The organism is Sphingobium sp. GW821-FHT02B05 (assembly GCF_059421905.1).
Map to the genome: position 1 here is coordinate 1 of NZ_JBWKVW010000002.1, position 115343 is coordinate 115343.

A 115343-nucleotide genomic window follows, 5' to 3' on the forward strand; every position below is an offset into this window, starting at 1 on the left:
CCAACCGCATCACGCTTGAACTCATCGCTGAAATTAGGCTTCCCCATCGTCGTCTCCTGTCCTCAAAATTAGGATAGAAGGCGTCCAGAAATCTAGGGGCTACTCAGACTGGGTTGATGATCGGTCCAGTCCCAACGGTCGCCGGTGCATTGCCCTTGGTCGAAACTCGAGAGATAATTGCTGCCATATTGGATGCCAACTTGCTGGACCGCGACGTGATGCCGCTTGCTCTGGCGTTGATCGAAAGGCTCATACCCTTCGTCATTCATACCGGAACCGGATTGTCGGAGAGTTGCCCCGGCAATATCCCAATCTGCCCGTCATCATCAGGCCTGCGCTATCAACAATGTCGTCACACGAGTCCGTTGGCGATCGCGAAAGCGACCATATGGGACCGATTCCGGGTGCGTGTCTTTAAACGAATATGATCGATATGACGCTCTACCGTGCGAGGCGCGATGTTGAGCAGTTTGGCAACTTCCTTAGCAGACAGGCCAAGTGCAATGGCACGCAAAGTTTCGAGTTCCCTGGGGGTTAGTCGATCAATCGGACCATGCGACGCGTCATCCATATGAATTTCCATTGATCGAGATCAATTAACACAGGTTTTCTGTTGTCCTGCGTGAAAACGAAATATCATTGTTATTGATACGAAATCATCGGCTGCACAACGGCAATGGCTGTACGTAAAAATCCCCTGCCGTAAGAATCGTGCTGGATATTTTCAATCTATGTTATGAATAATTGTTATGAAAAGAATCTGGTAAACGCGCCAGCAGATTTCGGCATTTAAATTCGTTGCATCATCGTGGCGGCAATCATCATGCCGCATGCTTTTGTGCAGATAGGGGAAATATGCTCGATATATCATGCAATTTGCAGCTGACAGTGCGAGAGACAGAGGTTGTTTGTCTGGTCGCACGTGGCATGTCTGCAAAAGAGGTGGCGTTGATGCTGGCAATCGCGCCCTGTACCGTAGAGCGCCATGTTGAAAATGTGCGTCTGAAGACGCGGACCCGAAACCGGGTACACATGATTGCCTACGTAATCCGTAACGGGATGCTGACGGACAAAACGGGATATGTGGTGAACGCTGCCTAATTTCAGGAGCGCATTATGCCGGTTCATCTTTCTAATCCGCATCTTAAAGGTGCGGGACCTATTCTGGTACCGCAAGGCGGCTACGGTTTTGGACGACGGCGCTCGATACCTGTCCAGTGCGTACACTGCGTAGTTCTGGCCGCAGACATCGGCGCAATTTTTGGTGTCAGCCTGATCTTAGAGAATGCTCCGTTTCTCTCTGAAGGCAACGACATGATACGCTTCGATCGGATCGGCATAATGGCAGCCGGGCTGTTTGCAATCATAGCCCATCTGGTCGGTGCTTATGAACTGCCGGTTCATTTTTCGGTGCGTCGGTCACTGCTGCGCGCTGCCAATGCGTGGGTAGGCGTATTATTGTTCGTTTTCGGCCTGACGACAGCCTTGCTTGGCTTTTTCGGACGGGCATCGCCGACGATCCTTATATGGGCTGCCGCTTGCGTACTAGCGCTCCTTTCAGTCCGTGCATTCATGGTCGGCGTGACACGTTTCTTGCGCCGACGCGGGGTTTTCGATGAGCGCAGCGCCATGATCGGCACTGGACGATCTGCTGCCCAACTGGTTCGCTATGTCGCGCAACACGAGATCTTGACCCTCTCCTTGATCGGTATTTTCGGGGAGACGGCGGATATCCCGGATCAGGAAGAAGCAGGCGTCCCCTATCTTGGTGACCTGACGGCGTTACTTTCGGCGATACGGGAAGGGATGGTCAACAGGGTGATCATTGCCCTGCCATCCGATCAGGAAAGCCGAGTAAAAGCTATCGTTGCCCGCTTGTCGGAAACCCCTGTAGAAATTCGGCTGCTACCCGCCAACGACAGTTTCTCATGGATGGAGAATCCTGTCGTGATGCTGGGGGAGCTGCCGGTCTTCACGCTGCTGGATTGGCCCTTGTCGCGTCGCCAGCGCTTGCTCAAAGCATTGGAAGATCGGTTGGTGGCCTTTGTCGCGCTTTTGATCCTGATGCCTGTGATGGGGATGATCGCATTGGCGATAAGGCTGGAATCCCCCGGCCCTGCTTTGTTTCGCCAGCAGCGGCAGGGGTATAATTGCCGGAATTTCGCTATTTTCAAATTCCGCACCATGTACCAGGCCGAGCATGCGACGGAGGCTGTGCGTCAGGCACAACGGGGTGATCCGCGCGTGACCCGCTTCGGCGCCATGCTGCGCCGCACCAGCCTCGATGAACTTCCGCAGTTGCTCAATGTCCTGGTCGGGCAGATGTCGCTCGTCGGTCCACGGCCCCATGCGCCGTCGACGCGGGCGGCAGGTCGATTGTTCAGCGAGATCGCGCAAGCCTATCCGTCCCGCCACAATGTAAAGCCGGGTATGACCGGATGGGCGCAAGTTTGTGGCTGGCGTGGGGAAACGCAGAGCGAGGCGCAACTACTCGGCCGGCTTGAGCATGATCTTTACTACGCCCGGAATTGGTCGCTGTGGTTCGACCTGCGCATCATGTTTCGAACGATCGCGACGGTGCTGGGGCAGAAAAATGCCTATTGAAACATGGGGACGGAGTTGTACGGCAGCGTGGAGACGCGCGCCCATGCGGCGGTGAAACCGACGGCCGGAGTGAAGGAATCGACCATGATTTCGACTTGTCCTCCGATGTGCACGTGTGCCTGTCCACTGATACCTGAATGGATATCCGTCGTAGGCATGGACAATCCGCATCCCAAAGCCTTCAGACATGCTTCCTTGCGGGTCCAGCCGTTAAGAAAGGCAACGCCTTGCCGCAAAGTAGTCGCCAGAGGGGCCAATGCTTCCCTTTCCTGAGGGTGGAAATGCAAAGCGCTGAGCTCGTCGGCATCGGCCAGATTACGGTTGGCTTCGATGTCGACACCGACCCGATTGTTGAATTCTATGCCCACAAGGGCGAGATCGTCGGCGTAGCTCAGGCTGAACTGCCAGTTTGGGAAATTTGCAAATTGCGGTTTTCCGTCGGATTCTAGGGCGAAGCGCTGACGATGCGCCGCGACGCCACAATGTTCCTCCAAAAGAACACGCACTGCGATGTGCGCGTTGAGATAGCGATTCCTATGGCGCGGGGAGGAAAAACGGGCGGCGCGTTCGCGCTCCAGGTCGGACAAACAGGCGACGGCTTGGGCATCAGGTTGGGCGGAAAGGTCGACCAGCCAAAGAGACAGTGGCGCATCTATGGCAAGCGGACGAGTCAGGCGCGCGATATCCAGCGTGTGAGGCATCGTTCCTGCTCCTGTTCTTGGCGCCTTATCTGGCATGCGGTCCACGCAAGAAGGCGGACCCTTTGACGAAATCTCGAAAGAGGAAGGGGACAACCCTGTCCTTGCGCGATCGAAAGCGTCTGAGTAAGCGCCACAACAGATGGCCGGCCATCCAGCATATGTCGGCCAACAGAGCATAGCTTCGGCCATGGTTCATGATGAAATAGCGGCGCCGGGCGTCGAACCAGTAAGCGGGAATACGATTGAAGGCCGCTTCGGTCAGGCCCGTGCTTTGGCCGGCGATATGCAGCACGACGGCAGATGGCAGATACCAGCATGTCCATCCATGATGCCGCGCCTTCAGGCATAGATCGGTCTCCTCATAATAGAGGAAATAGCCTTCATCCATGAGGCCGGTGGCCTCCAGCGTTTCGCGACGTACGACCAGGCTGGCACCCGACACCCAGTCCACCTGTTCGGGAATATTCCCCATGGATCGGGGTACGCGATGATCGCGCAGCAACCGGCTGATGATGCCGATGCTGGCGCCGCGTTCCAGTTCGCTGAGAATGGATGGAAAGCGGAAGGCAAAGGGCCAGGGACGCTCATTGCCATCGAACAGCATGCTGCCGACGATACCCACATCTGGGCGGGCATGGAAAAAGTCCAGAAGTGCTCCCAACGTGCCAGGAAAGACTCGTGTGTCAGGATTGAGCATCCAGAACAGATCAGGCGGTGTTGCGTCCGCCATCGCTGCGCGGAAGGCGACATTGTTTCCGTAGGCAAAGCCTCCGTTGAAGCCGGATGGGATCAACTGTACCCAATCGGACCAATGGCGCTTCGCGATGGCAGCGGCGATGACATGTGCGGAATTGTCGGCAGAGGCGTTGTCGATCACGAGGACTTTGGTCGCAGGGAAAGCGGCGATTTCATCTACAAGGCTGGCAAGGCAGTCGACCACGAGCGCGGCGGTGCAATAGTTGACGATGACGATCGTCAATTTGGGCGCGCCTTGCTCGTTAACGCACGGTGCGCGCCCGATCAACGGGATGACATTTCGACGATGTCATCCACTGCCTGCCTGACGTCTGGTCCTGCGGCATTAGGGGGAGGCCGGGTGTCGATGGATGGCGCAACCTCTCCAGCACAGGCGCGATGGATCGCAGCACGCATGGCCTCGGCCAATATGTCGACATTGGGTTCCTGCAATATGCTGCTATGGCCGCCGGGAACGTTGACAAGGGATACGTCCCCGGCGACCCGCTTGCCCCAGCCGAATATATAGTCGGTATATAATTCGACATAGGGGACGTCGTCGTCGGCACCGGTGCCGCGCGTGGCCTTGAAGAGGACGACCTGGCCACCGTCGAAAAGCCCATGCGGGCGATGGGCGCGGTGGGCGACTTCGTACAAGTGCAGGAAGGACAAGTCGGGCGGGGTATCCCGGGCGTTATCGGCGTTCGCCATTCTGGCGACGGTGCGCGTGCGCCGCATCCATTCCAGACGGGTTCTCACATCGTAAGTCACCGCATTGGCGGCGCGGCGTGCCAGCAAGACAAAGGGAGCACCTTCTCCCGACGTGCGATTACGCAGAAGCGCGCGCATGCGTTGGATGCGCGTGCGTGTGATATAAAAAGAACGTCTGTTCGCTTCGACGTCGGCCGCATCGATGATACCAACGAAGGCCGTTCTTTGTCCCAGGTCCTGCAACTGCCGCGCCATCTCGAAAGCGATTACCCCGCCAGCGCACAATCCGGCCAACAGATAAGGGCCTTTGGGTTGCACGGTTCGCATGCGTGCGACGTAGGACGCAGCCATCTCCGCGATACCGGTGTGGACATGGGTGCCGCCCACATGACGCTCCGGTTCTATCCCCAATATCGGGCGACCCGGCTCCATTCGCATCGCCAGCGCGCGATAGAGCAATGTTTCGCCCAGTCCGTCGTGGATCATGAAAAGCGGGGTCTGGTCGGCCATGCCCGGCCGAATGATGATGACGGACCGGCTCGCCTCCGGCACGCCGGCTTCACTGCGTAACGTCGGTGCAACCGCACTGTCCGGATCGATCAGGGCGCCCAGCCTCTCTACGGTTGATGTTTCCAGCAATGTGGCGAGGGGCAATTGCCTGCCGGTTCTTTTGCGCAGTCGATTCATGAATTGCACGCCCAGCAGGGAATGGCCGCCAAGGTCGAAAAAATCATCGTTGCGTTGAATGTCTCCGACGCCCAGCATGTCGCTCCATATCTCTGCGATGATCCGTTCTGCGGCGGTGGCGGGCGGATTGGCGCTGGTCTGCCGATCATCCCTGACTATGCCGCGTTCGGGCTGATAGGGTGGACGCAGGCGAGCGACAGCCTGATGCAGATCGAATGGCGAGATGATGAGGTGGGCTGAGCGTCCACCTGAGAGAAGCGAGTCGATGATGCGCAGCCCTTCGGCGGGGCGTATGTCCTGACTCATCGCCTCCAATGGGGCCGGTCCGGCCTTTGTCGATAACGGCGTGGCGTCGGAAATCGACAATGCCGATCCGGCGGCCATTTTGAGCATCGTGAATTCGGAAATTTCTACGACCACCTTGCCTTCCACATCCGCCAGAAGGATGTCGAACTGGGCGATGGAGTCGCTTGTGGCGGAGCGATGGGTGACATGGCTGAACAGTCGGGCAGGCAGCGCGCCGTACAGTTTGACAGACCCGTAGGACGCCGGCGCAAAGAAGTCATGCCCGGGGCGCCGTGCGGGGATCAGGCATTGCGCACCGGCGGTTGCAAAATCGAGCAGAGCGGGATGTAGCGCGATCCGGTCCATATCCGGCTCGAACTGCGGGGCGATCGCCAGTTCCAGCAAGGCCTCGTCCGCCCCGACGCGCAAATGTCGGGCGTTTTGCCAACGCGGTCCGAACCGCATCATGGACGACGCATCGGTGAGCGCGGCGATATCGCCGGTGCCGGCGCACCCCATGATGAGCGCATCGATATCGATAGACGGCGGAGAAGGCTGGGGCAGGGGCTGGATCATGCCCCGGACATGTTCGGTCCACCCCTGTTCGGGCAGCGCATCGGTCGGGCGACCCAATATGGCGCAGTGCCAATGGCCTTCGCCGCGCTGATGCAGGTGGACGCGCAGATCCCTTCTATGTCCGTCCGCGACCATGAAGGGGGTCAGGAACAGGATGTCGCGCAGTTCGGCGGGCCCGGGTTCGACGTGCCCGAAGGCTGCCCTGATCAGTTCCAGAAAGCCGGTGCCGGGGATGAGGGCGCTGCCGTCGGCCATCCTATGTTCGTCCAGCAACCAATGCGCGTCGGGTGACAACGTGCCTTCTACCACCAGTTCGCAAGGCGAGAGACGATGCACACGCTGGAGGAAGGGATGGTCGAAGGCTTCTCCCATGCCCAGTGGTGCGATGGCCCGGTCACGCGCCGCCTGTTCGGACAGGAGGGATGCCATGCCGACATCCTGCCATCGGCTCCATGCGACGGACATCACGCGGGTGACGTGCTGTCTGCGGCTCTGTGCATAGGCGTCGAGAAATGCGTTGCCGGCGGCATAGTCCGCCTGCCCCGCCAAACCTGCAAAGGCGCTGATGGAGGAAAAGAGCATCATGAAGTCGGGCTGTTGGTCGGACAGGGCGTCATGGAGCGCCAAAGTGCCGTGCAGCTTGGCGGCCAACACGCGATCCATCGACGCGCGGGTCTTGAGCTGAAGCAGTTGGTCGTCAAGGATTCCCGCGGCGTGAAAGACGCCGTCTATCTTGCCCCATTGTTTGCGAACCTGCCGTACGGCGTGTCGCATCCCGCTTACGTCGCACACATCCGCCGCGATCGGCATGACGTCGCCACCGGCCGCTTCGATCGCACGGATTTGCCGGATGATCTGCCCGTGCGGGTCCGCGCCGGTCCGCGCCATGACATCCTGCCATTGCGCGCGTGGCGGCAAGGCTCTTCGCGTCAGCAGCACCAGCCGTGCCTTGCAGGTCTGCGCCAGATGGTCTGCGAGCAACAGACCAAGGCCGCCCAGTCCGCCGGTGATGAGATAGACGCCACCTTGCTTCAGACCGTTGCCGGATGATGGCAGCGGCGCCGGCATGTGCATGTTCGCAAAATCGCCAACCCAGCGCTCCGATGCGCGATAGGCGACGACTTCGGCATCGTCCGGCTCGGCCATCTCCGCAATCAGCATATCGACCAGCGATGCCCAGCCTGGATCATGGCGCGGCGGCAGGCGGAGGTCGATATTGCGCAGATTGATATTGGGATATTCGCGCGGGATGACACGGATCGGTCCCAATATCGTCGCCTTGGCAGGAGCCAACCCGTCCTCGTCGGACACGCGCTGTATCCCGTCGGAAAGAATAGCGATGGCAATGGGGTCATTGCCCCTTTCGCCCAGCGCCTGCGCCAGAAAAATCAGGCTGAACATGCCCCGATCCTGCAAGCCTGTCACATCATGACGTTGGCCGCCGGTTACCAGCCAATCATGGTAGATAAGGCTCGGCATTCTGCCGCGATCCGCCAACAGGCCGATCAGGCGACCATAATCTTCCGCCGCGCGGAGATCGACTTCGAAATTGTCGTCGTCCAGTTGCTTGAAGCGGCGCCCCGGTCGCACGGTCACGACATGGCGACCCTGCGCGCGCAGAGTTGCGGCCAGCATTGCACCTATGCCTGCATGATCCGTGAACAGCAGGACATCGCCATCGACCGGCACGTTCGATTTTTGTGCGGTGCGCCGCCATATCGGCTCATATAGCCAGTCGGCCATATCGTCCCGCCGTGGCAATGGCTCGTCGGCGGGTGTGATATCCTGCGCCATGGTTTTGCCGGACGGCGCCGCCAGGCCCGGCGCGAACCAATGTCTGGTGCGATCGAATTGATAGGTCGGCAACGGTATGCGGCAGCGCCGCTCCTGCGTCCAGAACCCGTCCCAGTCCGGCGCCACGCCCGACGTCCATAGTCGGCCCAGCGTGTCGAGCAGATGAGCGAGGTCCGACGTCTTATGGTCGTCCCTGTGCCGCATGCAATGGAATATGGGCTGGTCGGGCGAACGATCGGGATGTTGGCGCGCCAGGCTGGACAGGACCCGGCCCGGCCCGACTTCCAGCAGCACGCGACCGGGATCGGCCATCAATCGGGAAAGCCCATCTGTAAATCGTACGGTCTGGCGCAGATGCCGGACCCAATATTCGGGGTCCGTGGCTTCATCCGGGGTGATCCAGTCCCCGGTCAGGTTGGACACGAATGGTAGCGTCGGCGGATTGAGCGTGACCGACCCAAGCACGCGCCGGAAATCGTCCAATATGGGGTCGAGCATTTTGGAATGCGCGGCGACGGATATGCCCACGCGCTGGGTTTCCACCTCCAATGCCTTCAGCATTGCATCGAAAGCCAGGATTTGCGGCGTGGGTCCGGATATGACGACCAACCGGGGGCCATTGACCGCTGCGATCGAAAGATCGGGCGACAGCAAAGGCATCACATCCGCTTCGGACATAGGGACGCTCAGCATGCTGCCGCCCGAAACCGTTTCGAACAACCGTCCGCGCGCGCGCACGATCGTCAGCGCATCGGCCAGGCTGAATACGCCCGCTAGATGCGCGGCAGCATATTCGCCTGAGCTATGGCCGATCATGGCGCCCGGCGCGACGCCCCATGACATCCACAGCCGCGCCAACGCCACCTGAACGGCAAAGAGGAGCGGCAGGGCGATCGACGGGCGCTGCATTGCTTGATCCGCCAGCTCGGCGTCTTGCGCGTCGGGGTGTAGCCAGCGCCTCAGCGCGTCGCCGTCATCCAGACCCAGATGGGCAAGGCATTCGTCGATCACGGCGCGAAAGAGCGGTTGGGTGGCATAGAGGTCAGCGCCCATCCCGGCATATTGCGCCCCTGCGCCGCAGAAGAGGAAGGCGACCGGGCGACCGGTTCTGGCTGCGATCGCGCCGTGGACGCGGCCCTCCCCCGGCGACGTCAGGGCCGCAGCGGCGTCGGTGCCGTCACGCGCGACCAGAATGCGGCGGTGTGACAGGTGCCGACGACCGGTGCCGAGCGTGTAGGCGACGTCCGCCAGATCTATATCGCGATGGCGCGAAAGATGATCGGCCAGCGCGGCGCAATTGGCATCGAGCGCCGTCTCGCTTTGTGCCGACAGCATCACCAACTGCCATGGCCGGCTGGCGCCGCCCGATGGCCGGTCGGGCGCTTCTTCCAGGATCAGGTGGGCGTTGGTGCCGCCTACGCCGAGCGAACTGACACCGGCGCGCCGTGGCTTTCCAGCCTTGCCGGGCCAAGGCTGCAAGGCCGATACGACCTTGAAGGGGCTGGCTTCGAACGCGCAACCGGGATTGGGACTGCGGTAATGGAGCGTCGGCGGGATTGCGCCATGATGTAGGGACAGGGCAACCTTGATGACGCCGGCCACCCCTGCGGCCGTATCGGTGTGGCCGATATTGCTTTTCACCGACCCGATGCCGCAAAAGCCGATATCGCGCGTACCCCGCCGATAGGCCTGCGTCAGTGCCGCAATTTCGATCGGATCACCGACGCGCGTGCCAGTGCCATGCGCTTCGACATAGTCGATGCTGCGGGGGTCGATCTGCGCTACGTCCAGTGCCTCGCTGACGACGCTGGCATGGCCATCGACGCTGGGGCTGAGATAGCTAACCTTGCCCGACCCGTCATTGTTGACCGCCGACCCGCGAATGACTGCGTAGATATGGTCGTTGTCGGCAACCGCATCTTCCAGCCGCCGCAGAAGAACGACGCCGACCCCGCTGGCGAACACCGTGCCAGTGGAATCCGCATCGAACGGACGGCAATGGCCATCGACGCTGGCTATGCCGCCATCTTCGTACAGATAGCCATGGCCATGGGGCAGTTCGATCGAGGCCGCGCCTGCCAGAGCCATGTCGCATTCGCCATTGAGCAGGCTTTGTACCGCGCTGTGGATCGCCACCAGCGATGTCGAGCAGGCGGTCTGAACGTTCACGCTTGGCCCTTTGAGGTTGAGCAGATAGGACAAGCGGGTGGTCAGGAAATCCTTGTCATTGCCGGTATGGCGCAGCAGGAACAGGCCGACATCGCGGACCAGTTTGGAATTGGTCAGCAGGTTCGCCGCCAGATAGGCATTATGCCCGGTTCCGCCAAACACGCCGATCGCGCCTGTAACACGATCGGCGACATGGCCCCCATTTTCCATGGCTTCCCACGCACATTCCAGAAACTGGCGATGCTGGGGATCCATGATTGCAGCGTCGCGTGGGCTGAGGCCGAACAAGCCCGCATCGAAACAGTCCATGTCGGCCAAGGGTGCGCCTGAACGCACATAGGCTGGAAGGGCAAGCGTGCGGGCCTCTACCCCGGCGGCGAGCAGTGCGTCCTTCGTATAATGTTCGATGCTCTCCTTCCCATCGCGCAGCGTCTCCCAATAGGCGTCTGTTCCCCGCGCGCCGGCAAAACGGCACGACATGCCGATGATCGCCACCGCATTGTCGATGCCGGCCCCCTCGCCGGTCGCACGGCTTTCCCCAAAATCTTCGGCGCGGTACATGGAGGCTTTCCCCTATTCCTGTGCAATGACGGGCGTTCGTGCAGGTCTGCGCCGACCGAGTGCGGCGCGCCGTTCGGCTGCGCGGTCTCGCGCTTGCGATACGGCCGCCGCATCGCCCTCATCTTCATCGGAAAGATGGGCGCTGAGCATATGGATTGTCGGAAAGCGAAAGATGTCGGTCAGCGCCAGCGGACGATCAAATGCTGCGCGCAAATGACGATGGACCTGAACCGCCAGTAGCGAATGCCCGCCGATGTCGAAGAAATTGTCGTGCGTTCCCACGATGTCGAGCTTGAGCACCTCGCGCCAGATCGCCGCGACCTTCTTCTCCAGCGCGTCGCTCGGGGCGATGTGAACAGCCGTGGAAAATGCGACGCCGTCACCTTTCGGCGCGGGCAGAGCCTTGCGGTCCACCTTGCCATTGGGTGTTCGCGGCAGAGCGCGCATCTCCATCAGGGTCGATGGCACCATAAACTCCGGGAGATGTGCGCGCATGAGATCACGCAGTACGTCTCGCGGGGGGCAAGAAACGCCTGCTGGCACATAATAGCCGACCAGGCGGACATCTCCCGGAGTGTCCTCCCGGGCAGAGACAATCGCTTGCTCCACGCCGGGGTGACTACTGAGGACCGCTTCGATTTCGCCCAATTCGATGCGGTAGCCCCGTATCTTGACCTGATCGTCCAGCCGCCCGAGAAATTCGAGCGTGCCGTCCGGGCGCTGGCGCGCCAGGTCGCCCGTGCGATAGGCGCGGGCATCATTGCTAAATGGGAGCGGAATGAACCGTTCCGCTGTCAGTTCGGGCCGGTGCAGATAACCCCGGACCACGCCTTCGCCCCCGACGACCAGTTCGCCCGGAATACCCGGCGGCAACAATTGCTGGCGGCTGTCGAGGATGAAGATTTGCTGGTTTGCAAGCGGCCTGCCCAATGGGATGGCCCCCGGCGCATCATCCAACCGGTGCACGGCGGACCAGATGGTGGTTTCCGTCGGGCCATACATGTTCATCACCGTGCCGCCGACAAGGCCTTGGAGGTCCTGCGCCAATGCCGGCGGAAAGGCTTCCCCGCCGATCATCAGGCGGGTCAGCTTCGCCAGTTGCGGTCGGGCGTTGTCGTCGGCTGCCAGCATCTGGGCCATGGACGGCGTGCATTGGAGATGGGTGACATGATGCCGCGCCATCAGCGCAGGCAAGGCTTTGGCCTGTGAGCGTTGCGCCGGATTAGCCAGTCGCCGCAATCGGTCGAGCGCGGGCAGATGGTCGATCACTTGCTGTACCGGCAGACCGAAATCGATCAGACAGCCAATTTCATCGACCCCGGCATCCCGCACGCGGTCCACCATCGCCAGGCAATCGTCGGGCGTGCCGAACAGGCCACTGGTCGCATAATAGCGGTCGAATGCATGCTCCAGCAGCGCGTCCATTTCCGCGTCCGTGATGCTGCTCAGGTCTGCCTGCGCGCTCGATTGCTCCATGCCGGCGCGACGCTTGAACGCGGGGAAAGACCAGGCGAATGTCTTTACCAGATCGGTGGAGCTGCGCAGATAGGCGATCATCGGTCCGCGCACGGCGTCGCGTACCGCTATCGCGTCTTCGCCCACGAAACTGTGCAGCATCAAGGTGACATGGCCTTCGCCCGCATGGCCCGCCGCCTTCCATGCCGCACGATAGCGCGCGATCTTGACCGCCAGTTCATCGACCGTCTGTCCCAGCAGATGGGTGAGCATGAACGTGCCTGCCGTGCCGGCCTCAGTGAAGGTATCGGCATTGCCCGCCGATGTGATCCATACTGGCAGTTCGGGCTGAACCGGGCGTGGATAGATGGCGGTATCGACAGATGTGCCGAGCGGGCCGGGGAAGGCGCGTGTTTCGCCACGCCACAGCGCGCGAACCGTGTCTATGCCCGCCATCATGACGGCGTTGCGGTTGGCAAAGGCATCGGGCCGCAGCACGAAATCATTAGGCTGCCAGCCCGACGCGAAGGATATGCCGACCCGGCCATGCGATAGATTATCGACCAGTGACCATTCTTCGGCCACGCGGATCGGGTGATGCAGCGGCAGCACGACGCTGCCACCCCGGATCTGAACCCGATGGGTGATGGTGGCGATCGCTGCGCTGGCCACCGATGGATTGGGATAGAGGCCGCCAAAGGCGTGGAAATGGCGTTCCGGTGTCCAGATCGCAGTGAAATCATGGGTGTCTGCGAATTGCGCGCCTTCGATCAGCAGGCGATATTGATCGGCTGCGCTACCGCTATCGGCACTTGGAAAATAGAAGAGGCTGAATTCTACCGGCGCGGACGGCTTTGCCACTGCGGGGCCGCCCTTCATCGCGTCGTTGGTCGCCAGCACGACATGAAAGCCCCGCGTGAGCGTCCAGTAAAGTTCCAGCACCGAAATATCGAAGCTCAGGCTCGTTACCGCCAACCATGTGCCCGGTGCCTCGATCTCACGGTCCATGCCGGCAAAGAAATTCACGGCATTGCGATGCTCGACCATCACCCCCTTGGGTTTGCCGGTGGAACCGGAAGTGTAGATGACATAGGCGAGATTTTCGGGCCGTACCGTGGACGGGACATGGCCTGTGGACAGGGGCGCTATAGTCGGCCAGTCGCTGTCCAGACAGAGGATCGTCGCGTCGGTCGGCGGTAACGATTCAACAAGATCGCTGTCGGTGATGATGATGGCGGTCCGCGAATCCCTGATCATGTAGGCGATGCGATCGGGCGGGTAGGTCGGGTCGATCGGGACATAGGCGCCGCCTGCCTTGTGAATGGCGACCATCGCGACCAGCAGGTCGACCGATCGCCCGGCATTCAGGCCGACCAGACTGTCCGGCCCGACGCCCAACATACGCAGGTGGCAGGCCAATTGGTTGGAGCGGGCATCCAGTTGTCCGTAGCTCAGCACCTTTCCGCGACAGGTTACCGCTATGCTGGCCGGTGTCCGTTGCGCCTGCTCCGCAAAAAGCTGATGCATGCACATATCCCGCCGGACAGGGGCGTTCGTGGCGTTCCATTCCTCCACGATCCGGCGTTGCTCATCGGGGGTTACCAGCGGCAGCGTGCCTATGGCCTGTGTCGGATCGGCTTGGGCAGCGGTCAACAATGCCAGGAATCCGACCTGCATCGCCAGGATCGCCTGCGCGCTCAACCGGCTGGGGTCATGGAACCATCGGCATGCGCGGCCGTCGGAGCGTACGGCGATCGTCAGATGCGCGTCCGAGCGTGGACTGGCCTGTTCCAGGCTATCCACCACCAATAGGGCGATCGGAAAAATGCTCGGATCGCGGGCATCCCTGCATCGCAATTCGGGACTGCGGGCAAACAGGTCTGCACTATGGCCGACCTTGCGCCGGATCTGCCGGATGTCGGCGCTCAGGCACTCGCGCAGATGGGCCAGACTGCGTGTGAAATCGACGGCGACGCCCAAGGGAAGCTGGTCTGCGAACCAAGTTTCCATTCCGTCATACGGGCTTCGCGAAATAGGGTCGGCATAGCCTATGTCGAAGCGCGCTCTGTCTGCAATGCGTGCCAGATAGGCGACCAAGGCCGACAATATGGTGCGATCCTGGCCGGCGGGCGCGTCTTGCGGTTGCAGCCCGTACTGGTCGATATGGCTCAATCCGGGTGCGACAGAGCGGGCGCCGCAATCTATCTGGGGTAAAAGCAGCGGTTGCCGTTGCGCCAGTCTTTTGCGCCACCAAGGTTCGAAACGCCCGCTCGCATTGGCAAGGATCGAAAGGTCGTCACGCTGTTGCGCGGTAAGAATATCGACCTGCGCACCGGCGATGAATCCACGGTCGCAAAGTTCGGCGGTCGTCTGGACCGGCATGCCGCCATTTGTCGTAAGGCTCAAAAGCAGGATATCTTCGGTTACGGTAGCCATCAGCAGGCCGTCCATATCCGCGGCAAGGATGCTGCCGGCAGGCAGCCCGGACCGGCCGGGCTGCGCTACAGCCTTGCCGATCAGCAATGTCTGGCCGTTCACGCTGATCTTGGGCGATCCCAGGCTGTTGGCGTAGCCTCCATGATCGAGCATCCGCACCTGATCGGCGATGCCCTGGGCCGGGCAATTCCAGTCGATCACGCCAGCGGCAGGAAGGCGATGGCTCAGGCCGTAAAATTTGCCAGGGGCGCCATCCTGTGGCCGCGGAACGATATCGCCTGTCGCCAATCCACTTATCAGGGTATCGAAACTCTCAAGCGCCGCAGCGAAACATTTCGTGTTCGCTGAAAAGGCGGTTTCGTCGGTTGCCAGATCGAACGATCGGGTCAGCAATATGTCGCCCGCATCGACATGCGCGGTCATCAGGTGCCAGCTGATGCCGTGCTCCGCTTCCCCATTGAGCATTGCCCATAATGGCGTGTTCAGACCGGCATAGGCCGGCAGCAGTCCGTCATGGAAATTGATCGCCGCACGCCGGGGCAAAATCAGGATGTCAGGCGGCAGCATCTGCAAATTGGTGATGCTGAACAGATAGTCGAACGCAGGCAGCTGCGCGTCGATCAAGGATGCGACATGTTCCAATGCAAAGATGCGTTCCTTGCTTGCCCATTCCAGGATGACCGGCTGATCGCTGACGATGGCGATGATGTCATGACCGTGATGCTGCAACCGGGTTGCGCATTCGATCAACAGACGTTCCGATCCGATGAGTACGCACCGCCACCGGCCGGCCTGTACGGGCTTGCTGCCTGCAAATGTCATGAGAATACGACCCGTGCCTGCCGCCGGCGGATTGCGGGTATGCCGATGATGAGCATGCCGAGCAGGAACAGCCCGTATATCTGGAGGTCTGCCTGGGCCGGACCGTCCCCCATGTCGCATGCGATCCGTTTTTGCGCGTCAGCTGCCGTCGCGGACTGCGCTGAGCCGGTGCCGGATTGTGCATGTTCGCTCTTGGCGGTGGGGGCGCACCCTGTATCGGCGTCAGGCTGCCGAACGGCTCCTGCCGGACTGGCCGTGTGCAATCCCATTAACGCAATCAAGGCGATGGCTGGAAAGCGCATATCTGTCTCCATTATCTACATGGGCGCCAATGGCGACACAGGTAAAATTCATGAAGAAATTCATATTCTATTTATTGGATATAAATAATTTCATCTATTACGTTGTGATTAATCACCATGTTAAAATGAATATCATTTATATTCTATCAGTTTATATCTGTTGTTCATGCTATTTATCAAATACTCAACCTGCCCTTGAAAATGCGGCAGCTTTGCCAACACGATCAAATTGGCCACCTGTGCATCATGACGCCGGGATACCCGCCACCAGAGCAGCGGCCATAGCGGCCAGGCCATGGGCAGCGCCCACAAGATATTGCTGAAGAAGGTTCGTTTCAGCCCCGGATCGTCTCGGCCCGTGTCGGCGAAGGCTTCGGCGATCGCGTGGCCATTGCGGCGGTTGCGTTGCCACCATTGGCCAAAGCGTGTGATGGCCGCGTCATGCAGCGTCATTTCCGCAGCTATGCGATGAACCGTCCAGCCCGCCCGGCGCAGGCGATAGCAGAGTTCCGGCTCTTCACCCGCGATCAGCGAGGGTTTGAACCCACCCACAGCAGCAAAGGCATCGGCGCGCATCAGCACATCTCCGCCGCAGCTGTGCGTTTCGCCAACGGGCGTATTCCATTCGATGTCGCACAGCCGATTGTAGCGGCTGGCATGGGGATAACGTTCGCGCCGTCGCCCGCAGACCGCGCCAAGGCCGGGCGCTCTTATCATAGTTGCGGCGGCAACGTTCAGCCATCCATCGGCCAGTTCGCAGTCGCCATCGATGAACTGGATCAGTCGGGTGGTCGGTTGGATTTCCATCAACTTGGCGAACCCGACATTGCGGGCCCGCGCGGCGGTAAAGCCACCGGCGTGATCCAGTTCGACGATGATACATCCCATGTCGCGGGCCAGGGTGACGCTTCCGTCCGTCGATCCGGAATCGACATATATGGTCATATCGACCTTATCCTGGATGCTGGCGATGCACACCGGCAGCCGTTTTGCTTCATTGCGTCCGATGATCACGGCGCCCATTAGGGGGGGGGTACATGACATTGTGCGCACCTTTTCAGTCAGGTTCACGGCTGGTTCGGACCCAGGATTTCTGTCTGTCGCCCATGAGGCGGCGGTAGATAGGCAGTTTCCACAGCAGATAACGCGGCAACTGGACGATCATTGCGCCAGGCAGGATCTTGCGGCCCCGAAGCAGCCATATGAACAGGAGCGCAAAGGCAGCTGCGACTCCAGCGCTCAGCAGTGCCACCAAAGGTGCGACCGGCCCTCCCAGCGTCGCAATGCCAGCCAGCAGGGCAAGGATCGCCATCGCGCCAAGCGCCAGCAGCGCTAAGGGCGCAATGGTCAGGTCCATCGCGATGGGCAGCAACGCGGGCCGCCCGGTCAGGGCGGCCGAAAGCAGGCGCGGTATATAATGCAGCGCCGTGACGATAGACCCATGTTCCCATCGGGTGCGCTGCCCTTGGGTGGCGGCCTGCGCGCTGGCGTGGCTGGTGAAAAGGGCATGAGAGGCGAACCGCACCGGCGAGCCGGCCAGTGTCAGGTCCAGGCCGAGCTTCATATCTTCGACAAGAGAGCTGGTTTCCAGGGGCGCGGTGTCGAAGATCCGCCAGGGAAATGCCATGCCCGTCCCTTGCAAAAGGGCGCGGCCGCCGCTCAAACGCGCAAGCCCGCGTTGCCGCACCAAGTTCTTCACCATGAAGGCCAGACAGGATACTCGCACCAGAGGCGTGGCATGGGGTGGTATGGTCAGCAGATAGCATCCTTGCACCACGCTTGCGTATCGGGCGGCATGAGCGGCCAGACGCGGCAAGGCGCCCGGCCCCGGCAGGCAGTCGGCGTCCACGATGATGACGATGGATGGCGCAGCGTACTGGCGTAGCACGGCCCTGCCATAAGCGAGCGCATAGGCTTTTCCGCGGCGATCTGGATCGTCGCGCTCCACCACGTCCGCGCCGGCCGCCCGCGCAATTGCGGCGCTGCTGTCCGTGCAGTTATCAGCAACGACCAATATCCTGTCGCATCTGCGTAGCTGGCTGCGTACCGCGCGGATGACCGCATCGATGCCATGGGCTTCATCATGGGCCGGGATCAGCACGACGAAGGGTGGCGCGGGAACATGGCTTTGCCTGGCTTCAGGAAAAGCGCCGACAAAGCATTCGGCCGCCAGCATCAGCAGAGGGATCCCGGCGCATGCGGCGATCGCCCAACAGAGGATGAGCAGCATCGGTCAGGCCAACGGACGCAGAAGGTCGGCCAGATCGGCGACATTGTCGTCGATGTCATGGCCCGCCCTGACACGTTCACGGCCAGCATCACCCATGGCCCGCAACTGTTCAGCCGGCGTTTCAAGCGCCGCGACCATCGCATCGGCAAGGGCGGTCACCGATCCGGCAGGAATGATCCACCCCGTTGCCCGATCGACCAGTTCCGATATGCCGCTAATCGATGTTGCGATAACCGGCCGGCCGAGCGCCAGCGCCTCCATGATGACGACGGGCAAGCCCTCTGCGAAACTGGGTAGCACGAGCGCGCGTGCGCCGAGCATTTCTCGCCAGACGCTCTGGGGGTCGCGCCATCCGCATAATGTGACGACATCCTCCAGATCCGATGCTGCGATCTGGGCTTCCAGCTCCTCGCGCATCGGGCCGTCGCCGACGATGTTGAGATGAAAGTCATGGGTCTGCGCAACGATCGCGGCGGCGGCTATCAAAAGTGCAATGCCTTTCTGGGGGCTAAGCCGTGCCACGCAAATCAGGGTGTTGCCGTGCAGGCCATTGTCGGTGATCGGGGTGACGTGATGCATGAACAGCGGATCGCTGCCGCACCGCACGATGGCGACCTTGCGCCAGTCCTGGGGTGCGGACCAGCGCATGATCTGGCTTCGGCCAAACGCACTGATCGCGATCACGAAGCGGGCGTCCGCCACCTTCTCGCAAATCTGGAGCTGTTCGGGCGCATCGAATTCGTCGGGGCCGTGCATGGTCAGGCTATAGCTGAGCGGCCCCAAGCGGCTGGCTATACGGGCAACCGTCGCCGGGTTGGTGCCGAAATGCACATGGACGTGTCGGATACCCGCCCGCTCCATCCGGTCGGCGAGGCGGCATGCTTCCAGAAAATAGGCGGTGCAACGCACCAGTCCCTTGGCGCCATGCAGAAAGGTCGAACGGGTAACACCCAACGCTCTTGCAAAAGCGCGTGGGCGACGAACCAGCCGGCTGAGGGCAGACCACAGCATGGTGACGATATGGCCATCAAGCAAAGGGATGGTGTTTTCCTGTTCCTCCTGGTCCGTTGCGTCGGAAAAAACGTCCGGCGATTGACGGATCGTCAGCCGGGTCACCGAAAAGTCGAGCCGTTCCAGGGCCAATATCTCGTTGCGGATGAAGCTGTGGCTGATCTTGGGATAGACGTTCGTCAGATAGGCGACCCGGACCAGCCCTCGCTCGGGCATCGTCTGGGTAAAGTGGCGATGCGCCTGGCCCGCAGCACGGGTCATTTCGGATACGCTTCCTGCGATGCGCGACATGCGACAGGGCGGAGATGAATAGGCATGGCAATGCTCATCCTCGGTCTGTGGAGCGGCGCTGGCTTGCCGTAGCACGCACCATGGGCTTGTGTCGGTGCCATGCCCATCCGCGCTTACCGCCCCTCGAAACACCGTGGTGGCCGACGCCTTCCGATATTGTCCAACGTAGATCGCAGGCTGTGGCGATGCCCAACGGGCAGGTAGCATTCCGTGGCGTCCACGATGACGCCGATAACGTATGGGGGACACGGGCATGCGGATCTTGCTGGTGGCTGAAAATATTTCGCTGCGCATGAGCGGCGAGACATTACTGCCCTGCTGCTATTTCGAGCAGTTCGTCGCCAATGGCGAAGATGTCTATATGCTGTGCCATGAACGGGTGCGGGCGGATTTGCGCGCCGACCTGTCGCCGGACGAATTTGATCGTGTCCGTTTCGTGTCGGATTCCGCGCTACAGCGCCTGCTTTTCGGGATCGGTCGGCATTTCCCCTATCGGGTCGAGGATCTGATCTTCAACCAGCTGATCCAGCTTGTCACGCAATGGCGCATGCGCGGCATTGCGCGCGCTATGGTGAAAGCACTTAATATCGATGTCGTGTTCCAGCCCACGCCGATCGCGGCGAAGGCGCTGAGTTTCATGCTGGGGCTGGGCGCTCCGGTCGTCATTGGCCCGATGAGCGGCGGCATGAACCTGCCACCGGCCTTTCGCCGAATGGACAGCGCGATCGTCCGTGCAGCCATTGCTGCATCCAGATGGGGTTCGGCGTTGCTGCACCGATTATTTCCGGGAAAATTGCGGGCGACCGCGCTGGTCGTTGCCAATGACCAGACCCGCGAGGCCTTGCCGCCCGGCGTGCGTGGCAAGCTGTTCCAGCTTATGGAAAGCGCGGTCGATCTGGAACGGTGGCAGGTGCGTCCGCCGCTAGTGCGCTCTGCCGACGCGCCGGTGACCTTCATTTTTTGCGCGCGGTTCGTCGATTGGAAGGGGATAGGACTTCTGGTGCAGGCTTTCGCGCCATTGGCCCGATCGGGTGGCACCATGCTGCATCTGGTCGGCGACGGCGAATTGCTGGAGGAGATCAAGGCGCAGGTAAGGCGGGAGGAATTGACCCAGCATATCACGCTGCACGGTCGTCTGGGACGGGATCATTATCAGGCTTTGCTGCGGGAAACGGATGTCTATGTGACACCATCGCTGCGCGAATGTGGCGGGATGGCTATGATGGAGGCGATGGCCGTAGGCCTGCCGGTGATCGGCATCAATTGGGGCGGCGTGGCACAATATGCTTCGACCGATTGCGCGCTGCTGGTCGATCCAGATTCTGAAGAGGCTGTCGTGGCCGGGTTGACCAGCGCCATGCGCCGCATGGTTCAATTTCCATTGTTGCGCCAGGCGATGGGAACGGCCGCGCGGCACCATCTTGAACAGGCGCGCCATGGCTGGGCCGACAAGGCTGACGACATGCTCGACATTCTGGCGGAGGTCGCGAAGAAGAAGAGAAGCCCAGCGCCTGTGGCGCCCCCCGTGGAGCCGTCGCCGGCAATCCTGCCCATCCCGTCCATATTCCTGCGCGCGGCGAACTGAGATGGAATTAAATGCGTCCGGCAGTCGGGTCGACATCATTTTCTACACGCGCCAATTGCACAATGGCGGTGTCGATCGGGTGGTATTCAACCTGGCCGAGGAATTTCTGCGCCGCGGCATCCGCTGTTCGATTCTGGTCGATATCGACAATCCTCATTCTCCGTTCCGCGCACTCATTCCCCCCGGCGTCGGATATGATGTGCTCGATGCAAGGGGGCCGCTCGCACGGCTGTTCAAGTTGCGGCGTTACGTGCGGGACAATCGCCCGGCAGCGCTAATGTGTACGAGCTTCGGGTTTCCCAACCTTTACGCCGTGGTCATGCGGTGGATAGCGGGCATGCCGTTTCGATTGATGCTGACCGAACATTGTTTCCCGTCCGTCGACCGGGCTGGCCCCAAGCCATGGCAGTCACGCTACTGGTTTTTCCCGCTGGCGCATTATCTCTACCCCTTTGCCGATCGGATCGTTGCCGTGTCGCAGGGCACGGCGCTTGATCTGGCAAAGGTGATCCGCATCGACCCGAAAAGCATCGCCTGCATCTATAATCCGATCGTCAACGACGCGATGATCGCCCAATCGCAGGAAACCGTGGATCATCCCTGGTTTGCCGGTGGCGGATGTCCCGTCATCATCGCCGTGGGACGGATGGAACCGCAGAAGAATTTTTCCCTTTTGATCCGCGCCTTTGCCCGCGTGCGGGCGCAGATGCCGGCCCGACTGGTCATTCTGGGGGATGGCGGGGAGCGTGATATGCTCACTACGCTGGTGGCGCAAATGGGGTTGCAAGACGATGTCGCCCTGCTGGGCTTCGTCCCTAATCCCCACGCTTATGTCGCCAAGGCGACTCTGATGGTCCTGTCGTCCGATTTCGAAAGCCTGGCCAATGTCGTGATAGAGGCGATGGCGGTAGGTACGCCGGTGGTCGCGACCGACTGTCCGTCCGGACCGGCGGAGGCGCTCAACCGGGGGCAGTGCGGGACGCTGGTACGGGTGGGCGACCTGGAGGGGATGAGCGCGGCGATGTTGGATGTGCTGCGGGAAAAGCCTGCGCCCGTCGCGCGAAGCTGGCTCGACCAGTTCAGCACGCGACATGTGGCGGACCGATATCTCGCTTTGCTCGCGCCGGATGCAGGGTGATGCGTGGCTGCGGCAGACGGGTCTTCATCCCTCTCCCAACTGACGGCCTTGCGCTTCGTGGCGGCCTTTGCCGTGCTGCTGTCCCATCTCGATTTCCTGGGCGATGGTTCAGGCAGGGTAAGTGGCTGGCTGTACGAAACACTGCTGCGGCAGGGCTATTGCGGCGTGTCCTTCTTCTACATCCTGTCGGGCTTCATCCTGTCCCACGCCTATGGCGACCGGCTGAAGCGAGGTTCGGTCACCCTGCGATCCTACATGAAGACGCGCATATTTCGCATCGCGCCATTGCACTGGCTGATGGCGCTGCTTTTCATCGGCTGGCTAGCGTTCGCAGGGGAAATGCCCGGTCCCGGTACGATCCTTCTCAACCTGGGCCTGATGCACGCCTGGGTACCCGACCCGTCCATTCACTACGCGCTCAATGGCCCGTCCTGGAGCCTGTCCGACGAACTCGCCTTTTATGCGGCCTTTCCGTGGCTATGCCGGATGCAGACCCGATCGCTTGGTCTGTGCCTGTCGGGCGGACTGCTCCTGATAACGGTCTTGGCGATAATCATGGCCCGGCAAGGCGGCTATTCGGCCACCGCAGAATGGGTCTTCTATGTCTTCCCGCCGGTGCGGCTGATCGACTTCATCGTCGGCATGCTGCTGTATCGCGCCTGGCGGTCGGGGTATGGGAACGCGCTGGCAGGCACGGGCACGGAGGTCGCAGTCGTCATTGCGGTGCCGACGGCGATGATCGGCTTTTCGCTCATGGCCTTGCCGATGCCGCTGCGCTGGCAACTGGCCTATCTGCCGATCATGGCAGCTGCCGTGCTGATCTTCGCTCATGGGCAAGGTGCCGTATCGCGTGCCTTGCGCCATCCATGGATGATCCTGCTGGGGCAATCGTCTTTCGCACTATATCTGACCCATCGGCCGATCATCACGCTGACCCACCGGCTGTGGGGTGGCGATCCGGCACATTACCTGTCCATGTCCTTGTCTCTCCCGCCATTTTGCGTGGGCGTGTCACTCATGATCTTCCTCTTCCTCGAGCGGCCAATGATGGTTCGCCTTCGCCATGGGGCATGGGCGCATGACCGCAACAGGGGCGGAATAAAGGCATGGCGACCGTCATAGAACGACCAAAATGGCACCGTACGATGTCCAGCGGGGTCAGCCTGGTCGCAATCACGATCATCGCATCGAACCTGCTGCGTATCGTCAGCACCATCATATTGACCAGAGTGTTGTCGCCTGCCGATTTCGGCGTCGCCGGACTGACCGGGGCGATCCTCAACATTCTCCTGATGATCTCCGACGTCGGCTTCGGCGTCTATATCATCCGCCATGCCCGCGGCGACGATCCGCATCTGCTCGACATCATCTGGACGGTCCGGTTGGCGCGGGGGCTGGCCCTGACCCTGCTGCTTGCCACCTGCGCCGGTCCGCTTGCCCAGATGCTGGACAAGCCTATGTTGCAGGTCGCCATTGCCGTTACTGCCTTGCACTTCCTGATCGACGGTTGTTCCTCGCTCGCGCCCTTCACAACGATCCGGCAGGAAAGATTGCTGATGCTCAGTCTGCTCGACATCACCAGCGCCGTGAGCCAGACGGTGGCGGGCATCGTGCTGGCGCTGCTCCTGCACAGCTATTGGGCGATCATCCTGGCTGGACTGGTCGGGACCGCGCTTAAATCACTGCTCAGCTATACGCTATTCCCCGGCGCTGGACGGCGCCTCGCCTATGAGCGGAGGGAAGTGCGCGATCTCTGGCGTTTTGGTCGCACGATCGCGAGCGCCCACACGATCCAGGTTCTGCTGTCCAACGTCGACAAGATCGCTCTCTCGCGCATTTTCCCGCTGTCCCTGTTCGGCCTCTATTCGCTGGCATCCAACCTTTCGGGCGCCGCTTCCGGCTTCACGACCCTCTACCCCAATCGCATCCTTCTGCCTGCTTTCGCGCGGGCGTTACGGGACGAACCTGCCAATCTGGCGCACATCTATTACGTCAGTCGCCGCAAACTGACCTTGTTATACATGGTCGCGATGGGCGGTTTCATCAGCATGGGACCGGCCGTCGTCGATCTGCTCTATGATCCCCGATATCAGGCGGCCGCTCCCTATTTACAGCTTCTCGCGCTCGCTCCGGCCATCGCCATGAACAACTATGCCGCGCGCGAGATATTGATCGTGGTCGGCCGTGTTCAGGCGCTGCTCTATGCGAATCTGGTGCGGCTTGGATGGTTGTTGAGCGCAGGAAGTGTGGGGTTTCTGTTGTTCGGCCCCATAGGATTGATCGCTGCGGTGGGCGGTATCGAACTGCCCGTGCAATGCTATTGCTGGTATGAACTGCGGCGCGCTGGACTGCTGAAAATAAGGGAGGAGGCACTCATCATCGCCGCCTTGCTGTTTGGCATCTTGCTCGGGTTGATGGGCAACACGCTCTATTTCACGCTGAAGGCTTCATAAGAGCGATAAATGGGACGTTGCTGACGACAGCGCCGACGCTTGCCCTTCGCCGCGCGAGTAATCCCGCGCCCGCCGCCAGCAACATCACATAGGTTGTTTCGTTGCGCCCGTAGCTGGTCGTGGTCAGACTGGCCATCAGTCCCACCAGCCCGGCGAAGCATGCCGTTGCCGACATGGCCGACTCCCGCCCCAAGGCAGGGCCGCGCGCGAACAACCGGCCCAGGACGCCAACCAATATGGCATAATAGACCGCCGCTCCGATCACGCCGCCGCGCATCAATATGGTGAGCGGCTGATCGACCAGATCTATGATGCCTTCACCCTGACGCAGATGCTCAAGCCGCTCCAGCAAGTCCGGCATGCTAAGTCCCGCGGCCCAGTTTTCACGTACCAGCGCCATCCCGGACGACAGAAGTTCGGATCTGTAATCGACCGATCCGGCCGCGTCTTCCCCCGTGCCGATCGACGCGGCAAGCGTGGGGATGACGCGCGATAACAACAACAATAGGCCCGCGCATAGGGGCATCGCCAGCAGCATCTTGAATAACCCTACCCATCGGCGCTCCTGCGCCATGCAGGCGATCAGGCCGGCGACGATAACGATATAGCCGATGCGCGCGAGGGTGAAGAATACGCCGGACGCCAGCAGCGCCAACGTCACAAAGAAGGTGAGCCGCGACCCCATATGGCGCCGCAACGCGACGAGTATCACCACGTCCAAACCCAGCAGCAGCGACAGGCCCGTGGATTCGGGGAAGCTCGCTCGGCCGCGCAACAACCCACCCCGTTGCTTGGCATAGCCCGAACTCAATTCGGGATCGGCCCCGATACCCTGCGGCATGGTGTCGTACAGCAGCCAGTGACGCGGTGCCTCGAACGTCACGATCAGGGCCAATATGCAGCCCCCAAGGACGACCGACAGCATCAGGTCATTGGGCGATCTGGATCGGATGAACGCGCGACTGATGGCAAGATAGGGCAAGCCGAGGTTCAAGATCACCTGGTCGCAGGCGCGGACCGAATAGGTCAGGTCGTTCCCGCGGCAGTCCATGAACGCCTGCACGATCAGCATCAATATCAGCAGAATATCCCATTGCAGCAGCCTTGGGTGGTAGATGCGTTCGCCCGCCAGCAGCATCGCCAGCAACAGGCCCATGCTGAGCAGATGGACATAGGTGAACTGGGCAAAGGTCAGGCCGCCGATGGCAATGGTGAAGACCATCATCGGCATCAGCGGCAGGCACAGCAGGAACAGCCGGCAGCGTAGGCCCAGGGCGCCTGGACCTGGCAAGACCAGCCCCGAGCGGCCAAATCCTGGAGCCAGCAGCAACAGGCCGATGACACCGGCTGAAAATATCGCATAATGTAGGCCGAACGTGCCGATCAGCGGCAAGGCAAGCGCAATGGTCATCTGATGCGGACCAGCCAGCGCACTCAGTCTGCCGGGCAAATGTCGGGCGCCTGTCAGCACCATCGCGGTCAGCATCAGGATGACGACGAACGCCACGAGTCAACGGGGTCCGGGCATCAATGAAGGGCGTGATCCGCCGTCGCGTACCCAGTCGTAGAGCTGCATGATCTGTTCGGCCTTTCGATCCCAGGTAAACAGCGTTTGGACGCGCTCGACGGCTGCATCGCCCAACAGGTCGAGGCGCGCGGGATCCTCCAGCAAAGCCGATATGGTGGTGCGAAAGCCCTGCTCCAGCGTTTGCGCACTTGAAAAAGGGACGCGAATGCCGGTCCGATCGTCCATCAATTCTATGGGCCCGCCATAATCGGCGACGATCGGGGCGACACCCAATGCCATCGCCTCCAGCACCACGCCTCCGCCAAATTCCCTTATGCTGGGGCAGGCCAGAAAATCGCAGTCGACCAGCAATGTCTGCACCTGCCGATGCTCTACTGCGCCATGAAGCGTGACCGCTTTATCGACATGCAATTCCCTGACCAGCGCGGCGATAGTATCGCGTTCCGGCCCGTCGCCGATGATGTCGAGATGCAGGGCATCCGCCCGCAACATGTCCTGTACCGCGCGGATCAGCACATCGGCGCATTTATATGGCACCAGTCGCCCGACAAAGGCGCCTCGCAACGGTGCCTGCGCACGTCTCGTGCGGCGCAAGGCGAAGCGAGCAGGGTCGATGCCATTTTCCGGAAGGTGAAAGCCGCGCGGCCGCGCCTGTTCCGGTAGTTCCGAAAGACTATGGAGCGATCCCGCCAATATCGCTGCGGCGTCGCGGCGGGTCGCCCTATAGCCAGGCAGCCATTTATAGGCGCCGCGCAGTTGCGACAGCCATTCCCGTTCGCGCGTTCGTCGATCCGCAAAGCCGTTTGGCCATGGCAGCCCGCCATTGAGCGGCCCGACCACCAGCGGCACGCCCAGCCGCTTGAGCCGGGCGGCAAGATAGGAGGGGGTCGTCGGGCTCATCGGTGTCAGGCGATGCACGATGTCATAGGCGCCGGCCTTCAAAGCCGGCTGGAACTTATCCCAGACCGCTTTTTCGAACGCATAGCATCCGATCGGCGCCAACGCCTGATAGATCGTCCAGCCACGATCGTCGCTCGCGCCCAGAAATCGCGCGACTCGAAATATCGTGCGCACTACGGCTTCGGTATCGATGGTCGAAAAATCGCGGCCTTCCTGCCAGTCCATGGCCATTATGGCCGGCCTATTTCGGATATGGGTCACCAGATGCACGTCCGCCTGCCGGGCCAGCGCCTCTGCAATGCACCACCCGATCAACGGCACGCTCACCATGTCGGGATTGGCGATTTCCGCCAGCAGCAGCACGTTGTGACGCCTTAGCACCGTCGATGCGGATTTCTTCCCGGTACATTCAACCACCATAATATCGCTACCTGTCGCATCGGGGTCGTGGGGCTAGGATGGGAGGCAGGAGCATGCCTCCTCGAACCCATGTGTCCGGTCAGTATATGGACACGGCCCGCAACATCCGATCATGCCCATTGGGAGGGGATAAGTGCGTGGGGAAATCTCCGGCAATTTCAGGCGTCACGTGCATGGACGTTCTGTGTCGGAAACCCGCCGCTTTGTTCGTGATGTTGTGTCTGGTGGGGTGCGGGGAAGGTGGCGTCGCCGCCGCGACGGATAAAGACCGCGCGGCGGCGACGCCGGTTTCGCGCTCCGTCTCTGGACCGGCGCCGGGCGGTATGGCGATGGGCACCAATCTGGACGGCCTTGCCTATTGGAGCAGCGCCATGCCGGTGCTGGACCTGATGAAATCCGCGAGCGTCTGGTTGCCCCAGGCGGAAGGCGTCTATGATACAAGGGAAGCCATAGCGCAGGACCGCGACGGTTGGCCTCTGCTACCCGTGGGCGCTGGCATGCGCCGTTACCGCACGTTGCTCGTCAACATCCTGCATGACAATCCCGCTGCGCTGCCTGCCGAACGCTATGTCGTCCTCTATGAAGGCCATGGCGCGATCACGGCCGTCGATGTGGACGGAGCGCGGGTCTTATCCCGGATCGATGGGGAGTTGCATGTAAGCGCCGGCCGGGGCGGAAGCCTTTACTTGCGCATCGACGCCGATGGAGGGGGGCGTGATCCGATACGCGATATACGCATCGTCCGGGAAGATTATCTGCCGCTTTACCGGGCCGGGCTGACATTCGACCCGGAGTTTCTAGAACGGATCAAATCCTTCCATGCGTTGCGTTTCATGGACTGGATGAACAGCAATGCGTTGTTCGCGCCCATAGGTGGTCCGCTGACGGACGAGGTGGCCATCGAGGGCGCGCTGCAACTGGACTGGGCGGATCGGCCCAGGCTCACATCCATGCGCTGGGGAGAAGGCAGCCGCGGGGTGCCGGTCGAAGCCATGGTCGAACTGGCCAATCGTGCGGGCGCCGAACCGTGGTTCACCATGCCCGTCAACGCGAGCGACGATTATGTCCGGGGCTTTGCCTCCTATGTCCACGCGCATCTGCGTCCCGACCTCAAGGTCCATGTCGAACTTTCCAATGAGGTCTGGAACTGGATATTCCCGCAGGCACGCTATGCTCGCGCCCGCGCCCGCGCGATTTTCGGCCCCGATGGCGACGGGCTGGAATGGTATGGCATGCGCGCGGCGCAGGTCGGCATGATCTGGAAGCGCGCCTTCGGCGAAGCGGAGAAACGCGGGTTGGGATCGGGTAGGGTGGCGATGGTGTTCGGCACCCAGTTCGGCTGGCGCGGGCTGGAAGCGACCGGTCTTGAAACCCAGCATTGGCGCGACGGTAATGGACGGCGGCTGCATGCCGCCGACTATTTCGACGAATATGCCGTCACCGGCTATTATGACGGCACGATGAACGTCGATGACGCCGTGCCCATCGTCCAAAGCTGGTGGAAGGATGCCGATGGTGGCTATGGTCGCGCGATCGCGGTCCTCAACAAGCGGATTTCGGATTTCAATGCGCCGCTCTATCAATATCATGCCGAACGTGCGCGGGCTCATGGCTTGCGCCTCGTCAGCTATGAAAGCGGCTTTGGCGAATATACGCCCATATCCCAGCATGCTAATCAGCCTTACACGGATTTTCTGGCCAAATTGCAGCGCAGGCCGGAATTCAAGGCGCTGGAAACCGCCAACTACAGCGCCTTTGCGCAAGCGGGCGGCAGCCTCTTCATGAACTTCGGCATCATCGGCACGCCGTCCAAATGGGGGAACTGGTCGGCGCTCGAAACGATCCGGCAGACTGGTTCGCCACGATATGATGCGTTGATGACATGGCTGCGCACGCATCCGCCCTCTTCGGCACGCGGACCGGCCATTGCCTATGCCGACGCACGGATCGCGCTAGGTGGGACGCAGGGAGAAACCTTTACCGGCACCGCACATGGCTATGATGTGCTGGTCGGGGGCAGCGGCAATGATCGCTTCGTTGCCGGGCGGGGATCGGGCAGCCGCATCGACGGGGGCGGGGGGCATGATATGCTTGTCCTGCCGGAGCGTCGGACATCCTATAGGTTCAAGGCTCAACCGTTGCAGGCCATGGTGCAGGTGATCGGTCCTACCGGCGTGCAAAGCCTGACCCGGATTTCCAGCGTGCGCTTTTCGGACGGGGCGCTGATCGACCTTGCAAAGCTCGTATCAGAGGATCGGAACGATCGGCTCGTCGATGTGAAACGGATTGCTGGCGTCCCTGCGCCTGAACAGGCCGGGCCATGAGAGGCGCAGCTTGATCCATCGCAGCCAGATTTTGGCGCCAGGTTTGCGGCGCCATTGCAGATCGCGCTGATAGGCCAGGTAGGCAGGCGCAAAATCGTCGCTGAGATAGGCCAGGCAGGCATCGCTCGACATCGGTCTATAGGGTTCACCAAGGTCAGTCGTGAAATTCCATGCAATCTGTTGCAGCCTCTGCGCCGTGTCCTCTCGCATGCCAAAAGGACGCTCGGGCGTATCAACGGCCTGCCCATATATTATCGCGGATGTGAGCAGCGCGACGAAATATGTGCCGGTCTCGGTAAGGTGGACGTCGTCCCGGAAGAGCGTGGCCATTGTCGCTCGCGCATTATGTCCTTTCAAGCCGGGAACGGACATGGGTGATAGTGCCTGTTCGACCAGTGCGGCCAGCGCCGACCCGGCCGGGATCGTCATCAGGCGATCGGCGCGGCCGGATGCCGCAAGATCATGGTTTACTCGATCCGCGACGCATCGCCATATGGGAGCAGCCGATCGTTCATAGGCGATCCATGATGAAGGCCTATCCATGTCGGCAACGGTCATCCACGCTTCGAAAACATAGGTTCGTGCCTGAGAATTCTGTTCGACCATGCGGTCATGAAAATCGCGCAAATATCGTATCATGTCGTGCCGCAAGATAGCGTCCAGCAAGCTGTGCTGTTCCGTGATGATCAACGTGTCATAGGGCTGGTTTCCATAGGAACCCGCCCTATGAAGTTCCGACAGCACATCTATCGGCTGGTCATTCCGGTTTGTTCCCGTGGCATAGCCGGTCCAGCGGCCTGGACCATGCCCCATGGTGCGATTCTTTATGGGCGAGCCGGCCAGCTGCTGCATGTCCCACAGCAGAGGTCGGTCGATGCTTGCGGCAAGGCGTTCGAGATATTCAGGGAAAGGATGGTCCATCAGGCTATGGCCTGACAGGAACAGCCGCCGTGGGCCGTGCGGAAGCTGGCGAGATGCTGCCATCGGGACCGCGATATCGCTCATTTGCGTCACGACCGGCGTTGCCGGACCGATTTGCGACAGGGCCACAGCCGCGATCCATAAACTTTTGCGTCCATGCCGATGCCTCATGTCGTTCGACGGCGGATCACTCCGCCCGTCGGCGTTGCCACTGGCGAAAGATCTGGAAGATGAGAGGACCATCCACCAGATAGCGGCGCCACAATCGCCCGGGATCATGCGTCAGTCGGAAAAGCCATTCCAAGCAAAGACGTTGCAGGATTTTGGGCGCCCGAGCCTGTTCCTCGGTCAGGAATTGCAAGCTGGCCCCTATGCAAAGCCCGATCCCTACTGCCTGGCCGGTCCGACTGATGCGATAGGCGAGCATTTCCTGCTGTGGGGATCCCACGGCAATGAAGACATAGCGGGCCTGCGCCGTGACTGCGAAGCGTACGGCATCGTGCGTCGCATCGGCATCGTGGATGAAACCCATTGGCGGATCATGATGGATCAGTCGGGACAGGCCGAAGCGCTGTCGCAATATATCGACCATGGCAGGGGTTCCGCCAATTATCGCAATGCGATCGTCAGCCTGAACGATGTCTTGCAGCAGCGCGACGGTCAGGTCGCTGCCCGGCACGACCGGCAACGGTACACCGGCCCGTCGCGCCAGCTTCCCCAATATGCGGCTGTCGCACAGCGTAATCCAGGCATTGCGATAGATGGGCCACAGATCGGATCGCTTGCACTGGATGCGGACGACATGATCGACATTGGGCGTGACGATATAGGCAAAAGCCGCATCTGTCGGTCTTCGCTCGATATCGGCCAGCAAGTGGGCCTGTTCGCGCTGGCTGAACGCAAAGTCCAAAAATCCAAATGTCTGCGCCGTTGAACGATACTGCGAATATTGTAGATCAACGCATTCTTCATCAATGTTCGCAGGGGCTGCGTGCGCGGGAACAGACAATGTCAGGGACATGAAATCTTCCTCGGCAGAATTGGGGTAGGATTGGATCCGCACTGGGCAGATTTGAAATTTCTATACATCCGCGACGCAACATCATAGCGGATTTAATATACGGGGCATTATATCCCCGTATATTCTATCTACGGGTAAGAACGAAGGTCCCTATTCCGCATTTCAAGTGGTCAGAAATAGGACCATCCTCGAACGACTGACAGGCATCGGTCGATCACACTAGACTCGGCGCTCAACTGCTGGGGGCTGTCACGATGCTTGGCGCGCGATCGGATATTTATTTGCGCAAGCTATTGCTTGTCGTCTTGTCACTACTTCTGTTTGCTGGCCCCGTTGCTGCAGTCGCACAGCCCATAGCGTCTCTGGCCCCACAAAGCGGTTCCGACCCTGAATACCGTATCAATCCAGGCGACGAACTCGACATATTGATCTGGGGGGAAGAGCGGTTGCAGCGCGTCGTGCGCGTCCTGCCCGATGGCACTTTCACCTTCCCGTTGGCGGGACGGATCGCGGCGGCCGACCGGACGGTCACGGAAATCGCCAACCAGATCCGCACCAACATCGCACCCAATTACCGGGACGGTGCGCCGGACATCACCGTTGCGGTGCGGGAGGCCACAGGCATGCGCTTCTATGTGATGGGCAAGGTCCGCACGCCGGGCGGATTTTCGTCCGGCAAGGCGGTCAACGTGATCCAGGCCTTGAGCATGGCCGGCGGGCTGGCGGAGTTTGCGGACGTAAAGAATGCCATCATCCTCAGGCATACGGCGCAAGGGCAGACGGTAGAGCGGGTGCGCCTTTCTGCCTTGCTGAAGGGCGCGCGCGGCATTGATCCGGGGCGGCTCGCTACGCCTCTTCCTCTGCTGGAGGCGGGCGATGTCCTTCTCATTCCCTGATCGTCAGGCATGGGCCGCTGCCATGGGCATCCCGGCAATGATCGTTGTGCCGGCCAATGGCCGCACCGAACCGCGGCTGGACGTCGATATGTCGGTTCTGGCATCTCCCAATCCCCTTTTGCTGCAAGGCGAACGCAGAGGCGCGACCTCGCTCGAAGTGGCGGCATCTCCCGGCATCACCATCACCTCGCCAGGTGGATCGACCCTGGATGCTGGCGGCACGATCAGATATCGCAACTATACACGGCGATATGGCCACTATCTGCTGGGCGATTTCCGTGCCGAGGGGCGCTATCGCGATAGCGAATATCTCACCGTTGGTGGATGGGCGGGATATAGTCGGGCGCTGGCGATCGACCTGCTTGCGTCCAGCGATGATGCGGCCGGCGATCCGCGCGGCATTCGCAACAGCTGGTATGGCGGCGTCGATGCAACGTGGCGCCCTGACATCTATACGCTCATCACGCCGGACATAAGATTTGAACGAGCCGTCTATGCAGACAGCGATCTGCTGCGCAACGCAAACGCCTTGACCTTCAGCTTGGCTTACACTCGCCGTGTCGGCCCTCGCACAAGCATCGGACTGCGGGCGCGCGATACCATGAATTCCGTGAGTGGCATGGCCGGCATGAACAGTATGGCACTTTACGCCACGCTCAATCGCCAGCTGGGGCCACGCGCACGCCTGCTGGCGGAACTCGGCGTGGAACGGGCAGGGCGTCAGATCGAATGGATGGAAGACGTCAAGATGCGTCGTCCAGGCCGCACCTTGCTGGCAGGCCGGATCGACCTGTGCCGGGAGGCGGAGGAAGGCGGCCATGCGTTGACCGGTTGCCTTTCCGCCACGCTGAATTCGGAAATCAGCGGCTTTGGCGGCCTGCGTCGTGACGCAACGGTGTCGATATCGCTCAGCAAGGCTTTGGGCGAGCATTTCAAGCTGCGCGGTGTCAGCGAATATCGCCATTCCTCGCTGATCGGCGGATCGCTCGTAACCGCACCTGCCCAAGGCATGCGCACCAGTACGACCGATGCGGTGCGCAACATCGTGATGCTGGACTGGAAGTTGCGGCCGAATGTCACTTTGACCGGCAGTGCCCAATATCTTCGCCGTCAACTCGTTACGGGGAAGCGGATCGGATCGGCCTTTATCGGCCTTCAGCTGCGCTACCATTTCGGACAACGCAAATGAACGACGATCTCGGCCAGAATGACAGCGTGATCAGCTTGCCGGAACTCCTGGCCATTATATACAGGCGGCGTTGGTGGATCATGGTACCGACGCTGATCGGTATATTGGCGGCGCTGGCGATCGCGCTGGTGATGACGCCAGCCTATCGTTCACAAGCAACGCTGCTGATAGATTCGCCGCAGATCCCGACCAGCTTCGCCCCGGTGCGTACCGCCAATTACGCCAACGAACGTGTGGCAAAGATCCGGCAGCAGATCATGAGCCGTTCCAACCTGACCAGATTGATCCGGGAAGGGGGGCTTTATGAAAGGGAGCAGCGTTCGATGTCGTTCGACGACCTGCTCGGGCTCATGCGCAGTGCCATCGCCGTCGACCTAGTAAGCGCCAGCGGGAACCAGCGTCCGGGCGCTGCGACCGACACGATCGCATTCGACCTGTCCTTCACCTATTTCGATCCTGCCGCCACCCATGCCGTCGCCGAGAAACTTGTCGCGATGTTCATGACTGAAGACAAGAGACTGCGGACCGAGCAGGCCGTGGGCACCGCCGCATTCTTGGGGCGGCGCGTCGATGATTTACGTAATCAGATGGTCGCGCTGGAAGGCAAACGCAGGGAGATCGAAAGCCGCTATGCCGGCGCTCTTCCAGATCAGGTGGCGTTGAGCGCACAATCGGGATCATCGCTCCGTTCCGAAGTGTCCCGGCTGGATGCGGAAACACAGGGCCTTGCGCAACAGAACAGCCTGCTTGCGACGCGGAGCGAGGAAATCGCGGCTGCGCCTCGGCCAGAATTGGATGCGTTGCGCAGGGCCGAAGAACGTGTCGCGCAGTTGGGCGCCATCTATTCGGACACGCATCCCGATGTGATCGCCGCACAAATAGCCGTCGAGCGGCAGCGGCGGGTCGCTCAGCGGTCGGCCGGGCCGATGCCGGGCAGCGGCGCAGTAGCGTCTGAAATGGGGGCTACGCGCGCGCGCATCGCTATGTTGGCCGCCCGCCGGAACGAACTGGTTGGAACTATCGCGCAGATGGAGCGCGTGACGGCGCTTGCGCCGCAAGCAACTTATGAGCTGAACAATCTGGAGCGCGATTACGACAATCTGAAACGCCAATATCAGGATGTGCGCGACACGCAGATGGAGGCGCAGGTCGCAGCCAGCCTTCAGGCAGAAGACAAGGGCGAGCGGTTCTCGGTCGTGAACGCGGCGAGTGCGCCGCTAGACCCTATTCGCCCCAAGAGAATGCAACTGCTGATCAGCGGTCTTCTGTGCGGGTTCGTCGTCGGATTGATGTTGGTCATCATTTGGGAATTCATTGCAGGTCCGATCCATGGCGAGGGCGCGTTGGCGCGGCTGATGGACTGTCCGCCTCTTGCCATCGTCCCGATATTGGCGCCCGGCATGGCGGTGCCGATATTGGAGCGCGCACGCCGCTTCTTACGGTTGCCGTCTAAACGGTCCGGCATCATTCGATCGGGAGTGGAATGATGGCGACTATAGCCAAGGGTACCGCGATCATGGTCGCGCAGGCAGCCGAAAGACGGGATGTCATTCTCGACCGGTCGCTGCTGCTCGACAATGGCATATTCGGGCTGGAGCATATGGATCAGCGCGCGCGCAGCTTCATCCTGCTGCGGTCCCAGATCATGAACGGCTTTCACGCCGATGGCGGCAGGATATTGGCGATTACATCGACCCAGGCGGGCAACGGAAAGACGTTCGTCACCACAAATCTTGCGACGGCGCTCTGCCTGATCCAGCCGACGATATTGATAGATTTCGACTTGCGCCGGCCGACGATGGCGGATCGCTTCGGGCTGACGGTGAAGGCCGGCGTGGACGATTATCTGCTGGGTGACTGCGAATGGGAGGATGTCGGGCAAAAGGCGAGAGGACTGGATTTGACGTTATTTCCGGTCCGGCTGCCCCGGCAGGATTCCTCGACCCTTCTTGCGTCGGGGCGAATGTCCGGCGCGATACGGGCCATTCAGTCCGCATCCCATCAACCCATCTGCGTTATCGACACGCCACCGGCCCTTGTTCTGGACGACATCATGCTGATCGGGCGCAATGCCGACGGTATCGTGATCGTGATAGAGGAAGGGCGCACCACGGCGAGGGATGTGAAGCAGGTCTTGCGGCTGCTCAGTCCGACCCGGATTGTCGGATCGGTGCTGAACAAGTCCATAACCGCCAGGCGGGATCGTTATGGATATGATTATTATGACGCACCCTGATCGTCGCCATGGCCTGCGGGATGCGGGTCTGGATTTCCCCCACGCATTCCGCTGTCTCCGCGGGCGCATGACGATCCTTTATAGAAGATGGCAGGTCCGGCATGCGCCTTTGCAATGTCGTATGACCCTTGCCTGACAAGGTGGAGATGGACGCATGACTCCTCGTGAACTTCTTGCTGCGATCCCCCCCGTGTCTCCCCCACTGGCCTTGGTGCAGGAACAATGGCCGACACCCGTTACCCAGCCTTTCATGCCGCCATTGGCTGAATATATGCCTTATCTTCAGACCATATGGGCCAATCGTTGGCTGACCAATTCCGGGCCGTTCCACCAAGAACTGGAACGGGCTTTGGAGCAGCATCTGGGCGTGCCGCATCTTTCCCTGATATCCAACGGAACCACGGCTTTATGGATAGCCTTGCAGGCGCTCCGGATCGGTGGTGAAGTCATAACGACGCCATTTTCCTTCGTAGCGACCGCGCACGCGCTGCGCCTTGTCGGCGCGACGCCGGTCTTCGTCGATATTGACGAGGCCGACTGCAACCTAGCACCGCAAGGCATTGAAGCGGCCGTCACTGAGAAGACCACCGCCATCTTGCCGGTGCATTGTTTTGGCCATCCGTGCGACGTAAGGGCGATCGGGGAAGTGGCCGACATTCATGACCTTAAGGTGATTTATGACGCGGCCCATGCCTTTGGCGTGCAGGCTGATGGATCAAGCATTCTGTGCCATGGCGACCTGTCGACTGTCAGTTTTCATGCGACCAAGGTTTTCAGTACGATAGAAGGAGGCGCGATCATATCGCCTGACGCGCGGATCAAAGCGAAGATCGACCGGCTGCGCAACTTCGGTTTCGTCGGCGACACGACGCTGGCGGGCGCCTCCATCAATGGCAAGCTGAATGAACTCCAGGCGGCATTTGGCCTTTTGCAGCTGCGCTATATCGACGACATCATCGCGCGGCGGGCCGCGATCAGCGCGCGGTACCATAGTGTTTTGGCAGGCATGGCGGGTATCATGCCGTTCCACGCCATTGGTTCGCCTACGCTCAATCACGCCTATTTTCCCGTGCGCGTGACGGAGGAATATGCGGTCAGCAGCGATACCTTATGCCGCGAACTGCAATCTGTCGGTATCATGGCGCGGCGCTATTTCCATCCCCTGATCTGCGACATGCCCGGTTATCGGGATCTGCCGTCGGCACGCCAGCCCCTGCCGGTCGCCCGCCGCATCGCGCGCCAGATATTGTGCCTGCCGATCCACGCCAATCTGAGCGATGAGCAGGTCGATCGGGCCCTTGGAATATTGGCTCGTGGCTAAGGTGAATATACGCGGGATGATGGGGTGGATGCGCGATCTCCCTGCCCGCATGGCGCTACGTTGCGCCAATATGCGGATAATCAATCGGCGCCTGGAAATTGGTCATGCCAGGTCTCTCGCCCGGCATGAGGGGAAAGCGCCCAAGCTGTCGGGGATCGATCTGGAAATTGTGGAAGGCCTCCGGCGGGACGGTATTTTCGTGACAAATCTGACCGCGCTGGGATTGCCCGGTTCGGACACGATGCTGGCCGCAGGGCGGATGCTCGGCGATGCCTTCTCGGTGGAAGCGCGGCGGCAGTCCGCCGATGGGGCCACGTTGACGATCGCTCCGCCCGCTTCGGTCGCGTCACGGCCAGAGATATTCGCATGGGGACTGCATGAGCGCTTGCTGGATATCGTTGAGGCCTATCTCGGAGTCCCAGTCGGCTATGACGGCGTCAATCTGATCTACACGGTATCGGGCAGCCAGGAAACGGGGCCACGTTGCTGGCATCGGGACTGGGAAGACCGTCTCACCGTTAAGATCGGCATCTATTGCAACGATGTCGTGGCGGGTGGCGGTCCGTTTCAGCTCATACGCCGCCGCGACCACACACAAGGCGGGCCTCATGGCTATCGTTACAGCTTGGCTGACAACAATGCGCTGACGGAAAAACTCGGCGCCGACTATGAACAGGATATCGTCAGTTGCGAAGGCCCGGCAGGAACCGTCTTCTTCTGCGAGACGGCGCTGTATTTCCATCGAGGCGAGCCGGCTGTCCACGCAGATCGCCAAGCATTGTTTCACAGCTATTTTGCGCGAATACCGCGTCACCCCTTTCTTTGCGAACGGTCGGGACTGAGCCGAAAGCAGATTTCTAACCTCGCTGAAACACTCAATCTTCGTCAGCGCGAAACCGCACGGTGGCGGAGAAATTTGCCTTGGCTCGTACGGCTTATCCCGCCGGCGAAGATTTAATGTCTTAAAATACGATAAGTTATTATCAATCATGAATGCAGTATTTTGTATTACCATTTTAGGATCAGGATCTATTAAATCTCTTGCCGAGCAGGTGACTGGTTGATTCAATGGCGGCGTCAGGAGGAGTCGCCATGAGTGATCTGATGTGGTTGTCGGAGGCGCAGATGCGCCGGATCGAGCCATATTTCCCGCTGTCACACGGGGTCCCACGGGTCGATTAAGGGCAGGCCACTGGTCATGCTGCTGAGCGAGCGCCAGATGAGCGACTACAAGGGAGGCATCCTGATGCTCGACGCTTTGCCTCACGCCAAAGCCCTGCTCGGCGATCGTGGCTATGACGCCGACTGGTTTCGCAAGGCGCTTGCCGAACGCAACATCGCGGCCTGCATCCCCTAAAAGAGGAACCGGAAGATCCCCACCGCACACGACGCTGTGCTATATCGCCAACGCCACAGGATCGAGAATATGTTCGGCAGGCTCAAGGACTGGCGGCGCATCCATACCCGCTACTGATCGATGCGCCCACACATTCATGTCCGCCATCTGCATCGCTGCAACCGTCATCTTCTGGATCAGTAAATCAGTCCTGATCTTAGATCCTCACGACATCATCCAGGCCTTCCGCATTGTCTGCGATACCTGGTTTCTTCAAGCTGAAACAAGGCACGGCAATCGCCGCGATCAGGCGTGCCGCATTGTAGGACGCTATGCCGCTCGGTCATTTCTTTTGCCCTCGCGGTCGCCGCAACACTCAACGGTTGTGGAAAGAGATGCGGATTTTCATAAAGCAAATGCGAATCGCCTTTCATTTCCCATGATCATCATGGCTTTTAGGACGTTCGCGGCACTGAACATATCCAATTCCGCCAACGTTGGCAGGAGGTGAAAGGCCAGTGTTGCTGCGGTGAGAACAACAAGGCGAATAGGTAATGTTCGCGTCATAAAAAGGAGGGGATTAAATGAAGATTCGTGCGGTACTTACAAGCAGCGTCGCCCTGGCAGCATTCCACGCCGCCCAGGCCAGCGCGCAGGTAACCACGGGCGGGCTTGCGGGTACGACCGTTGCGCAGGCTGACGACCGATCGGCATCGCAGGACATCATCGTTACCGGATCGCGCACGATCCGAAATGGTTCGGCCGCACCGACACCTGTGACGGCTGTCACGACAGAAGCGCTCACAACGACAGCGCCGAGCAACATCCCCGACGCCCTTAATCGGCTGCCTCAGTTTCTGGGCTCGTCAAGCCAGTATCGTAGCACCACGTTCAACGCGACTGCCGGACTTCAGGGCAATTATCTGAACCTGCGCGGTCTGGGATCGCAAAGAGTCCTCGTCCTTCTGGACGGGACGCGCGTTCCGCCGACCTCATCTTCCAATGCTGTCGATTCCAACATCATGCCGCAGATGCTCGTGGAGCGGGTCGATGTAGTGACAGGCGGTGCATCGGCAGCCTATGGTTCCGATGCCGTAAGTGGCGTTGTGAATTACATTCTCAACAAACGTTTCACGGGCGTCAAAGTACAGGCTCAGAGCGGCATTTCAGATTATGGCGATGCAGGCTCCTATCGTCTGGGGTTGGCGGCCGGCACACCGTTTGCCAACGGTGCAGGCCATGCAGAATTCAGCGTTGAACGATATGTTAACAAGGGGATCAGGTCGCAGGACCAACGTCCTTATTATGACGATCTCGCGCTCATGGTGGGCACAGGGGGAGCAAACGCTCCGCTGACGCAGATTACCAATGCGCATTTCAACGACGTCAGCTTTGGCGGCCTGATCCGATCGGGACCGCTTGCCGGCCAAACGTTCAATCCTGACGGCTCGCTCTCGGCGTTTCAGGCCGGCACATCGACCGGCACGTCCAATGTTACGGCGGGGGGGCAAGGGGCCTATCAACCCCCTACGGTCTTGGTGCCGGAACTGGCCACAACTCAGGCCTTCGGACGGCTGTCCTACGATTTCAACGATTCGATTTCGGGCTTCGTTCAGGGAAGTTATGCGCGCAGCAAGACCGGCTATCTTTCCGCCTTTGCGACCCGTCGGGGCGGTACCAGCAACGGAATCACCATTTTCGCAGACAATCCCTATCTGACGCCTAATGTACGCAATGGCTTGGGGGCGTCGCCCAGCTTCACCCTCTCCAAGCTGTTCCGGGATGGTCTGGGCAACCAGCAGACGTCGGTGACGGAGAGCTACAATATCCAGACCGGTCTTTCGGGCGATCTTGGTGCGTTCAAATGGGATGTAACCTATGTTCACGGCCGCGCTCAGCTTGATCTTTCGCAGGTCGAACAGAATAATAGAAATTTCTACGCGGCCGTCGATGCTGTACGCGGACCCAATGGCAATATCGTTTGCGGAGTGACGCTCCGTAATCCGGCCCTTCTCCCTGGTTGCGTACCCATCAACGTGCTTGGCGAAGGTAATCTGGATCCTGCTGCGCTTGCATTCATTCGCCAGCGGTCTGAATCGCGGATCGTTAACACACTCGACATTGTCGCGGCGAACTTCCGGGGCGACCTGTTGGAATTGCCTGCAGGGCCGGTTGCCTTTGCAGTTGGCGGCGAGATGCGCTGGCAAAAGCTGGATCAAACAAGCAACGCCGACCCGGCGGTGGCCATCGACTATACCGGCATTCGTGGCGTCCCGACCGGCGTGCTGCCCTTTGCCACGACAAATGTCGGGGTGGCGAACGGCAAGCAGACTGTGAAAGAAGGCTATATCGAGATCAACGTGCCCGTTTTGCGGGATTCACCGCTGGGCCGTAGCCTCGAGGTCAATGGCGCCTTTCGTTATACAGACTATAAGACCAGCGGGTCGGTCAAGACTTGGAAGGCCGGTGCGGTCTATGAGCCGGTCGCTGGCGTGCGCGTGCGTGCAACCGCATCGCGCGACATAGCGGCACCCAGTCTGTTCGACCTGTTTGCTGGAGACCAGGCGCAGGTGGGGGTCAATACCGATCGCCTCACCGGCGTCACCTCTGCATCGGCGATCATCAATCGCGGCAATCCCAATCTCCAGCCTGAAAAGGCCAATACTCTGGTGGCGGGGCTAGTTCTCAATCCGAGCTTTGTGCCGCGGCTGACAATTTCGATCGATGCCTATCGAATTAAGATCAAGGATGCGATTGGCAGCCAGACATCGCAGACTCAGTTGAACGACTGTTTCGTGAGCAACGGCACGGCGCCAGTGTGCGACCTTATTCTTCGGCCCTTCCCGTACAGCAATACGACAGCCGCGAACTTCCCCACGGAAATCCGTGTTGCGCCTCAGAATCTGGCGCAGATCAAGGTCCAGGGGATCGATACGGAAGTTAACTACAGCCTGCCGCTCGGCGGTCTGTTCGGACAAAGCAGCATGCTAGACCTGCGTGCTTTTGTGTCTTATCTCGACAGCTACAAGACGCAGGCAGGGCCCAATGCGCCGGTCGTGGAGCGGGCGGGTATGGTTGTGAGCACCGCAACAACGGCAGGCTTGCCAAAGTGGCGGGGTATGCTGCAACAAGCGTATCGCAACAACGGTCTGACGATACAGTTTACCGAGCGGTTTACAGGCAGCTACCGGCGTACGACCACGCAAGAGTTCTTTGACCCCGCATTCCTCAAGGCGCCTAACAAAGTTTATACCGACCTATATGCTTCGAAGGCGATTGGCGAAAAGGATGCCTTCACGCTGTTCTTTCAGGTCGAAAATCTCTTTAACGTAAAGCCAGCCTATCTACCTGCAACCGTCAACCCGGGCTTTACCTATCCGACGGACAAGACGCTCTACGATGTTTTGGGCCGCTATTTTACGGCTGGCGTCAAGCTGCGCTTCTAGAGCGTTTCTCAGGAGGGCGGATGATCTCCGCTCACGTGGGTAATGTTGGTGATCAAAGAGAAGGGGAGCGTAATGCGATCGCGTCTGATCGCATTACGCTATTGCGGGACGAAACCCGGTCGCTGCAGGAATGCCTGTTGCCGAAGGGCGTTGCGTCGCTTCGTGAGCCGGTGGCGTGCAGATGAACTGTCGTCGGCGAAGATGAAGACCGGCAAGCTATGAAAGTGGGATAGGATATGATGTTTGTTCCAGCCGTTCGGTCCGCTCTGGCGCTGCTGTTGCTCTGGGCCGTGCCCGCGAACGCGCAGGATCTGACGCACTGGATTACGGCCGCAACAACGGCTGTCGCCGACAGGGAAAATAATCCGATTGCACTGCAATTTCGACATGAACTGTCCCTGTTGCGCAAGCCTGCGCGCATGCCGGTCAGGATCAGCGCCGACCACCGCTTCATCCTGTTCGTCAACGGCAAGCGGGTTGCGCAGGGTCCCGCGCGTGGCGACCGCCAGCATTGGCGATATGAAATCGTCGACCTGGCGCCCTTTCTGAAAACCGGGTCTAATGTCGTTGCTGTTTCGGTGTGGAGCGACGGGAAATATGCCCCGCTGGCGCAGCTGTCGGGCGGCCGGACGGCCCTTTACATTCGGGCGGTCGATCCCGCCCAGCAAAGACTGATCGATGGGCCAGCGGGATGGCAGGTCCGGGTGGACCGATCGCGCAGCGTTGCTGCGGGCATGGCACAACTGATCGGTGAGATCGGCCAGACCTTCTATGCCGCAGGCGGGCCGGAAACCATCACTGCGGCATTGCAGGCGACCGACTGGTCCACCATTCGCTCGACGCTCGCGGACTGGCAGCCCGCCATCGCTCTGGATGCTCGTCCTGCCACTCTCTCGCTGGTGCCTGACACGCTGCCCCAAATGACCTATCGGTCAGTCCCGAGCGGTAAGGTGGTACGCGCGACAGGGGTACGCGCATCGCTCTTCCCATCTAAGCCTGTCATAGTGCCCGCCAATAGCGAGGCGGCGATACTGGTTGACGCCGGTCGCGTCTTGGCCGCCTATCCCGCGCTATTTGTATCAGGCGGCGCTGGCGCGCGCGTGACGTTGAGCTATGCCGAGGCGCTTTACGATCCAGCACGAACGATCCAGGATAACCGTGGCCGGCCAAAGCCCGTGCGCTTTGCGGATCGCGCGCGCGTAGCCGATGGAAAACTGCTTGGCTTGACGGATATGTTGGTTCCCGACGGTGGGGCCAACCGGCGGCTTGCACCTTTCTGGTGGCGCACATGGCGCTTTGTCGAACTGCGGATCAAAACAGCGGCGCAGCCGCTCACGCTTGAGCGCCTGGAGACCTATGAAACCGGCTATCCCTTCGAACGCAGGGGCCGGTTTGTCAGCAATGACCCGCAGTTAAATGCGATCTGGGATATCGGTTGGAAGACGGCCCTCATTGACGCGCATGAAACCTATATGGACACCGCCTATTGGGAACAGTTGCAATATATTGGCGATAGTCGGATTCAGATGCTGCTGTCCTATGACGTTGCGGGCGATAACCGCTTGGCCGTGCAGGCGCTCGAGGCCTTCGATCACAGCCGCGTTGTTGAGGGACTGCCGCAATCGGCTTGGCCTGAAACCAACAAGAATGTGATACCGCCCTTCGCACTGTTGTGGATCAATTCGCTGCATGATTTCTGGATGCGGCAACCCGATAAAGAGGTGCTGCGGCGAACATTGCCGGGAACGCGCTCGGTCATAGACTGGTACAAGGACAATCTCGACGTAAACGGCATCGTCCAGGAAAAGTCGGGTTGGCCATTCATCGACTGGATCGGCCATCTGGATGGATGGGATGTACGCGGTGGCAAAGGGCCTCCCAATTGCGTCATCACGATGCTTTATTATGGTGCGTTGCGGGATGGTGCAGACCTGGAGCGGGCCATAGGCGATCGCGCGCGTGCGATCGCCTATGGCGATCAGTCGACTGTCGTTAGGCGCAGCCTTGATGCGCAATGCTGGGACGCAGGCAGGGGGCTTTATGCTGACACGCCGGCTCGGACACAATTTAGCCAGCATGCAGCGATCCTGGCTGTGCTTTACGATCTGGTTCCGGCTGACCGGCAGAAAGCGATGCTCGACAAAGTGACCGTGCCCGAGGGCGGACTGGCAGCGCCGGAGGGCATTTTGGCGAGCACCTATTATTTCTCCTTCTATCTGGCGCGCGCACTGGACCATGCCGGCCTTGCCGATCGCTATCTCGCAATGCTCAAGCCTTGGCGGGCGATGCTTGCACAGAATTTCACGGCTTTCCCCGAAATGCCCGATCCGAGCCGGTCGGACACCCATGCGTGGAGTTCGCATCCGACCAGCGGCCTGCTGACCTATGTCGCTGGCATCCAGAGCGATGCCCCCGGTTTTGGCAAGGTGGCGATCCGTCCCCATTTAGGGGATCTAACCAATCTCGACGCTGCCATGGCGCATCCTTTGGGGTTGATCGAGACGCATTATGCGCAAGCGCACGGGCAATTGACCGCGACTGTCACTTTACCCGGCACGCTGTCGGGATTTCTCGAATGGAACGGGGTCCGCCAGGACCTGCGTCCGGGCATCAATCATATCGCAATGAATAGACCGGAACGCTGATCATGGGATCGGACGCTGGAACTTAAGGAGGAGGAGAGGATGTTCGACCGCAGGCATTTCATGGGCGGTGGCGTGCTCGCACTGGGCGCAAGCTGCGTTCCGGCGCTGGCGAAGTCGGGATCGGCAAGACCGATCGCAATCATCGGGCAGGGGCGCATCCAAGGTATCATGGAGCGGGGCGTATGTGCCTTTCGCGGCCTTCCCTATGGCGGTTCCGTTTCATCGCCTGTCGCGCGTTTCCGCGCACCCCCGTCGCCCCCGTCCTGGACCGGGGTACGGGATGCCGGATTATATGGCGCGCCTTCCGTACAACCCGGCGCCAAACCTGGCATCAATGAGCCGGCTCCTGCGGAAGACTGCTTGTTTCTTAATGTCTGGACGCCTGCGCCGGACGCTGCGAAGCGTCCGGTAATGGTTTATTTCCATGGCGGCGGATTTACCATCGGCTCAGGCGCGCGCATTGGCCAGAACGGCGCCAACCTCGCCCGCAACCATGATGTGGTAGTGGTCGAGAGCAATCATCGGCTCGGTATTTTCGGCTATCTCTATCTGGGCGATCTGTTGGGCCCCGACTATGAAGGCAATCAGGGGTTGCTCGATCTGGTTGCCGTATTGCGGTGGGTCCATGACAATATCGAGGCGCTGGGAGGCGATCCGGACAACGTCATGATTTTTGGGGAGAGCGGCGGCGGCGGCAAGGTGACTGCGCTTTATGGCATGCCAAGCGCTGCCCCCTATTTCCACAAGGCGTCGATTGAAAGCGCGATCGGCCCCAATGAATGGTCGACAGACGAAGCGACGGAAACCGCGCGAGCCATGATGAGGGCCTTCGGGTTGAGCGACCCGCAAAAGCTGCTCACGTTGCCGACCGCCCAATTTCTGGCCTATCAGACTGGCGGGCAGGATCAGTCCATACCCGGCGCACGCATGCCGGGTCAGCGTCCGAATCGCCGCGACCAAGCCTTCTGGCCCATGATTGACAAGCGGACATTACCCGAACTGCCCTTCAAGGTCCGCGCACCGGCGATCTCTGCCCAAAAGCCATTGATCGTTGGCGGTTGCAAGGATGAGGCCGTATTTTTCCATTTGGCAGACACGCCCGCCTTCTCGCTGGACGAAGCGGGCCTGATGGTCCGGCTCAAAACCGCACTGGGCGATCAAACAGATGCGTGGTTGCAGACCTTCCGACGCACGCGACCAGATGCGTCACCTTCTCAACTATTGATGGCGATCGAGACGGCGGCGCCTTGGCGCGCCCATGCTGTGCATCTGGCTGAGCAAAAAGCAGCCGAGGCGGCTGCTCCAGTCTATGCTTATCTGCTCGATTATCAGTCGCCTGCGCCTGTGCCTGGCACAACCTATCCTATGGGATCACCCCACGCCGCAGATATTCGCATGAAATTCAACAATGTTCGCGCAGAAAGTGAGGCGCCTGCAGATCGTTTCAATGCGGACCAGTCTCCTGGCCGCATCCAGACAAGCGCGAACATGAGCGCGTTGTGGGCCAGTTTCGCTCGCACGGGAAAGCCATCCCTGCGCGGAGCAGATGCATGGAAACCCTATAGTTTGGAGCGGCGCGAAACCATGCTGATCGACGCGCAGTGTCGCCTAGTGTCTGACCCCGAGGGCGAAGAGCGGATATTCTGGCAGACGCAGGCTGGGAGCAATCGATTGAAGGCGTGATCCTGCGCGCCGCCTCGGACACGCTTCATGTGCGAGGCGGGGCAGTGGTCGACGCACGGACGACAAGGTTGAAGTCGAAGGAAATGAGCCGCTTCTTGCGTTCAGGCGTGAGCAGCTGGCCTACGGCCGCGCGCGTCATTTCTGCCAAAGGCTGGTGGATCGTGGTGAGGGACGGCCAGATATGTCGCGACAATGGGCTGTCATCGAACCCGCAGACCGAGAGATCCTGGGGTGCGCGCAAACCGCGCATGCCCGCTGCTGCGATAACGCCGGCTGCCATGGTGTCATTGGACGCGAAAATGGCGGTCGGCGGTTCCGCCTCGCTGAGCAAGTCGTGGCCTGCTGCAAGGCCTGAATCGAAATTATAGTCACCTTGCCGGATCAACGCATCGGTCCTTGGCAGTCCAAGACGATCGAGCGCTGTCCAGAAGGCCTGAAGTCGGCGGTGAGCCGAGGCATGGCCGATATTGCCGACCAGGAACCCGATGCGGCGATGGCCCAGTTCGGCAAGATGACTGACCATCGCATGGGTGGCGCTCTCGTCATCCATGGTCACTGCGGCCGACCGATCGAGTGCAACGGCAGGCGATAGCCTGGTGTAGCCGATCCGCACGGCGTCGAGAGCGTCGAGAAGGATGCTGTTGTCACATGCGGGAGGGAGGAGAATGGCAGCATCGACGCGCAGATTGGCTACCGCGGTGCGCGCAGCAGCGACCGACGCCAGCATTTCGGGCGTGAATTCCTCTATTACGAGGCGGTAGCCGCTTTTATGGCATTCCTCGATCGCTGCGAGTTGAATGTCCATCATATAGTTGGAGCTGAGTTTTTCGAAAATAAGTCCCAAAGTATAGGAACGGCTGCTCGGAAGCGAGCGGGCGCTGGCACTCGGTACGAAAGCCAGGCGGTCTATGACTTCCTGAACCCGTATTCGTTTCTTTAGGCTGACATGCTTCTCGCCGTTCAGGACGCGCGATACCGTCCTGATCGAGACGCCGGCTTCGCGCGCGACATCTACGATCGTGATTGCAAGCTTGCCGGTGGCCTGACCGTCGGTATCCTGCTCGTCCCGCGCCGGTTCCACCATTGCGTTTATCCTTTTGCTTTTTGGTCGCGCCGCAATGGTACGCGAGGATGCTATGCGTCTGTGGATTGATGACGGCTGTCAATATCGTCTCTGCACAAATTAGAAATATCTCATTATATGGTATTGATTATCAAAGATTGACATTTGACGACGTCGGTATCAAAAAATCAGTTAGCAACCGGAAAATCGGACTCGGCATCGCCGGTGATAGAGGAGAGTGATCTTGAAAATATTTTTATTACTCAATTCTGCCAACGTTGGCAGTTTCGATAATTGTCGTGACTTTGCGCTTGCCGATGGAGCGCACTGTGACACGCGGGCCTGTATGCAATGAGCCGCTTGCCCTATCGATCGGACTGGACCGCACCATATGTCGATGCTGCTGTTCACCGAGCCATGTCCCACGCCTCGCTGCTTTGTGTACTGCATGGCCCTGACGCTCGACCGGATGCTGGCTGGTATGTTTTTCTCTTCGATGAAGGTGTGCAGAGCGCGGTTCGTCAGGGCGAACACCTCATAGTCGCTTATCTGGAGCCTGATGAGGCCGACCCTGGCTTCAGCGGCCGGATTGTGGGCATGGTGCATGAAGATCTGATGGCGAGCTGGTGGGGCGGCGACCGATCCGTGCCATCGATAGCGCCCGGCAGCTATTTTCCGACAGCTGCGATGGAAGCACTGATCGCCGCCACTGCTCGAATGGAAACGACCAGCCCCGCTGCCCGACTTCGCGCCGAGGCGCAAACACAGGAGCTGCTCTGTGAGACGATGGACGCGTGGCGCTCTAATGCGTTGGTTCCGACCGGTGGCGAGATGGTGCTGCACCGCGAAGAGCGGGAGCGCCTGACCCGCGCGCGTAAAATGATCGAAACGCAGTTCGCCGATAAGATTACGATCGAAGGCCTCGCGCGTGCCTGTGGGCTGGGACGAGCTCGCCTGATCCGGGGTTTCAAGCTACTGTTCGGAGAGACCGTCGCTGAATGTCTGGCAGAAAGACGGTTGCAGGCAGCGGCCAGCGCTCTCAGGCGCACCAGGCAACCTGTTTCACAAATCGCTTTCCAGTCCGGCTATCTCAGCAACGCAGCATTTACGCGCGCGTTTGCCCGGCGCTTCGGCGCTGTACCCAGCGCCTTCCGGGTAGCGCCGCTTGCGGCTTGAACGTCGCGGTGCGCGGGGCATCACAAGGCGGCCATTGGATCAGGGGCGTGCGATAACGCCATCCTCGCGCACGGCTTGCCCTTCTGCCGCCGCCAACTCCGATACAATCCGCTCATGAACCCCCAGGCGCAGGGGTGACAGCAATGTGGCAAGCCCGCTTCCTATAAGCCCGGCGGCCGACAATCCTGCCATGACGAAACCGATGCCGGAAATTGTCATTGGGCTCATTGGCGCATTGGCATCATAGCCGATCCACGACAGCAACAGTCCATAAAGTGCGGCGGCCAATCCGAACCCTGCCTTTTGGAAAAACATGAACAGGCCAAACAGAAAGGACTCTTGTCTCGACCCCCCACGCCACTGCCCATATTCGACGGTATCGGGCAGAGTGCCCCAATAGCCGACTTGTACCCCCACCGTGACCACCTGCATCCACATGAAGAACAGGGACGCGCCGACTGAAGACGTCGGGCGGATCAAAAGAAATGCGCAAAGACCGCCCAGCCCCATTACAATCGCGGTCAGCCACATGGCTCGCTTGCCGATCCGCCGGCCCAATATCGCCCAGACCGGCGCCAGAATCAGGGCGATCACGGCGCTCGACGACAATGCGTAGCGAGCGCTGGCTTCATCCTCCACCACATATTTGAAATAATAAAGCAGAGATTTATTGAGAGCCGTCGTCGAGATCGTGGCACACAAAAGCCCAGCGGCAAGCGTCAGGAAGGCACGGTTGCGCAGGACGCTGCCGACATAGCCAGTGTTTGCGTTACTTCGCAGGACGTCATGGTCGACTGGCGGCTCGCGCGTCGATGCAAAGGATACCAGAAACGCGATGCTTGCCAGCAATCCGATCAATATGGCGACGAGAAACAAGCCAGTTGCCTGATTGCCCTCACCGAGCGCAGCCGCCAGCGGCTGGGTGGCAAAGCCGATGGTCGCGGTTGCACTGGCGCCGAACAGCATGCGCAGCGATGCGAGCGTGGTCCGCTCGTCCGATCGCGATGTCAACCGCGCGCTGAGCGACGCCAGCGGCACGGCGACAAGGGTATAGCAGACGCGAAATAGCAGGTGCACTGCAAGCAGCATGGCCACCAGCGCTGAGCCCTCCAGCGGCGGACGCCAGTAGAGCAGGGCGAAGGACGCTGCGAGAGGGAGCGCACCGACGACCAGCCAAGGACGATAGCGGCCCCAGCGGGTATTCACCCGGTCCATTGCGGCTCCGGCCAGCGGATCGATGACGCCATCGAAGATCGACGCTACCATGTAAATCAGGCCCGCAGTAACCACAGGAAGGCCGATGATATCGGTGTAGAAGAACAGGAGGAAGAAGGAGATGCTCTGCCAGTACAGGTTGCAGCCATAGTCCCCAAAAGCATAGCCGATTTTTCGGTGGAGAGGCATTTGCTGCGACACGGTATGATAACTCCCTGACTTTTGTGGATCTGTGCCACCTCCCTGCATGGAAGGCACGGCCCTTATCGTCCCCTTCTATGCTGAATGGTCGTTTGGCTTGCTCCATCGGTACCTTGGGCCGGCGATGGCTTGCCGGGGCACGGGGGCATGGCAATAGAGCGCCATGACCATGCAAGCCATTATGCCGACCTGTGATCCTCTCCTTGTTGAGGGCGCTCATTTTGTGGACACAGCGGGGCGATCGGTGATCCTGCGGGGCGTCAATTTGGGCGGGGATTGTAAGGTACCATTTCCTTACGGCGGGACGAATTATCCAAGTGACTTTTCCGATCATCGGACGGTGTCATTCATCGGACGCCCGTTCCCCCTGGACGAGGCGGACGCTCATCTGGAACGTCTGCGTCACTGGGGCTTCAACGTCGTGCGGCTGCTCACGACCTGGGAAGCGGTCGAACATGCAGGGCCGGGACTCTATGATCAGGACTATCTCGACTATCTTGCAGAAGTGTGCCGCCGCGCAGGCGAGCATGGCCTCTATGTCTTTGTGGATTTTCATCAGGACGTATGGAGTCGGATGACCGGGGGAAGCGGTGCACCAGGTTGGACATTCGAAGCCGTAGGCCTGGATTTCACCCGTTTCCATGCCGCCGACGCGGCGCATGTCATGCAAAATGTCTATGATTATGCAAAGGGCGGGTGGCAGGATGCCTATCCACAGATGAGCTGGGGGGCCAATCATCGGCTACCCCCCACGGGCATCATGTGGACGTTGTTTTGGACCGGCCGGATATTTACGCCACAATTGCAGGTGGACGGACGCAACGTGCAGGATTTCCTGCAGGGTTGCTATCTTGGGGCGATGGATGCGGTGGCGCGTCGGGTCGCGCATCTGCCAAACATTATCGGCTTTGACACGTTGAATGAACCCGTAACCGGGTGGATAGGCCGTTCTCTAAGTTACCGCCATGTCGCGCCGACGGCCCAAAACCCGCTCCGCCCTCGCATCGGTCTAGCCATGTCCCCGCTCGATTGCCTGCTCGCCGCGCGCGGCGTGCCGGTGGAAGTGCCGTTGGTGGAGCGCGACCTTGTAACCGGGGCTTTGTCAGCCGATCGTCGACGGCTGGTCAACGCAGCGGGCGTATCGATCTGGCAGAATGGGGTTGATTGTCCGTTCGAAATCGCCGGTGCCTACCGTTTGGCGGAGGGACGAGCGATCGACGTGCGCGATGACTTCTTCGAGCATGACGGCGGCCGGGCCTATGATGTCGCTCGTGACGCATATCGGCCACTGTTCGAGGATGTCGCACGGACGATAAGGCGACATAATCCCGATTGGGCGATCTTTGCCGAACTTGAGCCTTACGCAGGGCTGTCGGGCAAGGGTTTCCCTGACCGGATGCCTGAGCGGTCGGTTAACGCCAGCCACTGGTATGATTTCTCGACCCTGTACACCAAACGCTTCTCACCAGAAGCCGCATATGATTTTAGTACTGGTGAAACCGCCTATGGCCGCGACGCTCTGCGCGACGTCTATTGCGCCCAACTTGGGCGCATCATGGAGCATGCCGAGCGCTTTTCGCCAGATGGAGCGCCAACGCTGATTGGCGAATTTGGCATACCTTATGATCTTGAACATGGCGCTGCCTTTGCTGCCTGGCGGGCCGGCGATCGAAGCGATACACCTTGGGAACAGCATATCGGCGCCTTGTCGCTCATGTACGAAGCCATGGACTCGCTTCAGATCCATTGCACCCAGTGGAATTACACCGCCAGCAACCGCAACGATCTGATGATTGGAGATGGTTGGAACCAGGAAGATCTGTCGATTTTTTCTGTCGATCAGATGGACCGGCTCGAAGATCCCGATTCAGGCGGACGCGCGATCGCGGGTTTCTGCCGCCCCTACGTCCGTCGCGCCGCGGGGCTGTTGCAGGAAATGCGTTTCGACACCAACAATGCTTGTTTCGAATGCCGGATCGCCGCCGGATCATGCGGCGCGGTGAGCGAAATATATGTGCCGCGCTTCCACTTTAGGGACGATCCGCTGTTCGAACTGATCGAAGGCGACTTCGCCATAACATTCGATCGTGACAAGCAACTGGTTCATCTGACAGGTGAGGGCAACCTGCATCTGCGCGTCTCGGCGCAGACTTGATCGGTGCCACTGGCGCCTGGAGAATGCAAACACACAAGGATAATGCCCGATGCCGGCAAAAATCAATCGTCGCTCCGCCCTGAAACTGGGCAGCGCGGCCGGGGCTGCCCTGGGCTTGGCCGCCCCTGCGGTAGCACGATCCGCCCCGGCGCTTGCCGTCTTGGACATGCGGGTGCAACAGCTTGAACGTCCGATCGGTATCGACAGTCATGCCGTCCGCCTGAGCTGGCGCCTCCAGTCGAACGAACGAAATGTGATGCAGCGCGACTATCGTGTTTGCGTAGCCAGTTCTCCAGCACTATTGCAAGCCGACCGACCTGATCTGTGGGACAGCGGGCAGATCGAATCTTCAGCCTGTTTTGACGTTGCCTATAAAGGGCGGCCGCTGCGTTCGCGCGAACGTGCCTTTTGGCGCGTGACCATCTTGGACACCTTCGGGCGCCGCGCATCCAGCGATGTGTCATACTGGGAAATGGGATTGCTGGAAGCATCGGACTGGGCTGGCCAATGGCTTGCCTGTGAAACGCCAATCCAACGTGCGAACCGGATGGCTGGTCTGACATGGGTGCAATCGCCGCAGGCCGCGCCGCACAAATCATCGCATCTGCATATGTCCTTCGATCTGCCGGCAGCGGCGCGACTGTCCATTCATATCGGGTCCAGCCGGATTGCCACCGCGACTTTCGATGGCAAGGATCTGCCTTTTCCCTATCGCGCGCCCTTCGCATGGGGGCCGCCTCCGGTAGAGCAGTTCGACCGAGCGGCCAGGGCAGGTCGCCATGTCGTAACCGTTGCAATTCCTGCCGGCGATGGACGCGACACGCCGAATTTTGCAGTGTCGGTCCGTGCGGAAATGGAAGACGGGTCAGTTGGCTATTTCAACACTGATCGGGCCCGTCTTTCCGAGCAGGCACCGCTGGGCTGGCATGACCCGGATTACGATGCTTCTGGCTGGCTGGAGGCCCAACGCTGTGACCATCAGCCCCAGAGCTGGCCGGGGGGCGGCGCCTTCATGCTGCGCAAATCATTTAAGACAAGAGGAAAGATCAGATCGGCGCGGCTTTATGCCACAGCGCTTGGAGCCTATGAATTGCGTCTCAATGGCAAGCGTGTCGGCGATGCACTGTTAGCGCCCGAATGCACGGATTTTCGCAAACGGGCATATTATTGCACCCATGATGTGACGGACCTGATTATCGCGGGCGACAATGCCATAGGCGCGTGGGTCGCCGACGGCTGGTATGGCAGCTACAGCGCGCCTGCAGGCCGCTTCCCGTTCGGCGATCCGCCGCTGCGTTTTTCAGGTCAGCTGGAAATTCTGTATGAGAATGGAGATCGCGAGATCATCGCCAGCGATGCATCCTGGGCGATCAGCAAATCGCCGATCGGCATGGCCGAAATCTATAATGGCGAAGATTATGACGCCCGCCAGGAACAGCCGGGATGGGACTGCCCAGCCTTTGCAACGGAAGCGACCTGGACGAACGCGACGCTGGGTGATGCGCCCCAAATCATTATCGGGGCGATGGAAGCGCCGCCAATCAGGGTGGTGCGTACATTAAAGGCGCGCACGGTCACGGAGATTCGCCCGGGCGTATTCGTCTTCGACTTCGGCCAAAATTTCGCGGGCCTGCCCCAACTGCGTGTCAGGGGCGCTGCGGGAACAAAAGTCGTCATGCGGTTTGCCGAAATGCTCAAGGCTGGTGGCGAAATTGACCAGGCCAATTTGCGTGCCGCTCGTGCCACCGACACCTATATTCTGCGAGGCGAGGGCGATGAAGTCTATGTCCCGCGTTTTACATATCATGGCTTCCGCTGGGTCGAACTGACCGGCTTCCCCGGACGACCGACTGTCGAAGACCTACAGGCGCTCGTGATTCACAGCGATCTCGACGAAACCAGTCTTCTTGATGTCGATAACCCCCTGATTCAGGCATTGTGGCACAATGCGCTCTGGAGCCAGCGGTCCAACTTCATGGGCATACCGACCGACTGTCCCCAGCGCGATGAACGATTGGGATGGATGGGGGATGCCAACGTCTTCTGGGACGCAGCGGCGTTCAATATGAATGTCGCACCTTTTACCCGCCGCTTCATGCGCGATGTGCGCGACTGGCAGGCGCCCAATGGCGCATTTCCTGATTTCGCGCCACGCGGTGGGCCGTTGCCAACCGATGCCACGCAATCCAGCCCAGGATGGGCCGATGCGGGCGTGATACTGCCCTGGACCAGCTTTCTGCGGTCGGGGGACACAGCCGTTATCGACGAAAATTGGCAGGCGATGCAACGCTATATCGCCAATATCATGGCCAACAATCCCGATCATGTGTGGGCCAACAAACGTGGCCGCGATTATGCTGACTGGCTGGCTCTGGACGCTGCGAAACCAGGCGATCCTACTACTCCCAAGGACCTTGTCGGTACCGCGACGTACAAGCATAGCGTGGACGCAATGGCGCAGATGGCGGCGGCTACGGGGCGTAACGCGGCCCATCAGGAATATGCAGCGCTTAGCCGCCAAACCCAGTCTTCCTTTGCGCGCGCCTTTATCCAGTCTGATGGGACCGTAGGCAACGGGTCGCAGACCGGCTATATCCTGGCGCTGAACTATGATCTGGTTCCTGCAGAGCTGCGTTCCGCAGCATTTACAAAGCTGGCCGCCGATATTCGAAAGCGTGGCACATTGTTGTCAACCGGCTTTCTGGGGACGCCCGGGAGTCTGGACTGTCTTGCAGCGGGCGGTTTCAACGGCTTGATTTATGATCTTCTGTTACGCACCGAATTCCCTTCATGGGGATATATGGTCTCGCGTGGCGCGACGACGATCTGGGAACGCTGGAATGGTGATGCAGGCGATGTCGCCATGAACTCATTCAACCATTATGCACTCGGCGCGGTCAGTGGTTTCATCATGCGGCGCGTTGCCGGGATTGCGCCGGTCGAACCAGGCTTTCGCACCTTTCGTTTTGACCCAATATTCGATGCGCGAGTGCCAAGATGCAAAGCACGCTATGACAGCGTCTTAGGGCCGATCAAGGTCGAATGGGAACGGTACGACAATCGCTTTTCGCTTGAAATAGAGGTTCCACCCAATAGTCGGGCAATCGTGCGACTACCCATTCCTGCGACATGGCATTTGAGTGTAGATGGAAGCGCTGTTGAAACAAGCAGCGTTATAAACGACTTGGGACGTCATGAAGACGCTACCGACATGACGCTGGGTGCAGGACGGTTCACAATCCTCGCGGTCGCATGAAGTGGTAATTACCAAACATACGGCCAGCCATATATGTATAGGACTAAGATCAGGACTCATGGATTGATCCACAAGATGACGGTTGCAGCGATGCAGATGGCGGACATGAATGTGTGGGTGCATCGATCAGTAGCGGGTATGGATGCGCTGCAAGTCCTTCAGCCTGCCCAACATATTCTCGATCCTGTGGCGTTGGCGATATAGCACAGCGTCGTGTGGGGTGGGGATCTTCCGGTTCCTCTTTGAGTGGATGAAGGCCGCGATGTTGCGTTCGGCAAGCGCGTTGCGAAACCAGTCGGCGTCATAGCCACGATCGCCGAGCAGGGCTTTGGCGTGCGGCAAAGCGTCGAGCATCAGGACGCCCCCGTTTGTAGTCGCTCATCTGGCGCTCGCTCAGCAGCATGACCAATGGCCTGCCCTTCATCGACCCGTGGGACCCCGTGTGACAGCGGGAAATATGGCTCGATCCGGCGCATCTGCGCCTCCGACAACCACATCAGATCACTCATGGCGACCCCTCCTGACGCCGCCATTGAATCAACCAATCACCTGTTCGGCGAGAGATTTAACAGGTCCTGAACCTAGGGTCAGGACCCATTGATATGACTGACGCAATCTGATTCAGGATCTGCGAGGAGATTGAAGATGATCGACCTGTATTGGCGGCGTCCCAACCCTGGCCTTCTGGTTTTTATCCACAGGTCCGCTCTTGATCGAAGATAGCACGAGACAGTCCCGCTTCGAGTGGGAGCGGTGCGGCTGGACATTGCGAATGACAGTTCCAAGGCAATCCAATGTTGGATTTCGAACCGCACCGGGTCTTCCGATGGCTCCAATGTAAGGCCGACGAAGATAAACTACGGCTTGTTCCTGAAATCCACCGCGCCGCGATGTTGGTTGCGGCGCGGCAAAGAACGTTATTGAGATGTCGCGCAATGCGCCGTTACCGCATTGCAGCGCCAGCCTTTGGCGAAGGGAGCGAGATGGTAGGAATTTGCGTAGATGTTGGGCGCTGTGAGATAGTCGGTCGAAACAATCTGTGCGCCACTGGTCAACGCTGAGTCCCTGCGCGCGACGTCATTTTTTCTCGCGTCGGCGGTGTCGATGTCCGCGCGGGTACGAACCAGATATCCCTTCTTCACCGCGTCGCGGATGTCGGCACCACGGGTCAGTGAATTGTCGAACAACATGAACGCCGTGTGGGCCATGCCAGCCTGGCCCTGAACAAAGGCCATTCGGCCTTGCAAAGAGGGGCGCCCGTCCAGATAGGGCGCGAAGGCGGGCAGGTTCATGCCCGGCACCAGATACAGGAACAGGAATTTGCCGCGCGCTTGCGCCACGGTAGGCCAGCGTTTGGCGAGCGCCGCTGCCTCCAATGTCGCCATGTCGCCCCGCAGGTCGTCAGGCGTGAAAACCTTGTCCCGGCCCAGGATGGAGCGGATGGCGTCATCCACTTCCTCAAACGCCGCCTTGTCGAAGGGCGGCACGACTGCTGCGCCTGGAATGACTTTGTCCAAGCCAGATAATTTGGGCTCCAGCAGGATGAAGACCGGGCTGTGATCCGGCTCCGAATCCGACCATTGTTTCAGGATCGTCAGGCAGGATTTGAGTGTTGGGCATTGGCTACGAAAATCAAGATCGGCGACATGGAAGACCTTCATGCCTGGCTTGGACAGTTCATCGCGATAGATAGGTGCAAGGTCGGTTGCGCCCTTTTCGCGCAGTTGCCGATAAGGCAGCGGATCGGCATAGGCGCCCCCCATTGGATCGGGCTGCATGTCGATCTCCAGGCTGCGCACGCCGCTGCGCAGCTGCGCCTGGAGCGGCATCTGCACATAGTCGAGTGTCTTGGCCATATCGGTGATGCCGCCCGGATGTTCGTCCTGCATTGCCGCCGCCTTGTCGGGTGACAGGGTCTTGACCATCGATTGCATCAGCTTGGAGAGGCGGGGTGCCATCAGCGACATGACGCGCGGGTCCGCGGGCATGGCATAGCTATTATGGGTGCCAACGACCTGGATCTGGTTGATCCGCAGCGAGTCTTGGGCCGACGCGGTGCCGGGGTTCGGGGCCTGCGCCACCGCCGCGCCTGCAAGAAGCGTGGCGGCGGCCAAGCTGCCGATGATATGGTTTTTCATGATCAATGTCTCCGGTCCAGCGATCAGAAGCTGACGTTTACGAAACCGCCAACCGTGCGACGAGCATTGGGCGAGGTATAGTGGAGCAGGCCAAGCGCGCCGTAATTCTGCCAACCTGTCGAAAAATAGGTGTCGAACAGGTTGCGGGCATACACGCCAAACTCGACTTTCTTGCTGGGCAGCGCGAACGTCAGACGGGTGTTGACCAAGCCATAGCTTGGCACGTTCGAGTAAGCGGGCTGACCCACAACGGTCCAATATTCACTGCGATACGCATAATCGGCGTGGGCGCGCACGCCAAACCCGGAGCCGAACTCGGTTTCATAGTCTATCGCCGCCGTCCCCGACCATTTGGGAGAATTTGTCAGGCGCGATCCGGTATAATCGGTCGTGGCATTGTAGATATAGTCGGTGAACTTGGCGTCCGTATAGCTGAGTGCGCCAGACAGGGTAAGGCCGCGCATCGGCTGCACCGCGACATTGCCTTCCACGCCCTGCGTGCGCAGGCCACCGGCATTGCCGATCACCGTCGCATCCAGCAAGCCGCCATTGCCGTCAGGAATCTTGGTCAGGATGGTCGCCTGGAAATCCTTGAAGTCCGACCGGAAGATATCGACGTTCACGCGCAACCGGCGGCCGAACCATTCGGACTTGATACCCGCTTCCCATGCCTTGACGGTTTCGTCGCGATAGGGCGCATATTTGTTGCCGACAAAGGCGATGCCTGCCGGCTTGTAGCCGGTCGAATAGCTCGCATAGAGCATGACATTGTCGGTCATCTGGAACTGCGGGGCGATGCGGTATGAGAAATTATTGCCCGAAACCTTTCCATAGTCGATGGCGGGCCCGGCGCTCGAACCGACGAAGATCGGCGTATAGCCCGCGATCGGCACCGGATCGACGGTGATGAAATCCAGACCCTGCGAATTATTGTCATGGGTGTATCGACCGCCCAGCGTCAGGCTGAGGCGATCCGAGATATTGAATTTGAGCTGGCCGAAGGCGGCCATCGTCTCGTTCTGGGCGTCGAAGCGCGAGGCGTTGGCGTCCACCCCGATAGCCCCGGTCAGCGCAAACAACCGCGCCGCCGGGACGCCGTTGGTGTAGAGCGGTGTGCCTAGCGTGCCCCATTGCAACTGCACTTGCCGGGCGCGAAGATCGTTGTAGAATCCACCGACCAGCCATTCGATGAAACCGCCCGTGGGCGAGGCAAGATGGACTTCCTGGCTGACCTTTTCAGTATCCAGATAGCCGTTGTTGAACGGGATATAGGCGTAGCGATCCACCGGCACGAGGCTCGCGGGGGTCGCATTGTCGTATCGCGTGCGACGATAGGCTGTGATCGAGGTCAGGTCGAGATCGCCGATCTTGGCATTCAGGCGTAGCGAGGTGCCCCATTCTTCGGTCGTAATCTGGCCAAAGGACGAGTCGGCCGTGTCGGCGCTTTCCGGGCCGGGGAAGACGCCCAGTTCGTTCAGGATCGCGGTCACGGCGGCGGGTTGGCCCGATACCGGCGTCCGGACGCTGCTGTCCCAATGATAGGCATAGTCGCCCGACAGCATCAGGTTGAAGCTGTCCGACGGCTCCAGATAAAGCTTGGCGCGCCCCCCATATTCATGCTGCGATCCGACCTTGCGATTCAGCGTCACGTTACGGCCGAATCCGTCGAACGCCTGGTCGAAGCCGGAGACGCGCAGTGCCGCGATCGGTCCCAGCGGGATATTCACCGTGCCGTTGAGGATGCGCTCGTCATGCTCGCCAAAGCTGGCACTGGCCTTTACGGACGTATCGCCGATCTTGGGCTTGACCGTGGTCACCGCGATGACGCCGGACGTGGCATTTTTCCCGAACAACGTCCCTTGCGGTCCCATCAGCACATCGACGCGATCGATATCGACCAGCCCCGTCAAGCCGTTGGCGCGCTGGCCGTCCATGACGACATCGTCAACCACGACGCTGACCGACTTGGCGTTGGAAAAGTCGAAGGACGTACTGCCGACGCCGCGGATCTGGAACGCTGCGCCTTGGGTCGGGTCATATTGCACGCCCGGCATGGTGTATTGAAGGTCGGTGACGGACGTGTAGCCAGTCCGGGCCAAGCTTTCGCCGCTGATCGACTGAATCGCCAATGGCACTTTCTGGCTGCTTTCCGCGCGACGCTCGGCAGTTACGACGATTTCCGTAAGGCCCGAATCTTCCCTCGCTTCCTGTGCATGGGCGGCACATAAACCAAGAGGCGCCGCAGCCCCCATCAGCATTGTGGAAATCAGGTAGAAGCGGCGCTTCCCGTTGAGAATTGACATGATCGTTGTTCCGTCCCCGTGAATGTAGGGGCGGCACTAGTGTCGCTTGGTGACGGTTTTAAGACGATCGTTCGGTTTATACGCCCTACAAAATAATATTGTTAAAACGACCGTACTGCATCAGCGGAGCAGTCGGAGGGCGTCTGGTACGGACGGCTGGGTTTCTCCGACAGCCATCATGCGCAAGCCGTTGCCGATAAGCGCCATGATCATTGCCTGCACGCGGGCCCTGTCGTACCCCGGTGGGATATCCAGCCATTGGGCGATCTGGACGTGCACATTTTCCGCACGCCGTCGCCGCATGTCGATCGCAAAAGGTATGAAGTCCGGGTTCCATAAAGCGGTCAGAGCGCTGTCATGGGTCAGGCGGATTACATCGCCACTGCCCGGTGCAGCGGCATTGGATGCCCGTATATCCGCGCGCATCCGTCGATAGATCGCCTCGACCCCTGCGAAAACTATGTCCCGTTGTGTGGGATAATGGTGTGCTATGCTGGACGCGGCGATGGCGGAGGCGTGGCTGACCACACGATGGGAAAGTGCGCCCACGCCCTGCTCGATGATGACGTCGGCAATATGTTCGGCAATGACTGCCTTGGCACCTCCGGGCATTTCGGCCGCCTTGCCGAGTGCGGCGGCTGCCGGCACTGCCAGCCGATCAACCAACTGCATATGCCAAGCGTCCCTATCGCCCCCATCCGACGGACTATCGTCCCGCAACAACCCGCGCACCGTGGAATAGCGCAGTAGCCGGTAATCGACATTGGCCGCCAGCAGCAGCGAGAAGGGCTGCTCATCCAGGCAATAGCGCGCGACCCTTCGGCTCAGGGCTATGTTCCCCAGCAGATCGCTCCACAACCTTTCTCCATGGTCCAGCAATGTCTTCACGTCTGGCATCGCCTGGGCGTCCCGACTGGCAAGAAGCGTGAGTTCGCATGTCACGATCGCCGACGTGCGCCTTTCGGCCAGGTCGAGCCATTCGCAGATCAGGTCGGGCAGGATGTGTGCCGCGACGGGATCGACCCCAGCCAGGCGCTCTCGCCAGCGTTGGCCAACTACCGCGAGCAATTCGATTTCCCGGTGGACAATAGCGCTGACCAGCGTCGCGCGGTCGCCGATGCGATAGCTTATCGAGCCGACGGATATGCCCGCTTGGTCGGCGACGGTGCGCAGGCTCATGCCGGACAATCCCCGTTGCGCGATCACGGTTCGGGCGGCGTCCAGAATGGCCGCATTGCCTTCTAGGCTGCGTGGAGCGCTTCGATTTGGAGAACTGGTCATGCGCCATTGCATATCGCCTGGCAACGGACAGTCCAGCTTGGTCCGTCGTCGCAATTCAGATTGTTGCCAGCCTCACGAGCGCTCTGGCGCCTTGGGGCATAAAATATGGCAACGCTGGCGGTGACGAGGACATTCACGAGATCGAAATCAGCCCGGTGCCGCGCCTCGCAAGCTGATCGAGGCTTTGCCAACGGGGCGCAAACCGAGCTGTTCGATGGCCCTCGCTGCTTGGGCGTCATCCGACATGGTATGTCAGACGAGACAGGTAACGTTGCGCGTGGATGGCGGCGCCATGACTATCGCGTGCGCAATATTTCTCGTTCCACCCGGACGCAATCGGTCGCTCTGATCGCGCGTCCAGCCTTAGATTTCAGGCAGGCCCTGGGCCGAGAAGCCCCAACCCTTGAGTTTGGTGGCCCGCTTCAACAGTGCATCTATGTCATCGATCGAAAAGGGATGGGCATCCTTCATGCCCTTAAGGTCGCTCCACGCAATCGGTACCGCGACCGGCGCGCCTGCGCGGGCGCGCGCAGAATAGGGCAGGATCGCGGTGCTGCCACGCTGGTTGCGCAGCCAGTCGATGAAGATGCGGCCCTTCCGTTTCGCCTTGCTCATCGTCGCGGTGAAGCGCTCCGGCTCCGCGGCGCTCAGCGCCTGGGCGAAGCGGGAGGCAAAATCCTTATGCGTTTCCCAGCTATGGCCGGTGGTCAGCGGGACGACGACATGCACGCCCTTGCCGCCAGAGAGCATGGCGAAGGAAACCAGGCCGATATCGGTCAGATGATCGCGTATATCTGCGGCCGCCTGCTTCACGAAGTCGAAGTCCAGCCCTTCATCGGGATCGAGATCGAAGATCATCCGCTCTGGTTGCTCGACGGCATCCGCCCGGCTCGCCCAGCCATGAAACTCGATCGTCCCCATCTGGACGCAGGCAAGCAGACCTTCGGCATCCTCGACATAAATATAATCCTCCGACCCGCCATTTTTCTCCCGGATGGGCACCTGCCGTACGGCATCGCCCAAAGCGCCGCTGTCATGCTTCTGGAAGAAGCATTTCTTGGCTCGGCCTTGCGGGCAGCGCACCAGGCTGATCGGCCTGTTTGCTGCGAAGGGCAGCATCAACGGTGCGATGCGGGCATAATAGTCTGCCAGATCGCCCTTGGTCTGCCCGCTGTCCGGGAAGATGACCCGCTCGCGGCTGCTGGTCGCGGCGCTGCTTTGCGGGGAGGGGGCGGGCGCGGGCTTTTCCGGTTTCACGGCCGTGGCCGGCTTGTCGGCACGCAGGCCCAGGAAACTGCCATGGCGGATGCGGCCGTCGCCGGTGAATTCCGCGAATGCAACTTCCGCGACCAGCTTGGGCTTGATCCAGTTGGCGCCGCGTGCCTCTACGCGAGGCACATCAGCCGCCGGCTTGTCCGTTGCCAGCGGCAACATCGCCGTAGCGAGATCATCCATTGTTGCACCATCGAAGCCTGTCCCGACCTTGCCTTTGTAGATCAGTGTCTTGCCCTCATGCTGGGCAAGCAGCAGCGATGCGAACGGCCGCGCCTTGGCCGTGCTTTTCGACCAGCCGACGATTACGAACTCCTGTCGGCGCGTGCATTTGACCTTAACCCAGCTGCGGGTTCGCATACTGCGATAGGGGGCGTCCGCGCGTTTGGAGATGATGCCTTCCTGCCCCGCCTCGCACAGCGACCGGAGCAGGCTCTCACCCGCGCCCAGCACATGGTCGGAAACATGGATGGGGGCCTCGGCGTCGACCAGCAGCGCCTCCAGCCGCTCCTTGCGCTCGATCGTCGTCAGGCTCTTGAGATCCTGTCCATCAAGCGACAGGAGATCGAAGGCAAACAGGTGCAATGGATGATCGGCATCCTCCTGGCCGTGCCCCCGTTTGAGCGCATTTTGAAGCGTGGAGAAATCCGGATTGCCATCGTTATCCAGCGCGACGACTTCGCCATCTATCAGGCAAGGTGGCAGGTCCAGCGTGGCGATCGATGCAACCAACGGCGCGAACTTGTCGGTCCAATCTAGGCCGTTGCGGGTATAGAGCCGCACAGTCTCGCCACTCGCCGCGATCAGCGCGCGATAGCCGTCATATTTGATCTCATGCAACCAGTCGTTGCCGGTCGGTACAGCGTCCACCAGCGTCGCGAGTTGGGGCTTCACGAACCGGGGCAGGGCGGCGGAGCGCGCTTTACGCTTGGGCGCAACCTTCGCATTATGAACCTTCGCCGCCTGCATCCTGGCGGAAAAGGCCTTGCCTTTCGCACCTGCCAGCGATTGTTCTCCACCTTTGTCCGCCTCGATCTGCGCCATGGAACGGTCGGTCAGGATGCTGGTCAGCGCCCGCTCCACCAACATGTCGCCCGATCCAGCCTCCTTGTCGTCGATCTTGCGCAGCAACCAATTTTCGCGTTTTTCCTTAGGGCGCCCCTTCATCCGCACTAACAGCCATTCGCCCTTCATCCGCTGTCCATGCAGGATGAAGTGCAGGTGGCCGTCCCTGATATCGTCGGCGCTCTTGCCGGCAATCGGCTCCCATGTCCCGTGATCCCACAACATCACCGTACCGCCACCATATTCCCCCTTGGGGATGGAGCCTTCGAACGTGCCATAATCGAGCGGATGATCTTCCGTCCGCACCGCCAGCCGCTTGTCGGCCGGGTCGATGCTCGGCCCCTTGGTCACGGCCCAGCTCTTGAGCACGCCGTCCATCTCCAGTCGGAAGTCCCAATGCAGTCGGGTTGCCGCATGTTTCTGCACGACGAAGCTGTTGCCACCGGTCTTCGCGACCTTGCCCTTGGGCTCGCGGGTCCGGGCGAAGTCGCGTTTGGCATTATAGGTGGAGAGGGCGTCTTTCGCGGGCATCACGCGCTCTTGCGCTTGGGTGCCGTCTTTTTGGTCGCAGTTTTGGCTTTGGTGGCTACCTTTTTCGCTGGAGTGCCCTTCCCGCCGCCGGCGGACTTTTTGAGCGCCGCCATCAGGTCGATAACATTGCCCGCCTTGCGTCCCGTCGGCTCGTCATCCACATCCTCGATGATCCGTTTGCCCTTGGCCTTCTTCTTCTTTTCGATCAGGCGGTGGAGCGCATCGACATAGCGATCGTGAAACTCGTCGGGCTTGAAGGGCGCAGTCTTCTTGTCGATGATGCTGACCGCGAGATCCAGCATATCCTCATCCGCCGTATCCGTCGGCAGTCCCTTGAAGTAGCTTTGAGCCTTGTTCACCTCATCGGCATAGCGGAGCACTTCCAGCACCAGGCCCCGACCGCAGGGTTTGAGCGATACGAGTTGCTCGCGGCCCCGAACGGAGAGCTGGCCAAGTCCCACTTTTTTCGTCTGTCGCAGCGCGTCACGCAGGACCGCATAGGCTTCCTCGGCCAGGTCGTCTGCCGGGACCACGAAATAGGGCTTTTCGTAAAAGAGGACGTCGATCGCGTCAGCCTCGACGAATTGGACGAGGTCCAGCGTCTTGCGGCTCTCGATCTTGACGGCTTCAATCTCTTCCTGTTCGAGCAGGACATAATTGCCCTTGGATAGCTCGTAACCCTTGAGAATCTCATCGCGATCGACCGGCCCTACGCCACTGACCACCTTCTCATATTGTATGGGCTTGCCCGTAGGCTCGTGGATCTGACGGAAGGAGATGGCCGCGCCGGACTTGGTCGCAGGGTAGATCTCGACCGGGATCGATACCAGCGCCAGCTTGATTTGACCTTGCCAATATGCGCGCGTTGCCATGAGGAGCCTCCGGCTGACTTAGCGTGCAACATCGGCTTTGGTTCCTGTGGCACCTGCATCCGGTCGGATGGAATCGAGGTCGGGCATCCCGAATGGGTCAGATTGCCAACGGCAGCATCTATTTCTTAGCGCACCAACGCCACGCCGATGCGCAGCCGGGTGGTGCGGCGGTTATAGTCCAACAGATTCTCGCCATAGCCAACAAAGCTCTGCCCGAAGAGATAGAAGTCCGGGCCGCCACCCAGGATGCGGCGCAACGGATAGGAAAGGTCGGCAGCGATCGACCCCTTGCCGCTACCGAAGTTGATCCGGCTCGATGTGGAAAGGCGCAGGCCGTCATCTTGACCGATCTCGACGGAGACTCCGCTGTTTCCACGATAGCGGCGAATGTCGGGATTGTCCGACAGATCGCCGGCATAAATCCATGCGCGCGGCGCTACGGTCAGGCGCGTTCCGCGGCCGAGCGAAAAGGCCGCCATCGGTGCGACATATATGGTGTTCAGGCTGCGTGAAAACTCCCCGTCCCGTCCGTTGGATTCATGGCGCAAACCGATCTGGGCGCTGAGCGTTGCATCGTCCGAGAGCGGCTTTGGAGGGGTCGTGTAGAATAGCTCCGGCTGGAAATCGATATTGCGAAAAGGCGACGAATCCGCACCCAGATCCCAGAACATGCGCTGCGTATAGCCGAAGTAGAAACCGTCCCCCAGCGTCGGATGCCCTTCCCGTGCCTGGCTACCGAACAGTTGATATTTGAAGCTCAGCTGGATGCGTGCCTCGCTATCGGTGCCGGGACCGTAAACGGCATAGATAGGTTGATAGGCGCTCAGATTTTCCAGGAAAGCGTTGCCGACCGTTCGATCGCTGGGAGAGGGCGTAGCCGTTGTCTGCGCGATCGCGGGTGCAGCGGGCCCGTGAGTATCGATATCGGTTCCGGGAGGGGTGCCGTCGATCGCTACGGGTGCGGCGACGAGCGTCACCGCCTGGCCGCCCCAGCCGGGAATGGATAGAAGTGCGCCATCCTGAAAGGCGTCCGGTTCCAACTGATAATGTACGGTAGAAAAGCTCCCTGGCGCGATACTGTGCACGGCGGGGGTGTCAGGGTCACGTCGCAGGGTGACGGTGCGGCCAGTGCCAAGCGCGCCAGGCCGATCGAGCCGGGCTTCCACCACATCGGCCACATCGGCTTTCATCGTGGCCGTGCCCGTATTGAGCAGACGAACATCGACCTGCGCTCCGCCGCTGGCCTGTCGCTCCACGCGGCCGATCAGCGTTTCCAGGCCGTCCTTCGCCAGCGCCGCATCGGGCGACACCGCGGCCAGCACGGCCGCCAGCAGGAGCGTAAGGTCAATCTTCATAAGGCGGCCCCTGTAGTATGGCGGGATGGCGCCCGCCCTGGTCGACGACCTGGAGAGGCGTTCTGTGTGTGGGCTGTCTCGCCGGAAAGGTCGAGCCCCTTGCATCATCCTCACCATTTTGCGGGGGGGCGCGTCAAGCAGTGGATATGGCTGGCGCGACGCGAGCATAGCCACTCTGTGGCATGGACGAGCCGTCGCGATGTCGCCGGCTTTTCTGCGAGCCTATAGCGCCTGCCGGATGTCGAAAGCTGGTCCGGCGGCTCTATGGACAGCCAAATTCAATTGATGGTGCGTCCATCATAACTCCAGCGCCTGATGATCGGTCAAGTGGTCGAACCATTGCCCGATGCCATGGAGAAGGTTAGCGTTGCCTCTCCCCTTCCATAGGTTCATCCGACATGAAAACGCCATCTCCTGTTCCCAACTTCGCACCGATCAAAACGCAACGCGCTTTTGAGATCATATGCGAACAGATTCGCGCCCAACTGGCGACGGGCACCTTGAAGACCGGTGACAAATTGCCGGCCGAACGCGAACTGGCAGCAGAATTTCAAGTAAGCCGTAGTGCCTTGCGAGAGGCGCTGCGCAGCCTGGAGGTGGCGGGGATCATCCGTAATGTGAAGGGCGTAAAGGGTGGCGCCTTCATACAGTCGGCGGAGCCCGACAGGATCGTGCAGGCGATGCAGGACTATGTGCATCTGGGCAATGTCTCGCTGGACGAATTGACCGAAGCGCGGCTGGCAACGCAGGAGATCATTGTGCGGCTGGCCTGCGAGCGGGCCAGCGAAGCGGATCTTGCCGAGTTGGAAGCAATTGCGGATCGGACTCGGCACGAAAGCAGCGTTGAGGCGCGCTATGAATGCGCGGCGTCTTATTATCGCGTGTTGGCGCGCGCGACCAAGAACCGCATGTTCGGAATCTTCGTGGATTCGCTCTCTGCTATTCTGCATGAATTCGTGCAGGGGCCGGATTATGAGACGTTACAGGAGACGTTGATCGAATCCCGCTTCAACCTGGTGCGACATTTGCGAGCGCGTGATGCGGATGCGGCCGCAACTGAAATGCGCAAGCATTTGGAGCGTGTGCATCGCCATGTTCGCAAGAATCTCAAGGCGACGGCGGTGACGGCCACGGGCGGGAAAGCGCGCGCCACGTCGCTGGTCTAGATTGACCACCCTTATCTGCCATGCAATAGGTAGGACCATTACACATTTTGGTTCTATCGGGGATGAGGCATGGCCAAGGAAGAAGCTGCGGCGAAGGGCGATGCTCTGGCCGGCGTACGGGTGCTGGATTTCACCAGCGTGATGGCTGGCCCTTTCGCGACGCGGATGTTGGCTGATCTCGGCGCGGATGTGGTGAAGGTGGAGTCATTGGAAGGGGATCAGGTGCGCGCGCGACCGCCGGTGCGCGATGGGCATAGCGCCTATTTCGGCCATTTGAACGCGGGCAAGCGCTCGATCGCCTGTAACCTCAAATCTCCCGAAATTCGCGCACTTATCCTTGAACTGGTAAAGCGGTTCGATGTGGTGGTGGAAAATTTCCGGCCTGGCGTGATGCAGCGTTTCGGGTTGGATTATGCGACCCTGTCTGCCATCAATCCCAGGCTCATCTATTGTTCCATTTCCGGTTACGGGCAGGAAGGGCCCAAGGCGCATCATCCCGCCTATGCGCCGGTGATCCACGCGGCCAGCGGTTTCGACATGGTCAATCTTCACTATCAGGATGGTGCCGATCGCCCGGCGACCGGCGGCATTTTTGTCGCCGATGTGCTGGGTGGCACCCATGCGTTCGGTGCGATCCAGGCCGCGCTCTACCAGCGGGAGAAGACGGGACGGGGGCAACATATCGACCTGTCGATGCTGGAGGCGATGGTCGGGATGCTGGTGTTCGAGGCGCAGGAAGCGCAGTTTCCCGGTGGCGCTCGCCGGCCGCTGTACTCGCCGCTTCGCACGAGCGACGGCTTCATCATGGTGGCGCCGACCAGCCCGCGCAATTTCGAGCAGTTGAGCGATGCGGTGGGGCATCCGGAATGGCGCGACGATCCGCGCTTTCGCACCAATGCCGATCGCAACGCCAATTGGGCGACGCTGCTGGGCCTGACCGAACAATGGACTATCGAGCGGAAATCGGCTGAGGCGGAGGCGATCCTGTCACGGCATGGCGTGCCATGTGCATGTTATCGTGATATGGCGGCGGTACTGGACGATCCGCAACTTGCCGCGCGGGAGGCGTGGACGACGATCCATGACGGCGCCGGTTCCTTTGCCGTACCCAATCCACCCTTTCTCATGAGCGGGTCGCGGGCGCAGCCGCGCGATCTGGTGGCGCAACTGGGCGAACATGGCGCATCGTTGCTGCGGGAAGAATTGGGGTTGTCAGATGCGGCGGTCGCGGACTTGCGGACGGCAGGGCAATTGATCTGATGATTGTGGGAGGGGAATTGCTTCCCCTCCCACAGCGTTTAGCGCAGCAATTCCCGCGCGATGGTGTTGCGCTGGATTTCCGAGGAGCCTTCGTAAATCCGGGTAATGCGGATGTCGCGATACATGCGCTCCACCGCAAATCCGCGGCAATAACCGTTGCCGCCGAAAATCTGGACGGCGGTATCGACGGTGCGGCTACCCGCTTCGGTGGCGAACAGCTTGGCCATGGACGCGCGTTCGCGGCTCTTGTCACCCTGATCATAGCGCCAGGCGGCGTCGAGCAGCATCAACCGCGCAGCGCGCATATCGGTCGCCATATTGGCGAGATAGTGACGGATCGCCTGGAATTCGGAGATGACGCCGCCAAAGGCCGGACGCACCTTCGATTCCTCGATTGCCAGTTCCAGCGCATATTCGCCCATCCCGACCGCCGTGGCACCGACGTTGATCCGCCCTTCATTGAGGCCTTCGAGTGCGTAGCGGAAGCCTTGACCCTCTTCGCCCAGCAGCGCGTCGGCCGGTACCTGACATTCGTCGAAGCTGAGTTCGTAAACGCCGGGCGAGGCGGTGCCCATCAGTTCGATCGTACCCGTGACGGAGAAGCCGGGCGTATCGGCCGGCATCAGGAAGGCGGAGATGCCATTGCGGGCGCCCGCCGCTTTGTCCGTATAGGCATAGACGATGACATATTTGGCCTTCTTTCCGTTGGAGATGAAGGTCTTGCTGCCGTTGATCCGCCAGCCGTCGGCGTTGCGGACGGCGGTGGTGCGCATCGAACCGGGATCGGAACCGCTATTGGGTTCGGTGAGCGCAAAGGCGATCGGGATTTCGCCCGACGCCATGCCGGGGAGGAGGGCGGCGCGCTGTTCCTCGCTGGCATGATAGATGATGTTTTTTGCGCCCGGCCCCATCAGAGGACGCAGTTCGGTCCAGAATTGAGGTGGAAGGCGGGCGAGTTCGATCTGCACCGCCGCCTGTGCCAGCGCGCCGAGGCCCAGGCCGCCATAGGCTTCGGGCAGGGCCATGCCGAAATAGCCATTGTCGACCAGCGTCTGGCGGACGATCGGCGGGATGACCCCCTTTTCCTGAAATTCGACTTCATAGGGCAACAGATCGCGCACGATCGTGCGGGTGACGTCGCAAAATTCCTTGATATCATCGGGCAGTTCGAAATCCACGGGGCTTCCCCTCCTTCATGAATGAGACAACGAGTTGGACAGTTGAATCGCTTGATCTTCTGAAATGGTCCTACCATTTGATAAATGGTCAGTCCATTCAAATTTTCAAAGCCGTTGGCGTTCCGGCCAGCACGCATTAGGATGTCGTCGCCATGTCCACCGACCCGTTTGACCTCAATCTGCGGCACTTGCGCGCTTTGCTCGCGATCCGGGAGCATGGCGGCATCACGGCTGCCGCCGATGCCGTCAGCCTGTCGCAGCCGGCACTGACTCAGGGTCTGGCGAAACTGGAACGACAGTTCGGCTATACGCTGTTCGAGCGGCGATCGGGCGGCATGGTCGCGACGCCGATGGGAGAGATTGTGATCGACCGCGCGCAGGCCGCGCTGGAACATCTGTCGGTGGGGGCCAAGGGGCTGTCGGCGGTGTTCCTGCACCCCGAAAGGCTGATGACGATGACCCAGTTGCGCGCCTTTCTGGCGCTGGCGGAGGCTGGGAGCTTTGCCTCTGCCGCGCAGGGCGCTGGCCTGTCGCAGACGGCGGTGCATCGCGCGGTCGGCGATCTGGAGCAGATGATCGGCGGCAAGCTGGTCGAGCGGCGCGGGCGGGTGGTGTGGCTCAATCCGGCGGGCAAGAGGCTGGCGCGCGGTACGCGGCTGGCGGTGGCGGAGATTTCGGCGGCGATCGCCGATCTGGGGCTGGACAGCGGCAGCGGGAGCGAACTGATCGCGTTCGGCGCCTTGCCCTTGTCGCGGCCCTATCTGGTGCCGGCCGCCATGGGCCGCCTGACGCGGGAGGAGCCGCGCGCGGCGTTCAAGGTGCTGGAGGGCAGCTGGCGCGAACTGGTCGAGCCGCTGCGCGACGGGGTGATCGACATGATCGTCGGGGCGCTGCGACCCTATGAGATCGCCGACCTTTACCAGATGCCACTGGTGGAGGATCGGCTGGTGATCGCGGCGGGCAGCGGGCATCCGCTGGCGCAGGTGGCCGCGCCGACGATGGCGCAGCTGGCCGCCTATCCCTGGATTGTCGCGCCGGCCAATTCGCCGCTGCGCGAACAATGGCAGCAACTCTTCACCGACCAGCCACAACCGCCGACGCCGATCGAGTGCGGATCGGTGATGATCATCGGCCGCCTGTTGACCGAAGGGCATTTCCTGACCCTGTTGTCGCCCGATCAGGTGGCGTTGCAGATCCGTAGCGGATTGTTGACGCAGATCGGCCCGCCGCTGGAAACCAGCCGCCGTTTGGTGGGCATCACGACACGGCGCAGCTGGCGCCCGACTGCGATCCAGCGACGATTTCTGGATCTGGTCAAGGATGCAGCGACACGGCGGGCGGAAGAGGCGGACATCGTCGGTTTGCGGGGTGCCGGCTGGGTTTGATGACGATGCCGGATCATCGCGTCAATTTGTCAAATATTTGCCAGCATCTTCGCGAAGATGCAGAATATTTTCTGATTATCCATACTTCGGCGAATAAATTATCTGATCGAAGACGATCTTGTAATTCAGATATCGTATCACCACATGGTTATAGCGCCGTTGCTTTCAAAAACTGCAATTCTGTCTGGCGTTGTCTCTTTACGATCAGAAATTCATTTGATTGGCTTTCCTGAGACAGGAGGCAATTGTCGTCGTTTCCGGGGGTGTGGCAGCCGGCGAATGGCGCAGTCGATGAGGCGTGCCCATGATCGCATATTTTCTTCTCGTCCATCGTTATCCAGAGCAATTCAAGCGGCTGTTCAAAGCGATATATCTTCCCGGCAACCAATATGTCGTACATGTGGACAAAAGTTCTGGCGAAGATCTGGAGAAGGACATTTCGACTTTTCTGGAACCCTTCCAGGGGGCCGAACTACTGGAGGCGAAAAATGCCCTGTGGGGTGGGTATAGCCTGGTGGATGCCGAACTGCGCGGCATGGCCCACCTTCTGGCCATGGATGCGTCATGGACTCACTATATCAATCTGTCCGGGCAGGATTTTCCGCTCAAGAGCCAGAATTACATCCGCCAGTTTTTTGCGGCCAATCCTGACAAGCAATTTATTCGCGCGCTCGACCAGCGTAAGGAACGCCCCGATACGCTCAACCGGATCAGCCATATCTTCACCGAAGACGAGGGCGGGATGACGGCGACGGGCGTGGCGCGGCCCTATCTGGCAGGCGATACGCCGTTTATCGGCACGCAATGGAAAGCCGTCACCCGCAGCTTTTGCGAATTTGTCTGCCATGACCCTGGAGCCGATCGGTTCAAGGCCTTCTACCGCAACAGCTTCATCGCGGACGAGGCGTTTTTCCAGACTGTCATGATGAACAGCTATGACCGCAGCAGCGTCATGAACGATGATTTGCGCATGATCGATTGGGTGCCAGATGGCGACATCAAATTGCGCCCGCGCAATTATGAAGGGGCGGATCTGGCACAGCTGCAACGCAGCAGCGATCTTTTTGCGCGTAAGTTCGATGCGGAGGAAGATCCCGATATTCTGCCTTTGCTGGAACGCCATCTGCTGACTCCCGCGGCGAATATCTATCGGGTGACGGAATATGCGCCCGCGCCAGAAATGCCCTTGCCTATTGTGATGCGGGAAGTCGTGGCCGCCTGACGGTCTGCACGTCGCCTTATCCTCATCCGTTTTCCCAAAAAGGACAATATCGTGGCCAAGTCACAGAAGAAATCGAACCGCGAAATCCGCAAGCCCAAGGCCGAAAAGCCCAAGAGCAATGCGTCCAAGCCATCGGAAAACGGGGGTGTTGTGCCGGGACTGGAACATATCAAGCGGTAGAAACGGAGCAAGGCAGATGAAAATTTCAGTGACGCATTGTCGAGAGCAGGAAGCCTTTCACAGGGAGAAGGCCCTGAACGAACCCTTGGAAAACCGAAGGAAAATCGCGCTGGCGGCGGCCAAGGCCTGGGGGGTCGAAGCGGTTCTGGCTGAGAAAGTGGCATCAAGAGTGGGCCATCTCAACACAGATGACGCCGCAATCGCGCTGGAGTTTGAACTGGAAGAGAAAGCGGAAATGGCCAAATAGCGATTTCTCGTTTCCAAAGGGGCTCCAGACTTTAAACGGCGCGGGTCGAACTGATCCGACCACCGCCGTTTCAACCTTGCGCCACGCTTCCTTAGTCCAGCTTGATCCACACCGCCTTGGTTTCCAGATAATCCTCGATATGGTGCGGGCCGGATTCCCGGCCGAAACCACTCATGCCATAGCCGCCAAAGGGAACGCCGGGGTCGAGCATCTGGTAGCAATTGACCCAGACCGACCCGGCCCTGATCCCGCGCGCCATGCGGTGCGCGGTGGCGAGGTCGCGGGTCCACACGCCGCTGCCCAGGCCAAAGGGGGTGGCGTTCGCGCGCTCCAGCACTTCCTCGATTGTCTCGAACGAGAAGGCGGACAGAACCGGGCCGAAAATCTCCTCCCGCGCGATCGTCATATCGTCGGTGACATGGTCAAAGATGGTGGGGGCGAGGAAATAGCCGTCGTCATAGCCGGCGCCGGACAGGCGGCCGCCGCCGGACAGCGCACTGGCGCCCTCCGCCACGGCGCTGTCCATGAAGCCCAATATCTTGTCCATCTGAAGCGCGGAGACGACCGGGCCGATCTGGGTTTCGGGGTTCAGCGGATCGCCGACCTTGATCGTCTTTGTGAAGGCCGCCAACCGTTCCATGAATTCGGCCCGGATCGAGGACTGGACGAAGAGGCGGGTGCCGGCCGAACAAATCTGGCCCGAATTGGCGAAGACGGCCATGGCGGCGGCGGGCACCGCCTTGTCCAGATCCGCGTCGGCAAAGACGATATTGGGGGACTTGCCGCCCAGCTCGACCGTAACCCGCTTCATGGTGGGCGCGGCGGCGTGCAGGATTTTTTCGCCCACGCCGGTCGATCCGGTGAAGGCGATCTTGTCCACGCCGGGGTGGCTGGAAAGCGCCGCGCCGGCATCGCCCATGCCAGTCAGGATGTTGACGACGCCTTCCGGCACGCCCGCCTCCAGGCATAGTTCGCCAAAGCGCAGCGCGGATAGCGGCGTCTGTTCGGCCGGCTTCATGACGAGGGTGCAGCCGCTGGCAAGAACCGGGCCGGCTTTCCATACGGACATGCCGATCGGACCGTTCCACGGGTTGATCGCCGCGACGACGCCGATCGGTTCCTTGAGCGTATGGGACAGGACGTCGCCGGGCGCGCTATTGTCCAGCGTTTCGCCGGCGATCAGGGTCGCCTGACCCGCATAATAGCGCAGCAAGCTGCCCGCGCGCGCCTTGCCAAGGATGGTGCGGCTGTAGGGTGCGCCCAGATCCAGCGTGTCGAGCATCGCCAGTTCCGCATAATGTTCCTCCACCAGATCGGCGAGGCGCAGCATGATGCGCTGACGCTCGGCGCCCTTCATCCGGCCCCACGGACCGGTGAGAGCGGCGCGGGCGGCCTGGACCGCGCGATCGACGTCCTCCGCGCCACCCTGCGCCACCAGCGCCAGCAATTCGCCGGTCGCGGGATTGCGGGTTTCGAACCGCTTGCCCGACAAGGCTGGGACGCGCTGGCCGCCGATCAGCATATCCTGTTGGGGCCGGTCGAGGAGCGCGGGGCGAGGCGGAATGGTAGTGATGGTCATAAGTCTCTCCGGGCCGGGATCAGGCGGCGATATTGGATCGAAGGGCGTCTTCGAGGATGAAGCGGGCGGCACGCTGCGCGATCATCATGGTGGGGGCGCTGGTGTTGCCGCTGATGATCTCCGGCATGACCGAGGCATCGACCACGCGCAGGCCGGCGACGCCGCGTACGCGCAGGCGATTGTCGACCACGGCCATGGGATCGCTGTCCGGCCCCATCTTGCACGTGCCGGTCGGGTGATAGGCGGTGTTGACGATCTGGCGCAGTGCGGCGTCGATTTCGCCATCACTCTGATGCTGGGCGCCGGGTTCGATTTCGTCCCCCGTCATGGCGGCGAGCGCGGGTTGGGCGAAGATGCGGCGGGCTTCGCGGAAGCCTGCGATCAGGGTCTTCATGTCATAGGGATGGGCGAAGAAATTGGGATCGATGACCGGCTTGTCCTCCGGCCGGTTGCTGGCGAGGCGGACCGAACCGGCGCTTTTGGGGCGGAGCAGCTGGATCAACGCCATATAGCCGTGGCGACGCGGGACGGAGCGGGCATCGATCTTCAGCCCGACGAGGAAGGTGATCTGGATGTCCGGCCGGCCGCTGCCGTCGGTACACAGGAAGCCGCCGCATTCGGCGACATTGGAGGCCAGCATGCCGGTGCGGTTGAAGAGATAGCGGAAGGGGCTGGCGAGGATGCGGGGCAGCGCCTTGGGTGAGATGGCGTAGGCTTCTGCCGAGGGATTTTCCATCGCGACATGAACGGTCGGGTGATCCTGCAAATGCTGGCCGACGCCAGGGAGGTGATGGACCAGGTCGATACCCATATCGCGCAGATGATCCTGCGGGCCGATGCCCGACAGCATCAGCAGCTGCGGCGAGTTGGTCGCGCCGGCGCACAGGATGATCTCGCGCCGCGCAGTGAGGATGCGGCGCGCACCGTCCTTCTCGACTTCGATGCCGCTGGCGCGGCCACGATCGAAGAGGATGCGGCGGACCATGGTTTCGTCAAGGACGGTCAGGTTCTCGCGCCGCAGCGCGGGATGGAGGAAGGCGCGGGCGCTCGACAGGCGGGTGCCGTTGCGCTGGTTGAGGTCGTAGCGGCCGAAGCCATCCTGTCGTTCGCCCGCAAAGTCGGCGTTGCGATGATGGCCGGCCTGCGCGGCGGCGTCCACGATCGCGGTGGCGATCGGGTTCCAGCTTTTGGGCTTTTCCACGTCCAGTTCGCCACCCTTGCCATGCCATGGCTGGTCGGGCCCGTGATAATTTTCCACCGCCTTGAACGCGGGCAGGACGTCGGCATGGGACCAGCCTGCATTGCCTGCATCCGCCCAGCCGTCATAGTCGGCCTTCTGCCCGCGAATATAGACGCCGCCATTGATGGCGCTGCATCCGCCGAACAATTTGCCGCGCGGAAAATTGATCTGGCGGTGGTTGACGGCCGCGTTGCCTGCCAGCGACTGTTTCCAATTATATTTTTCGTGCGGCAGCAGGAAGATGTTGCCGACCGGCATCGCGGTCTTGATGTTGACCGGCCAATGGCGGTCTGACGGGCCGGCTTCGATCAGGGCGACGCGGTTGGCAGGGTCGGCGGACAGGCGATTGGCCATCAGGCTGCCCGCCGAGCCGGATCCGATCACGATATAGTCATAGTCGCTCATGCGCGTGCATCCTGCCGGCCGAGGCGGGGCACATGGCCCCGCACGGCGATGAAACCAAGGGCGTTGACCAGCATCAGGGCGGCCAGAACGCCGAAGAAGCCCATATTACCGCCGCCGATCAGGGTGGCGCCGGATACCGCGCTGACGATCGCTCCGGCGCGGCCGGCGGCCCCCATCAGGCCCAGGCCACGGGCGCGCACGGCGGTCGGGAAGGCGTGGGCGCCGACCGCGAACATGGCCGATTGCGCAGCGCTGGCGAACAGGCCGAGCGCGCCGAGCGCGGCGAGTACCGCCGGCTCGTTACGCCCGCCATCGATGGGAAGAAGCGCCAGCAATGCACAGACACCCGCGCCGGTGATCGCCATCAGGATCAGCGTGGGGCGCGATCCGAAGCGGATGATCGCCAGGCTGGCAAACATCGCGCCGATCGTACCGCCCAGGTTGAAGCTGGTGAGGCCGAGGCTGGCGGTCTGAAGCCCGAAGCCGGCGCTGAAGAGCATGGTCGGCGCCCAGTTGAACATGAGGTAGATCATGAACATGCCCGAAAACATGGCGAGGCTGAGCGCCAGACTGTCGCGCAACATAGTGCCTTTCAGCAAGGCGCTGAACGGGGTGTAGGGTGCCTTTCCATCCACCTTCTCCGCCGGTTTGACGGACGCCGGATCGGGATGGGCGATGCGGAGCAGGATCGCGTCCAGTTCCGCGCGCCGATCGGGCCGTTCGGCCAGATAACGGGGCGATTCGGGGAGGATGAACCAGAGCAGCGCGACAAAGGCCATGGTGAGGATGCCGCCCAGATAGAAAAGCCAGCGCCAGCCCAGTACCGGCAGGATCGCAGCGGCAGCCACGCCGCCCAATATGCCGCCGATCGACACGCACACGACCCCGAAGGTGACGGCGACGCTGCGCCAGCGGGCGGGGGTGAATTCCGCGATCATCGCGCTGGCCGTGCCGGGTACGCCGCCCAGGCCGACGCCGGCCAGCGTCTTGAGCAGCGCGACATGCCACAGTTCGACCGAAAAGCCGGTAGCGAGCGTCGCCACGCCAAAGATCGCGACGCCGATCAGCAAAGCGCCGCGCCGGCCGAACCGGTCACCGATGAAGCCGGACGTCAGCGTACCTACGCCCATGCCGACGAAACCCAGCGCAAAGACGAAGCCCAGCGCATCGCGGCTGATATTCCATTCCTTCAGCAGGGATGGGGCGGCGAGGCCCAGCATCTGATTGTCCAGACCGTCGAGAACGACGGTCGCGGCAATCATCAGCACAGCCCAGACCTGAAAGGAGGACAGGGGCAATGCGTCCAGCATGCCCTTGCCTTCCGGCTCCAACGCGATCCCTGCCAAACGGCTTCTCCTCTATGGGCTTTTGCCCTGTTATCCTTCATCGCCGCCCTTACCCTTGGGCCGCGCACTTACCCTTATATGTCCAGCACCAGATTGGCGGTCTTCGCGCCTGAGCAGCAGACCATGATGAGCTTGTTCGCGGCCTTTTCCTCATCAGTCAGGAAATGGTCGCGATGATCGGGGACGCCGTCCAGCACCTTGACCTGACAGGTGCCGCAAATCCCTTCCGAACACGCAAAACCAATGTCGACGCCCGCCATCAGCAGCGCATCCAGCATCGTTTCGCCTTCCTCCACGGCGATGGTCTTGCCCGACTTGGCCAGTTCCAGCGTGTATCCGCCGTCGGTCGCCAGCTCGGTTTCGGCGGAGAAATATTCGATATGGGCGTGGCCCTTGGGCCGGTCGGCATTGGTCGCGACGAAGGCGTCCAGCATGCCGGTCGGGCCACAGCAATAGAGATGGGCGTCGTCCGGGGCGCGGCCGCAAATGGCTTTCAGGTCGAGCCGCTGGCCGCCGGGCACGCCGTCATAGGCGATCTCGACCCGGTCATAGTCCTCGATCCGGTCGACATAGGCGGCGCGATCCGGCGTTGCGGCGACATAATGCAATTCCCAGCTGCGGCCGAGTTTTTCCAACCGCGCGATCATCGGCAACATGGGCGTGATGCCGATGCCGCCAGCGACCAGCACCGTATGGCTGGCATCTTCCACCATCGGGAAGTTGTTTTTCGGCTCGGACATTTCCACGATCTGGCCGACGCGCCATTGTTCGTGGATATGGCGAGATCCGCCGCGACCGTCGATCGCGTGGTGGACGGCGATTTCATAATAGCCGCGAATGGCTGGGTCGTTGACCAGCGAATAGCTGCGCGCCAGCCCTTTTTCGAGCTGGAGATCGACATGGGCGCCAGGATCGAACGCGGGCATCATGCCGCCGCCGACCGGTTCCAATATATAGCTGTTGATCCCGTCCGCTTCCCAACGGATGGTCCGGATACGTACCTGCATCACACTCTCTCCTCGGCGCGATGCGTCTCTTGATCCGGCCGGTACGCGATGGATAGGCGCCCGGTGCGGATCGCAATGCGTCTCGTCACCCTATGTCCCTTCGTTCGGGGGCGGTCCGGCACATGGATCGTGCCGGCCGCCATTCTGCTTCATTCTGCCGCTTCCACCTTTTCAGGCCAGCGCACCGCTTTTGCCAAGGCCGTTTCATAGGCATTTTGCAGGCTGTCGCTGGGATCGTGCAGGAAGGAACCTGCGCGGGCACGGTAGAAGACGCCGGGATTTTCGATGCCCGGCGGCACGGTGCCCTTGTTGGCGAAGGCGCGGGCGGCCAGCAATACGCGGCGGCGGACGCGGGCGATCATCTGGTCGGTCGGCGCCAGATTTTCGAAGCTGTGATCCGTGACCGGTCCCATGCTTTCGGTGACGGCCTGGTCCTGCATCGTGATGTTGGGGATGCCGGTGAACTGATGGCCGTTGCGCTGCGATTCCCGGTCGATCGCCCAGTCGTTCGCTTCGCTGTCGGTCGATCGCCAGCGGCCGAACCAGTCGGTCGAGTTGGGCGCATAGCTGATCTGGTCGAACAGCGGCGTGCCGTCCTTCAGCGTCGAATTATAGGCCGGGTTGCCCGCATCCACGCCGCAGGTGATGTCGAACAGCATCGAATGTTCGTCGTCCATCGGCACCCAGGCACGGGCGATGGCGCGCGTGGCGAAACGGTTGTTTGGCGTCTGCGTCCACATCGGGAACATATAATGGGCGACGCGCCAGCTCATCTGGCCATCGTCATTGGGACGATAGCCGCCATACATGACGCCCCAGTCGGACTGGGCCACTTCATATTCGGGCGCGCGGTCCAGCACGGTCGGACGCATCGGATGATCGGGTTCCAGATCGTCCGCCTCGATTCCGCCGACATGCAGGAAGCCGACATGGCTGGTGTCGATGTCGCCTTCCAGCGCCTGAAGCCAGTTGCAATCGCGTTGCAGGCACCAGATTTCGGCGTCCGGGTGCATCGTCGCTTCGATTTCCGGCAGCGGCGGCGGGTTCGCCTGGTCCTGCCCCATATAGACCCAGATCAGGCCGTTGGCTTCATGGGTCTTGTACGCCTTGGCATGGACCTTTTCCTTGAAGTCCATGCGGGCGGGAACGGACGGCATATCGACGCATTTGCCGTCCACGTCGAATTTCCAGCCATGATAGACACAGCGGATGCCGTTCTGCTCATTGCGGCCGATGAAGAGCGACGCGCAGCGGTGCGGACAGCGATGGTCCATGATGCCGACGCGACCTGAACTGTCGCGGAAGGCGATCAGCTTTTCGCACAGGATCATCAGGCGAACGGGATCGCCATCGCTCTGCACTTCGGACGACAGGCAGGCGGGCAACCAATATTGCCGCATGAAATTGCCCATCACGGTTCCGGGACCAACTTTGGTCAGGTCTGCGCTATCACTGGACTGCATGGTTCAGGCTCTTCCTACACTACCCTATTGGACGGTCGGTCCTTCGCGGGAAACCCGCCATTGCCGCCGCCGTTCGTTGCATCTGCTATATCCTCGCTAGACGTTGGCGAACGGTGACCCCAATCGGAATATGGTCGTACCATTCAAAAAGCGGGACGAAGCTATTGTGCGATGAGGAAATTTGCTGCTTCACCCCTCTACCAAGGCGGCAGGCAAGCCGCTCACATCCTAGGGGAGACGCTTTTCATGCCGTTCAAAATCCATCATTCCACTGCGCTGGGTGCCGTTTTGAGCATCCTGATGATCGGCGTCAGCGCGCCCGCCATGGCGCAGGCGGATGCCGCCGCGCCGCAGGAAGGCGCGCCGCAGGCGGTTAGCGGGGATATTATCGTGACGGCCCAGCGCCGCGAATCGACGGTGCGGGAAGTGCCTTTCTCGATCGCGGCCTTCGGCGGGGAAGACCTGCGCAAGACGCAGGTGTTCAGCCCCACCGCCCTGACCCAGCAGATGCCGGGCATCACCGTCAACACGTCCGACAAGTCGCTGTCGATCGTCGCGATCCGCGGCAATGTGTCGACGTTTCGCACCGCCACGCTGGACACGCCGGTCGCCTATTTCATGGACGACGTCTATTATGTGTTCAACAATGACCTGAACGCCAATTTCTACGATATCCAGCGCGTGGAAGTGCTACGCGGGCCGCAGGGCACGCTGTTCGGCCGCAACGTGGTGGGTGGCGCGATCGCGGTCATCACCAACAATCCGGAAATGAAGGAAGACTGGTACGGCCAGGTGACGGCGGGCAATGGCGCCTATGTCCGGACCGAAGGCATGGTGAACGGCGTGCTGGTGGACGACAAGCTGGCATTCCGCGGGTCGTTCAGCACGGAAACGTCCAACGGCCTGATCGACACGCCCAACCAGAAGGGCAGCTACGGCAAGACGGACGGCGTTGCCATGCGCGGCAAGCTGCTGTTCCAGCCGACCGATACGCTCAAGATCGTCCTGTCGGGCGACTATAGCTATACCGAGGGCAATGGCGGCGCGATCGGCCTGGGCATTGGCGGCGTGCAGCGCATTCCGGCGACCTTTGGCGATTTTGACGACGGCAAATGGACGAACAATGATTTTTCCCGCTCGCCCTATCGGCAGCGGCTGCGCGGCGGTTATCTGCGCGGCGATCTGGACGTGCTGGGCGGCACGCTGACCGCGATCACCGGCTATCGCCTGAATGACAGCCATGCGATCAACGACGACGTGCCGGTCGCCACGCAGGTGCCCGTGTTCGACCGGCGGCAGGTGGTGAAGAACAGGAGCTTCACGCAGGAGGTCCGCTTCGCTTCCGCGCCGGGCCGCTTCTCCTATGTGGTGGGCGCCTATTATCTGTCGGCCGACGTATCGACGACCAACATCTTCAATTACAGCCCGCTGCCCGGATCGGCTGTGCCGGCATCCGTCCGCCGGAACCCGAACATCACGAACATCACGCGCGTCCAGGACGGCAATGTCCGCAGTTTCGCGGTGTTCGGCGAAGGCACGTTCGAGGTCACCGACCGGCTCTCGCTGGTGGCTGGCGGTCGTTACACGTCAGACCGCAAGAAGATCGACTATCATGCTTTCTCCACCACCGATGCCGGCGCAATCCCAGGTTTCGGCTTTCCCGGCGAGGTGCTGGCATCGGGCGGCAAGACCTGGAACGCCTTCACCCCGCGCGTGACACTGAAATATGAGCCGATCGACAATGTGAATCTCTATGCGACCTGGGCGAAGGGCTTCAAGTCCGGCGGGTTCGTCGACAATGCCTATCGCAACCCGACCATCCCGCTGGAGCCGGAAAAGGCGCAGAATTACGAAATCGGTGCCAAGACCCGGCTATTTGACAACATGCTGGATTTCAACGTCGCGCTGTTCAAGCAGAAGACGAAGAACCTCCAGAATTTTTCGGGCGCGGGCGGGATCGCCCATACCTATAACGGTACGCTGGAGATGAAGGGTTGGGAGGTTGAATCCGTGATCCGGCCGGTCGACGGGCTGCGCCTGACCGGCAATTACACGCATCTGATCGGTACCTATACCGACCTGCGCGATCCGCTGGTCAATCTGGACTATTCGGGCAATCCGGCCAAGTTCGCGCCGCGCGACAGCTTCACGCTGGGTGCCAGCTACGACCTGGCGATGGCCAATGGTGCCAAGTTGATACCGCAGGCCGACTTCAACTATTCCAGCCGTATTTCGACGGACGATGCCAACACGCTGCGCCTGTACGAAAATCTTCATAATGATACCAAGGGGCGGACGCTGAACGCACGGCTCAATTATGAGTCTGCCGATGGCCGCTGGACATTGGGTATCTGGGGCAAGAACCTCACCAACAACTACCAGATCGTCAATGCCGACGACATCACTGCCTTCCTCGCGGTGCCGGGTAACGGCACCACCTATTGGAAGATATTCACCAATACGCCGCGCACATACGGCCTGACCCTCTCCATCAGACCGTAAGACGAGCGGCGTCTAAGGGGAGGGTGCAGCCTCCCCCCTTTTCCTTTCCAGCATCAGGACGAACATGGCTGAACAGTTTGATTTGCCCGCCAATGGCAGCTTCTCCTTCGCAGGTCGCACGGCCCTCATCACCGGGGGCGGGCGGGGCGTGGGAGAGGCGATCGCGCGGGAAATCCATGCCGGCGGCGGCAAGGTGGCAGTCAGCGACGTCGATCTGGCCGTGGCGCAGCAGGTGGCGGACTCGCTGGACGCCAGCGGCGCAAGCGCCATCGCCTTGCCGCTCGATGTGCGGGAGAAGGCGGATTTTCTGGCCGCGCGGGACCGGATCGCGGCGGCGTGGGGCAAGGTCGATATCGTCGTGAACAATGCCGGCTTTGCCAAACGTACCCCGACACAGGATATCACGCCCGAAGAGTTCGACGCGATCGTTCAGATCAACATGCGCAGCGTGTTTCTGAGCTGCCAGATATTTTCCGAACATATGCGCGAACATGGCTATGGCCGGATCGTCAACATCACTTCGCTGGCAGGGCAGAATGGCGGCACGGTGGCGTCGCCCCATTATGCGGCGTCCAAGGCGGGGGCGATCATGCTGACCAAATATTTCGCGCGCTATCTGGCCGGGACCGGCATCACCGTAAACGCCATCGCGCCCGGTCCCATCGATACTGCCAAGGCGCGACTGTCCGCCGAACAGATCGCGCGGGTCGAGGGCGAAGTACCGGTCGGCCGCTTCATGGCGGTCGGCGAGATCGCGGCGGCGGCAGCGCTGCTGGCATCGGACCGGGGCGGCTTCTTCGTAGGCGCGACGCTGGACATGAATGGCGGGCTTTATTTGCGCTGAAGGTGGGAGAGCGGGCCATCGGTCCGCTAATCTTATCGTTCATCCCGCTAATCTTATGGCATTATCGCATAGCGATTGGCTGGGCCGGGGCGCGCAGCATAATTATGACGCAACATCACATGAGGCCGGCAACGCTATCGGCCAGGGTAAGGAGAGTCGGATGTTCATTTATAACGCCTGGTATGTGGCCGCTTTTGCCGCCGACATCGCACCGGGCAAGACGCTCGGCCGCAAATATCTGAACAAATCCGTCGTCCTGTTCCGCACCGAAACCGGTGAGATTGCCGCGTTGGAGGACCGTTGCAGCCACCGCGCCATGCCGCTGTCCGCCGGTCATGTGGAAGGCGAGATCATTCGCTGCTGCTATCATGGTGTGGAGTTCGACAAGCGCGGTGCCTGCACCCGCATCCCCAACCAAACCCGTATCCCGCCGGCCGCCAATGTGCGCCACTATCCGGTGGTGGAGAAGGATCATCTGATCTGGATCTGGATGGGCGAACCGGCGCTGGCAGACCCGTCGATCATCATCGACAATCCCGAACATGACGATCCCAAGTGGACCTGGCGGCCCTATAATTTTCCGGTGAAGGCCAATTGGCAACTGATCATCGACAACATCATGGACCTGACCCATGTGCCCTACATTCATGCGCGCACGATCGGCGGCAATCCCGAACAGCATTATGGGGCAGATACCAAGGTCGAGTTTGACGGGCGCAAGGTGACGCTGCTGCGCAAGATGCCCAACAGCATCCCGCCCAAATCCTATATCGACGCAGGCGGCTTCAAGGGCCGGGTCGACCGCTGGCAGGAAGTGCGCTTCAACCCTGGCATCGGCATGACCTGCCGCGTAAATGCCGGCGGCTGCGATGCCGGAACGGGCGCCTATGAAGGCAAGCGGGACAATGGCTTCATGCTGGCCAACAATCATTTCATCACTCCCGAAACCGAAACGACCAGCCATTATCTGTGGACCATCTGCACGACTGCGCCCAAGGAAAGCGGTGTGCCGGACGTGTTGTTCGACCAGTTTTTCGATACGATTACGGAGGATGAGGAAACCTTGCAGGCACAGCAGGCGCGGATCGACGACGAGCCGGAGCGTGCCTTTGTCGGTATCGCCAGCGACGGCGCCGTCAACCAGGCCCGCCGCGTGCTGAGCGCGATGCTGGAGGCCGAACAGGGGGCCGTCATCGCCGCGGAATGACGTTCCTTGCGTATATACGTAACATAGCGGCTTGCTCCGCCCGGTTCGCCATGCTGTAGCGACGCGATGAAGATGCGCGAACTGGAAGAGCGGACCGGGGTCCATCGCGAGACGATCCGTGTCTATCTGCGCGAAGGGGTCATTCCCGAACCGGTCCGGCCGCGCAAGACGGTTGCCGACTATGGCGAAGAGCATGTTCAGGCGATCCTGGCGGTGCGGCGGTTGCAGCGTGAAAACCGGCTTACATTGGGCCAGATCAAGGCGATCATCGGCGGCGAGGGCACGGAAGGCCGGGTGGAGGCCAGCGCGTTCGACCAATTGGAACAGCTGGTAGCGCATCGTGCCGGTGTGGACGGACCGCCCGTGACGATCGCGTCGCTGCTGGATCGCTATCCCCATGCCGCGGAGGACGCCCGGACGCTTGCGAAAATCGGCATCCTGTCCATCATCGACACCGATCAAGGGGAGGCGTTGAGCATCACCTGTGCGCAACTGGTGCGTATCTGGGGCGACATGCGCAAGGTCGGCTTCGACCGGCGGTTGGACTATACGCCGGAGATATTGGGTTTTTACACCGATGCTGCCGACTTTGTCGGACGTTGGGAAGCAACGACCTTCATGGAGCGGGTCGAAGGGCATATCGACGTCGATGAGGCTGCGACCATGGTGGGGCATGCGCTGCCGCTGATGCTCGATTTCTTCGGACTGATGCGCCAACGGGCATTTTTTCGCCATGTCGAGGCGATCCGCGCCGGCAAGGAGACGGACCGCCCGGCAGGCGCCATCAGGCCATCGTCAACACGGCCTTGACGCATCGACCCTCATGCTGGTCGGCAACGGCCTGATTGATGTCCTCCAGCCGATAGCGGGTCATCAGCTTTTCGAACGGGAACAGGCCCTTCGCATGGAGGGCGATCAATTCCGGCAGGAAATTTTGCGGATCGGCATTGCCCTCCGTCACGCCACAGATGCTGATGCCCAGTGACAGCATGTGCAGGATATTGACGCTGACCGCGGCGTTCAGCGCCTTGGGTACGCCGACCATGGCAAGCCGCCCAAGCGGGCCGAGTGCACGCAGGCCTGCGTCGATCGCGGGGCCGGCACCCGACGTATCCAGCACATAATTGACGCCCTGCGGCCGGATCGCGCGCAACTGTTCCGCCGTGTCGCCAGCCGTCACATCGATCACATGGGTGGCGCCCAGTTCCACCGCCATCGCGCGGCGGCTTTCCAGCGGGTCAGCGACGATGATCGCACCGGCGCCGGAGGCCTTGGCCGCCATGACGGCGCTTAAGCCCACCGGCCCGCCGCCTGTGACGAGAATGGCTTCGCCGGCCTGTAGTTTGAGCGCCTTCATGACCGCGCCTGCACCGGTCATGATGCCGCAGCCCAATGGTCCCAGCAATTCCAGCGGAGCATCGGCCGGCACCTTCACCACGTTGCGTGCGGCCACGACGGCATGGCGCGCGAAAGAGGATTGGCCGAAAAAATGACTGCCGACCTGCGCCGTGCCATCATGCAGGCAGGTCGAACCGTCGGTGCGGCATCCCCCGAAATTGAGGCTGGCAAAATCGACGCAATAGGCAGGCTGGCCATCCAGGCATTGCCGACATTGGCGACAGGCGGCAAAGCCCATGACTACATGGTCGCCCGGTGCAACTGACGTCACGTCCGCGCCGACCGCCTCCACGATGCCGGCCCCTTCATGGCCCAGCACAACGGGCAAAGGTGTCGGCAACAACTGATCGCGCACGACGATGTCGGTGTGACACAGGCCCGTCGCCACCACCCGTACCAATATCTCGTCCGGGCGGATGTCGCCGAGCGTCAGTTGTTCGATGGTGAATTCTCCGCCTGCCGTCCGGGCGACCGCTGCCAGCACTTCCATAATCATCCTCTCATTCAAATTGGGCCTTTGTATTCAAAAGCCGGGATCATGCCGCCCATTTCCTTCTCGCACACCGCGCAAAAGCGTCGCTTGGCACGACTATATCATGAAATGGTCGGACCGCTTTTTACGATTGACGATCGGCCTTGTCCATAGTTACGTAATAAGCATACGCAATACGCAAATGCCTCAAGGGCAGCGTGGCAGGAGAGGGTAGTTTTTCATGGCGACTTCGCTGGTTGCAGATGCGCGTCCGATCATCCCCGACGACATTGCGCGGATCGTGGTCGCGCCCAGAAGCTACACGGACGACGCAGCTATCTATGGCGCGTTCAAATGGTTGCGGGCGCATATGCCGCTGGGGATCGCGCAGGTGCCGGGCTATGATCCGCTCTGGATCGTTACCCGACATGCCGACATCAGGGAAGTGGAACGCAACGCAAAGCTGTTCCACAATGCCGATCATAATCCGGTGCTGAACGATCAGGCGTCCGATGCTTTCACGAAAGAGATTACCGGGGGGACGACGCGGCTCTTGTCGTCGCTGACCTATATGGACCCGCCCGAACATGCATCCTATCGCACGCTGACCTCCAACTGGTTCCTGCCGGGCAAGATCGGCAAGCTGGAAGACCAGATCAGGGCGCTGGCGCGCCAGTCGGTCGATAATCTGCTCAGCTTCGATGGCGAATGCGATTTCGTCCGCGATTTCGCGCTCCACTATCCGCTGCGCGTCATCATGACGCTGTTCGGAGTGCCGCCCGAAGACGAACCCAAGATGCTGAAGCTGACGCAGGAATTTTTCGGCGTCCATGATCCGGAGGAGCAGCGGCCGGAAATGGTGGCCGACCCGGTGGTAGCCGCAAAACAATGGGCCGCTTCGATCGAGGATTTCTATACCTATTTCGACAGGCTGAGCGCGCAACGGCGGGAACAGCCGACCGATGATCTGCTGTCGCTGATCGCCAATTCGCGCATCAATGGCGCACCCATCCCGCGTGACGAAGCCAATGGCTATTATGTCGCGATCGCCACGGCGGGGCATGACACGACGTCATCGTCCACGGCTGGCGGCCTGCATGGCATGATGGTCTATCCGGAAAACTGGGCGAAGGTGAAGGCCGATCCGTCCCTGATCCCCGGACTGGTGGACGAAGCGATCCGCTGGACCAGCCCGGTCAAGCATTTCATGCGCAACGCCACCGCCGACACGCAAGTGCGCGGCATGGACATCCGCGCGATGGAGCGGCTGATGATCTGCTACCCGTCGGGCAACCGCGACGAGGCGGTGTTCGCGGACCCGGATCGGTTCGACATCACGCGATCCCCCAATCCGCACATCGCCTTCGGCTTTGGCCCGCATATGTGTCTGGGCCAGCATCTGGCCAAGCTGGAGATGCGCATCCTGTTCGAGGAATTGCTGCCGCATCTGGCATCGGTGGAGCTGGCCGGGCCGCCGCGCCTTGTGGAGACGAACTTTGTCGGCGGCTACAAGGCGCTGCCGATCCGGTTCAAAAAAGTCTGATTTCTAAAGGCCGGGACACCGCCCAGGCGGGACCGGCGCAATGGCCCAAGGGTGGAACATCCGGGCGACAATGGGAGGAGTCTGAAAATGCACAGGAACATGGCTTTGCTGGCCGCCAGCGTGTCGGCAATGGCGCTGCACGCACCGGCGTTCGCGCAGATGGAGGGTGCTGCGCAGTCGCAGTCCGCAGGCTTGGGCGACATCATTGTCACCGCGCAGAAGCGTGAGCAGGCGATCAACGACGTGCCGCTCTCCATCACGGCGGCGTCGGGCGAAAAACTGGCCAATCAGGGCATCACCAACGTGGCTGACCTGGTCAAGATCGTGCCGGGCTTCAACTATACCGAAAGCGCCTTTGCGACGCCGGTTTACACGCTGCGCGGCATCGGCTTCTACGACACCAGCCTGGCGGCCAAGCCCACGGTCAGCATCTATCAGGATCAGGTGCCGATCCCCTTCTCCATCATCACGCGCGGCGCGACGCTGGACCTGGAGCGGGTCGAGGTGCTGAAGGGGCCGCAAGGCACCTTGTTCGGGTCCAATGCGACCGGCGGCGCGATCAACTATATCGCCGCCAAGCCGACATCGACGTTCAAGGCCGGGCTGGATGCGGGGGTGGACAGTTTCGGGCAAGTCACGGCCGGTGGGTTCATCAGCGGACCGATCAGCGATACGCTGTCCGCGCGTGTGGCGGTGCGGACCGAACAGGGCGGCGCCTGGCAACGCAGCTATACCCGCGACGAGAAGCTGGGCGACCGCAATTTTACGACGGGTCGCATCCTGGTGGATTTCGAGCCATCCGATGGCGTGCGCTTTTCGCTCAACCTCAATGGCTTTATCGACAAGAGCGACGGACAGGCGGCGCAGTTGATCGGTGTGGTGCCGCTGGGCAATCCGGTGCGACTGGGACCGCTCGCCACCTACCCGATCGCGCCACGCAACAATCGCGACGCCGACTGGACGCCGGAGCAGAAGCCGGGGCGCGACGACTGGTTCTACCAGGCATCCTTTCGAGGTGACATAGACCTGACCGACGACCTGACGCTGACGTCCATCAGCAGCTATTCGCGCTATCATAACGATCAGGACATCGATCCCGATGGCGTGGCGTTGCGCGACTATTTCTACAATACCACCGGCAAGATCACGGCGTTGTCGCAGGAATTGCGGTTGCAGGGGCGAACGGGTGGCCTGACCTATATTTTAGGTGCCAATTACGCGCGCGAAAAAACCTACCAGCAGGATGATGCCGGTCCCTACGACCAGTCGACATCGGCCTATAATTTCGTTGACGCAGGCCTTGGCATCCCCTTTTTCGTCTATAGCCAATATGCGCGGCAGAAATTCGTGAACAAGGCCGTGTTCGCCAACCTGGATTATGACATTGGCGATCATCTGACACTGCATGGTGGCGTGCGCTATACGAAGACCAACATCGACTTCGCGGGCTGCACCGCTGATCGCGGCTTTGCCTTGGGGCAGGGTATCCAAAATCTGGTGAACTTCATCCGCGGCGGCGCGGGGCTGGCGCCCATCGCCATTCCCGATGGCGCCTGCGTGACGATCGACGGTTCGACTCTGACCGTCGGCGAAGTGGAACGTAGATTGGACGAGGATAATGTCTCCTGGCGCGCGGGTATCGATTATAAGCCGAGCAAGGATGTGCTGCTCTATGCTTCGGTCAGCAAGGGCTACAAGTCGGGCAGTTTTCCGCTGCTGTCAGCCAGCGACGCCAACCAGTTTAATCCTGTCACGCAGGAATCGGTGACCGCCTATGAGGTCGGGGCTAAGTTGACCCTGCTGGACAATACAGCCCAGATCAACGGCGCGCTCTTCTATTATGACTATAGCGACAAGCAGTTGAAGGGCCGCGTCATCGCCAATCCCGACGTGTTCGGCCCGCTCGAAGCGCTGGTAAATGTGCCCAAGTCGCGGGTGCAGGGTGCCGAAATGCAGCTCGACCTGGCGCCTGCGGACGGCCTGCGCGTCAGCATCGGCGCGACTTATCTCGATACCAGGATCAAGGGCAGTTTCGTCAATTATGACAGCTATGGCAGCCAGCTGGACTTTGGCGGATCGGCCTTTCCCTATACGCCAAAATTCCAGATCGTGACCGACGCCCAATATGACTGGGCATTGAGCGACGATTTGGAAGCGTTCATCGGCGCCAATCTCAACTTCCAAAGCGATACCAAGGCGGTGCTGGGCAATGCCCGCGCTACGCCATCGCCGGCGCTTACGGCGCAAGGTGGCCTCACGATCGAGGATTATACGCTGATCGACCTGCGCGCAGGCCTGTCCTTCGATGACAAGCGCTACAAGGTCAGCGCCTTCGTGCGGAACGTCGGGAATAGCTATTACTGGTCCAACGCCACCCGCATCACCGACACGACCGTTCGCTTCGCCGGGCGTCCGCGGACCTTCGGCGTCACCTTGTCGGCGCGCTTCTGAACCACCTCCCCTGGGCCGCGTCCGAAACGGCGGACGCGGCTCCTTCTTGCCTTCCGGAGAAACTCCTCATGACTGCACTCTCCTCCAATGCTGCCGGGCTGCATGGCGAACCAGGGCATGAGGTCCGCTTGCCGACCACGCGCATGCTTATCGGCGGCGGCTGGGAAGAAGCGCCGGATGGGCGGCGCATCGATGTGGAAGATCCGGCAACGGGCAAGATTTTCGCGAGCGTGCCCGCCGGCACGGCAACAGATGTCGATCGCGCGGTACGGCAGGCCCGCGCAGCCTTTGAATCCGCGGCCTGGGCGCGGATGCGGCCGCTCGATCGCGGCAAGATCATCGAGGCGATCGCCCGCAAGATCGAGGATCATGCCCAGGACCTGGCGCTGCTGGAAAGCTATGACAATGGCAAGGCGGTGCATCATGCTCTGGCGGTGGACGTGCCCGCGGCCGTCGATATCTTTCGCTACATGGCGGGCTGGTGCTCGAAAATCCATGGGCAAGTGAACCCGATTTCGGGTGATGGCCGCCAATATCACAGCTATTCGGTGCGTGAGCCTATCGGTGTCGTTGGCCAGATCGTGCCGTGGAACTACCCGTTGGCGATGGCCGCGTGGAAGATCGCTTCGGCGCTGGCGGCGGGGTGCACTATCGTTCTGAAACCATCCGAAGTCACGCCGCTGACGGCGCTGCGCCTTGCCGAACTGGCGCTGGAGGCGGGCCTACCGGAAGGCGTACTCAACATCGTCACCGGCTATGGCCATGAAGCCGGGCAGGCGTTGGTCGAACATCCCGGTATCGACAAGATTGCCTTCACCGGATCGACCCGTGTGGGCAAGCAGATCGTGCAAACGGCGTCGAAGGATCTGAAGCGCGTCACGCTGGAACTGGGGGGCAAGTCGCCATCGCTGATTTTCGCTGATGCCGATCTCGACAAGGCGGCGATCGGCGCGGCGCTCGCCATTTTCTTCAATTCTGGCCAGGTCTGTCTTGCCGCCTCGCGCCTTTATGTCGAGCGATCCGTGTTCGACAAGGTGGTCGATGCCGTCGCGCAGGTCGCCCGGACGTTCCGGCTTGGCCATGGCCGCGATCCCGACACGATGCTGGGGCCGCTTGTGTCGAAGGTACAGCAAGGGCGGGTGCTCGACTTTATCGCGCAGGGCCGGGCGAGCGGCGCGGACCTTGTCACCGGCGGTGGGACAGGCGGTAGCGACGGCTATTTCGTCGAGCCAACCATCTTCGCCAATCCCGACGCCAACGCCAGCATCGTGCGAGAGGAGATTTTCGGCCCGGTGCTGGTGGCGACGCCCTTCGACGATGTCGATCAGGTCGTGAACGCGGCGAACGATACGCGCTATGGTCTGGCCGCCAATATCTGGACCCGCGACCTGTCTCGTGCCCACCTGACCGCGCGTCGGCTTCAGGCCGGGACGGTTTGGATCAACACGCATGGGATGAACGATCCTTCGGCCCCCTTTGGCGGCGTCAAGGAATCGGGCTGGGGCCGCGAGGTCGGCGAGGAAGGCGTTCTCCACTATACGGAGACAAAGACCGTTACGGCGCTTCTGGCCGACTAGCGCATTTTCTAAACAGGTGGGAAGCCTGTGAAGACCGCCTTGGTCTTCACAGGCGCGATCCATCATTCGAGCATGGTCGCCCGCAACGTGGCGATATCGGCATCGGTCAATCCCAGCGCCTTTTTCATATAGCCTTCCGACCCGCCATATTCGGTGTCGATATAGGTGAAGAACTGCGCCAGATGCGATGCGCCGGTCGGCGTATAGAGCGGTTCGGCGACGGCGCGCTTCTTTTCATCGGCGCTGAAATAATATTTCAGGATCGGGTTGTTGGGATAATCGGCCGGATTGACCTTGGGCATTTCATATTGGGGCCGACGCAGGGCCGTCGATTTATGATAGTCTTGCAGGATCGTGTCCCGGTCCACACCCAGCACATCATAGAGGATAGCCGTCGCCATGCCGGTGCGGTCTTGGCCTGCCGAGCAATGATAGACGACTGCGCCCTCATTGGCTTCGATCCGGCGGTAAAGCGCGCGGAATTGCGGGACCAGCAACTTTTCCATGCCCTTATAGACATTCTCGCCATTGCCTTTGCCATAATTGGCCATCAGCGGTGCGATCTTGTAATCATTGGCAATGAACAGGGCCCCGGTCCGATCGTCGATCTGGTCGGGCGCGACGTCGCGTTCCTCCAGCGATCGCAGGTCCACGACCGATCCGATGCCGAGTTGCCCGACCAGCGCATAGTCGGCTTGCGTAAAGAGCGGCATGGCGCCGGAGCGGAACGCCTTGCCCCAGCGAACTTTATGGCCATCCTTGGTCACATAGCCACCGATGTCGCGGAAATTGCTGCCCTGCTCGATCGGAAGCACACGCTCGGCCACGGTCGTGACGTGGCCCTTCTTGTCTTTCATCAGGACATAGCGACGTTCGCTGGCCGGAATGGCGAGGGTGATTTTACCATCCTTGCCGGCGGCCTTGATCGTGGCGGCATCGATCTTGCGGTCGCTGGCGTCGACCCTGTCGTCCTGGCTGATCCAGATGCCGATCGGGTCGATCTCGCCCCGGTCCAGCGCAACGATATTGCCGTCGATGCGGGTCAGCGTCGCCATTTCCCGCGCGACGGCCGGCGAAGCCATCGACAGGCTTCCAAGAACCACTGTGGTTATAAAGGGGGTGCGCATTATCCTGTCTCCTGTCAGAAGCTGAAGCGAACGCCGAACAGGTAGCGCGACCCGATCTGCTCGACCTCGGTCGGTGTGGCGGGCGTGCCCTGATAGGCGATATATTTTTCGTTGGTGAGGTTGGCGAGGTCGGCGAACAGGGTGAGATTCTCGTTCAGCGCATAGCGCAGCGACACATCGACATTTTCATAGCCCTGGCGATATTCGCCGCTGCCCAGCCCGCCCAGCGTGTCCAGCCAGTGCGAACGCCACTGATAGCTGACGCGCGCGGATATGCCGTATTTTTCGTAGAAGAGCGATGCGTTGGTGATCGTCTTCGACATGCCCTGGAACGCAATGCCCTTTTCGGTCGGGGTGTCGAAGCTGCCGTCGAGCAGGGTGACATTGCCCTGGAAGCCCAGCCCATCCAGCGCACCGGGCAGGAAGTCGAACTGCTTGAGCAGATTGAATTCGACGCCGTAAAGCTTGCCGCTTTCGCCATTATAGGTGCCGCTCAGCAGATAGCTGGACCGGTCGACGCCGCCGAAATTGTAAAAGTCGCTGCCAACCGTGGCCTGGTTCTGGTACAGGACGTTATCGACCCAGCGATGGAAGCCGGCGATCGAAATCATGCCGTTGCCGGGCAGATAATATTCGATGCTGGCATCCGCGCCCCAGGTATATTCGGGACGCAAAGCCGGATTCCCGCCGCCTATGGTGCCGGGGCTGTTGGTGTCGTTGATGGATGCGCCGACGCGGATAGCGCCATAGGCCGGCCGCGAAATGCTACGCTGACCGGCCAGACGCAGGACCAGATTGTCGGTCGCGGCATATTTCAGGTTCAGGCTTGGGAAGAAATCGACCTTGCTGTCGTCATAGGTCAGTGGCGTGGCGACGCCGCCCGCCACCACGGTGCCCTTGTTGTTCATGCTGTACCGTTCGACACGCACGCCGCCCACCGCGGTCAGCGCGCCGCTTTCGACCTTGCCCATGACATAGCCTGCCAGCGTCTTTTCGCGCTGGGCGTAGCGATCACTTGCGGGGGTATCGAGCGCGGGGTTATAGAGGCCCGCTGCCTCCATCCGGGCCAGCAGGCTGTCGATGTCGCGTCGCATGGCGACATTGTCGATATAGTTGAACGTCACGCCCAGCGGGAAGCCGGTGTCCCATGCCTTGTTCGTGACATAGCTGTTGATGTTGAACGGCTGACCCACGCTGGCGCCCAGTGCGCCGATGTAGGCGAGATTTGCGGTGGAGAAGAGGGTGCCGTCGATCGTGCGATCGGCATAGAGGCCGCCGGCCGAAAGGGTAATGTCACCCATTTCCTTGGCGATGTCGAACTTGGCCGTGTAGCTGTCCGAAACCGTTTTCTGCCGCGCGGCGATGACATAGGCGCCGCTGTTTGACAGGCTGGCCTGATTGAAGGCGCCACTGATGGTCACGATCGGAAAATTGGGATCGCTATTGTCATAACTGAGCGACAGATTGTTGGCGCCGCTGGTCGATGCCTGCACCAATGGCAGGTAGCTGGTATTTTCGGTGCGGGTATAGTTGAACTTGAAGGATGCGGTCAGGCCGTCATCCGTTTCATAATCGCCGCCTACGGTGCCGATGTAATTGCGGTTGCGATATTCGCCGAAGTTGAAGCTGCCGCGCAGCGGCACGCCGGTCAGAGTGCCGCTATCCTGCGTGCGGGTGCCGCCGGTTGCGCGATCCAGGCGGAATTCATACTGGTTGCGCTGCTCATTGTCGTTGAATTCGCTGAAGATCGCCTTGGCGTAGATACGCTGGCCATCTTCCGGACTATATTCCACGCCGCCGAACAAGCCGTTGTTCCAGCGTTCGATCTTATATTGGCGCACATCGAATTCGGTCGGGCCGTTGGCGTCATAGGCGCCGACCTCGCGATTGTCGGTCAGCTGCTTGCGGCGATAGTGCGAACCGCCCAGCACGACCCCGAAATTGTCGTTGGACCAGGACAGGCGCAGCGACCCCTGCCGCTGTTCGCCACCGCCCAGGTCCATCATGCCGTAGCCAGCGTCGCCCGAAACGTGCAACCCCTTGCGATCCATCGGCGAATAGGTGCGCAGGTCGATTGTCGCGACCACGGCATCGGCCTGAAGATCGCTGGTCAGAGATTTGTTGATGACCATCTGCGAAAGCAGCACGGCGGGAATAGCGTCGAAACGGAATGCGCGGGTGTCGCCGCCTTCGTCCACGCCCACCATCGGGATGCCGTCGATGCTGACGCTGGTCCAGCGATTGGGAGCGCCGCGAACCTGGATATAACGTTCCTGGCCCTGGTCTCGCTGCACCGCGACCGCCGGAAGGCGCGACAGGGCAGCGGCGGCATTCTGGTCCGGAAAGCGGCCGACCGAGTCCGATGCGGCAATGTCGGTCAGGTTGAGCGCGTCGCGTTTCAGGCCGATCGATTCCTGCTGGGCGGACAGGATGGCGCCAGTGACGACAATCTCGCCCATATCCTCTTCGGCGGCGGCCGGAGCGGCCGTCGCAATGGGCTGATCGGCGGCAATGGCAGGTTGGACGAGAGCGATCGCGCCGCACAGGGCAGTGGTGCGCAGCAACGTGGCTATGGGCATGGTCATGATGGTGTCCCCCGGTTGGTTCGCTGGCCAACTAGAACGGATGTATGTAACTTCTATGACGGCTGTTCAGCAATTTGGAGCGGCTGTAGCCGTGGCAAATTTCCTCGCTCAGGCGGTCGGCTATTGCTATATTTCCTGCCAGTCACTGATGCGACATACGCGGAAACCCATGCCTGAAACTGACAAAAAAACATCTTATATCAGACTGATAGAGGCAGTTTTTGGTCTTTGGGAGGATGGCGGTGGAGAGATGGCGTCTGCGCGTCAGATTTCCACGACGGCGTCCGTTCCGGTATCTTCCATCTATCATCATTTCGGTTCTCTGGAACGATTGTTCGTAACCGCGCAAGAGGAGGCGCAGGGTCATGCGCGCCTTTGGTGTGAGGATCGAATCGCGCAGTTGGATGGCCTGTCTGGCGACCCGTCCGCTTTTCCCGCCTTCTTCGCCGCCACCGTGGACGATTGGGTACGGGGACAAAGGTCGCTCGCTTTCGCCTGGCGGGAAGGGCAGTTGCTCCGGACTCAAAGCGATGCGGCGGCGCAGGTCCGGGTCGGCTGGCGCAGATTGTGGGCGGGCTTCTGGCAGCAGGCATGCGTCCATTTCGGGCTGGCGCCGCACGCTCGCCTGGTCGAACGCTTTTTCGACAATGAAGCCTTTACGCACATGATCGACTGGCGCCGCGCCGTCGATCGCGCCGGGTTGGACGAATATGCGCGCGGAATAGGGGCCTGGCTGACCGGAGCGGTGATACCGTCCGCACCCTGGCGCGACTTTGCCCGGCAGCAGGCATTGTCCACTGCGCCCGATGTGCCCGAACGGGATGGCACGACCGCCCATATTGCGGAGGCGGCCGCTGCGCTGATCGAGGAAGCCGGCCCGTCCGCCGTCACCCATCGGGCCGTGGCTGAACGGGCCGGGCTGACGCTGGGCGTGGTGTCGCACAAAAGGCGGACCAAGGCCGAACTGCTACAGGCCGGATTCGAAGCGGTCTATGTGGGCGCCCTGGATCGCTTGCAGGCCCGGACGGCGTCCATCGCCCCGGCAGATCCGGTGGCGGCGCTGGACGGTCTGGCTGACTTCATGGCCGGATCGCTTGGCGGGCGTGGCGTCGATGCGTTGCATCTTGCCGTTGCGCGCGATCCGGCCCTGCGTCCCTTCGGTCTGCAATTGCGGTATCTGCGCGGCACCACATCGCGTCACCTGCTCATGATGTTGCGCCCTGAACGGCCTGAACCCACGCACCTGGAAGCGGCGCTGCTGTCCGGATTCCTGTCCGCGTTGGGCCGGCGCCATGTCGACAGCGCCATGGACGAAGCGCGAGCTGAAATCCGCGAGGAGATGGAGGCTCTGGCGGCGCTGCTATAGGCCGACCTATGGTCACGGCCCTGTCACGCTCGGCTCGTAACGGCGCATTATGTCGATCCGCCTCATCTTGCCCGACCGGTGCACCGACCTTTCGTCCGGCGTGCGTATCGGGCGGCTGAGTCTGGCGGCCTTCTCGCTGCCGGTCCTGTTGTTCCAGGCGATCGAAATGACCTGGCGTACCTATATGCCGCGCTTCCTGCACCAGGATGTCGGCATCGCCTTTGCCGCAATTGCTGCCCTGATATTCGGGGCACGGCTGCTGGATGCGATGGCGGATCTGATCCTTGGGTGGCTGAGCGATACGGTCGATACCCCCGTTGGCCGTCGCAAGCCATGGATGGCAGCGGGCGCTTTGCTGGTCGCCATCGGTGCGCCCTGCCTGTTCATGGCGCCCGACGGCGCGTCGATGACGGTGGTGGTGGGGGCCAGCCTGTTGCTCCATATCGGCTATTCCCTCATCATCACGCCCCATGGCGGCTGGGGCCTGGAGCTGTCGGATGACAGCCATCAGCGCACCCGGATCATGGGAGCAAAAGTGTGGTTCGGGTTGCTAGGATCGCTTGGCTTGCTTGGCCTGCTGGCGGTCTTGGAGCGAGCCTTCGCCTTCCCGCTGCGCATGGAAATGGGCCTGCTGGGCGTGGCCATCGCCCTATTGGCGCCCCTGACGGTCCTTGTCCCGATTATGCTCTTTCCTGAACCCGTCCGGCCGGTGCGCGCAGCCGTCAACAATCCGTTGCACCTTGTCATCACGGTCCTGGGCAAACCGGCGATCCGCCCAATTCTGCTACTCTACGTCGTCACAGGGGTCGCCGACGCGGCAGCCGCAAGCAGTTTCCTGTTCCTGACGGAAGACGTGATGGCGCTGCATCAATGGGGTGCAGCACTCATGTTGATCCAGCCGGTCGCCGCGATGCTGGCGCTGCCCTTCTGGGGTCGATTGAGCGCATGGATGGATCGCCGTCACATATTGATGCTTTCCTATGGCTGGCAGGCCGCTTGTGCCGCTGCGCTGATGCTGGTCCCGTCAGGGTCGGTGGGTGTGCTGGTGGCCATATTGGCAATCAAAGGGCTGGGCTGGGGTGTCGACTATATGATGTTGCGCGCCATGGTGGCCGATGTGGCGGGTGAAGACGCCGACACGGCGCCGCTGGCCGCCAGCTTTTACGGCATCAGCAGCGTTTCGGTGAAGCTGGCCATGGGGCTGGGCGGCGGCGGTGCGTTGTGGTTCGTCGGCTGGGCAGGTCAGGATATGCGGGAGGTCGCTATTCGCCTCGTGCATTGCCTGCCCACGATGATTGGCGCCGCTGCGGCGATCATCATCCTGCGCCACAAGGGGCAGTGGCCCATGCGAAGGCGATCGCTCTTGCCAGCGGGCCGGGAGGCTTGGGAAGCCTGAGCGATGGTCCCGTATCGCTCGCTGGCGACAGGGCATTTCAGGCGGCGACCAGGCCCTTGCTTCGCAGCAGCGCGTCAATTTCCGGCGCCCGCCCGGCATAGGCGTTGAAATTCTCGGCCGCCGTTCTGCTGGCGCCGGCCGCCAAAATCTCGCGCCTGAAATCGGCGCCACGACCATCGTCACCCTGCGCGAACAATTCGAACGCATCGGCCGACAGCAGTTCGGCCCACAAATAGCTGTAATAGCCCGCCGCATAGCCGCCCGCGAAAATATGGCTGAATGCGTGCGCAAACCGGTTCCACACCGGCGGCTGCGTGACGGCAACGCTGCTGCGCACGGCCGCCAGCGTCTCATTCACCCGTGCGCCATTGGCGGCGTCATAGTCGCGATGCAGCAACAGGTCGAACGTCGCAAATTCGACCTGACGCAAAAGCGCCAGCCCCGCCTGGAACTGGCGCGCCGCCAGCAGGCGATCGAATATTTCGGCCGGCAGGGCTTCGCCTGTATCGACATGGCCGGACAGGCCGATCAGCGTCCCCTTGTCCCAGGCGAAATTTTCCATGAACTGACTGGGCAATTCGACCGCGTCCCATTCCACGCCCGAAATGCCACCGATGGACGGCAGGTCGATCTCGCTCAATATATGATGCAGGACATGGCCAAATTCATGAAACAGCGTGACTACGTCATTATGGGTCAGCAATGACGGTCGACCGCCTGCGGGCGGTGCGAAATTGGTGGTGAGAAACGCGACCGGCAGATGGAATCGGTTGCCGTCGCGGAAGCGCGATCGACACACATCCATCCACGCGCCGCCCCGCTTGCCCGCGCGTGCGAACAGGTCGAGATAGACGCCGGCCAGAATCGTGCCATCGGCATCGACAAGGTCGTAATAAAGGGCGTCGGGGTGCCAGACCGACACATCGTCCCGCCGGGCGAGCCGCACGCCAAACAAGCGTTCGATCAACGCTTCGGTGCCAGCCAGCACGCGGGGCAGCGGGAAATAGGGCTTCATCGCCTCCTGATCGACACCATGCAATATGCGGCGCATGGCTTCCGCCACATAGGGCATGTCCCAGACTTCCAGCGTATCCAGGCCCAGATGGTCGCGCGCGAATGTACGGGCCTCGTCCAGTTCCCGTTCGGCCATCGGGCGCGCCCGACCGGCAAGATCGTCGAGGAAGGACAGGGCTTCCTGCGCATCCTGCGCCATCTTGGTTTCCAGCGATCGCGCCGCTGCATCCTTAAAGCCCAGGATCGCCGCGGCCTCGTGCCGCAAAGCCATGATTCGCTCGATCCGCTCGCTATTGTCGAAGCTCTGATCGTCCGCAATCTCGGAGGCGCGGGTCGCATTGGCGCGGTACACCCGCGCTCGCAACGCCCGGTCCTCTGCATGCAGCATGATCGCCTGCACGCTGGGCTGGCGCAGGGTGACGAGCCAGCCGGAAAGCCCCTTTGCCTGCGCATAGGCGGCAAGTATGGCCTTGTCGCTGTCGGGCACGCCCGCCAACGCGCTTTCATCCACAATATGCTCGCTCCAGGCCTCCGTAGCATCCAGCACGGCGTTGGAAAATTTGATCGACAGGTCGCTCAATTCCACGCCGATATCGAGGAAGCGCTGCTTGGCCGCGCCCTCCAGGGCGACGCCAGCCAGCCGGAAGCCCTGCAACGCCAATTCGACCGCGCGTCTCTTGTCGGGGGACAGGATCGGGAAATCCTTGCGGGCGGCCACCTTTTCGATCGTCGCATAATGATCGCGATTCTGCCCGGCTTCCATCAGATAGGCGGCCATCAGGGACTGGCCCTGCGCGTGGGCCTCTCGCAATTCGGGCGTGTCGGCGACGGATGCCAGATGCCCGACCGGCGCCCATGTCCGCGACAGATCGAAATCCGCCCGCTCCGAAGCGAGGACGACGGTATCGAAATCGTCGCTGGCCTGGTGCGTCGCATGTCTGATGGCGGCGCGGTGCGCAGCGATCGCCTGTTCCATGGCGGGGACGATATGATCGGGTCGGATCGCCGCGAAATCGGGAAGGAAGCTGTCGGCGAGGAGGGGATTGGCGTCGGTCATCTTTACTCGCGGATGGGTAGAGTTGCATCGCCCATGTCGGTAGGGTCGGCGGATGCGTCAAGGGCAGGGACTTATTGTCCTCAAAACCTTATTTGGCAAATTGCTACGGTTGTTCGCCGCCGGGTGATTGGGTGCAAAGCTTGCCGTCAGGTCCCCCGTCCATCAGGCGACACGGCTGAAAACGTCGCATTTCCGTCATATTCCGTGCGGAGTTGTAACATTGCGACGCTAAAGATTCGTTCCCGAAGATATTGGTCTTTGGGGATCTATCATGAACGCCATCACCCGCCTGCCATTTTTGAGCGATATGGAAGAAGGCGTCGACGACCGCTTCCATATCCCGGAGCGGGAAGGCAAGCGACGCCGCTATCGTACGATCTGGATTTCGGACATCCATCTGGGCACCCGTGGCTGTAATGCGGCGATGCTCATCGATTTCCTGGATAATGTGGATAGCGACACCATCTATCTGGTCGGCGACATCATCGACGGCTGGCGGTTGAAGAAGCGCTTCTACTGGCCGGCCAGCCATAATGACGTGGTATGGCGCCTGATGAAGCGGGCCAAGCGCGGCACGCGGGTCGTCTATATTCCCGGCAATCATGACGAAATGTTCCGCCAGTTCACTGGCATGAGCTTTGGCGGCGTGGAAATTCGGCGCAAGGCGATCCACCAGACGGCCGATGGACGAAAATTGCTGGTCCTGCATGGCGACGAATTCGACACGATCATGCTGGCGCATCGCTGGCTCGCCTTCGTGGGCGACGCCGCCTACACGACGTTGATGCGCCTCAACGTAGTGGTCAATGCCGTTCGCCAGCGCATGGGCCTGCCCTACTGGTCGCTCAGCAAAATGGCCAAGCACAAGGTCAAGAACGCCGTATCCTTCATCTCCCGCTTCGAGGAAGTCGTGGCGCATGAAGCCGGTGCGCGGGGCGTCGATGGCGTGGTCTGCGGCCATATCCACAATGCGGAGATGCGCGAGATCGAAGGCATCGAATATTATAATGATGGCGATTGGGTTGAAGGATGCACCGCTCTGGTCGAGCATGGCGACGGCCGGATGGAGGTGCTGCATTGGGCCGACGAGATCGCCAGGCGTGAGCGGGAAGAACAGGATGCGCGGGAACGGATGGCGGCCTGATCACGGATATCGGGCTTGAAGCCGCGCCCGTTCGCCCGAAACGAACTGAAGTCAGCGCAAGAGGAAGCGACCCAATGCGCATAGCGATCGTTACAGATGCCTGGAGCCCGCAGGTCAACGGCGTGGTGCGGACGTTGCAGACGATCCGGACCGAACTGGAGCGGATGGGCCATGTGGTCGAGGTGATCTCGCCCGATCTTTACGGTTCCATTCCCTGCCCGACCTATCCCGAAATCCGGCTTGCGCTCGTGCGCGCGACCGTGGTGGGGCAGGCGATCGCCGCGTTCCAGCCCGATGCCGTGCATCTGGCGACGGAAGGGCCGCTATGCCTTGCGGCGCGGCGCTGGTGCCTGCGCAGTCGCGTGCCCTTCACCACCGCCTATCATACCCATTTCCCCGATTATGTGGCGCAGCGCACGGGCCTGCCGGCCGCCTGGTTCTGGCGCTATATCCGCTGGTTCCACGGGCCGGCACAGGCGGTGCTGGTATCGACCCGGTCGGTGCGCGAACAGTTGCGCGCCCATGGCGTGCCCAATGTCCGACCTTGGGGGCGGGGGGTGGACCTGAGCGCCTTCACGCCTGACGCGCCGCCGCTGGCGCTCTTTGCCGATCTGCCGCGACCGATCCAGCTCTATGTCGGCCGGGTCGCGGTGGAAAAGAATTTGGAGGCGTTCCTGGCCAGCGATCATCCCGGCACCAAGGTGGTGGTGGGCACCGGTCCGGCGCGTGCGGCGCTGGAGCGCGCCTATCCGCAGGCGAAGTTCCTGGGCGCCATGTTCGGCGCAGACCTGGCCGGCGCCTATGCCGGAGCGGACGTGTTCGTCTTCCCCAGCCGCACCGACACGTTCGGGCTGGTGATGATCGAGGCGCTGGCCTGCGGTACGCCCGTCGCTGCTTATCCGGTCACGGGTCCTGTCGATATCCTGACGCCCGAAACGGGCGCCTTGTCCGAAGATCTGGGCACCGCGATCGCGCAGGCGCTCAATTGCGATAGGGCCGTCTGCGCGGCCTATGGCGGCAGCTTCAGTTGGGAACGCAGCGCGCAGGAGTTCCTGTCGGGCCTGCATGCCATCGACCCCGACGTCATGGAAAGCGCGGCCTGACGCTTTTCTTGGCGGAATTTCTTGCCGGATGCGGCGGGATGTTCTATCCCTGATCCGTCGTGGCCGCCCTGATTGGGCGGCCCTTATCGTTTTTACGTGCGGAGAAGTCCCGTGTCCCAGCCTCTCATGCCCCACGCGACCGCCAGTTGGCTGGTCGATAACAGCGCTCTGAGCTTTGACCAGATTGCTGAGTTTTGCGGGCTTCACATTCTGGAAGTGCAGGCGATCGCCGACGACACCGCCAGCATCAAATATACCGGCCGCGATCCGGTGCGCGCCCATGAAATCACCATGGATGAAATCCATAAGGGCGAAAGCAACCCGGACTATAAGCTCAAGATGCTCAAAGGTCCGGAGCCTGTGCGCCGTACCAAAGGGCCGCGTTATACCCCGGTCAGCAAGCGTCAGGACAAGCCGGACGGCATCGCCTGGATCTTGCGCAACCATCCGGAAATTTCGGACGGCGCGATCGGCAAGCTGATCGGCACCACGCGCACCACCATCGCTGCGATCCGCGACCGCACGCACTGGAACATCAGCAATATCACGCCCAAGGACCCCGTGACGCTGGGCCTGTGTTCGCAGCGCGAACTGGATGGGCTGGTAGCCAAGGCCGCCAAGAAGCTGGGTATCGAGGCGCCGACCGATTCGCGCCTGGATGGCGATCGTGAGGCACTGATCGAGGAACTGCGCCGCGAGCGGCAGGAGACCGTGCGCCGCGCAGAAGAGGCTTTGAAGAGCGAGGCTGAATTTATTTCCGGCGCAGCGACCATCCTCGACCCGTTCAGCAGCAACAAGGGCGAGGTTTGATGCCGTAGCGTCAGCGCCCGCCTGTTGCAGGTTGGCCATGGCGCAGCAAGTTTCAAGGGTCGCGCGGGGCAACCTGCGCGGCCCTTTTTGCTGTGGTTGACGCTTGCGTAAAGCGATTGGGGCCCATAGACTTCATGCCATGGAGAGCATAGAAAAAATCTGGAGAGAGCGGTACCAGCACCCTACGGTCTGGGACCAGACATTCGCCCCGATGTCGATGGGAGAGATGGTCGAGACAAGCGCCTTGGCGCATCCCGACGCACCGATGATCGATTTCATGGGCCGGCATTTCAGCTATGGCGCGATGCTGGAACAGATACGCCACATAGCCTGCGGCTTGCAGCAGATGGGCGTGCGCAAGGGCGACCGGGTCGGCCTCTATCTGCCCAACACCCCCCATTATGTCGCGGCCTATTATGGTGCTTTGATGGCCGGCGCCATCGTCGTCAACTTCTCCCCCCTCTACACCGCCGCCGAACTGGAGCATCAGGTCGAAGATAGCGGGACGAAGATCCTGTTCACCCTGTCGGCCAAGGCGCTGCTGCCGACCGCGCTGGAGGTGCTGGACCATAGCACGCTCGAAACGCTGGTGGTCGGATCGGTCGCAGAGATGCTCTCGCCGGTCAAGTCGCTGCTTTTCCGCTGGTTCAAGGCCAGCGAAAGCACGCCGCTGCCGGATGATCCGCGCATCATTCGCTACGATCGGCTGATCGCCAATGCGGGCGCCTGTACCGTGCCGGCCATCGATCCGGTCAATGACGTCGCGCTGTTGCAATATACCGGCGGCACCACCGGCACGCCCAAGGGCGCAATGCTCACGCACCAGAATCTGACCGCCAATGCACGGCAGGCGCAATCCATCGATCCGCATGCGAACGAGCCGGACCGGATCATCGCGGTGCTGCCCTTCTTTCATGTCTTCGCCAATACCTGCACGCTCAATCGCACCGTGCTGAACGGCGGCGAGATGGTTATGCTGCCGCGTTTCGATGCGGCGCAGGTGCTGGCGGCGGTGCAGCGGGTCAAGGCGACCTCGCTGCCGGGCGTGCCGACGATGTTCCAGGCGCTGCTGGACCATCCCGCCATCCGCAACATCGACTTTTCCTCCCTGCGCGCCTGCATTTCCGGCGGTGCTCCGCTGGCGCTGGAACTGCGGCAGAAGTTCGAGGCCGCGACCGGCGCCAAGCTGATCGAAGGCTATGGCCTGACCGAAACCAGCCCGATCGTCTGCACCAATCCCTATGAGGGGTTGAACAAGACCGGCACGGTGGGCCAGCCGGTGCCGGGCACGCGGGTCAAGGTGGTGGACCGCGAAGACCCGACCCGTCCCCCGGCCGATGGCGAGCCGGGCGAGCTGCTTTTCGCCGGGCCGCAGGTGATGAAGGGCTATTGGAACCGTCCCGATGCCGATGCCGAAGTCTTCATCGGCGAATTTGTCCGTACCGGTGACGTCGGCCTGGTGGACGAGGACGGCTATGTGAAGATCGTCGATCGGCTGAAGGACATGATCGCGGTCGGCGGGTTCAAGGTCTTCCCCAGCCAGGTGGAATCGGTCCTCTACCACCATCCGGCGGTCAAGGAGGCGCTGGTGATCGGCGTGCCCGACCATTATCGCGGCGAGCAGCCAAAGGCGTTCGTCACGCTCAACGAGGGCGCGGAGATGGACGGCCCGGCCCTCAAGGCATGGCTCAACCCGCAACTGGGCAAGCATGAACGGGTGTGCGAGGTGGAAGTGCGGCTGAACCTGCCCAAGACTCTGGTCGGCAAGCTGTCGCGCAAGGAACTGGTGGCCGAAGAACGGGCAAAGGCGGACGCCGCTCGTGCGGAGGCTGGAACCGCCGCCTGATCGTCCCTATCTGTGCAGCCAAACAGGAATAGGGAATCGATCATGGCGCAGGAAATCGCAACGCTGGCCGGGGGCTGCTTCTGGTGCACGGAGGCCGTCTATCAGAACCTCAAGGGCGTCGAGAGCGTCGAAAGCGGTTATATCGGCGGAACGGCGTCCAACCCGACCTATGAGCAGGTCTGTTCGGGCGCGACCGGCCATGCCGAGGCGATCCGCATCAGCTATGACCCTACGGTCATCAGCTATGCCGACCTGCTGGACATCTTCTTCGCCACGCATAATCCCACGACCCTGAACCGGCAGGGCAACGATGTCGGCACGCAATATCGTTCCGCCATCTTCCCCCATTCGGCTGAACAGGAAAGCGAAGCCCGCGCCGGTATCGAACGTGCGCAGGCGGATCAGAGCGATCCGATCGTGACCGCGATCGAACCGGACGCGCCCTGGTATCCGGCGGAGGATTATCATCAGAAATATTGGGATCGGGTCGGTGACCAGAACCCCTATTGCATGGCCGTAATCCCGCCCAAGCTGGCAAAGCTGCGCAAGGGCTTTGCTGCACGCATCGAGGGCTGATCTTCCACGGTCGATCGCGTGTCGCAGCGTCCTTTATGGGCGGTTCATCCGTCCTGTGCTAAAGGGACGCGCGAACGTGCAAGTCGGGGATGGAAGATGAAGACGAAATTATTGCTCGCAATGCCGCTGTTGGTGTTGGCGCTGCCTGGTTGCGTACGGACGGTCGCCAGCGTGGTCACCGCGCCGGTACGGGCAGGGTCGCAGGTGGTTGACTGGACCACGACCAGCCAAGACGAAGCCGACCGCAATTACGGACGCAAGATGCGCAAGCAGGAAGCGCGCGAGGGCAAGGCCGCCAAGAAAGCCGACAAGGAGCGGCGCGATCAGTGCCGCAGGGCCGGCTACGATAATTGCGGGTGACTCATAGCCGGATGCTATGAGCTTTGCTGATAGGAATTGTTCCCCGGCCTGCGCCGGGGAACATAAAGGCGTGTATGGACGTCAATGCTTGTTGGTTACAGCCCAACCATTCAAAATCAGACCCTTTGTCCCTGATCCTGTCCGAGAGTCGCTCTTTTCTTCAATGTTGGAAAGATGAACGTCGCTTCGACAGGCTCACCTGAACGGGAAAGAGTGGGGTTTTTAAGCCGCCGCGCGCCGTAGTCGATCGTTGATGGCCATGCCGATGCCCTCCGAAGGGATGGGCGCCACCGCGATCCGGCTGGAAGCGGCGGAGTCTGCGATGTGCAGCGCCGCGAAAAGCTGCGACGCCGCCTCGCGAAGGTCCGCCTCCTGGCTCAGGTTGATGTGGCATGGCATCAGGCCAAAGCCGATCAGATATTCGTCCTTTTCCGCCCGCAGCGCGTTCAGCCGCACCGGCTTGGATGGGGCATAATGGCTTTCCAACTGGCCGGGCGCTTCGATCCTCGTGTCGCTGCCGATCACCACCGGCAGGCCGGTCGCCTCTTCAAGCATAGCCGCCGTCACCGGGCCGGGGCGCAGCAGGCGAATGCGGTCGACTTCCGGCGCGGCGATGGTGGATTCCAGCCCCTCGCTGGTCGGCCCTTCGTCCAGGATCATGCGAATCTTGCCGTCCAGGCTGGCCAATACATGGTCGGCGCGGGTGGGGCTGATCGACCCGCTACGATTGGCGGACGGGGCGGCCAGCGGACAGCCGCTCTCGCGGATCAGCGCGCGCATCGCCGGGTGAGCGGGCAGGCGCAGCGCCACGGTCGGCAGGCCGGCCGTCACCAGCGGCGACAGGCCGCTATCGGCCCGTACCGGCAGCACCAGCGTCAACGGCCCCGGCCAGAAACGATCGGCGAGCAAGGCTGCCGATGGCGAGACGTCAGCCAGTCGTTCCGCCATCGCCCTGTCGGCGACATGGACGATCAACGGATTGAAGCTGGGCCGTCCCTTGGCGCTGTAGATGGCAGCGACGGCATTGCTGTCGGTGGCGTCGGCGGCCAGGCCATAGACGGTCTCGGTCGGCACGGCCACCGGTTCGCCAGCCCGGATCAACAACGCGGCCTCCCGCAGGGCCTCACTGCCATAGCGGACGGACTTGGTGGAAAAGACTGGATGAGCGATGGTCACAACCCCCGCGATATAGATCGCGATTCGATCGATTAAAAGGCCATTGCGTCAGCGCCATGACATGGGGGGTCGTCAGGCGCATAAGCTTGCGACCGCAGGAAACCGCAGCTAAGTCCGCCGCCATGAACGACGCCCTTCTGACCCGCATTGCCGAAGCGCTGGAGCGACTGGCACCGCCACCTGCTATGTCCGCCAATTTGACGGCGCATCCAGCCTATGTGTGGGATGGCCACGCGATCCGCGCTGTGGAAGCGTTCGCACCGGTCGATTATGACCTGCTGACCGGCATCGACGCGCAAAAGGGGCTGTTGCTCGACAATAGCCGCCGCCATGCGGCCGGCCATGCTGCCCATGACGCGCTGCTGTGGGGCGCGCGCGGCACCGGCAAGTCGGCCGTGGTCGCCGCCGTCGTCGGCCAGCTTCAGCGGGACGGGCAGGACATCGCGCTGCTGCAATGCGCGATCGACGAACTGGCGAGCCTGCCGACGCTCTTTGCCCTGTTGCGCGGCACCGATCGGCCGTTCATCCTGTTTCTGGACGATCTGGGCTTTGACGAAGGCGGCGTGGGCGACGCTCGCACGCTGCGCTCGCTGCTTCAGGGTGGTACCGCCGCGCGTCCGGCCAATGTCCGCCTCTACGTGACGTCCAATCGCCGCCATATCGTGCCGCGCCATCTTTCGGAACAGGACGACCCGATCAACCCGCGCGACGTCGTGGACGACCGGATGGCCCTTTCCGACCGTTTCGGCCTCAGCCTGGGCTTCCATGCGCTCGATCAGGACGCCTATGTCGCGATCGTGGGTGGCTATGCGGCAAAGCTGGGCATCAGCTTCGATCCGCTGGACGCGATCCAATGGTCCACCCAGCGCGGCAGTCGGTCGGGCCGGGTCGCCTGGCAATATGTGGTCGAACTGGCCGGTCGGAACGGGTTGACGATCTAGAAACCCAATCCGTTCATTTCGCGTGAAGTCGAGAAATCGGAGGCGAAGCGCTACCTCGTTTCTCGACCTGCTCGAAACGAACGGATGTTGGCTTTTACTTCGCCTTCGTAACCCGCCACACCACGCCGCCGACATCGTCGCTGACCAACAGCGCGCCCTTCGCATCAGCGGTCACATCGACGGGGCGGCCACGGGCCGCGCCATCCTTGTCCAGAAAGCCGGTGAGCATATCGACCGGCTTGGCCTTGCCCGCTTCGCCATCGGCAAAGCCGACATAGACGACCTTGTATCCGGCGGCAGGCTTGCGGTTCCAACTGCCGTGCAGACCCACGATCGCGCCGTCCGTATAGGGCGCACCCAGTTGCAGCTTGTCGGCGAAGGTCAGGCCCAGCGGCGCGACATGATTGCCCAGCGCATAGTCGGGCCTTTTGGTATATTCGCGGATTTCCGGGCGCTGCGGCTGCACGCGACGATCCTCATACCCTCCCCAGTAATTCCAGGGCCAGCCGTAAAAGGCGCCAAATTCCACTCGCGTCAGATAGTCGGGGACCAGGTCGCCACCCAGCATGTCGCGTTCATTGACCACGCCCCAAAGCGCGCCGCTCCTCGGTTCGAATGCCAGACCCACCGGATTGCGCAGGCCCGACGCGAAGATGCGTTTGTAGCCGGTTTTGGGGTTCACCTCGAACACCAGTGCGCGGTTCTTTTCCACGTCCAGCCCATTGTCGGCGATATTGCTGTTGGACCCGACGCCGACATAGAGCAGCCCTTCGGGGCTGGCGGCCAGGCTCTTGGTCCAATGCTGGTTGGGCGCCCGTGCGGGCAGGTCGATGACCTTGCGACCCTTGTCCGCGATCTTCGTCTCGCCTTCCCTGTATGGGAAAGCCATCAGCGCGTCGGTATTGGCCACATAGAGCGTGTCGCCGATCAGCGCCATGCCATAGGGGGAATTGAGTCCGGTCAGGAACGCCGTCTTCGTCTCTGCCTTGCCGTCGCCATCGGCGTCCCGCAGCAAGGTGATGCGATTGGCGGATGGTACGCCGGCACCGGCCCTGTTCATCAAGAAATTCATCACCTTGTTGACGATGCCGCCCTGCGGACGCGGTGGGCTGTTGGTTTCGGCCACCAGCACGTCGCCATTGGGCAGGCGTAGCAGCGATCGTGGATGGGCCAGTCCCTCGGCATAGCGCGCCACGGTCAGCCCTTTGGCCGCGACCGGCTTTTCATTCGCAGTCCACGGCTTTACCTCGGCGATGTTCACCGTCGGCAGCATCTCGTTCTTGGCGGTGGTGAAGACAGGCTCCTTGCCCATATCCGCGCCAGGCGGCAATTGGGCCGTATTGCCCTGCGCCAGATAGAGGAACGTGCCGCCGCCAATCAGCAGCAGGATCGCGGGGATGGCAATGATATGTTTTTTCATGACGCCACATCTATGCGGACGCATGATCGTGGGCAAGAGGGGGGTGGGGCGCGCCTCGTCCCTTATTTGTCGCGTTCGCGCCACCACAGCAGCAGCGCGATGAATACGCCCGCGCCGGTGCCAGCCAGCAGGCCGATGCTCGGTTGGCCCAGCAACCCGCCACCGATGGTGCCGGCCAGGATCAGGAAGGCGATGATCGCGCCCGCGCCGGTCGGTTCTTTCTTGCCCTTGCTCATCATTGCCCCTTGCCATGACAGGGGCAGCAAGGCCAGATGCTTCGGTCACGGACGACCGCCAAAGCAGCGACGACCCGTATCGGGACCCAATGTTTCATTTCGGGAATATCGTCCCGCCGTGGGACTTGCCTAACGATCCATTGACTCTTCAACCCCGCCTGCACGCTCAAAGCGTTGAAATGGCACGGTGATTGAACAGGCCTCCCCATAACAAAGTCGCCAAGAATATCGGGGGTTGCAATGCAGGTTCCATATCTTTCGGATCGAAAGAGCTATGAAGACGCGGCCGAACTGATGGCCATGTTCGGCGATAATGCCGGCTATGAGGCCGCTGCGCGCGCCGACCGTAGCCTGGACATGGGCAACCACATCCATTTTTGCCACTGGCGCCAGATTGAGCGACTGATCGTGTTGCTCACCTACGACCAGCCGCTCGGCACCATTCATTAAGGCCGGTGGTTAGAGGCGCAGGCCCGCTGTTTCCGGCAGGCCCGCCAATATGTTGAGATTCTGGACCGCGGCACCGGCCGCGCCTTTGCCCAGATTGTCGAGCGCCGCGACCAGCCGCGCCTGGCCGCTCTCCTGACTGCCGAACAGGAACAGTGCCAGTCGATCGGTCGCCCCGACATGTTCGATCGCGACATTGCCCATGGCGGCGCTCTCGTCCAGCGCTGCGACGCTGACGATCTGCGAACCGGCATAGGCGCCCGCCAATGCGGCGTGGATGTCGGCCAACGCCGGCGCACCCGGCATCGCCCGCAACTGCAACGGTATTTCCACGATCATGCCGCGATAGGCATTGGCCACTGCCGGCGCAAAGAGCGGCGGATGGGCAAGACCCGAATAGCGCGTCATTTCCGGCACATGCTTGTGGCCCAGAGCCAGCCCATAGGGACGAAAGGCGCTCGGCGCCCCGGCTTCGCCTTCATATTCGGCGATCATCGCCTTGCCACCGCCCGAATAGCCCGACGCGCCCGATACCGTCACCGGCCAGTCGGCAGGCAGCAGCCCGGCCAGCAGCAGCGGCCGTACCAGCGCCAGAAAGCCCGTCGGCCAGCAGCCCGGATTGGCGACGAAGCGGCTATTGGCCAGCACGTCGCGATGGCCCGGCTCCAATTCAGGAAAGCCATAGGTCCATCCGTCCGCCACGCGATGGGCGGTCGATGCGTCGATGACCCGCGTATGGTCATTGTCGATCAGCGACACGGCCTCGCGCGCAGCATCGTCCGGCAGGCACAGGATGACGACGTCAGCGGCGTTCAGCGCATCCCGGCGGGCGCCCGCGTCCCGGCGCAGCTCTTCCGGCACGGTGATCAGCGACAATTCCTCGCGACCGGCCAGCCGATCGGCGATTTCGATGCCGGTGGTGCCATGTCCACCGTCGATGAAGACGCTCGTACTCATGCGCTGATTCTCCGCCGGGCGATGATGGGCTGCCGGTGCGTGTCGGCAAGGCGCGCGACGACGTCCGCCAGCGGCTCCTCTACCACGGCCATCCAATGGGCATTGGCGTGCAGCAGGGTGCTGGCGTCGGTCATGATGCCGACATGGCTGGGAAAGAAGATCAGGTCGCCGCGCTGGAGCGCCGCGTCGCTGTCGATCGGCGCGCCAATCCCTTCGCATTGCAGGTCGGTGTCGCGCGGCACGGCGATGCCCGCCTGGCCCAACGCGACCTGCACCAGCCCCGAACAATCGATGCCGCGATGGCCGCGCCCGCCCCAGATATAGGGTTGGCCCAGATAGCGCTGCGCCGTCGCGACCCAGTCCGTCGGCTTGGTGTCGGCCGGCTCTGCATGGCGAACGTGGATATAGCCTTCGGCACAGGCGATGAAGTCGCCCTGTGCCTCACCCGAAACCTGTGTCTCACCCGAAAATAGCGCGCCGCCCGGCCAGTGGTCGGCGATCGGCGCCTTGATATCCATCGCGCTGAATAACGGCGCGCTTTCCACCTTGATCCGGTGGGTCGGCGTTTCCAGCAGGTCCAGGGCGTCGCGGCGGATATAGCCGACATAGCCGTCATGGCCGCAAAAGCCCCAGGCCCAGTCGGTCATCACGTCCAGCGCGTGGAAGATTTCGCCGCGCAGCAATTCGCTCACCGCCTCGGCAGTCGGCGATGCAGCCGACACGATGGCCGCGCCGGGCGCCACGCAGGTGAGGGGGACGGCCCGTGCGTAGTGGGCAGAAAAGAGAACGCCGGCGAGCGAAAGATCGGCCAAGTCGCCCCGCGCCGCGTGGACGCGGCGGTCGAGCGCTACCGATCGGCCTTCCAGCTTGAACCGGGTTCTTTCAGGCGGTGCGTTCCGCGCGGAGTTTATCGGGCCTGTCATCGCGGCCGGTTCCTGCGATGAAATGGTGAAAGGCGTCAAGGAATTCCGCCCCTTTTGACGTTCGGGTGATGAAAATATTGCGACGATCGGCGACATCGCGCTCCCGACGGAGATATCCGAGCGCCGAAAGCTTGTTCAGCGCCCTGGTGATGACAGGCTTTGACACATGCAGCGCCTCCGCCAGACCGCGTACCGTATGGGGGCCGGACCCGATATAGACGGTCATCATAAGGGCCATCTGGCGGTTGGTCAGATCGGGCTTACCCGACCGGACATAATCGACCAGCGTGCGCATCCACTGTCCCAGGGGTTGAAGGGCGGGGCGCTCGGTTTCGGTGAGGCTATGCGCGTTCATGCCCCCTCAACGCATGATTCCCAATCCGGTTGCGTAACGGAAGACGGACGGGCCGCAGCCCTTATGCGTTCCGTCCGTAGCGTTGCTGCAACAGCCGGAAAACGGCGCGCAGGCCCAGCGCCTCCCCACCCTTGGGCCGGCCGGGTTTCGATGTCGGGCGCCAGGCGAATGTGTCGAGATGCAGCCAGGGCGTGTCGTCGGGCACGAAGCGTTTGAGGAACAGTGCAGCCGTGATTGCACCGGCAAAGCCGCCTTCGCCGGCATTGTTCATGTCCGCCACATCGGATTTCAGCATGTCGGCATAGCCATCCCATAGCGGCAGGCGCCAGGTCGGATCGTCCACCTGAGCACCGGCCGCAGCGACATCGGCCGCCAGCGTGTCGTCATTGGCAAACAGGGCGGGCAGGTCTGGGCCGACCGCGACACGGGCCGCCCCGGTCAGCGTGGCGAAATCGACGATCAGTTCCGGCTTTTCCTCACCCGCGCGGGTCAGCGCGTCGCCCAGCACCAGCCGCCCTTCGGCATCGGTGTTGCCGATTTCCACGGTGATGCCCTTGCGACTGCGCAATATGTCGCCGGGGCGGAACGCATTGCCGGCGATCGCATTTTCGGCCGCCGGGATCAGCAGGTGCAGGCGCACCGGCAGCCGCGCGGCCATGATCAGTTGCGCCAAAGCCAGCGCATGGGCCGCGCCGCCCATGTCCTTCTTCATGATGCGCATGCCGGCGGAAGGCTTGATGTCCAGCCCCCCGCTGTCGAAACAGATGCCCTTGCCGACGATGGCGATGCGCGGATGGGCCGGATCGCCCCAATGAAGTTCGATCAGGCGCGGCGCGAAACTCTTGTCCGCTGCCTTGCCCACGGCATGGATCATCGGGAATCCCTGCTCCAGCGCATCGCCCCGGATGGTCGATATGCCCGCGCCAAACGCCGCGGCGACTTTCTCCACGGCGGCTTCCAGATCGGGCGGCCCCATGTCGGCGGCCGGTGTGTTCACTAGGTCGCGGACCAGCGCCACCGCCTGCGCCAATTGCACCGTCTGGTCGATCCGCGCCACATCGCCCGTCAACAGCACGCGCGCGCCGGCGGGCGCTTCTTCCTTGCGATAGCGGTCGTAGCGATATTGCGCCGTCAGCCAGCCCAGCGCCGCCGCGCCAGCCGACCCTTCGTTCAGCCGATAATTGCCCTCCGGCAGCGTGTCGGCCAGCCGGGCAAGGCACCAGCTGCCCAGCGCATCGCGATTGGCGACTCCCGCGACCACCGACCAGTCATGCCCATGCTCGCCCGGCATGATCGCATGCTCATGGCTCCCTCCCTTGAACTTTTGCGCCGCCACCAGCGCACGGACCGGTGCGGGTTGCCCGGCCAGCCAGCTATCGAAACTCTTGGCGTCGACCAGGTGGATCAGATGGGCAGGTTGCTGATTGTCGGCTTTGAGCAGGTCGGGAAAATCGGTCATGATGCGGATGTACGGGAAAGGGATCACTCCTGGGAAGCGCATTTTTTCATCGTTCGCGCGACACGTTCGGCCCTTTCTTGATTTGCGATGTGAACCGGCTGCGCCTAGATTCGTTCGATAATCACAGAGGAGATGGACGATGATTCATGGTGATGATCGCAGCCTGCAAGCGGCACGGGCGCGCGCCTACGCGCTGGCCGACAGTGGGCAATTTGACAATAGCAACGCCGTGCAGCAGGCGCTGATCGCCGAAGGCTGGTCCAATGCCGGGCGTGCGATGGACAGCGATTATGCGCGCAATGCGGTCGGCGAAAAATGCCGCGCAGCGACGAAGGCGCATTGATGCCGGCACGGATATGTCTGCCGGCGGCGGCCTTGCTGATCGCCGCCTGCACCCCGTCGCAGGACAAGCAGAACGCCAGCGCCTCGGACAATCAGGCGGCCGCGCGCTTTGCGGACAAGATGGCGGGCACGCCACAGCCGGCGCCACTCGCCAAGCCATTCGTGCAGTCGGACAAAAGCGAATTTCTGGAATTTTCCTATGCCTACCCGGCGCAAGCGGCGGCAATTCCGTTTCTGGTCGATAAATTCGGCAAGGATGCGGCTTCCTCTAAAGCCAATGCCTTGAAAATGGCGAAGGAAGACAGCGCTTCGGCCAAGGAAGCGGGCTATCCCTTCCGCCCGCACAGCATCGAAACCAAGTGGCAGGTCCAGGCGGACACGCCGCGTTTCCTGTCGATCGAGTCGGAATCCTATATCTATACCGGCGGCGCGCATGGCATGACCGGCTATGATGCGCTGCTGTGGGACAAGGCGCGTCGTCGCGAAACCAGCGTCAAGGCGGTGATGACCTCGCCCGCAGCCTTAGCGGCGGCGATCCGCGATCCTTTCTGCAAGGAACTGGACCGGCAACGCGCAGAAAAGCGCGGCGAACCGGTGGTGCGGGGCGACGACGACTTTACCCAATGTATCGATCCCATGGAACAGGTGCTGGTCCCGACCTCCAGCGACGGCAAGCTGATCGACAGCATGACCGTGGTGGTCGGCCCCTATAATGCCGGCCCCTATGCCGAGGGCA

The 115343-nt window shown here is 61.2% G+C and carries 88 protein-coding genes and 1 pseudogene (1 of these 89 running past the window's edge); 49 read left to right on the forward strand and 40 right to left on the reverse strand.

Translation table 11 applies throughout. The annotated features are described in order from the left end of the window. Nucleotides 1-352 precede the first annotated feature (352 nt). Entirely contained in the window at nt 353-571 is a 219-nt protein-coding gene (locus AC07UX_RS09965; protein ID WP_495191851.1) for a response regulator transcription factor, read from the reverse strand. A 284-nt stretch (nt 572-855) separates the two neighbouring features. On the opposite strand from AC07UX_RS09965, the gene AC07UX_RS09970 reads away from it, so the two are divergent. Together AC07UX_RS09970 and AC07UX_RS09975 are read left to right on the forward strand one after the other, a co-directional pair. Next, a complete protein-coding gene (locus AC07UX_RS09970; protein ID WP_495191852.1) occupies nt 856-1101 on the forward strand; it encodes a response regulator transcription factor in 246 nt (81 codons plus the stop codon). A gap of 15 nt (nt 1102-1116) precedes the next feature. Continuing rightward, entirely contained in the window at nt 1117-2604 is a 1488-nt protein-coding gene (locus tag AC07UX_RS09975) for an undecaprenyl-phosphate glucose phosphotransferase (protein ID WP_495191853.1), read from the forward strand. Here the strand turns inward: AC07UX_RS09975 and AC07UX_RS09980 are convergent. The 8 genes from AC07UX_RS09980 to AC07UX_RS10015 form a co-directional block, all read right to left on the reverse strand. Further along, nucleotides 2598-3305, reverse strand: coding sequence for a 4'-phosphopantetheinyl transferase family protein (locus tag AC07UX_RS09980; RefSeq protein ID WP_495191854.1), 708 nt, complete (start codon nt 3303-3305; stop codon nt 2598-2600). The two genes, AC07UX_RS09975 and AC07UX_RS09980, sit on opposite strands and share 7 nt — an antisense overlap. Nucleotides 3306-3330: 25 nt before the next feature. Continuing rightward, nucleotides 3331-4284 (reverse strand): glycosyltransferase family 2 protein, encoded by a 954-nt coding sequence (locus tag AC07UX_RS09985; RefSeq protein WP_495191855.1) that lies wholly within the window; start codon nt 4282-4284, stop codon nt 3331-3333. A 41-nt stretch (nt 4285-4325) separates the two neighbouring features. Further along, nucleotides 4326-10823: a type I polyketide synthase gene (locus tag AC07UX_RS09990; protein ID WP_495191856.1), complete on the reverse strand. Its 6498-nt coding sequence runs from the start codon at nt 10821-10823 to the stop codon at nt 4326-4328. Nucleotides 10824-10835: 12 nt separating this feature from the next. Beyond that, on the reverse strand, nt 10836-15536 hold the full coding sequence (locus AC07UX_RS09995; protein ID WP_495191857.1) for a MupA/Atu3671 family FMN-dependent luciferase-like monooxygenase: 4701 nt from the start codon (nt 15534-15536) through the stop codon (nt 10836-10838). Beyond that, nucleotides 15533-15838 carry a hypothetical protein gene (locus AC07UX_RS10000; protein ID WP_495191858.1) on the reverse strand — a complete coding sequence of 102 codons (306 nt, stop codon included), beginning with the start codon at nt 15836-15838 and terminating at the stop codon, nt 15533-15535. The genes AC07UX_RS09995 and AC07UX_RS10000 overlap by 4 nt, the downstream gene beginning before the upstream one ends. A 132-nt stretch (nt 15839-15970) precedes the next feature. After that, on the reverse strand, nt 15971-16861 hold the full coding sequence (locus AC07UX_RS10005; RefSeq protein WP_495191859.1) for a glycosyltransferase family 2 protein: 891 nt from the start codon (nt 16859-16861) through the stop codon (nt 15971-15973). 34 nt (nt 16862-16895) lie between these two features. After that, nucleotides 16896-18014, reverse strand: a complete 1119-nt coding sequence (locus AC07UX_RS10010; RefSeq protein WP_495191860.1) for a glycosyltransferase family 2 protein — start codon at nt 18012-18014, stop codon at nt 16896-16898. Between the two features lie 57 nt (nt 18015-18071). After that, complete coding sequence (locus AC07UX_RS10015; protein WP_495191861.1) at nt 18072-19340, reverse strand: glycosyltransferase; 1269 nt, start codon at nt 19338-19340, stop codon at nt 18072-18074. Nucleotides 19341-19623: 283 nt separating this feature from the next. Here AC07UX_RS10015 and AC07UX_RS10020 point away from each other — a divergent pair, with 283 nt between their 5' ends. From AC07UX_RS10020 to AC07UX_RS10035, 4 genes are read left to right on the forward strand one after another with little or no spacing between them, the layout of a single operon-like run. Beyond that, nucleotides 19624-20955, forward strand: a complete 1332-nt coding sequence (locus tag AC07UX_RS10020) for a glycosyltransferase family 4 protein (protein ID WP_495191862.1) — start codon at nt 19624-19626, stop codon at nt 20953-20955. 1 nt (nt 20956) lies between these two features. Continuing rightward, nucleotides 20957-22093: a glycosyltransferase gene (locus AC07UX_RS10025; protein WP_495191863.1), complete on the forward strand. Its 1137-nt coding sequence runs from the start codon at nt 20957-20959 to the stop codon at nt 22091-22093. Nucleotides 22094-22096: 3 nt separating this feature from the next. After that, nucleotides 22097-23215, forward strand: coding sequence for an acyltransferase family protein (locus tag AC07UX_RS10030; RefSeq protein WP_495191864.1), 1119 nt, complete (start codon nt 22097-22099; stop codon nt 23213-23215). Beyond that, entirely contained in the window at nt 23200-24546 is a 1347-nt protein-coding gene (locus AC07UX_RS10035) for an oligosaccharide flippase family protein (RefSeq protein ID WP_495191865.1), read from the forward strand. The genes AC07UX_RS10030 and AC07UX_RS10035 overlap by 16 nt, the downstream gene beginning before the upstream one ends. Here AC07UX_RS10035 and AC07UX_RS10040 read toward each other — a convergent pair. After that, the gene (locus tag AC07UX_RS10040; protein ID WP_495191866.1) at nt 24527-26053 is read right to left on the reverse strand and encodes an O-antigen ligase family protein; all 1527 of its coding nucleotides are present in this window, start codon (nt 26051-26053) and stop codon (nt 24527-24529) included. The genes AC07UX_RS10035 and AC07UX_RS10040 overlap by 20 nt on opposite strands. A gap of 3 nt (nt 26054-26056) precedes the next feature. Further along, nucleotides 26057-27337 (reverse strand): glycosyltransferase family 4 protein, encoded by a 1281-nt coding sequence (locus AC07UX_RS10045; protein WP_495191867.1) that lies wholly within the window; start codon nt 27335-27337, stop codon nt 26057-26059. Nucleotides 27338-27567: 230 nt separating this feature from the next. On the opposite strand from AC07UX_RS10045, the gene AC07UX_RS10050 reads away from it, so the two are divergent. Continuing rightward, the gene (locus AC07UX_RS10050) at nt 27568-29718 is read left to right on the forward strand and encodes a hypothetical protein (protein WP_495191868.1); all 2151 of its coding nucleotides are present in this window, start codon (nt 27568-27570) and stop codon (nt 29716-29718) included. On the opposite strand, the gene AC07UX_RS10055 is transcribed toward AC07UX_RS10050, so the two are convergent. Further along, nucleotides 29641-30768, reverse strand: a complete 1128-nt coding sequence (locus AC07UX_RS10055; protein WP_495191869.1) for a hypothetical protein — start codon at nt 30766-30768, stop codon at nt 29641-29643. The genes AC07UX_RS10050 and AC07UX_RS10055 overlap by 78 nt on opposite strands. A 58-nt stretch (nt 30769-30826) precedes the next feature. Next, nucleotides 30827-31549 (reverse strand): WecB/TagA/CpsF family glycosyltransferase, encoded by a 723-nt coding sequence (locus AC07UX_RS10060; protein ID WP_495191870.1) that lies wholly within the window; start codon nt 31547-31549, stop codon nt 30827-30829. Nucleotides 31550-31914: 365 nt separating this feature from the next. On the opposite strand from AC07UX_RS10060, the gene AC07UX_RS10065 reads away from it, so the two are divergent. The 12 genes from AC07UX_RS10065 to AC07UX_RS10120 all read left to right on the forward strand — a co-directional run bounded on the left by AC07UX_RS10065 (nt 31915) and on the right by AC07UX_RS10120 (nt 46412). After that, nucleotides 31915-32556, forward strand: a complete 642-nt coding sequence (locus AC07UX_RS10065; protein ID WP_495191871.1) for a polysaccharide biosynthesis/export family protein — start codon at nt 31915-31917, stop codon at nt 32554-32556. Next, a complete protein-coding gene (locus AC07UX_RS10070) occupies nt 32537-33745 on the forward strand; it encodes a hypothetical protein (RefSeq protein ID WP_495191872.1) in 1209 nt (402 codons plus the stop codon). The genes AC07UX_RS10065 and AC07UX_RS10070 overlap by 20 nt, the downstream gene beginning before the upstream one ends. Continuing rightward, nucleotides 33742-35232, forward strand: coding sequence for a GumC family protein (locus tag AC07UX_RS10075; RefSeq protein WP_495191873.1), 1491 nt, complete (start codon nt 33742-33744; stop codon nt 35230-35232). The genes AC07UX_RS10070 and AC07UX_RS10075 overlap by 4 nt, the downstream gene beginning before the upstream one ends. Then, entirely contained in the window at nt 35229-35981 is a 753-nt protein-coding gene (locus tag AC07UX_RS10080; protein ID WP_495191874.1) for a CpsD/CapB family tyrosine-protein kinase, read from the forward strand. The genes AC07UX_RS10075 and AC07UX_RS10080 overlap by 4 nt, the downstream gene beginning before the upstream one ends. Nucleotides 35982-36171: 190 nt before the next feature. Continuing rightward, a complete protein-coding gene (locus AC07UX_RS10085; RefSeq protein WP_495191875.1) occupies nt 36172-37302 on the forward strand; it encodes a DegT/DnrJ/EryC1/StrS family aminotransferase in 1131 nt (376 codons plus the stop codon). After that, a complete protein-coding gene (locus AC07UX_RS10090; RefSeq protein ID WP_495191876.1) occupies nt 37280-38260 on the forward strand; it encodes a hypothetical protein in 981 nt (326 codons plus the stop codon). The genes AC07UX_RS10085 and AC07UX_RS10090 overlap by 23 nt, the downstream gene beginning before the upstream one ends. A gap of 240 nt (nt 38261-38500) precedes the next feature. Next, nucleotides 38501-38659, forward strand: coding sequence for a hypothetical protein (locus AC07UX_RS10095; RefSeq protein ID WP_495191877.1), 159 nt, complete (start codon nt 38501-38503; stop codon nt 38657-38659). A 15-nt stretch (nt 38660-38674) separates the two neighbouring features. After that, on the forward strand, nt 38675-38776 hold the full coding sequence (locus AC07UX_RS10100; protein ID WP_495192270.1) for a transposase: 102 nt from the start codon (nt 38675-38677) through the stop codon (nt 38774-38776). A 19-nt stretch (nt 38777-38795) separates the two neighbouring features. Then, nucleotides 38796-39149 (forward strand): hypothetical protein, encoded by a 354-nt coding sequence (locus AC07UX_RS10105; RefSeq protein ID WP_495191878.1) that lies wholly within the window; start codon nt 38796-38798, stop codon nt 39147-39149. Nucleotides 39150-39222: 73 nt separating this feature from the next. Further along, a complete protein-coding gene (locus AC07UX_RS10110; RefSeq protein WP_495191879.1) occupies nt 39223-42084 on the forward strand; it encodes a TonB-dependent receptor plug domain-containing protein in 2862 nt (953 codons plus the stop codon). 236 nt (nt 42085-42320) lie between these two features. Continuing rightward, nucleotides 42321-44729, forward strand: coding sequence for an alpha-L-rhamnosidase-related protein (locus AC07UX_RS10115; RefSeq protein WP_495191880.1), 2409 nt, complete (start codon nt 42321-42323; stop codon nt 44727-44729). A gap of 168 nt (nt 44730-44897) precedes the next feature. Then, nucleotides 44898-46412, forward strand: a complete 1515-nt coding sequence (locus tag AC07UX_RS10120) for a carboxylesterase/lipase family protein (protein WP_495192271.1) — start codon at nt 44898-44900, stop codon at nt 46410-46412. Nucleotides 46413-46437: 25 nt separating this feature from the next. On the opposite strand, the gene AC07UX_RS10125 is transcribed toward AC07UX_RS10120, so the two are convergent. Beyond that, a complete protein-coding gene (locus AC07UX_RS10125) occupies nt 46438-47496 on the reverse strand; it encodes a LacI family DNA-binding transcriptional regulator (RefSeq protein ID WP_495191881.1) in 1059 nt (352 codons plus the stop codon). A 68-nt stretch (nt 47497-47564) separates the two neighbouring features. On the opposite strand from AC07UX_RS10125, the gene AC07UX_RS10130 reads away from it, so the two are divergent. After that, complete coding sequence (locus AC07UX_RS10130; protein ID WP_495191882.1) at nt 47565-47717, forward strand: hypothetical protein; 153 nt, start codon at nt 47565-47567, stop codon at nt 47715-47717. 109 nt (nt 47718-47826) lie between these two features. Then, nucleotides 47827-48651, forward strand: a complete 825-nt coding sequence (locus AC07UX_RS10135; RefSeq protein WP_495191883.1) for a helix-turn-helix transcriptional regulator — start codon at nt 47827-47829, stop codon at nt 48649-48651. A gap of 39 nt (nt 48652-48690) precedes the next feature. Here AC07UX_RS10135 and AC07UX_RS10140 read toward each other — a convergent pair whose 3' ends face one another. Next, nucleotides 48691-50115 (reverse strand): MFS transporter, encoded by a 1425-nt coding sequence (locus AC07UX_RS10140; protein WP_495191884.1) that lies wholly within the window; start codon nt 50113-50115, stop codon nt 48691-48693. Between the two features lie 115 nt (nt 50116-50230). Between AC07UX_RS10140 and AC07UX_RS10145 the strand changes: the two genes are divergently transcribed. After that, nucleotides 50231-52222: a cellulase family glycosylhydrolase gene (locus AC07UX_RS10145; RefSeq protein ID WP_495191885.1), complete on the forward strand. Its 1992-nt coding sequence runs from the start codon at nt 50231-50233 to the stop codon at nt 52220-52222. A gap of 49 nt (nt 52223-52271) precedes the next feature. Next, nucleotides 52272-55478, forward strand: coding sequence for an alpha-L-rhamnosidase (locus AC07UX_RS10150; RefSeq protein ID WP_495191886.1), 3207 nt, complete (start codon nt 52272-52274; stop codon nt 55476-55478). Nucleotides 55479-55604: 126 nt separating this feature from the next. Here AC07UX_RS10150 and AC07UX_RS10155 read toward each other — a convergent pair. From AC07UX_RS10155 to AC07UX_RS10170, 4 genes and pseudogenes are all read right to left on the reverse strand, one after another. After that, nucleotides 55605-55838: pseudogene (locus tag AC07UX_RS10155) on the reverse strand (transposase); the annotation flags it as partial. A gap of 557 nt (nt 55839-56395) precedes the next feature. Further along, nucleotides 56396-57616: a Ca2+-dependent phosphoinositide-specific phospholipase C gene (locus tag AC07UX_RS10160; protein ID WP_495191887.1), complete on the reverse strand. Its 1221-nt coding sequence runs from the start codon at nt 57614-57616 to the stop codon at nt 56396-56398. 23 nt (nt 57617-57639) lie between these two features. Beyond that, nucleotides 57640-59919, reverse strand: a complete 2280-nt coding sequence (locus AC07UX_RS10165) for a TonB-dependent receptor (protein ID WP_495191888.1) — start codon at nt 59917-59919, stop codon at nt 57640-57642. A 120-nt stretch (nt 59920-60039) separates the two neighbouring features. Beyond that, nucleotides 60040-61212 (reverse strand): TetR/AcrR family transcriptional regulator, encoded by a 1173-nt coding sequence (locus AC07UX_RS10170; protein ID WP_495191889.1) that lies wholly within the window; start codon nt 61210-61212, stop codon nt 60040-60042. Here AC07UX_RS10170 and AC07UX_RS10175 point away from each other — a divergent pair. Next, entirely contained in the window at nt 61170-61376 is a 207-nt protein-coding gene (locus tag AC07UX_RS10175) for a hypothetical protein (RefSeq protein ID WP_495192297.1), read from the forward strand. The genes AC07UX_RS10170 and AC07UX_RS10175 overlap by 43 nt on opposite strands. Nucleotides 61377-61563: 187 nt before the next feature. Here AC07UX_RS10175 and ligD read toward each other — a convergent pair whose 3' ends face one another. The 3 genes from ligD to AC07UX_RS10190 all read right to left on the reverse strand — a co-directional run bounded on the left by ligD (nt 61564) and on the right by AC07UX_RS10190 (nt 66295). Further along, nucleotides 61564-64068: a DNA ligase D gene (gene ligD / locus AC07UX_RS10180; RefSeq protein WP_495191890.1), complete on the reverse strand. Its 2505-nt coding sequence runs from the start codon at nt 64066-64068 to the stop codon at nt 61564-61566. Then, the gene (ku, locus tag AC07UX_RS10185; protein ID WP_495191891.1) at nt 64068-64940 is read right to left on the reverse strand and encodes a non-homologous end joining protein Ku; all 873 of its coding nucleotides are present in this window, start codon (nt 64938-64940) and stop codon (nt 64068-64070) included. Before ku ends, ligD begins: the two co-directional genes overlap by 1 nt. Nucleotides 64941-65065: 125 nt before the next feature. After that, nucleotides 65066-66295 (reverse strand): phospholipase A, encoded by a 1230-nt coding sequence (locus tag AC07UX_RS10190; RefSeq protein WP_495191892.1) that lies wholly within the window; start codon nt 66293-66295, stop codon nt 65066-65068. A gap of 398 nt (nt 66296-66693) precedes the next feature. Here AC07UX_RS10190 and AC07UX_RS10195 point away from each other — a divergent pair, with 398 nt between their 5' ends. Together AC07UX_RS10195 and AC07UX_RS10200 are read left to right on the forward strand one after the other, a co-directional pair. Beyond that, nucleotides 66694-67461 carry a FadR/GntR family transcriptional regulator gene (locus AC07UX_RS10195; protein WP_495191893.1) on the forward strand — a complete coding sequence of 256 codons (768 nt, stop codon included), beginning with the start codon at nt 66694-66696 and terminating at the stop codon, nt 67459-67461. 69 nt (nt 67462-67530) lie between these two features. Further along, the gene (locus AC07UX_RS10200) at nt 67531-68721 is read left to right on the forward strand and encodes a CaiB/BaiF CoA transferase family protein (protein ID WP_495191894.1); all 1191 of its coding nucleotides are present in this window, start codon (nt 67531-67533) and stop codon (nt 68719-68721) included. A gap of 38 nt (nt 68722-68759) precedes the next feature. Here the strand turns inward: AC07UX_RS10200 and AC07UX_RS10205 are convergent, their stop codons facing one another. Then, a complete protein-coding gene (locus tag AC07UX_RS10205; RefSeq protein WP_495191895.1) occupies nt 68760-69899 on the reverse strand; it encodes an acyl-CoA dehydrogenase family protein in 1140 nt (379 codons plus the stop codon). Between the two features lie 152 nt (nt 69900-70051). On the opposite strand from AC07UX_RS10205, the gene AC07UX_RS10210 reads away from it, so the two are divergent. Continuing rightward, entirely contained in the window at nt 70052-71284 is a 1233-nt protein-coding gene (locus tag AC07UX_RS10210; RefSeq protein WP_495191896.1) for a LysR family transcriptional regulator, read from the forward strand. A 148-nt stretch (nt 71285-71432) separates the two neighbouring features. On the opposite strand, the gene AC07UX_RS10215 is transcribed toward AC07UX_RS10210, so the two are convergent. Next, nucleotides 71433-71684: a hypothetical protein gene (locus AC07UX_RS10215; protein ID WP_495192298.1), complete on the reverse strand. Its 252-nt coding sequence runs from the start codon at nt 71682-71684 to the stop codon at nt 71433-71435. Here AC07UX_RS10215 and AC07UX_RS10220 point away from each other — a divergent pair. From AC07UX_RS10220 to AC07UX_RS10230, 3 genes are read left to right on the forward strand one after another with little or no spacing between them, the layout of a single operon-like run. Continuing rightward, a complete protein-coding gene (locus AC07UX_RS10220; protein WP_495191897.1) occupies nt 71589-72506 on the forward strand; it encodes a beta-1,6-N-acetylglucosaminyltransferase in 918 nt (305 codons plus the stop codon). The genes AC07UX_RS10215 and AC07UX_RS10220 overlap by 96 nt on opposite strands. A gap of 51 nt (nt 72507-72557) precedes the next feature. Next, nucleotides 72558-72686, forward strand: coding sequence for a hypothetical protein (locus AC07UX_RS10225; protein ID WP_495191898.1), 129 nt, complete (start codon nt 72558-72560; stop codon nt 72684-72686). A gap of 16 nt (nt 72687-72702) precedes the next feature. After that, a complete protein-coding gene (locus tag AC07UX_RS10230; RefSeq protein WP_495191899.1) occupies nt 72703-72933 on the forward strand; it encodes a hypothetical protein in 231 nt (76 codons plus the stop codon). Nucleotides 72934-73024: 91 nt separating this feature from the next. Here the strand turns inward: AC07UX_RS10230 and AC07UX_RS10235 are convergent, their stop codons facing one another. From AC07UX_RS10235 to AC07UX_RS10255, 5 genes are all read right to left on the reverse strand, one after another. After that, the gene (locus tag AC07UX_RS10235; protein ID WP_495191900.1) at nt 73025-74512 is read right to left on the reverse strand and encodes an aldehyde dehydrogenase family protein; all 1488 of its coding nucleotides are present in this window, start codon (nt 74510-74512) and stop codon (nt 73025-73027) included. Between the two features lie 19 nt (nt 74513-74531). Continuing rightward, on the reverse strand, nt 74532-76157 hold the full coding sequence (locus AC07UX_RS10240; protein WP_495191901.1) for a GMC family oxidoreductase: 1626 nt from the start codon (nt 76155-76157) through the stop codon (nt 74532-74534). Further along, nucleotides 76154-77503 (reverse strand): MFS transporter, encoded by a 1350-nt coding sequence (locus tag AC07UX_RS10245; RefSeq protein WP_495191902.1) that lies wholly within the window; start codon nt 77501-77503, stop codon nt 76154-76156. Before AC07UX_RS10245 ends, AC07UX_RS10240 begins: the two co-directional genes overlap by 4 nt. A gap of 74 nt (nt 77504-77577) precedes the next feature. Further along, nucleotides 77578-78510 carry a PDR/VanB family oxidoreductase gene (locus AC07UX_RS10250; protein WP_495191903.1) on the reverse strand — a complete coding sequence of 311 codons (933 nt, stop codon included), beginning with the start codon at nt 78508-78510 and terminating at the stop codon, nt 77578-77580. Between the two features lie 149 nt (nt 78511-78659). Further along, nucleotides 78660-79973 (reverse strand): Rieske 2Fe-2S domain-containing protein, encoded by a 1314-nt coding sequence (locus AC07UX_RS10255; protein ID WP_495191904.1) that lies wholly within the window; start codon nt 79971-79973, stop codon nt 78660-78662. 246 nt (nt 79974-80219) lie between these two features. On the opposite strand from AC07UX_RS10255, the gene AC07UX_RS10260 reads away from it, so the two are divergent. The 4 genes from AC07UX_RS10260 (at nt 80220) to AC07UX_RS10275 (ending at nt 85336) form a co-directional block, all read left to right on the forward strand. Beyond that, the gene (locus tag AC07UX_RS10260) at nt 80220-82475 is read left to right on the forward strand and encodes a TonB-dependent receptor (RefSeq protein WP_495191905.1); all 2256 of its coding nucleotides are present in this window, start codon (nt 80220-80222) and stop codon (nt 82473-82475) included. A gap of 64 nt (nt 82476-82539) precedes the next feature. After that, nucleotides 82540-83319: an SDR family NAD(P)-dependent oxidoreductase gene (locus tag AC07UX_RS10265; protein WP_495191906.1), complete on the forward strand. Its 780-nt coding sequence runs from the start codon at nt 82540-82542 to the stop codon at nt 83317-83319. A gap of 160 nt (nt 83320-83479) precedes the next feature. Then, nucleotides 83480-84526 (forward strand): Rieske 2Fe-2S domain-containing protein, encoded by a 1047-nt coding sequence (locus AC07UX_RS10270; RefSeq protein ID WP_495191907.1) that lies wholly within the window; start codon nt 83480-83482, stop codon nt 84524-84526. A 66-nt stretch (nt 84527-84592) separates the two neighbouring features. Continuing rightward, nucleotides 84593-85336 carry a MerR family transcriptional regulator gene (locus AC07UX_RS10275; RefSeq protein ID WP_495191908.1) on the forward strand — a complete coding sequence of 248 codons (744 nt, stop codon included), beginning with the start codon at nt 84593-84595 and terminating at the stop codon, nt 85334-85336. Here the strand turns inward: AC07UX_RS10275 and AC07UX_RS10280 are convergent. Beyond that, a complete protein-coding gene (locus tag AC07UX_RS10280) occupies nt 85311-86420 on the reverse strand; it encodes an NAD(P)-dependent alcohol dehydrogenase (RefSeq protein ID WP_495191909.1) in 1110 nt (369 codons plus the stop codon). The genes AC07UX_RS10275 and AC07UX_RS10280 overlap by 26 nt on opposite strands. A gap of 217 nt (nt 86421-86637) precedes the next feature. Here AC07UX_RS10280 and AC07UX_RS10285 point away from each other — a divergent pair, with 217 nt between their 5' ends. From AC07UX_RS10285 to AC07UX_RS10295, 3 genes are all read left to right on the forward strand, one after another. Beyond that, a complete protein-coding gene (locus tag AC07UX_RS10285) occupies nt 86638-87939 on the forward strand; it encodes a cytochrome P450 (protein ID WP_495191910.1) in 1302 nt (433 codons plus the stop codon). A gap of 87 nt (nt 87940-88026) precedes the next feature. Continuing rightward, nucleotides 88027-90390, forward strand: a complete 2364-nt coding sequence (locus tag AC07UX_RS10290) for a TonB-dependent receptor (RefSeq protein ID WP_495191911.1) — start codon at nt 88027-88029, stop codon at nt 90388-90390. A gap of 68 nt (nt 90391-90458) precedes the next feature. Further along, nucleotides 90459-91967: an aldehyde dehydrogenase family protein gene (locus AC07UX_RS10295; RefSeq protein WP_495191912.1), complete on the forward strand. Its 1509-nt coding sequence runs from the start codon at nt 90459-90461 to the stop codon at nt 91965-91967. A 62-nt stretch (nt 91968-92029) separates the two neighbouring features. Here the strand turns inward: AC07UX_RS10295 and AC07UX_RS10300 are convergent, their stop codons facing one another. Beyond that, the gene (locus tag AC07UX_RS10300; protein WP_495191913.1) at nt 92030-93049 is read right to left on the reverse strand and encodes a tyrosine-protein phosphatase; all 1020 of its coding nucleotides are present in this window, start codon (nt 93047-93049) and stop codon (nt 92030-92032) included. 59 nt (nt 93050-93108) lie between these two features. After that, on the reverse strand, nt 93109-95679 hold the full coding sequence (locus tag AC07UX_RS10305; protein WP_495191914.1) for a TonB-dependent receptor: 2571 nt from the start codon (nt 95677-95679) through the stop codon (nt 93109-93111). 250 nt (nt 95680-95929) lie between these two features. On the opposite strand from AC07UX_RS10305, the gene AC07UX_RS10310 reads away from it, so the two are divergent. After that, nucleotides 95930-97045: a TetR/AcrR family transcriptional regulator gene (locus AC07UX_RS10310; protein WP_495191915.1), complete on the forward strand. Its 1116-nt coding sequence runs from the start codon at nt 95930-95932 to the stop codon at nt 97043-97045. A gap of 49 nt (nt 97046-97094) precedes the next feature. Further along, nucleotides 97095-98441 carry an MFS transporter gene (locus tag AC07UX_RS10315; RefSeq protein ID WP_495191916.1) on the forward strand — a complete coding sequence of 449 codons (1347 nt, stop codon included), beginning with the start codon at nt 97095-97097 and terminating at the stop codon, nt 98439-98441. 37 nt (nt 98442-98478) lie between these two features. Here the strand turns inward: AC07UX_RS10315 and AC07UX_RS10320 are convergent, their stop codons facing one another. Continuing rightward, on the reverse strand, nt 98479-100512 hold the full coding sequence (locus AC07UX_RS10320) for a M3 family metallopeptidase (protein ID WP_495191917.1): 2034 nt from the start codon (nt 100510-100512) through the stop codon (nt 98479-98481). A gap of 271 nt (nt 100513-100783) precedes the next feature. Here AC07UX_RS10320 and AC07UX_RS10325 point away from each other — a divergent pair, with 271 nt between their 5' ends. The 6 genes from AC07UX_RS10325 (at nt 100784) to AC07UX_RS10350 (ending at nt 106351) form a co-directional block, all read left to right on the forward strand. Next, the gene (locus AC07UX_RS10325; protein WP_495191918.1) at nt 100784-101656 is read left to right on the forward strand and encodes a UDP-2,3-diacylglucosamine diphosphatase; all 873 of its coding nucleotides are present in this window, start codon (nt 100784-100786) and stop codon (nt 101654-101656) included. Nucleotides 101657-101730: 74 nt separating this feature from the next. Next, nucleotides 101731-102759: a glycosyltransferase family 4 protein gene (locus tag AC07UX_RS10330; RefSeq protein WP_495191919.1), complete on the forward strand. Its 1029-nt coding sequence runs from the start codon at nt 101731-101733 to the stop codon at nt 102757-102759. A 126-nt stretch (nt 102760-102885) separates the two neighbouring features. Continuing rightward, nucleotides 102886-103569: a DUF1013 domain-containing protein gene (locus AC07UX_RS10335; protein ID WP_495192272.1), complete on the forward strand. Its 684-nt coding sequence runs from the start codon at nt 102886-102888 to the stop codon at nt 103567-103569. A 139-nt stretch (nt 103570-103708) separates the two neighbouring features. Further along, complete coding sequence (locus tag AC07UX_RS10340) at nt 103709-105415, forward strand: long-chain-fatty-acid--CoA ligase (protein WP_495191920.1); 1707 nt, start codon at nt 103709-103711, stop codon at nt 105413-105415. 42 nt (nt 105416-105457) lie between these two features. Further along, on the forward strand, nt 105458-105991 hold the full coding sequence (gene msrA, locus AC07UX_RS10345) for a peptide-methionine (S)-S-oxide reductase MsrA (RefSeq protein WP_495191921.1): 534 nt from the start codon (nt 105458-105460) through the stop codon (nt 105989-105991). A gap of 96 nt (nt 105992-106087) precedes the next feature. Further along, the gene (locus tag AC07UX_RS10350) at nt 106088-106351 is read left to right on the forward strand and encodes a hypothetical protein (protein ID WP_495191922.1); all 264 of its coding nucleotides are present in this window, start codon (nt 106088-106090) and stop codon (nt 106349-106351) included. Nucleotides 106352-106573: 222 nt separating this feature from the next. On the opposite strand, the gene AC07UX_RS10355 is transcribed toward AC07UX_RS10350, so the two are convergent. Then, nucleotides 106574-107527 (reverse strand): L-threonylcarbamoyladenylate synthase, encoded by a 954-nt coding sequence (locus AC07UX_RS10355; protein WP_495191923.1) that lies wholly within the window; start codon nt 107525-107527, stop codon nt 106574-106576. 122 nt (nt 107528-107649) lie between these two features. Between AC07UX_RS10355 and AC07UX_RS10360 the strand changes: the two genes are divergently transcribed. Beyond that, nucleotides 107650-108468, forward strand: coding sequence for an ATP-binding protein (locus tag AC07UX_RS10360; RefSeq protein WP_495191924.1), 819 nt, complete (start codon nt 107650-107652; stop codon nt 108466-108468). A gap of 94 nt (nt 108469-108562) precedes the next feature. Here AC07UX_RS10360 and AC07UX_RS10365 read toward each other — a convergent pair whose 3' ends face one another. Next, the gene (locus AC07UX_RS10365) at nt 108563-109888 is read right to left on the reverse strand and encodes a PQQ-dependent sugar dehydrogenase (protein ID WP_495191925.1); all 1326 of its coding nucleotides are present in this window, start codon (nt 109886-109888) and stop codon (nt 108563-108565) included. A gap of 62 nt (nt 109889-109950) precedes the next feature. Then, nucleotides 109951-110127 carry a hypothetical protein gene (locus AC07UX_RS10370; RefSeq protein WP_495192299.1) on the reverse strand — a complete coding sequence of 59 codons (177 nt, stop codon included), beginning with the start codon at nt 110125-110127 and terminating at the stop codon, nt 109951-109953. Nucleotides 110128-110364: 237 nt separating this feature from the next. Here AC07UX_RS10370 and AC07UX_RS10375 point away from each other — a divergent pair, with 237 nt between their 5' ends. Beyond that, nucleotides 110365-110574: a hypothetical protein gene (locus AC07UX_RS10375; protein ID WP_495191926.1), complete on the forward strand. Its 210-nt coding sequence runs from the start codon at nt 110365-110367 to the stop codon at nt 110572-110574. A gap of 9 nt (nt 110575-110583) precedes the next feature. Here AC07UX_RS10375 and argC read toward each other — a convergent pair whose 3' ends face one another. The 4 genes from argC to AC07UX_RS10395 form a co-directional block, all read right to left on the reverse strand. Further along, a complete protein-coding gene (argC, locus tag AC07UX_RS10380; protein WP_495191927.1) occupies nt 110584-111528 on the reverse strand; it encodes an N-acetyl-gamma-glutamyl-phosphate reductase in 945 nt (314 codons plus the stop codon). Beyond that, a complete protein-coding gene (locus AC07UX_RS10385; RefSeq protein WP_495191928.1) occupies nt 111525-112451 on the reverse strand; it encodes a C40 family peptidase in 927 nt (308 codons plus the stop codon). The genes argC and AC07UX_RS10385 overlap by 4 nt, the downstream gene beginning before the upstream one ends. Continuing rightward, nucleotides 112411-112806: a MarR family transcriptional regulator gene (locus tag AC07UX_RS10390; RefSeq protein ID WP_495191929.1), complete on the reverse strand. Its 396-nt coding sequence runs from the start codon at nt 112804-112806 to the stop codon at nt 112411-112413. Before AC07UX_RS10390 ends, AC07UX_RS10385 begins: the two co-directional genes overlap by 41 nt. A 61-nt stretch (nt 112807-112867) precedes the next feature. Continuing rightward, entirely contained in the window at nt 112868-114265 is a 1398-nt protein-coding gene (locus AC07UX_RS10395; protein WP_495191930.1) for a leucyl aminopeptidase family protein, read from the reverse strand. 139 nt (nt 114266-114404) lie between these two features. Here AC07UX_RS10395 and AC07UX_RS10400 point away from each other — a divergent pair, with 139 nt between their 5' ends. Both AC07UX_RS10400 and AC07UX_RS10405 read left to right on the forward strand, forming a co-directional pair. Then, the gene (locus AC07UX_RS10400) at nt 114405-114608 is read left to right on the forward strand and encodes a hypothetical protein (protein ID WP_495191931.1); all 204 of its coding nucleotides are present in this window, start codon (nt 114405-114407) and stop codon (nt 114606-114608) included. After that, nucleotides 114608-115343, forward strand: the 5' portion of a protein-coding gene (locus AC07UX_RS10405; protein ID WP_495191932.1) for a DUF4163 domain-containing protein. The gene runs 83 nt beyond the window's last position; 736 of the gene's 819 nt are visible here — the first part of the coding sequence; it begins with the start codon at nt 114608-114610; the stop codon falls past the right edge of the window. Before AC07UX_RS10400 ends, AC07UX_RS10405 begins: the two co-directional genes overlap by 1 nt.

Excerpts from the sequence above, each read along its gene's own strand:
- AC07UX_RS10235 (WP_495191900.1), bottom strand. The coding sequence starts at position 74,512 with ATGACCATCACTACCATTCCGCCTCGCCCCGCGCTCCTCGACCGGCCC.
- AC07UX_RS09980 (WP_495191854.1), bottom strand. The coding sequence starts at position 3,305 with ATGCCTCACACGCTGGATATCGCGCGCCTGACTCGTCCGCTTGCCATA.
- AC07UX_RS10390 (WP_495191929.1), bottom strand. The coding sequence starts at position 112,806 with ATGAACGCGCATAGCCTCACCGAAACCGAGCGCCCCGCCCTTCAACCC.
- AC07UX_RS10130 (WP_495191882.1), top strand. The coding sequence starts at position 47,565 with ATGACGGCTGTCAATATCGTCTCTGCACAAATTAGAAATATCTCATTA.
- AC07UX_RS10195 (WP_495191893.1), top strand. The coding sequence starts at position 66,694 with ATGAAAACGCCATCTCCTGTTCCCAACTTCGCACCGATCAAAACGCAA.
- AC07UX_RS10135 (WP_495191883.1), top strand. The coding sequence starts at position 47,827 with ATGAGCCGCTTGCCCTATCGATCGGACTGGACCGCACCATATGTCGAT.
- ku (WP_495191891.1), bottom strand. The coding sequence starts at position 64,940 with ATGGCAACGCGCGCATATTGGCAAGGTCAAATCAAGCTGGCGCTGGTA.
- AC07UX_RS10295 (WP_495191912.1), top strand. The coding sequence starts at position 90,459 with ATGACTGCACTCTCCTCCAATGCTGCCGGGCTGCATGGCGAACCAGGG.
- AC07UX_RS09975 (WP_495191853.1), top strand. The coding sequence starts at position 1,117 with ATGCCGGTTCATCTTTCTAATCCGCATCTTAAAGGTGCGGGACCTATT.
- AC07UX_RS10190 (WP_495191892.1), bottom strand. The coding sequence starts at position 66,295 with ATGAAGATTGACCTTACGCTCCTGCTGGCGGCCGTGCTGGCCGCGGTG.
- AC07UX_RS10070 (WP_495191872.1), top strand. The coding sequence starts at position 32,537 with ATGTCCTTCTCATTCCCTGATCGTCAGGCATGGGCCGCTGCCATGGGC.
- AC07UX_RS10120 (WP_495192271.1), top strand. The coding sequence starts at position 44,898 with ATGGAGCGGGGCGTATGTGCCTTTCGCGGCCTTCCCTATGGCGGTTCC.
- AC07UX_RS10310 (WP_495191915.1), top strand. The coding sequence starts at position 95,930 with ATGGCGTCTGCGCGTCAGATTTCCACGACGGCGTCCGTTCCGGTATCT.
- AC07UX_RS10325 (WP_495191918.1), top strand. The coding sequence starts at position 100,784 with ATGAACGCCATCACCCGCCTGCCATTTTTGAGCGATATGGAAGAAGGC.
- AC07UX_RS10220 (WP_495191897.1), top strand. The coding sequence starts at position 71,589 with ATGATCGCATATTTTCTTCTCGTCCATCGTTATCCAGAGCAATTCAAG.
- AC07UX_RS10165 (WP_495191888.1), bottom strand. The coding sequence starts at position 59,919 with ATGTCAATTCTCAACGGGAAGCGCCGCTTCTACCTGATTTCCACAATG.
- ligD (WP_495191890.1), bottom strand. The coding sequence starts at position 64,068 with ATGCCCGCGAAAGACGCCCTCTCCACCTATAATGCCAAACGCGACTTC.
- AC07UX_RS10215 (WP_495192298.1), bottom strand. The coding sequence starts at position 71,684 with ATGTACGACATATTGGTTGCCGGGAAGATATATCGCTTTGAACAGCCG.
- AC07UX_RS10075 (WP_495191873.1), top strand. The coding sequence starts at position 33,742 with ATGAACGACGATCTCGGCCAGAATGACAGCGTGATCAGCTTGCCGGAA.
- AC07UX_RS10110 (WP_495191879.1), top strand. The coding sequence starts at position 39,223 with ATGAAGATTCGTGCGGTACTTACAAGCAGCGTCGCCCTGGCAGCATTC.
- AC07UX_RS10000 (WP_495191858.1), bottom strand. The coding sequence starts at position 15,838 with ATGCGCTTTCCAGCCATCGCCTTGATTGCGTTAATGGGATTGCACACG.
- msrA (WP_495191921.1), top strand. The coding sequence starts at position 105,458 with ATGGCGCAGGAAATCGCAACGCTGGCCGGGGGCTGCTTCTGGTGCACG.
- AC07UX_RS10255 (WP_495191904.1), bottom strand. The coding sequence starts at position 79,973 with ATGCAGTCCAGTGATAGCGCAGACCTGACCAAAGTTGGTCCCGGAACC.
- AC07UX_RS10080 (WP_495191874.1), top strand. The coding sequence starts at position 35,229 with ATGATGGCGACTATAGCCAAGGGTACCGCGATCATGGTCGCGCAGGCA.
- AC07UX_RS09965 (WP_495191851.1), bottom strand. The coding sequence starts at position 571 with ATGGATGACGCGTCGCATGGTCCGATTGATCGACTAACCCCCAGGGAA.
- AC07UX_RS10050 (WP_495191868.1), top strand. The coding sequence starts at position 27,568 with ATGGACGTTCTGTGTCGGAAACCCGCCGCTTTGTTCGTGATGTTGTGT.
- AC07UX_RS10010 (WP_495191860.1), bottom strand. The coding sequence starts at position 18,014 with ATGCTGGCGGCCGAATGCTTTGTCGGCGCTTTTCCTGAAGCCAGGCAA.
- AC07UX_RS10260 (WP_495191905.1), top strand. The coding sequence starts at position 80,220 with ATGCCGTTCAAAATCCATCATTCCACTGCGCTGGGTGCCGTTTTGAGC.
- AC07UX_RS10385 (WP_495191928.1), bottom strand. The coding sequence starts at position 112,451 with ATGACAGGCCCGATAAACTCCGCGCGGAACGCACCGCCTGAAAGAACC.
- AC07UX_RS10265 (WP_495191906.1), top strand. The coding sequence starts at position 82,540 with ATGGCTGAACAGTTTGATTTGCCCGCCAATGGCAGCTTCTCCTTCGCA.
- AC07UX_RS10360 (WP_495191924.1), top strand. The coding sequence starts at position 107,650 with ATGAACGACGCCCTTCTGACCCGCATTGCCGAAGCGCTGGAGCGACTG.
- AC07UX_RS10105 (WP_495191878.1), top strand. The coding sequence starts at position 38,796 with ATGTCCGCCATCTGCATCGCTGCAACCGTCATCTTCTGGATCAGTAAA.
- AC07UX_RS10290 (WP_495191911.1), top strand. The coding sequence starts at position 88,027 with ATGCACAGGAACATGGCTTTGCTGGCCGCCAGCGTGTCGGCAATGGCG.
- AC07UX_RS10350 (WP_495191922.1), top strand. The coding sequence starts at position 106,088 with ATGAAGACGAAATTATTGCTCGCAATGCCGCTGTTGGTGTTGGCGCTG.
- AC07UX_RS10200 (WP_495191894.1), top strand. The coding sequence starts at position 67,531 with ATGGCCAAGGAAGAAGCTGCGGCGAAGGGCGATGCTCTGGCCGGCGTA.
- AC07UX_RS10015 (WP_495191861.1), bottom strand. The coding sequence starts at position 19,340 with ATGACCCGTGCTGCGGGCCAGGCGCATCGCCACTTTACCCAGACGATG.
- AC07UX_RS10005 (WP_495191859.1), bottom strand. The coding sequence starts at position 16,861 with ATGGGCGCCGTGATCATCGGACGCAATGAAGCAAAACGGCTGCCGGTG.
- AC07UX_RS10320 (WP_495191917.1), bottom strand. The coding sequence starts at position 100,512 with ATGACCGACGCCAATCCCCTCCTCGCCGACAGCTTCCTTCCCGATTTC.
- AC07UX_RS10375 (WP_495191926.1), top strand. The coding sequence starts at position 110,365 with ATGCAGGTTCCATATCTTTCGGATCGAAAGAGCTATGAAGACGCGGCC.
- AC07UX_RS10280 (WP_495191909.1), bottom strand. The coding sequence starts at position 86,420 with ATGATTATGGAAGTGCTGGCAGCGGTCGCCCGGACGGCAGGCGGAGAA.
- AC07UX_RS10285 (WP_495191910.1), top strand. The coding sequence starts at position 86,638 with ATGGCGACTTCGCTGGTTGCAGATGCGCGTCCGATCATCCCCGACGAC.
- AC07UX_RS10210 (WP_495191896.1), top strand. The coding sequence starts at position 70,052 with ATGTCCACCGACCCGTTTGACCTCAATCTGCGGCACTTGCGCGCTTTG.
- AC07UX_RS10315 (WP_495191916.1), top strand. The coding sequence starts at position 97,095 with ATGTCGATCCGCCTCATCTTGCCCGACCGGTGCACCGACCTTTCGTCC.
- AC07UX_RS09995 (WP_495191857.1), bottom strand. The coding sequence starts at position 15,536 with ATGACATTTGCAGGCAGCAAGCCCGTACAGGCCGGCCGGTGGCGGTGC.
- AC07UX_RS10300 (WP_495191913.1), bottom strand. The coding sequence starts at position 93,049 with ATGGCTTCGCCGGCCGTCGCGCGGGAAATGGCGACGCTGACCCGCATC.
- AC07UX_RS10160 (WP_495191887.1), bottom strand. The coding sequence starts at position 57,616 with ATGAAAAACCATATCATCGGCAGCTTGGCCGCCGCCACGCTTCTTGCA.
- AC07UX_RS10270 (WP_495191907.1), top strand. The coding sequence starts at position 83,480 with ATGTTCATTTATAACGCCTGGTATGTGGCCGCTTTTGCCGCCGACATC.
- AC07UX_RS10370 (WP_495192299.1), bottom strand. The coding sequence starts at position 110,127 with ATGATGAGCAAGGGCAAGAAAGAACCGACCGGCGCGGGCGCGATCATC.
- AC07UX_RS09970 (WP_495191852.1), top strand. The coding sequence starts at position 856 with ATGCTCGATATATCATGCAATTTGCAGCTGACAGTGCGAGAGACAGAG.
- AC07UX_RS10035 (WP_495191865.1), top strand. The coding sequence starts at position 23,200 with ATGGCGACCGTCATAGAACGACCAAAATGGCACCGTACGATGTCCAGC.
- AC07UX_RS10230 (WP_495191899.1), top strand. The coding sequence starts at position 72,703 with ATGAAAATTTCAGTGACGCATTGTCGAGAGCAGGAAGCCTTTCACAGG.
- AC07UX_RS10250 (WP_495191903.1), bottom strand. The coding sequence starts at position 78,510 with ATGCAGGTACGTATCCGGACCATCCGTTGGGAAGCGGACGGGATCAAC.
- AC07UX_RS10150 (WP_495191886.1), top strand. The coding sequence starts at position 52,272 with ATGCCGGCAAAAATCAATCGTCGCTCCGCCCTGAAACTGGGCAGCGCG.
- AC07UX_RS10170 (WP_495191889.1), bottom strand. The coding sequence starts at position 61,212 with ATGCAATGGCGCATGACCAGTTCTCCAAATCGAAGCGCTCCACGCAGC.
- AC07UX_RS10020 (WP_495191862.1), top strand. The coding sequence starts at position 19,624 with ATGCGGATCTTGCTGGTGGCTGAAAATATTTCGCTGCGCATGAGCGGC.
- AC07UX_RS10340 (WP_495191920.1), top strand. The coding sequence starts at position 103,709 with ATGGAGAGCATAGAAAAAATCTGGAGAGAGCGGTACCAGCACCCTACG.
- AC07UX_RS10400 (WP_495191931.1), top strand. The coding sequence starts at position 114,405 with ATGATTCATGGTGATGATCGCAGCCTGCAAGCGGCACGGGCGCGCGCC.
- AC07UX_RS10305 (WP_495191914.1), bottom strand. The coding sequence starts at position 95,679 with ATGACCATGCCCATAGCCACGTTGCTGCGCACCACTGCCCTGTGCGGC.
- AC07UX_RS10115 (WP_495191880.1), top strand. The coding sequence starts at position 42,321 with ATGATGTTTGTTCCAGCCGTTCGGTCCGCTCTGGCGCTGCTGTTGCTC.
- argC (WP_495191927.1), bottom strand. The coding sequence starts at position 111,528 with ATGAGTACGAGCGTCTTCATCGACGGTGGACATGGCACCACCGGCATC.
- AC07UX_RS10140 (WP_495191884.1), bottom strand. The coding sequence starts at position 50,115 with ATGCAGGGAGGTGGCACAGATCCACAAAAGTCAGGGAGTTATCATACC.
- AC07UX_RS10335 (WP_495192272.1), top strand. The coding sequence starts at position 102,886 with ATGCCCCACGCGACCGCCAGTTGGCTGGTCGATAACAGCGCTCTGAGC.
- AC07UX_RS10095 (WP_495191877.1), top strand. The coding sequence starts at position 38,501 with ATGCTGCTGAGCGAGCGCCAGATGAGCGACTACAAGGGAGGCATCCTG.
- AC07UX_RS10275 (WP_495191908.1), top strand. The coding sequence starts at position 84,593 with ATGAAGATGCGCGAACTGGAAGAGCGGACCGGGGTCCATCGCGAGACG.
- AC07UX_RS10145 (WP_495191885.1), top strand. The coding sequence starts at position 50,231 with ATGACCATGCAAGCCATTATGCCGACCTGTGATCCTCTCCTTGTTGAG.
- AC07UX_RS10395 (WP_495191930.1), bottom strand. The coding sequence starts at position 114,265 with ATGACCGATTTTCCCGACCTGCTCAAAGCCGACAATCAGCAACCTGCC.
- AC07UX_RS10365 (WP_495191925.1), bottom strand. The coding sequence starts at position 109,888 with ATGAAAAAACATATCATTGCCATCCCCGCGATCCTGCTGCTGATTGGC.
- AC07UX_RS10240 (WP_495191901.1), bottom strand. The coding sequence starts at position 76,157 with ATGAGCGACTATGACTATATCGTGATCGGATCCGGCTCGGCGGGCAGC.
- AC07UX_RS10330 (WP_495191919.1), top strand. The coding sequence starts at position 101,731 with ATGCGCATAGCGATCGTTACAGATGCCTGGAGCCCGCAGGTCAACGGC.
- AC07UX_RS10065 (WP_495191871.1), top strand. The coding sequence starts at position 31,915 with ATGCTTGGCGCGCGATCGGATATTTATTTGCGCAAGCTATTGCTTGTC.
- AC07UX_RS10125 (WP_495191881.1), bottom strand. The coding sequence starts at position 47,496 with ATGGTGGAACCGGCGCGGGACGAGCAGGATACCGACGGTCAGGCCACC.
- AC07UX_RS10025 (WP_495191863.1), top strand. The coding sequence starts at position 20,957 with ATGGAATTAAATGCGTCCGGCAGTCGGGTCGACATCATTTTCTACACG.
- AC07UX_RS09990 (WP_495191856.1), bottom strand. The coding sequence starts at position 10,823 with ATGTACCGCGCCGAAGATTTTGGGGAAAGCCGTGCGACCGGCGAGGGG.